The organism is Hydrogenophaga sp. UC242_50 (assembly GCF_042697355.1).
Taxonomy (GTDB): Bacteria; Pseudomonadota; Gammaproteobacteria; order Burkholderiales; family Burkholderiaceae_C; genus Hydrogenophaga.
In genome coordinates this window covers 110,624-220,809 of the sequence record NZ_CP170553.1, presented here as the reverse complement: position 1 = coordinate 220,809, position 110,186 = coordinate 110,624, and the positions used below count along the sequence as shown (strand labels likewise).

101 protein-coding genes, 14 pseudogenes and 1 riboswitch (1 of these 116 cut by a window edge) are annotated in these 110,186 nt (G+C 69.4%); of the genes and pseudogenes, 72 read left to right on the top strand and 43 right to left on the bottom strand.

The window, feature by feature from the left end:
- The 9 genes from ACFJGX_RS01150 to ACFJGX_RS01110 all read left to right on the top strand — a co-directional run.
- On the top strand, positions 1–188 hold the end of the coding sequence (locus ACFJGX_RS01150; protein ID WP_382322992.1) for an HlyC/CorC family transporter. The gene continues 679 nt to the left of window position 1, outside the view; the window shows 188 of its 867 coding nt (coding positions 680–867); its start codon lies off the left edge, out of view; it ends in the stop codon at positions 186–188.
- 62 nt (positions 189–250) lie between these two features.
- On the top strand, positions 251–2,080 hold the full coding sequence (gene lnt, locus ACFJGX_RS01145; RefSeq protein ID WP_382322993.1) for an apolipoprotein N-acyltransferase: 1,830 nt from the start codon (positions 251–253) through the stop codon (positions 2,078–2,080).
- Positions 2,081–2,184: 104 nt separating this feature from the next.
- Positions 2,185–3,090 carry a glycine--tRNA ligase subunit alpha gene (gene glyQ, locus ACFJGX_RS01140; RefSeq protein ID WP_297395311.1) on the top strand — a complete coding sequence of 302 codons (906 nt, stop codon included), beginning with the start codon at positions 2,185–2,187 and terminating at the stop codon, positions 3,088–3,090.
- A 21-nt stretch (positions 3,091–3,111) separates the two neighbouring features.
- A complete protein-coding gene (gene glyS / locus ACFJGX_RS01135) occupies positions 3,112–5,232 on the top strand; it encodes a glycine--tRNA ligase subunit beta (RefSeq protein ID WP_382322994.1) in 2,121 nt (706 codons plus the stop codon).
- A 7-nt stretch (positions 5,233–5,239) separates the two neighbouring features.
- Positions 5,240–5,824, top strand: coding sequence for a D-glycero-beta-D-manno-heptose 1,7-bisphosphate 7-phosphatase (gmhB, locus tag ACFJGX_RS01130; RefSeq protein WP_382162513.1), 585 nt, complete (start codon positions 5,240–5,242; stop codon positions 5,822–5,824).
- A gap of 25 nt (positions 5,825–5,849) precedes the next feature.
- Positions 5,850–6,590 carry a lysophospholipid acyltransferase family protein gene (locus ACFJGX_RS01125; RefSeq protein WP_382328842.1) on the top strand — a complete coding sequence of 247 codons (741 nt, stop codon included), beginning with the start codon at positions 5,850–5,852 and terminating at the stop codon, positions 6,588–6,590.
- An 8-nt stretch (positions 6,591–6,598) separates the two neighbouring features.
- Positions 6,599–7,495 (top strand): M48 family metallopeptidase, encoded by an 897-nt coding sequence (locus ACFJGX_RS01120; RefSeq protein ID WP_382322995.1) that lies wholly within the window; start codon positions 6,599–6,601, stop codon positions 7,493–7,495.
- An 89-nt stretch (positions 7,496–7,584) separates the two neighbouring features.
- Positions 7,585–7,992 (top strand): MerR family DNA-binding transcriptional regulator, encoded by a 408-nt coding sequence (locus ACFJGX_RS01115; protein WP_291113012.1) that lies wholly within the window; start codon positions 7,585–7,587, stop codon positions 7,990–7,992.
- A 71-nt stretch (positions 7,993–8,063) separates the two neighbouring features.
- Positions 8,064–8,429: a DUF1304 domain-containing protein gene (locus tag ACFJGX_RS01110; protein ID WP_382162507.1), complete on the top strand. Its 366-nt coding sequence runs from the start codon at positions 8,064–8,066 to the stop codon at positions 8,427–8,429.
- Position 8,430: 1 nt separating this feature from the next.
- Here the strand turns inward: ACFJGX_RS01110 and ACFJGX_RS01105 are convergent, their stop codons facing one another.
- Positions 8,431–8,748, bottom strand: a complete 318-nt coding sequence (locus tag ACFJGX_RS01105) for a VOC family protein (RefSeq protein ID WP_382327576.1) — start codon at positions 8,746–8,748, stop codon at positions 8,431–8,433.
- 181 nt (positions 8,749–8,929) lie between these two features.
- Between ACFJGX_RS01105 and ACFJGX_RS01100 the strand changes: the two genes are divergently transcribed.
- A complete protein-coding gene (locus tag ACFJGX_RS01100; RefSeq protein WP_382322997.1) occupies positions 8,930–9,529 on the top strand; it encodes a TetR/AcrR family transcriptional regulator in 600 nt (199 codons plus the stop codon).
- On the opposite strand, the gene ACFJGX_RS01095 is transcribed toward ACFJGX_RS01100, so the two are convergent.
- Positions 9,509–10,117, bottom strand: a complete 609-nt coding sequence (locus ACFJGX_RS01095) for an IMPACT family protein (protein ID WP_382327574.1) — start codon at positions 10,115–10,117, stop codon at positions 9,509–9,511. The genes ACFJGX_RS01100 and ACFJGX_RS01095 overlap by 21 nt on opposite strands.
- Before the next feature lie 187 nt (positions 10,118–10,304).
- On the opposite strand from ACFJGX_RS01095, the gene ACFJGX_RS01090 reads away from it, so the two are divergent.
- The 8 genes and pseudogenes from ACFJGX_RS01090 (at position 10,305) to ACFJGX_RS01055 (ending at position 18,802) form a co-directional block, all read left to right on the top strand.
- The gene (locus ACFJGX_RS01090; RefSeq protein ID WP_382325849.1) at positions 10,305–10,688 is read left to right on the top strand and encodes a PaaI family thioesterase; all 384 of its coding nucleotides are present in this window, start codon (positions 10,305–10,307) and stop codon (positions 10,686–10,688) included.
- Positions 10,689–10,719: 31 nt separating this feature from the next.
- Positions 10,720–11,902 (top strand): annotated as a pseudogene (locus ACFJGX_RS01085) (isovaleryl-CoA dehydrogenase).
- Between the two features lie 34 nt (positions 11,903–11,936).
- Positions 11,937–12,596, top strand: coding sequence for a carbonate dehydratase (gene can / locus ACFJGX_RS01080; RefSeq protein WP_382323000.1), 660 nt, complete (start codon positions 11,937–11,939; stop codon positions 12,594–12,596).
- Positions 12,597–12,660: 64 nt separating this feature from the next.
- Positions 12,661–13,845 (top strand): acetyl-CoA C-acyltransferase, encoded by a 1,185-nt coding sequence (locus ACFJGX_RS01075; protein WP_382327572.1) that lies wholly within the window; start codon positions 12,661–12,663, stop codon positions 13,843–13,845.
- Positions 13,846–13,861: 16 nt separating this feature from the next.
- Positions 13,862–14,531, top strand: a pseudogene (locus ACFJGX_RS01070) (SDR family oxidoreductase).
- A gap of 26 nt (positions 14,532–14,557) precedes the next feature.
- Positions 14,558–15,691 carry an acyl-CoA dehydrogenase family protein gene (locus ACFJGX_RS01065; RefSeq protein ID WP_382323001.1) on the top strand — a complete coding sequence of 378 codons (1,134 nt, stop codon included), beginning with the start codon at positions 14,558–14,560 and terminating at the stop codon, positions 15,689–15,691.
- Between the two features lie 246 nt (positions 15,692–15,937).
- Positions 15,938–17,329, top strand: a complete 1,392-nt coding sequence (trkA, locus tag ACFJGX_RS01060; protein ID WP_382323002.1) for a Trk system potassium transporter TrkA — start codon at positions 15,938–15,940, stop codon at positions 17,327–17,329.
- Positions 17,330–17,341: 12 nt separating this feature from the next.
- Complete coding sequence (locus ACFJGX_RS01055) at positions 17,342–18,802, top strand: TrkH family potassium uptake protein (RefSeq protein WP_382327570.1); 1,461 nt, start codon at positions 17,342–17,344, stop codon at positions 18,800–18,802.
- Positions 18,803–18,895: 93 nt separating this feature from the next.
- Here the strand turns inward: ACFJGX_RS01055 and ACFJGX_RS01050 are convergent, their stop codons facing one another.
- Positions 18,896–19,600: a glutathione binding-like protein gene (locus tag ACFJGX_RS01050; protein WP_382323003.1), complete on the bottom strand. Its 705-nt coding sequence runs from the start codon at positions 19,598–19,600 to the stop codon at positions 18,896–18,898.
- Between the two features lie 92 nt (positions 19,601–19,692).
- Between ACFJGX_RS01050 and ACFJGX_RS01045 the strand changes: the two genes are divergently transcribed.
- Positions 19,693–20,079 carry a YchJ family protein gene (locus ACFJGX_RS01045; RefSeq protein ID WP_382327568.1) on the top strand — a complete coding sequence of 129 codons (387 nt, stop codon included), beginning with the start codon at positions 19,693–19,695 and terminating at the stop codon, positions 20,077–20,079.
- 12 nt (positions 20,080–20,091) lie between these two features.
- Positions 20,092–20,754 (top strand): HAD family hydrolase, encoded by a 663-nt coding sequence (locus ACFJGX_RS01040; protein WP_382323005.1) that lies wholly within the window; start codon positions 20,092–20,094, stop codon positions 20,752–20,754.
- Here the strand turns inward: ACFJGX_RS01040 and ACFJGX_RS01035 are convergent.
- Positions 20,683–21,702, bottom strand: coding sequence for an AraC family transcriptional regulator (locus ACFJGX_RS01035; protein WP_382323006.1), 1,020 nt, complete (start codon positions 21,700–21,702; stop codon positions 20,683–20,685). The genes ACFJGX_RS01040 and ACFJGX_RS01035 overlap by 72 nt on opposite strands.
- Between ACFJGX_RS01035 and ACFJGX_RS01030 the strand changes: the two are divergent.
- From ACFJGX_RS01030 to ACFJGX_RS00970, 13 genes and pseudogenes are all read left to right on the top strand, one after another.
- Positions 21,683–23,005: pseudogene (locus ACFJGX_RS01030) on the top strand (carboxyl transferase domain-containing protein); the annotation flags it as partial. The gene ACFJGX_RS01035 and the pseudogene ACFJGX_RS01030 overlap by 20 nt on opposite strands.
- A gap of 70 nt (positions 23,006–23,075) precedes the next feature.
- Positions 23,076–23,231: pseudogene (locus ACFJGX_RS01025) on the top strand (carboxyl transferase domain-containing protein); the annotation flags it as partial.
- Positions 23,230–23,469 carry a carboxyl transferase domain-containing protein gene (locus ACFJGX_RS01020; RefSeq protein WP_382327566.1) on the top strand — a complete coding sequence of 80 codons (240 nt, stop codon included), beginning with the start codon at positions 23,230–23,232 and terminating at the stop codon, positions 23,467–23,469. The pseudogene ACFJGX_RS01025 and the gene ACFJGX_RS01020, both read left to right, overlap by 2 nt.
- A 4-nt stretch (positions 23,470–23,473) precedes the next feature.
- A complete protein-coding gene (locus ACFJGX_RS01015; protein ID WP_382323007.1) occupies positions 23,474–24,610 on the top strand; it encodes an acyl-CoA dehydrogenase family protein in 1,137 nt (378 codons plus the stop codon).
- Positions 24,611–24,623: 13 nt separating this feature from the next.
- Positions 24,624–25,415: an enoyl-CoA hydratase/isomerase family protein gene (locus ACFJGX_RS01010; RefSeq protein ID WP_382327564.1), complete on the top strand. Its 792-nt coding sequence runs from the start codon at positions 24,624–24,626 to the stop codon at positions 25,413–25,415.
- 16 nt (positions 25,416–25,431) lie between these two features.
- A complete protein-coding gene (locus ACFJGX_RS01005) occupies positions 25,432–26,052 on the top strand; it encodes a DUF4126 domain-containing protein (protein WP_382323008.1) in 621 nt (206 codons plus the stop codon).
- 8 nt (positions 26,053–26,060) lie between these two features.
- On the top strand, positions 26,061–28,079 hold the full coding sequence (locus ACFJGX_RS01000; protein WP_382323009.1) for an acetyl/propionyl/methylcrotonyl-CoA carboxylase subunit alpha: 2,019 nt from the start codon (positions 26,061–26,063) through the stop codon (positions 28,077–28,079).
- A 35-nt stretch (positions 28,080–28,114) separates the two neighbouring features.
- Entirely contained in the window at positions 28,115–29,035 is a 921-nt protein-coding gene (locus tag ACFJGX_RS00995) for a 2-hydroxyacid dehydrogenase (RefSeq protein WP_382323010.1), read from the top strand.
- Between the two features lie 18 nt (positions 29,036–29,053).
- Entirely contained in the window at positions 29,054–29,962 is a 909-nt protein-coding gene (locus ACFJGX_RS00990) for a hydroxymethylglutaryl-CoA lyase (RefSeq protein ID WP_382323011.1), read from the top strand.
- An 11-nt stretch (positions 29,963–29,973) separates the two neighbouring features.
- A pseudogene (locus tag ACFJGX_RS00985) lies at positions 29,974–30,616 on the top strand (LysE family transporter).
- A gap of 12 nt (positions 30,617–30,628) precedes the next feature.
- Complete coding sequence (locus ACFJGX_RS00980; protein ID WP_382323013.1) at positions 30,629–31,138, top strand: YbaK/EbsC family protein; 510 nt, start codon at positions 30,629–30,631, stop codon at positions 31,136–31,138.
- Positions 31,139–31,142: 4 nt separating this feature from the next.
- Positions 31,143–31,370, top strand: coding sequence for a DUF1289 domain-containing protein (locus ACFJGX_RS00975; protein WP_382323014.1), 228 nt, complete (start codon positions 31,143–31,145; stop codon positions 31,368–31,370).
- A 22-nt stretch (positions 31,371–31,392) separates the two neighbouring features.
- Positions 31,393–32,070 carry a 2-hydroxychromene-2-carboxylate isomerase gene (locus ACFJGX_RS00970; RefSeq protein WP_382323015.1) on the top strand — a complete coding sequence of 226 codons (678 nt, stop codon included), beginning with the start codon at positions 31,393–31,395 and terminating at the stop codon, positions 32,068–32,070.
- A 77-nt stretch (positions 32,071–32,147) separates the two neighbouring features.
- Here the strand turns inward: ACFJGX_RS00970 and ACFJGX_RS00965 are convergent, their stop codons facing one another.
- Complete coding sequence (locus ACFJGX_RS00965) at positions 32,148–33,218, bottom strand: substrate-binding domain-containing protein (RefSeq protein ID WP_382323016.1); 1,071 nt, start codon at positions 33,216–33,218, stop codon at positions 32,148–32,150.
- Positions 33,219–33,286: 68 nt separating this feature from the next.
- Here ACFJGX_RS00965 and ACFJGX_RS00960 point away from each other — a divergent pair, with 68 nt between their 5' ends.
- From ACFJGX_RS00960 to ACFJGX_RS00945, 4 genes are all read left to right on the top strand, one after another.
- Complete coding sequence (locus ACFJGX_RS00960) at positions 33,287–35,053, top strand: NADH-ubiquinone oxidoreductase-F iron-sulfur binding region domain-containing protein (protein ID WP_382323017.1); 1,767 nt, start codon at positions 33,287–33,289, stop codon at positions 35,051–35,053.
- A complete protein-coding gene (locus ACFJGX_RS00955) occupies positions 35,050–37,896 on the top strand; it encodes a molybdopterin-dependent oxidoreductase (protein WP_382327562.1) in 2,847 nt (948 codons plus the stop codon). The genes ACFJGX_RS00960 and ACFJGX_RS00955 overlap by 4 nt, the downstream gene beginning before the upstream one ends.
- A 92-nt stretch (positions 37,897–37,988) precedes the next feature.
- Entirely contained in the window at positions 37,989–38,429 is a 441-nt protein-coding gene (locus ACFJGX_RS00950) for a universal stress protein (protein WP_291120538.1), read from the top strand.
- A 142-nt stretch (positions 38,430–38,571) separates the two neighbouring features.
- Complete coding sequence (locus ACFJGX_RS00945) at positions 38,572–39,537, top strand: Bug family tripartite tricarboxylate transporter substrate binding protein (RefSeq protein WP_382323019.1); 966 nt, start codon at positions 38,572–38,574, stop codon at positions 39,535–39,537.
- A gap of 69 nt (positions 39,538–39,606) precedes the next feature.
- Here the strand turns inward: ACFJGX_RS00945 and ACFJGX_RS00940 are convergent.
- Positions 39,607–40,741: pseudogene (locus ACFJGX_RS00940) on the bottom strand (ABC transporter substrate-binding protein).
- A 182-nt stretch (positions 40,742–40,923) separates the two neighbouring features.
- On the opposite strand from ACFJGX_RS00940, the pseudogene uvrA reads away from it, so the two are divergent.
- Positions 40,924–46,754: pseudogene (gene uvrA / locus ACFJGX_RS00935) on the top strand (excinuclease ABC subunit UvrA).
- On the top strand, positions 46,754–47,080 hold the full coding sequence (locus tag ACFJGX_RS00930) for a hypothetical protein (protein ID WP_382323022.1): 327 nt from the start codon (positions 46,754–46,756) through the stop codon (positions 47,078–47,080). Before uvrA ends, ACFJGX_RS00930 begins: the two are co-directional and overlap by 1 nt.
- A 4-nt stretch (positions 47,081–47,084) precedes the next feature.
- Here the strand turns inward: ACFJGX_RS00930 and ACFJGX_RS00925 are convergent, their stop codons facing one another.
- The 3 genes from ACFJGX_RS00925 to ACFJGX_RS00915 all read right to left on the bottom strand — a co-directional run bounded on the left by ACFJGX_RS00925 (position 47,085) and on the right by ACFJGX_RS00915 (position 49,552).
- Complete coding sequence (locus ACFJGX_RS00925; RefSeq protein WP_382323023.1) at positions 47,085–47,435, bottom strand: hypothetical protein; 351 nt, start codon at positions 47,433–47,435, stop codon at positions 47,085–47,087.
- A gap of 84 nt (positions 47,436–47,519) precedes the next feature.
- Complete coding sequence (locus tag ACFJGX_RS00920; protein WP_382327560.1) at positions 47,520–48,755, bottom strand: MFS transporter; 1,236 nt, start codon at positions 48,753–48,755, stop codon at positions 47,520–47,522.
- Positions 48,752–49,552, bottom strand: a complete 801-nt coding sequence (locus tag ACFJGX_RS00915) for an HAD-IIB family hydrolase (protein ID WP_382328840.1) — start codon at positions 49,550–49,552, stop codon at positions 48,752–48,754. Before ACFJGX_RS00915 ends, ACFJGX_RS00920 begins: the two co-directional genes overlap by 4 nt.
- A 102-nt stretch (positions 49,553–49,654) precedes the next feature.
- A riboswitch (S-adenosyl-L-homocysteine riboswitch) is annotated at positions 49,655–49,743 on the top strand.
- 67 nt (positions 49,744–49,810) lie between these two features.
- Between ACFJGX_RS00915 and ahcY the strand changes: the two genes are divergently transcribed.
- The 5 genes from ahcY to ACFJGX_RS00890 all read left to right on the top strand — a co-directional run bounded on the left by ahcY (position 49,811) and on the right by ACFJGX_RS00890 (position 54,034).
- On the top strand, positions 49,811–51,241 hold the full coding sequence (gene ahcY / locus ACFJGX_RS00910) for an adenosylhomocysteinase (RefSeq protein ID WP_382323025.1): 1,431 nt from the start codon (positions 49,811–49,813) through the stop codon (positions 51,239–51,241).
- A gap of 8 nt (positions 51,242–51,249) precedes the next feature.
- The gene (locus tag ACFJGX_RS00905) at positions 51,250–52,002 is read left to right on the top strand and encodes a TlyA family RNA methyltransferase (protein ID WP_382323026.1); all 753 of its coding nucleotides are present in this window, start codon (positions 51,250–51,252) and stop codon (positions 52,000–52,002) included.
- 15 nt (positions 52,003–52,017) lie between these two features.
- Positions 52,018–52,848 carry a methylenetetrahydrofolate reductase [NAD(P)H] gene (metF, locus tag ACFJGX_RS00900; protein WP_382162402.1) on the top strand — a complete coding sequence of 277 codons (831 nt, stop codon included), beginning with the start codon at positions 52,018–52,020 and terminating at the stop codon, positions 52,846–52,848.
- The gene (locus tag ACFJGX_RS00895; protein ID WP_382162399.1) at positions 52,845–53,279 is read left to right on the top strand and encodes a septal ring lytic transglycosylase RlpA family protein; all 435 of its coding nucleotides are present in this window, start codon (positions 52,845–52,847) and stop codon (positions 53,277–53,279) included. Before metF ends, ACFJGX_RS00895 begins: the two co-directional genes overlap by 4 nt.
- Before the next feature lie 146 nt (positions 53,280–53,425).
- Positions 53,426–54,034: an OmpW family protein gene (locus ACFJGX_RS00890; protein ID WP_382323027.1), complete on the top strand. Its 609-nt coding sequence runs from the start codon at positions 53,426–53,428 to the stop codon at positions 54,032–54,034.
- A gap of 9 nt (positions 54,035–54,043) precedes the next feature.
- Here ACFJGX_RS00890 and ACFJGX_RS00885 read toward each other — a convergent pair whose 3' ends face one another.
- From ACFJGX_RS00885 to paaA, 5 genes are read right to left on the bottom strand one after another with little or no spacing between them, the layout of a single operon-like run.
- On the bottom strand, positions 54,044–55,150 hold the full coding sequence (locus ACFJGX_RS00885) for a 2Fe-2S iron-sulfur cluster-binding protein (RefSeq protein ID WP_382327558.1): 1,107 nt from the start codon (positions 55,148–55,150) through the stop codon (positions 54,044–54,046).
- A 4-nt stretch (positions 55,151–55,154) separates the two neighbouring features.
- Entirely contained in the window at positions 55,155–55,658 is a 504-nt protein-coding gene (gene paaD, locus ACFJGX_RS00880) for a 1,2-phenylacetyl-CoA epoxidase subunit PaaD (protein ID WP_382323029.1), read from the bottom strand.
- A gap of 9 nt (positions 55,659–55,667) precedes the next feature.
- On the bottom strand, positions 55,668–56,510 hold the full coding sequence (gene paaC, locus ACFJGX_RS00875; RefSeq protein WP_382323030.1) for a 1,2-phenylacetyl-CoA epoxidase subunit PaaC: 843 nt from the start codon (positions 56,508–56,510) through the stop codon (positions 55,668–55,670).
- Complete coding sequence (gene paaB / locus ACFJGX_RS00870; protein ID WP_382162383.1) at positions 56,510–56,806, bottom strand: 1,2-phenylacetyl-CoA epoxidase subunit PaaB; 297 nt, start codon at positions 56,804–56,806, stop codon at positions 56,510–56,512. The genes paaC and paaB overlap by 1 nt, the downstream gene beginning before the upstream one ends.
- Positions 56,803–57,816, bottom strand: a complete 1,014-nt coding sequence (gene paaA, locus ACFJGX_RS00865; protein ID WP_382327556.1) for a 1,2-phenylacetyl-CoA epoxidase subunit PaaA — start codon at positions 57,814–57,816, stop codon at positions 56,803–56,805. Before paaA ends, paaB begins: the two co-directional genes overlap by 4 nt.
- A gap of 330 nt (positions 57,817–58,146) precedes the next feature.
- On the opposite strand from paaA, the gene ACFJGX_RS00860 reads away from it, so the two are divergent.
- Positions 58,147–58,659 (top strand): CAP domain-containing protein, encoded by a 513-nt coding sequence (locus tag ACFJGX_RS00860; RefSeq protein ID WP_382323031.1) that lies wholly within the window; start codon positions 58,147–58,149, stop codon positions 58,657–58,659.
- A 9-nt stretch (positions 58,660–58,668) separates the two neighbouring features.
- Here the strand turns inward: ACFJGX_RS00860 and ACFJGX_RS00855 are convergent, their stop codons facing one another.
- Complete coding sequence (locus ACFJGX_RS00855) at positions 58,669–59,586, bottom strand: 23S rRNA (adenine(2030)-N(6))-methyltransferase RlmJ (protein WP_382323032.1); 918 nt, start codon at positions 59,584–59,586, stop codon at positions 58,669–58,671.
- A gap of 206 nt (positions 59,587–59,792) precedes the next feature.
- On the opposite strand from ACFJGX_RS00855, the gene rplM reads away from it, so the two are divergent.
- The 5 genes from rplM to erpA all read left to right on the top strand — a co-directional run bounded on the left by rplM (position 59,793) and on the right by erpA (position 62,320).
- Positions 59,793–60,224 carry a 50S ribosomal protein L13 gene (rplM, locus tag ACFJGX_RS00850; protein WP_291121334.1) on the top strand — a complete coding sequence of 144 codons (432 nt, stop codon included), beginning with the start codon at positions 59,793–59,795 and terminating at the stop codon, positions 60,222–60,224.
- Between the two features lie 12 nt (positions 60,225–60,236).
- On the top strand, positions 60,237–60,629 hold the full coding sequence (gene rpsI, locus ACFJGX_RS00845) for a 30S ribosomal protein S9 (RefSeq protein ID WP_291121336.1): 393 nt from the start codon (positions 60,237–60,239) through the stop codon (positions 60,627–60,629).
- A 411-nt stretch (positions 60,630–61,040) separates the two neighbouring features.
- Positions 61,041–61,439, top strand: a complete 399-nt coding sequence (locus ACFJGX_RS00840; protein WP_382323033.1) for a DUF6776 family protein — start codon at positions 61,041–61,043, stop codon at positions 61,437–61,439.
- 31 nt (positions 61,440–61,470) lie between these two features.
- Positions 61,471–61,869, top strand: a complete 399-nt coding sequence (locus ACFJGX_RS00835; protein ID WP_382323034.1) for a polymer-forming cytoskeletal protein — start codon at positions 61,471–61,473, stop codon at positions 61,867–61,869.
- 85 nt (positions 61,870–61,954) lie between these two features.
- A complete protein-coding gene (erpA, locus tag ACFJGX_RS00830; RefSeq protein ID WP_204732818.1) occupies positions 61,955–62,320 on the top strand; it encodes an iron-sulfur cluster insertion protein ErpA in 366 nt (121 codons plus the stop codon).
- 76 nt (positions 62,321–62,396) lie between these two features.
- On the opposite strand, the gene ACFJGX_RS00825 is transcribed toward erpA, so the two are convergent.
- Positions 62,397–63,758 (bottom strand): M23 family metallopeptidase, encoded by a 1,362-nt coding sequence (locus tag ACFJGX_RS00825; protein ID WP_382323035.1) that lies wholly within the window; start codon positions 63,756–63,758, stop codon positions 62,397–62,399.
- A gap of 204 nt (positions 63,759–63,962) precedes the next feature.
- Between ACFJGX_RS00825 and tyrS the strand changes: the two genes are divergently transcribed.
- The gene (gene tyrS, locus ACFJGX_RS00820; protein WP_382323036.1) at positions 63,963–65,213 is read left to right on the top strand and encodes a tyrosine--tRNA ligase; all 1,251 of its coding nucleotides are present in this window, start codon (positions 63,963–63,965) and stop codon (positions 65,211–65,213) included.
- Positions 65,214–65,523: 310 nt separating this feature from the next.
- Here tyrS and ACFJGX_RS00815 read toward each other — a convergent pair.
- From ACFJGX_RS00815 to ACFJGX_RS00800, 4 genes and pseudogenes are all read right to left on the bottom strand, one after another.
- Positions 65,524–66,220: pseudogene (locus ACFJGX_RS00815) on the bottom strand (ankyrin repeat domain-containing protein).
- Entirely contained in the window at positions 66,217–66,711 is a 495-nt protein-coding gene (locus ACFJGX_RS00810; RefSeq protein ID WP_382162358.1) for a heme-binding protein, read from the bottom strand. Before ACFJGX_RS00810 ends, ACFJGX_RS00815 begins: the two are co-directional and overlap by 4 nt.
- 105 nt (positions 66,712–66,816) lie before the next feature.
- The gene (locus ACFJGX_RS00805; protein WP_382323037.1) at positions 66,817–67,488 is read right to left on the bottom strand and encodes a response regulator transcription factor; all 672 of its coding nucleotides are present in this window, start codon (positions 67,486–67,488) and stop codon (positions 66,817–66,819) included.
- On the bottom strand, positions 67,485–68,936 hold the full coding sequence (locus ACFJGX_RS00800; RefSeq protein ID WP_382162352.1) for a sensor histidine kinase: 1,452 nt from the start codon (positions 68,934–68,936) through the stop codon (positions 67,485–67,487). Before ACFJGX_RS00800 ends, ACFJGX_RS00805 begins: the two co-directional genes overlap by 4 nt.
- Positions 68,937–69,010: 74 nt before the next feature.
- Between ACFJGX_RS00800 and ACFJGX_RS00795 the strand changes: the two are divergent.
- From ACFJGX_RS00795 to ACFJGX_RS00770, 6 genes and pseudogenes are all read left to right on the top strand, one after another.
- Positions 69,011–69,941 (top strand): annotated as a pseudogene (locus ACFJGX_RS00795) (cation diffusion facilitator family transporter).
- Positions 69,938–70,381 (top strand): D-aminoacyl-tRNA deacylase, encoded by a 444-nt coding sequence (gene dtd / locus ACFJGX_RS00790; RefSeq protein ID WP_382327554.1) that lies wholly within the window; start codon positions 69,938–69,940, stop codon positions 70,379–70,381. The pseudogene ACFJGX_RS00795 and the gene dtd overlap by 4 nt, the downstream one beginning before the upstream one ends.
- A 47-nt stretch (positions 70,382–70,428) precedes the next feature.
- Positions 70,429–70,521, top strand: a pseudogene (locus ACFJGX_RS00785) (hypothetical protein); the annotation flags it as partial.
- A complete protein-coding gene (locus ACFJGX_RS00780; protein ID WP_382325917.1) occupies positions 70,520–70,705 on the top strand; it encodes a hypothetical protein in 186 nt (61 codons plus the stop codon). The pseudogene ACFJGX_RS00785 and the gene ACFJGX_RS00780, both read left to right, overlap by 2 nt.
- Positions 70,706–70,883: 178 nt before the next feature.
- Entirely contained in the window at positions 70,884–71,687 is an 804-nt protein-coding gene (locus tag ACFJGX_RS00775) for a fumarylacetoacetate hydrolase family protein (RefSeq protein WP_382327552.1), read from the top strand.
- 35 nt (positions 71,688–71,722) lie between these two features.
- The gene (locus tag ACFJGX_RS00770) at positions 71,723–72,694 is read left to right on the top strand and encodes a tripartite tricarboxylate transporter substrate binding protein (RefSeq protein WP_382327550.1); all 972 of its coding nucleotides are present in this window, start codon (positions 71,723–71,725) and stop codon (positions 72,692–72,694) included.
- A gap of 81 nt (positions 72,695–72,775) precedes the next feature.
- Here ACFJGX_RS00770 and ACFJGX_RS00765 read toward each other — a convergent pair whose 3' ends face one another.
- The 4 genes from ACFJGX_RS00765 to ACFJGX_RS00750 form a co-directional block, all read right to left on the bottom strand.
- The gene (locus ACFJGX_RS00765; RefSeq protein WP_382323042.1) at positions 72,776–73,441 is read right to left on the bottom strand and encodes a GntR family transcriptional regulator; all 666 of its coding nucleotides are present in this window, start codon (positions 73,439–73,441) and stop codon (positions 72,776–72,778) included.
- Positions 73,442–73,637: 196 nt separating this feature from the next.
- Positions 73,638–74,093 (bottom strand): rRNA maturation RNase YbeY, encoded by a 456-nt coding sequence (gene ybeY, locus ACFJGX_RS00760; protein ID WP_382323043.1) that lies wholly within the window; start codon positions 74,091–74,093, stop codon positions 73,638–73,640.
- A complete protein-coding gene (locus tag ACFJGX_RS00755; RefSeq protein ID WP_382323044.1) occupies positions 74,093–74,479 on the bottom strand; it encodes an MliC family protein in 387 nt (128 codons plus the stop codon). Before ACFJGX_RS00755 ends, ybeY begins: the two co-directional genes overlap by 1 nt.
- A gap of 13 nt (positions 74,480–74,492) precedes the next feature.
- Positions 74,493–75,473 (bottom strand): PhoH family protein, encoded by a 981-nt coding sequence (locus ACFJGX_RS00750; protein ID WP_382327548.1) that lies wholly within the window; start codon positions 75,471–75,473, stop codon positions 74,493–74,495.
- Between the two features lie 112 nt (positions 75,474–75,585).
- Here ACFJGX_RS00750 and ruvA point away from each other — a divergent pair, with 112 nt between their 5' ends.
- The 3 genes from ruvA (at position 75,586) to ACFJGX_RS00735 (ending at position 78,935) form a co-directional block, all read left to right on the top strand.
- A complete protein-coding gene (ruvA, locus tag ACFJGX_RS00745; RefSeq protein WP_382162327.1) occupies positions 75,586–76,164 on the top strand; it encodes a Holliday junction branch migration protein RuvA in 579 nt (192 codons plus the stop codon).
- 3 nt (positions 76,165–76,167) lie between these two features.
- On the top strand, positions 76,168–77,220 hold the full coding sequence (gene ruvB / locus ACFJGX_RS00740) for a Holliday junction branch migration DNA helicase RuvB (RefSeq protein ID WP_291120989.1): 1,053 nt from the start codon (positions 76,168–76,170) through the stop codon (positions 77,218–77,220).
- Positions 77,221–77,384: 164 nt separating this feature from the next.
- Positions 77,385–78,935, top strand: coding sequence for a rhomboid family intramembrane serine protease (locus ACFJGX_RS00735; RefSeq protein WP_382328838.1), 1,551 nt, complete (start codon positions 77,385–77,387; stop codon positions 78,933–78,935).
- On the opposite strand, the pseudogene ACFJGX_RS00730 reads toward ACFJGX_RS00735, so the two are convergent.
- Positions 78,878–80,597: pseudogene (locus ACFJGX_RS00730) on the bottom strand (lysoplasmalogenase family protein); the annotation flags it as partial. The gene ACFJGX_RS00735 and the pseudogene ACFJGX_RS00730 sit on opposite strands and share 58 nt — an antisense overlap.
- Before the next feature lie 102 nt (positions 80,598–80,699).
- Here ACFJGX_RS00730 and ACFJGX_RS00725 point away from each other — a divergent pair.
- Positions 80,700–81,791, top strand: a complete 1,092-nt coding sequence (locus ACFJGX_RS00725) for an SPOR domain-containing protein (protein WP_382323047.1) — start codon at positions 80,700–80,702, stop codon at positions 81,789–81,791.
- Between the two features lie 19 nt (positions 81,792–81,810).
- Here the strand turns inward: ACFJGX_RS00725 and ACFJGX_RS00720 are convergent, their stop codons facing one another.
- Together ACFJGX_RS00720 and ACFJGX_RS00715 are read right to left on the bottom strand one after the other, a co-directional pair.
- Positions 81,811–82,995: a DSD1 family PLP-dependent enzyme gene (locus ACFJGX_RS00720; protein ID WP_382323048.1), complete on the bottom strand. Its 1,185-nt coding sequence runs from the start codon at positions 82,993–82,995 to the stop codon at positions 81,811–81,813.
- Positions 82,979–83,620: a histidine phosphatase family protein gene (locus tag ACFJGX_RS00715; protein WP_291120998.1), complete on the bottom strand. Its 642-nt coding sequence runs from the start codon at positions 83,618–83,620 to the stop codon at positions 82,979–82,981. Before ACFJGX_RS00715 ends, ACFJGX_RS00720 begins: the two co-directional genes overlap by 17 nt.
- A 199-nt stretch (positions 83,621–83,819) precedes the next feature.
- Here ACFJGX_RS00715 and ACFJGX_RS00710 point away from each other — a divergent pair, with 199 nt between their 5' ends.
- Complete coding sequence (locus ACFJGX_RS00710) at positions 83,820–84,860, top strand: PAS domain-containing protein (RefSeq protein ID WP_382327546.1); 1,041 nt, start codon at positions 83,820–83,822, stop codon at positions 84,858–84,860.
- Entirely contained in the window at positions 84,857–86,311 is a 1,455-nt protein-coding gene (locus tag ACFJGX_RS00705) for an ATP-binding protein (protein WP_382327544.1), read from the top strand. Before ACFJGX_RS00710 ends, ACFJGX_RS00705 begins: the two co-directional genes overlap by 4 nt.
- A 554-nt stretch (positions 86,312–86,865) precedes the next feature.
- Here the strand turns inward: ACFJGX_RS00705 and ttcA are convergent.
- From ttcA to ACFJGX_RS00690, 3 genes and pseudogenes are all read right to left on the bottom strand, one after another.
- Positions 86,866–87,794 (bottom strand): annotated as a pseudogene (gene ttcA / locus ACFJGX_RS00700) (tRNA 2-thiocytidine(32) synthetase TtcA).
- Between the two features lie 10 nt (positions 87,795–87,804).
- Entirely contained in the window at positions 87,805–88,179 is a 375-nt protein-coding gene (locus tag ACFJGX_RS00695; protein WP_382162308.1) for a dihydroneopterin aldolase, read from the bottom strand.
- Between the two features lie 17 nt (positions 88,180–88,196).
- A complete protein-coding gene (locus tag ACFJGX_RS00690) occupies positions 88,197–88,946 on the bottom strand; it encodes an SDR family oxidoreductase (protein WP_382327542.1) in 750 nt (249 codons plus the stop codon).
- Between the two features lie 68 nt (positions 88,947–89,014).
- Between ACFJGX_RS00690 and ACFJGX_RS00685 the strand changes: the two genes are divergently transcribed.
- From ACFJGX_RS00685 to glk, 4 genes are read left to right on the top strand one after another with little or no spacing between them, the layout of a single operon-like run.
- Positions 89,015–90,130: a class I SAM-dependent methyltransferase gene (locus tag ACFJGX_RS00685; RefSeq protein ID WP_382323053.1), complete on the top strand. Its 1,116-nt coding sequence runs from the start codon at positions 89,015–89,017 to the stop codon at positions 90,128–90,130.
- A gap of 2 nt (positions 90,131–90,132) precedes the next feature.
- The gene (locus ACFJGX_RS00680; protein WP_291121019.1) at positions 90,133–90,327 is read left to right on the top strand and encodes a DUF2905 domain-containing protein; all 195 of its coding nucleotides are present in this window, start codon (positions 90,133–90,135) and stop codon (positions 90,325–90,327) included.
- Positions 90,328–90,338: 11 nt separating this feature from the next.
- On the top strand, positions 90,339–90,785 hold the full coding sequence (gene trxC, locus ACFJGX_RS00675) for a thioredoxin TrxC (protein ID WP_382323054.1): 447 nt from the start codon (positions 90,339–90,341) through the stop codon (positions 90,783–90,785).
- 58 nt (positions 90,786–90,843) lie between these two features.
- Positions 90,844–91,818, top strand: a complete 975-nt coding sequence (gene glk / locus ACFJGX_RS00670) for a glucokinase (RefSeq protein WP_382327540.1) — start codon at positions 90,844–90,846, stop codon at positions 91,816–91,818.
- Here glk and ACFJGX_RS00665 read toward each other — a convergent pair whose 3' ends face one another.
- The 6 genes from ACFJGX_RS00665 to ACFJGX_RS00640 form a co-directional block, all read right to left on the bottom strand.
- Positions 91,819–92,727 (bottom strand): mechanosensitive ion channel family protein, encoded by a 909-nt coding sequence (locus ACFJGX_RS00665; protein ID WP_382323056.1) that lies wholly within the window; start codon positions 92,725–92,727, stop codon positions 91,819–91,821.
- A 69-nt stretch (positions 92,728–92,796) separates the two neighbouring features.
- Positions 92,797–94,179 (bottom strand): alpha,alpha-trehalose-phosphate synthase (UDP-forming), encoded by a 1,383-nt coding sequence (gene otsA, locus ACFJGX_RS00660; protein WP_382327538.1) that lies wholly within the window; start codon positions 94,177–94,179, stop codon positions 92,797–92,799.
- A complete protein-coding gene (locus ACFJGX_RS00655) occupies positions 94,179–95,993 on the bottom strand; it encodes a glycoside hydrolase family 15 protein (RefSeq protein ID WP_382323058.1) in 1,815 nt (604 codons plus the stop codon). The genes otsA and ACFJGX_RS00655 overlap by 1 nt, the downstream gene beginning before the upstream one ends.
- Complete coding sequence (gene otsB, locus ACFJGX_RS00650) at positions 95,990–96,733, bottom strand: trehalose-phosphatase (protein ID WP_382323059.1); 744 nt, start codon at positions 96,731–96,733, stop codon at positions 95,990–95,992. Before otsB ends, ACFJGX_RS00655 begins: the two co-directional genes overlap by 4 nt.
- 105 nt (positions 96,734–96,838) lie before the next feature.
- On the bottom strand, positions 96,839–98,134 hold the full coding sequence (locus ACFJGX_RS00645) for a multifunctional CCA addition/repair protein (protein ID WP_382323060.1): 1,296 nt from the start codon (positions 98,132–98,134) through the stop codon (positions 96,839–96,841).
- Between the two features lie 45 nt (positions 98,135–98,179).
- Positions 98,180–99,175, bottom strand: a complete 996-nt coding sequence (locus tag ACFJGX_RS00640) for a GlxA family transcriptional regulator (protein ID WP_382323061.1) — start codon at positions 99,173–99,175, stop codon at positions 98,180–98,182.
- A 199-nt stretch (positions 99,176–99,374) separates the two neighbouring features.
- On the opposite strand from ACFJGX_RS00640, the gene ACFJGX_RS00635 reads away from it, so the two are divergent.
- The gene (locus ACFJGX_RS00635) at positions 99,375–100,484 is read left to right on the top strand and encodes an S-(hydroxymethyl)glutathione dehydrogenase/class III alcohol dehydrogenase (RefSeq protein ID WP_382323062.1); all 1,110 of its coding nucleotides are present in this window, start codon (positions 99,375–99,377) and stop codon (positions 100,482–100,484) included.
- Between the two features lie 37 nt (positions 100,485–100,521).
- Here the strand turns inward: ACFJGX_RS00635 and ACFJGX_RS00630 are convergent, their stop codons facing one another.
- The 5 genes and pseudogenes from ACFJGX_RS00630 to ACFJGX_RS00610 form a co-directional block, all read right to left on the bottom strand.
- Complete coding sequence (locus ACFJGX_RS00630) at positions 100,522–101,028, bottom strand: DinB family protein (protein ID WP_382323063.1); 507 nt, start codon at positions 101,026–101,028, stop codon at positions 100,522–100,524.
- A 7-nt stretch (positions 101,029–101,035) separates the two neighbouring features.
- A complete protein-coding gene (locus tag ACFJGX_RS00625; RefSeq protein WP_291121718.1) occupies positions 101,036–101,725 on the bottom strand; it encodes a glutathione S-transferase family protein in 690 nt (229 codons plus the stop codon).
- Positions 101,726–101,858: 133 nt separating this feature from the next.
- Complete coding sequence (locus tag ACFJGX_RS00620; protein ID WP_382162267.1) at positions 101,859–102,197, bottom strand: metal-sensitive transcriptional regulator; 339 nt, start codon at positions 102,195–102,197, stop codon at positions 101,859–101,861.
- Positions 102,198–102,290: 93 nt separating this feature from the next.
- The gene (locus ACFJGX_RS00615) at positions 102,291–103,244 is read right to left on the bottom strand and encodes a complex I NDUFA9 subunit family protein (protein ID WP_382323064.1); all 954 of its coding nucleotides are present in this window, start codon (positions 103,242–103,244) and stop codon (positions 102,291–102,293) included.
- Positions 103,245–103,249: 5 nt separating this feature from the next.
- A pseudogene (locus ACFJGX_RS00610) lies at positions 103,250–105,212 on the bottom strand (transglycosylase SLT domain-containing protein).
- Between the two features lie 87 nt (positions 105,213–105,299).
- Between ACFJGX_RS00610 and ACFJGX_RS00605 the strand changes: the two are divergent.
- From ACFJGX_RS00605 to ACFJGX_RS00595, 3 genes are all read left to right on the top strand, one after another.
- Positions 105,300–105,950: a 5-formyltetrahydrofolate cyclo-ligase gene (locus ACFJGX_RS00605; protein ID WP_382323065.1), complete on the top strand. Its 651-nt coding sequence runs from the start codon at positions 105,300–105,302 to the stop codon at positions 105,948–105,950.
- Positions 105,951–106,019: 69 nt separating this feature from the next.
- Positions 106,020–106,892 carry a hypothetical protein gene (locus tag ACFJGX_RS00600; protein WP_382327536.1) on the top strand — a complete coding sequence of 291 codons (873 nt, stop codon included), beginning with the start codon at positions 106,020–106,022 and terminating at the stop codon, positions 106,890–106,892.
- On the top strand, positions 106,841–107,467 hold the full coding sequence (locus ACFJGX_RS00595) for a hypothetical protein (protein ID WP_382327534.1): 627 nt from the start codon (positions 106,841–106,843) through the stop codon (positions 107,465–107,467). The genes ACFJGX_RS00600 and ACFJGX_RS00595 overlap by 52 nt, the downstream gene beginning before the upstream one ends.
- 46 nt (positions 107,468–107,513) lie before the next feature.
- Here ACFJGX_RS00595 and ACFJGX_RS00590 read toward each other — a convergent pair whose 3' ends face one another.
- Both ACFJGX_RS00590 and ACFJGX_RS00585 read right to left on the bottom strand, forming a co-directional pair.
- A complete protein-coding gene (locus tag ACFJGX_RS00590; protein WP_382162256.1) occupies positions 107,514–108,431 on the bottom strand; it encodes a DMT family transporter in 918 nt (305 codons plus the stop codon).
- A gap of 68 nt (positions 108,432–108,499) precedes the next feature.
- Positions 108,500–109,529, bottom strand: a pseudogene (locus ACFJGX_RS00585) (LysR substrate-binding domain-containing protein).
- A gap of 127 nt (positions 109,530–109,656) precedes the next feature.
- Here ACFJGX_RS00585 and ACFJGX_RS00580 point away from each other — a divergent pair.
- Complete coding sequence (locus ACFJGX_RS00580; RefSeq protein ID WP_382162253.1) at positions 109,657–110,154, top strand: DUF2917 domain-containing protein; 498 nt, start codon at positions 109,657–109,659, stop codon at positions 110,152–110,154.
- Positions 110,155–110,186: the final 32 nt, after the last annotated feature.

Here is a 110,186-nt window from a genome sequence, read left to right as displayed (position 1 = left end):
AATCCTTCGGGTTGAAACTGTCCGAAGAAGACTTCGACACCATCGGCGGCATGATCGCCCACGCCATGGGCCACGTGCCCAAGCGGGGCGAAGTCCATGCGCTCGACGGCCTGCGCTTCACCGTGCTGCACACCAAGGGCGGCGCCGTGAAGTGGTTCAAGGTCATGCCCGTGCCGGGCGAGGCCTGAGCCCGCCCAACCCCATGCGAAGCCTTTTCGGGTCACTCCACACGCCGTCGAGTTTCAACCCGATGAGCCGCCGCCCGCCCGGGCGCAACGCGCGCGGCAGCGGTTTCGCCTGGTTCCTCGTGTGCCTGCTGGGCGGTGCCTTGCAGGCGACCTCCATCGCCTGGCCTTTCGCGGGCTGGAGCCTGCCGGGCGCCGTGCAGGGCCAGCCCAATGGCTGGTGGCAGATCGCCTCGCTGGCGCTGCTGGTGCTGGCGCTGCAGTACGCCACCCGGGTGGGGCAGGCGGTGTGGCGTGGCTGGGTGTTTTCCACTGTCTGGCTGGCGGGCACCTTCTGGTGGCTGTTCATTTCCCTGCACACCTACGGCGGCCTGCCCGCCTGGCTGGCGGTGCTGGCCGTGCTCGCGCTGGCGGGGTTGCTGTCGATCTATTACGCGGTGGTGGTGGGTTTCCTCTGCGCCTGGGCGCCGGTGTCGCGCACCGCTCAAGGGCTGATGTTCGCCTCACTCTGGACGCTGGCCGAACTGGCGCGCGGCCACTGGTTCACCGGTTTCCCCTGGGGCGCGGGGGGCTACGCGCACGTTGACCTGATGGCCCCTTGGGCACCGCTGGTGGGGGTCTATGGCATGGGCTTCCTGGCGGCCGTGCTGGCCTATTCGTTGGCCTCCATCGTCTCCGGCCTCTGGCGGCGCTTCAGCGCCTGGATGCAGTCGCCCGTCAGCCGGCCGGTGGGCCGCACGGCGGGGGGCATGGTAGCGCCGGCGCCCCGCGTGCAGGCGCGCCTGGTGCCGGGCATGGCCGATGGCTGGCCCGGTGTGCTGCGGTCGCTGGCCCTGTTCCTGGTGGTGGGGGTGCTGCTGGTGAGCCTGATCGGCGGCGGCACGGCGTGGCGCGGCCTGGGTCACCGGGACACCGCCGCGACGGGCGAGTTGCGGGTGTGGCTGCTGCAGGGCAACATCGCCCAGGATCAGAAATTCGAGCCCGGCACGGGCGTGGCCCAGGCGCTGAACTGGTACCCCCAACAGATCACCGAGGCCGTGCAGGCCGCGCGCAGTTCCGCGACCGGCCCGCAGCTGGTGGTCGCGCCGGAAACCGCCATTCCCCTGCTGCCCGGCCAACTGGGCCCCGACTTCTGGCAGCCGCTGCTGGGACACCTGGCCGAGCAACCGGCCGGCACCGGCGTCGGCGCGCTGGTGGGCTTGCCGCTGGGCAGCATGGAGCGGGGCTACACGAACTCGGTCTGGGGGATCCACTCGGGCTCGGCCCATCGACTGCAGGCCCAGCCCCGGCTGGACACGCCGGACAACGGCCTGTACCGCTACGACAAGCACCACCTGGTGCCCTTCGGCGAGTTCATTCCGCCGCTGTTCCGCTGGTTCACCGATCTCATGAACATCCCGCTCGGTGACTTCAACCGGGGCGCCCTGGCGCAGCCGGCCTGGGCGGTGTCGGGGCAGCGCGTGGCGCCCAACATCTGCTATGAAGACCTGTTCGGCGAAGAGCTCGCGGCCTCGTTCCGCGATCCCACGGCCGCGCCCACCGTGCTGGTCAACCTGAGCAACATCGCCTGGTTCGGCGACAGCATCGCGATCGACCAGCACCTGCAGATCTCGCGCCTGCGCGCGATCGAGCTGGGCCGGCCCATGCTGCGCGCCACCAACACCGGCGCCACGGCCGTCATCGACCACCAGGGCCAGGTCACGCACGAGCTGCAGCGGCTCACGCGCGGTCGCCTGGAGGCCACGGTGCAGGGCCGCAGCGGCCTCACGCCGTACGCACAGTGGACCGCGCGCTGGGGCCTGGTGCCCCTGTGGGTGGTCTGCGCCGTGCTGGCGCTGCTGATCGCCTCCACCCGCAACCTGGGCCGCCGGGGCGGGCGCACCCGCCGCCGCTGAGCGCGCCCGTAAAATCGGGCACTTGGGGCATTCCTGGCGCGATGCCGCGCCACGCCCCCACCCAGACCATCCCTCGGCCGAGCTTCGTTCCCGGCTTCTTTCGCATGTTGACCTTCCAGCACATCATTCTGAAACTGCAGTCCTATTGGGACGCCCAGGGCTGCGCGCTGCTGCAGCCCTACGACATGGAGGTGGGTGCCGGCACCAGCCACACCGCCACCTTCCTGCGCGCGCTCGGCCCCGAGCCCTGGAAGGCCGCCTACGTGCAGCCCAGCCGCCGCCCCAAGGACGGCCGCTACGGCGAAAACCCCAACCGCCTGCAGCACTACTACCAGTACCAGGTGGTGCTCAAGCCCGCGCCGAGCAACATCCTCGAGCTCTACCTCGGCAGCCTGGAGGCCCTGGGCTTCGACCTGAAGAAAAACGACATCCGCTTCGTCGAGGACGACTGGGAGAACCCCACACTCGGCGCCTGGGGCCTGGGCTGGGAGGTCTGGCTCAACGGCATGGAAGTGACGCAGTTCACCTACTTCCAGCAAGTGGGGGGCATCGACTGCAAGCCCATCACCGGCGAGATCACCTACGGCCTGGAGCGCCTGGCCATGTACCTGCAGGGCGTGGACAACGTCTACAACCTCAAATGGACGGACACGCTGAGCTACGGCGACGTCTACCTGCAGAACGAGAAGGAACAGTCGGCCTACAACTTCGAACACAGCGACGCCGACTTCCTCTTCACCGCCTTCAACGCGCACGAAAAACAGGCCAAGCACCTGATGGAGCAACAGCTCGCGCTGCCCGCCTACGAGCAGGTGCTGAAGTGCGCGCACAGCTTCAACCTGCTGGACGCGCGCGGCGCCATCAGCGTGACCGAGCGCGCCGCCTACATCGGCCGCATCCGCAACCTGGCGCGCGCCGTGGCGCAGAGCTACTACGACAGCCGCGAGCGCCTGGGCTTCCCCATGGCGCCGCGCGAGTGGGTGGAACAGATGGTGAAGAAGGCCGCGTGAGCGCCGGGTGAAAGAACAAGAATGACCGCACAGAACCTGCTCGTTGAGCTGTTTGTCGAAGAGCTGCCGCCCAAGGCGCTGAAGAAACTCGGCGATGCCTTCGCCACCGTGCTGGGTGACCAGCTCAAGGCCCAGGGCCTGGCGCCGGCCGATGCGGCCGTGACCGCCTTCGCCTCGCCGCGCCGCCTGGCCGCGCACGTCACCGGCGTGCTGGCGCGCGCGGCCGACAAGGCCGTGTCGCAGAAGCTCATGCCCGTGAGCGTGGGGCTGGACGCCAACGGCCAGCCCACGCCCGCCCTGCTCAAGCGCCTGGCCGCGCTCGGCGCCGACGCGTCGGCCGTGGCCGGCCTCAAGCGCGCGCCGGACGGCAAGGCCGAGGCCTTGTTCCACGACAGCATCGCGCCCGGGGCTGAACTGGCCGTCGGCTTGCAGAAGGCGCTGGATGAAGCCATTGCCAAGCTGCCGATCCCCAAGGTCATGAGCTACCAGCTCGAGACCGATTGCGAACTGCCCGGCTGGAGCAGCGTGAACTTCGTGCGCCCCGCGCACGGCCTGGTCGCGCTGCATGGCGGCAGCGTCGTGCCGGTGAAGGCGCTGGGGCTGACCGCGCGCCACACCACGCAGGGTCATCGCTTCGAGGCGCTGGTCTCGCCGGTGGTGCTGACGGACGCCGACAGCTACGCCGCCACGCTCGCCCAAGACGGCGCGGTGATCGCTTCGTTCGCCGAACGCAAGGCCGAGATCGCGCGCCAGCTCGCGGCGGCCGCCGCGAAGGTGGGCGGCGGTTGCCGGCCGATCGAGGACGGCGCACTGTTGGACGAAGTGACCGCATTGGTTGAGCGGCCCAACGTGCTCATCTGCGAGTTCGAGACCCAGTTCCTCGATGTGCCGCAGGAATGCCTCATCCTCACGATGAAGGCCAACCAGAAGTACTTCCCGCTGCTCGATGCCCAGGGCAAGCTGACCCACCGTTTCCTGGTCGTCAGCAACATCAGCCCGGCGGACCCGAGCGCGGTGATCGGCGGCAACGAGCGCGTGGTGCGCCCGCGCCTGGCCGATGCCAAATTCTTCTTCGACCAGGACCGCAAGAAGACGCTGGCCTCGCGCGTCGACGGCCTGGGCAAGGTGGTCTATCACAACAAGCTCGGCACGCAGGGCGAGCGCATGGAGCGCGTGCGCGCCATCGCGCGGGCCATCGGCCAGCAACTGGGGGGCGAGGTGCTCGAGCAACAGGCCGACACCGCCGCGCAGCTCGCCAAGACCGACCTGCTGACCGACATGGTGGGCGAGTTCCCCGAGCTGCAGGGCATCATGGGCGGCTACTACGCGCGCCACGATGGCCTGACCGAGGACATCGCCTTCGCGATCGAAGACCACTACCGTCCCCGCTTTGCCGGCGATGAGCTGCCGCGCAACACGACCGGTGTGGTGGTGGCGCTGGCCGACAAGCTGGAGACCCTGGTCGGCATGTTCGGCATCGGCAACCTGCCCACCGGCGACAAGGACCCGTTTGCGCTGCGCCGGCATGCGTTGGGCGTGGTGCGGATGCTGGTCGAGAAGAACCTTCCGATCGATCTGAGCGCCCTGTTGCAATCGGCCGTGCCCGCTTTCGGCGCGCTGATCACCGACCCCAGTGCGGCCTTGTCCGACTTCATCTACGACCGCCTCGCCGGTGGCCTGCGCGAGCAGGGCTACAGCGCCCAGGAGGTCGATGCCGTGCTGGCCCTGCGCCCGTCGCGCCTGGGCGAGGTGGCCCTGCGCCTGCAGGCCGTGCGCGCGTTCGCCGCGTTGCCCGAAGCGCCCGCGCTTGCCGCCGCCAACAAGCGCATCGCCAACATCCTCAAGAAGGCCGAAGGCGAGGGTGCGGCGGTGAAGGAAGCGTTGCTGGTCGAGGCCGCCGAAAAGGGGCTGTCCGCCGCCATGCAGGCCACCGTGCCCGCCGCCAACGCGAAGTTCGACGCCGAGGACTACACCGGCTCGTTGCAGGCGCTCGCCGCGCTGCGCGCGCCGGTCGATGCCTTCTTCGACGGCGTGATGGTCAACGCCGACGACCCCGCGCTCAAGGCCAACCGCCTCGGCCTGCTGCGCGAGTTGCACCACGCCATGAACCGCGTGGCCGACCTGTCCCGTCTGGCGACCTGACACCACCATGAAGCTGCTCATCCTCGACCGCGACGGCACGCTCAACCGCAGCCGGGACGACTACGTCGCCTCGCCGGACGAGTGGGAGCCATTGCCCGGTGCGCTCGAGGCGGTGGCGCGGCTCAACCAGGGTGGCTGGCGCATCGTGCTGGCCACCAACCAGTCCGGCATCGGTCGGGGCCTGTTCGACATGGCTTCGCTCAACGCCATCCACGCCAAGATGCACCGCCAGCTCGCTGCGGCCGGGGCGCGCGTGGAGGCGGTGTTCATGTGCCCGCACGCGCCCGAAGACGCCTGTGCCTGCCGCAAGCCCGCGCCCGGCCTGTTCCTGCAGATCGGCGCGCGGTTCGGCATGCCGCTGGCCACGGTGCATGCGGCCGGCAACGCGATGCGCCACGTGCGCGCGGCCGCCGCGGCGGGCTGCCGCACCCATTTGCTGATGACGGGCAAGTCCGAACACCTGCGGGGCCGCCTGGGCTCGGGGGCGGCCGTGGACCTCGCGGCGCTCGCGCCCGACCTGCCGCCCGGCACGCACCCCCACGACGACCTCGGCGCCTTCGCCGACTGGCTGCTCGCGCAGCCCACCACCTGATCCTCGATTCCCCAACATGATCCTCATCCATCTGCTGCGCTCGGTCCTGCACACCCTGTTCATGGCCGTGACCGTGGTGCCCTGGGCGCTCGCGGTGCTGATCGCCGCGCCGTTTCTCAACAGCACGCAGATCTACTGGATGTGCGCGGGCTGGCTCAAGCTCGCGGTGGCGAGCGGCCAGCTGATCCTGGGCATCCGCAACGAGGTGATCGGCTTCGAGAACCTGCCGGTGGGCAGCACCGCGCCGGCGGTGCTGCTGCTCAAGCACCAGTCCACCTGGGAAACCTTCTGCATGCCCGCGCTGATGCCGCACCCGCTGGCCTACGTGTTCAAGAAGGAACTGCTCTACGTGCCTTTCTTCGGCTGGGCCATGAGCCGGATGGACATGATCCACATCGACCGCAGCAAGCGCGCCCAGGCCTTCAACAGGGTGGTCGAACAAGGCCAGCGCCTGCTCAACCAGGGCACCTGGGTCATCATGTTTCCCGAGGGCACGCGCATCCCGCGCGGCCAGAAGGGCCAGTACAAGAGCGGTGGCACGCGGCTGGCCGTGCGCACGGGCGCGCCGGTGATCCCGATCGCGGTCACCTCGGCCAAGTGCTGGCCGCGCAAGGCCTTCATCAAGCGGCCGGGCACGGTGGAGTTCTCCATCGGCAAGCCCATCCCCAGCGAGGGCCGTGAGCCCGACGAGCTGATGCGCGAGGTCGAGGCCTGGATCGAAGCGGAAATGCGCCGCCTCGATCCCGAGGCCTACCGCACCGCCTGAGCACCGCCATGCAGCGCTTCGTGCAACTGGCGCTCGACTTCCTTGGCGCCCCCGCGCCCGAGCCCCAGCGGCCCGCATCGCCGCCACCGCCGCCCGCGGTGGCCGCACCCCCGGCCCTGCCCATGACCCAGGTGTTCCAACCGGCGGCCTGGCACCACCCGCGCGCCAACCGCATGCTGCGGCTGGGCGCCTGCGAGGTGGCCTACGAATTCAAGCGCGGCAAACGCCGCACCATCGGCCTGTCGGTCAGCACCGACGGCTTGAGCGTGAGCGCGCCGCGCTGGACGCCGGTGGGCGAGGTCGAGGCGTTGCTGCACGACAAGTCGGCCTGGGTGCTGGAGAAGCTGCAGAGCGCCCGCCAGCGCGCCGGCGAAATGGAGCAGGCGCGCATCCGCTGGGCCGATGGGGTCGAGTTCGACTACCTCGGTGAGCGCATGCGCCTGGTGCTCGACCCCACGCACACCTTCACGCAGGTGGGCGGGGTGTTCGAGCCGGCGGTGGCGCCGGGTGGCCTGGCGACGCTGCGCATGGGGCTGGCCCGCAATGCCCAGGAAACGCAGATCCGCGACGCTGCACAGGCCTGGCTGATGAAGCGGGCCAAGGCCCTGTTCATCGAGCGCCTGGACCACTTCGCGCCACAACTGGGCGTGCGCTACAGCAAGCTGCGCCTGTCCAGCGCCGGCACGCGCTGGGGCAGCGCGAGCGCCGACGGGTCGATCCGCCTGAACTGGCGCCTGATCCACCTCAAGCTGGACATGATCGATTACGTCGTGGTGCACGAGCTCAGCCATCTGCACCACATGGACCACAGCCCGCAGTTCTGGGATGTGGTCGCGCGGGTCCTGCCCGACCACGCCCAGCGCCGCCGCGCGCTGCGCGAGGCGGCCGTGCCGCTGGACGAATGACACCCCGGCGTGCGGGTCTCGCCGCAGAGCGATTCCGTTAAGATCGCCGCCTGACGTTGACGTAAACGTCAAATAACAGGGCACCCCCCATGGCGACGAACCCGACCTACACCATCAGCGACCTGGCCCGCGAGTTCGACCTGACCACGCGCGCCATCCGCTTCTATGAGGACATGGGCCTGCTGCAACCGCAGCGCGAAGGCCCGGGGGGCCGCAACCGGGTCTACACCTCGCGCGACCGCACGCGCCTCAAGCTCACCTTGCGCGCCAAGCGCCTGGGGCTGTCGCTGACCGAGGCCAAGGACATCATCGACATGTACGACAGCCCGCGCGACACCGGACCGCAGCTGCGCAAGTTCCTCACCGTGCTGGCCGACCACCGCCACCAGCTGGAGGAGCAGATGGCCGATCTGCTGGCCAACCTCGACGAGGTGAAGACGCACGAGAAGGAAGCCCGCGCCCTGCTGGGCAAGATCGAAAAAAGCCCCAAGGCCTGACGGCCGGGGTAAGCTGCCGGCGTCCGTGGCGATGGGGCCGCGTCCTCGAAGAAAAGTGAAAGGCCGTTGCCATGTCCCTGATCGCCAGCATCGTCGTTGCGCTCGTCGCGCTGCTGCACTTCTACTTTCTCGTGCTCGAGATGTTCCTGTGGGACAAGCCGGCCGGCATGCGCGCCTTCGGCCAGACGCCCCAGTCGGCCGCGGCCACCAAGGTGCTCGCGGCCAACCAGGGGCTGTACAACGGCTTTCTGGCCGCCGGCCTGCTCTGGGGCCTGTGGCTAGGCCCCGAGGGCTTTGGCGTGAAAGTGTTCTTCCTGCTTTGCGTGTTGATCGCCGGCCTCTACGGCGCGGTCACGGCGAGCCGCAAGATCCTGTTCGTGCAGGCGCTGCCTGCCGCGCTGGGGCTCGTGCTGGTCTGGCTGAGCCGCACGGCCTGATCTAGGCCGCGGTGGCGCCCGCCGTGTACAGGCGCACGAATTCCCCGCTCGGGGGGATCGGTTTGATCACATCGATCAGCACGCCGTCGGGCCCTTGCACGATGAAGTGGCGCTGGCCAAAGGCTTCGTCCCGCAAGCCGAGCAGCACGGTCAGGCCCTGGGCGATCGCGCGCTCGTATTCCGCGTCCACATCGGCCACCTCGAAGTTGATCAGCACCCCCGAGGCCCGGCCGCCCCGCGCGCTGGCCGGGATCGTGGTGTGCGTGCCATCAAGGATGGCGAGGTTGACCGTCGGGTCTTCGCTGGATTGCAGGTGCACATACCAGCCGCAGTCGAACAGGCTGGTGAGGCGGAAGTGGGTTTTCGTAGAAGCGGGCCGTCTCGGCCACGCGGTCGGTCATGAGGACGGGATAGTACGAGGTGGATTTCATGGCGGATCTCCTGTAAAAAACATACATACAATATGCATGTAACTTCAATATAACATACAGGCTGCATGTATGCAAAATACCCTTCCACCCCAACGCCGTTCCCAAGGTGAGCGCACCGACGCCACCCGCGCCGCGCTGGTGAGCGCGGCGCGGGCGCTGTTCGAGGCCCGGGGCTTCGCCGCCACGGGCACGCCCGAGATCGTCGCGGCCGCGAACGTGACCCGGGGCGCGCTGTACCACCATTTCACGGACAAGACCGAGCTGTTCCATGCCGTGGCCCGTCAGGTGGCGCAGGAGGTGGCGGACGAGATCGCGCAGCGTTCGCGGCACCAGCCGAAGCCGGTGGACGCGCTGCTGGCGGGCGCCCAGGCCTATTTCGCCGCCATGGCCGAGGCCGGCCGCGCCCGCCTCTTGCTGCTCGAAGCCCCGGCCGTGCTGACGGCCGAGCAGGTGCTCGGTTTGAGCGACCTCGCGGGTTTCCAGGCCTTGCAGGAGGGTTTGCAGAACGCGCTGAAAGACCGTCCCGAGGCCGTGCTGCCCCTGCGCGAGCTCAGCGTGCTGCTGTCGGCGGCGTTCGACCGCGCGGCACTGGCGATCGCCCGGGGCGAATCGGCCGAGCCCTATGAGCAGGCGGTTCGTCTGCTGCTGTCACGCCTCGTCCCGGTCTGAGGCTTCTTCGAGCCAGACCACACGGCCCTGGCCGGCGTCGTTGAGGCGCGTCACCAGGGCTTCGGCTTGCGGTTCGGGCACTTGCAGCGACACCGTCACGCCGTCGCCATGCAGCGCTTCGACCAGGCGCGCGCCGTGGCCGTCGAGCTCGCGGCGCAGCCAGCCTTCCAGCGCGTAGGGCAGCACGCAGCGCAGTGCTCGCCAGCGCACCACCGGCACCTTGTCGGCCTGCAGCAGCGCCTGGGCCACGCTGTCGGTGTAGGCGCGCACCAGGCCGCCCGCGCCCAGCGGCGTGCCGCCGTAGTAGCGCACCACGGTCGCGAGCACGCCCTCCAGGTCCTGGTGGCGCAGCACCTCCAGCATGGGCCGCCCGGCGGTGCCGCCGGGTTCGCCGTCGTCGTTGGCGGCGGAGTCGCCACCGGCCATGAGCGCCCAGCACACGTGGGTGGCGCCCGGGTGTGCGGCGCGCAAGGCCGCGACCCGCCGCAGCGCCGAGGCGCGGTCCACCATCGGCTCCACGCAACCGATGAAGCGGCTTTTCTTGATCAGGCTTTCGCTGTGAACCGGGGCGGACAGGGTGTAGGGCATGGGGCGTCGAGCATAGCCCTGTGGCCGACGCGGCTCGGCGCCGTTGAAATTGACGTTTACGTAAACGTCAACGTAGAATCGCGGTTCACTGCCTGTTGCGAGACACCCCTTGACCTCTCCCACCTTCGAGCCGCGCCACGCCGGTTTTGACCAGCGCACGCGCGAGAGCTTTGCGCGCCAGGCCGCCATGCGCACCCTGGGCGCCACGCTGGCCTCGGTGGTTCCCGGCCGGGTCGAGATCACCTTGCCCTGGGCCGAGCCGCTGACCCAGCAGCACGGGTTTCTGCACGCGGGCATCGTGGCGACCGCGCTCGACTCCGCGTGCGGCTACGCCGGCTTCACGCTGATGGCGTTGGAGGCCGCGGTGCTCACCATCGAATTCAAGATCAACCTGCTGGCGCCCGCGCAAGGCGAGAGCTTTCGCATGGTCGGCACGGTGATCAAGCCCGGGCGCACTGTCACGGTGTGCGAAGGCCACGCCTATGCCATCGACGGCGGGCGCGAGAAGCTGATCGCCACCATGGGCTGCACCCTCATGGCGGTGGTCGGCCGCGACAATATCCAGGGCTGAGCCCTTTTCCCAAACACCCACGGAGACCCGCATGACCAACCTGCCCGGCCTGAACTTCCAGCTTGGAGAAGACATCGACGCGCTGCGCGACGCGGTGCGCGATTTCGCGCAGGCCGAGATCGCGCCGCGCGCGGCCGAGATCGACCGCGCCGACCAGTTCCCCATGGACGTGTGGCGCAAGATGGGCGACCTGGGCGTGCTGGGCATCACCGTGGGCGAGGAGTACGGCGGCGCCAACATGGGCTACCTGGCCCACATGATCGCCATGGAGGAGATCTCGCGCGCCTCGGCCAGCGTGGGCCTCTCGTACGGCGCGCACAGCAACCTGTGCGTGAACCAGATCAAGCGCAACGGCAACGACGCCCAGCGCCGCAAGTACCTGCCCAAGCTCATCAGCGGCGAGCACGTGGGCGCCCTGGCCATGAGCGAGCCCGGCGCGGGCTCGGACGTGATCAGCATGAAGCTCAAGGCCGAGGACAAGGGCGGCTATTACCTGCTCAACGGCAGCAAGATGTGGATCACCAACGGCCCGGACGCCGACACCATGGTGGTCTACGCCAAGACCGAGCCCGAGATGGGCGCGCGCGGCGTCACCGCCTTCATCGTCGAGAAGGGCATGAAGGGCTTCTCCACCGCGCAGAAGCTGGACAAGCTGGGCATGCGCGGCAGCCACACCGGCGAGATGGTGTTCAACAACGTCGAGGTGCCGGCCGAGAACATCATGGGCGGCCTGAACAACGGCGCCAAGGTGCTCATGAGCGGGCTCGACTACGAGCGCGCGGTGCTCACCGGTGGTCCGCTGGGCATCATGCAGGCCGTCATGGACAACGTGGTGCCCTACATCCACGACCGCAGGCAGTTCGGCCAGAGCATCGGCGAGTTCCAGCTGATCCAGGGCAAGGTGGCGGACATGTACACCGTGCTGCAGGCCGGCCGCTCGTTCGCCTACACCGTTGCGCAAGAACCTGGACCTGCTGGGCACCGAGCACGTGCGCCAGGTGCGCAAGGACTGCGCCTCCGTGATCCTCTGGTGCGCGGAGAAGGCGACGTGGATGGCCGGCGAGGGCATCCAGATCTTCGGCGGCAACGGCTACATCAACGAGTACCCACTGGGCCGCCTGTGGCGCGACGCCAAGCTGTACGAGATCGGCGCGGGCACGAGCGAAATCCGCCGCATGCTCATCGGTCGCGAACTGTTCGCCGAGACGATGTGAAGGTCCGAGGCCTCTTGAGCGGACAATCCCACCCATGAGCAACGATCTTCAACACCTTCTCGAACACAACCGCCGCTGGGCGGCCCAGGTCGAGGCCGAGCGTCCCGGCTTCTTCACCAAGCTCTCGCAACAGCAGAGCCCGCGCTACATGTGGATCGGCTGCTCCGACAGCCGCGTGCCGGCGAACCAGATCACCGGCCTGGACCCGGGCGAGGTCTTCGTGCACCGCAACGTGGCCAACGTGGTGGTGCCCACCGACCTGAACTGCCTGTCGACGGTGCAGTACGCGGTCGATGTGCTCAAGGTCGAGCACCTGATGGTGGTGGGTCACTATGGCTGCGGCGGCGTGCTCGCCGCGCTGCGCGACACGCGCGTGGGCCTGGCCGACAACTGGCTGCGCCACATCAAGGACGTGCGCGACCGCCACTCCGCCCTGTTGGCGGGCCTGTCCGAAAGCCACCGGCACGACGCGCTGTGCGAGCTCAACGCCATCGAGCAGGTCGTCAACGTGGCGCAGACCACCGTGGTGCAGGACGCCTGGACCCGCGGTCAGCCGCTCGCGCTGCACGGCTGGGTCTATGGCCTCAAGGACGGCCTCGTGCAGGACCTGCAGATGACCGTGCGCGGCAACCCCGATCTCGACGCGGTCTACCTGCGCGCCATCGAAGGCGTGGCGGTGCGGTCACGCGACTGAGTTCCACAGGGCCGCGTGCGCCGGCCCGATCCCCTTTCACTTTTGTTCATCAGGAGTTTTCACCATGTCCGCAGATCCCATCGTCATCGTCGGCGCCGCGCGCACGCCCATGGGCGCCTTCCAGAGCGACTTCGCCAGCCTGTCGGCCCACGACCTCGGTGGCGCGGCCATCCAGGCGGCGGTGCAGCGCGCCGGGGTGGATCCGGCCCAGGTGGACGAAGTGCTGTTCGGCAACTGCCTGATGGCGGGCCAGGGCCAGGCGCCCGCGCGCCAGGCCGCGTTCAAGGGTGGCCTGCCGAAGTCGGCTGGCGCCGTCACGCTGTCCAAGATGTGCGGTTCGGGCATGAAGGCCACCATGCTGGCGCACGACATGCTCGCCGCCGGCAGCGCCACCGTGATGGTCGCGGGTGGCATGGAAAGCATGACCAACGCGCCCTACCTGCTGCAGAAGGGCCGGGGCGGTTACCGCATGGGCCACGACAAGGTGTACGACCACATGATGCTCGACGGCCTGGAAGACGCCTACGAAGCCGGCCGCTCCATGGGCACTTTCGGTGAAGACTGCGCCGCCAAATACAGCTTCACGCGCGAACAGCAGGACGCGTTCGCCATCGCGTCGGTCACGCGTGCCAAGGCCGCCACCGACAGCGGCGCCTTCGCCGCCGAGATCACGCCCGTCACCGTGAAGGACCGCAGCGGCGAGCGCGTGGTGTCCACCGACGAAGGCCCAGGCAAGGTCAAGCTCGACAAGATTCCCGCGCTCAAGCCCGCGTTCAAGAAGGACGGCACCATCACCGCCGCCTCCAGCTCATCCATCAACGACGGTGCCGCCGCTCTGGTGCTGATGCGCGAGTCCACCGCGAAGCAGCTCGGCGCGAAGCCGCTGGCGCGCATCGTGGCCCATGCCACGCACGCCCAGGAGCCGAACTGGTTCGCCACCGCGCCCGTGGGCGCCACGCAGAAGCTGCTGGAGAAGACCGGCTGGCAGGTCGGCGACGTCGATCTGTGGGAGATCAACGAAGCCTTCGCCGTGGTGCCGATGGCGCTCATGGCCGAGTTGAAGATTCCGCACGAGAAGGTCAACGTCAACGGCGGCGCCTGCGCGCTGGGCCACCCCATTGGCGCCAGCGGCGCGCGCATCCTGGTCACGCTGCTGCACGCGCTGAAGGCGCGGGGCGGCAAGAAGGGCGTGCGCACCCTGTGCATCGGCGGTGGCGAAGCCACGGCCATGGCGATCGAACTGGCCTGAGGCCCGGCGCACCACCATGCTCACCGTGCTGGTGATCGGCGCGTCTCGCGGCATCGGCCTGGAGATCGTGCGCCAATACCTGGAAGCGGGCGAGCGCGTGATCGCCACCGCCCGCGACGACGCCGGCCTGGAGCGCCTGCGCGAACTCGGTGCCGAGCCGCTGCGTGTGGACGTGGCCGACCCCGCCAGCGTGAGCGGCCTGGCCTGGTCGCTCGATGGCGAGGAACTCGACGTGGCCCTGTACGTGGCGGGCGTGCTCGACCCCCACGGCGCGAAGACGCCGCCCACGCGCGAGGCCTTCGACCGCGTGATGCACGCCAACGTGCTCGGCCTGATGCAGGCCATGCCTCAGGTGATGCCGGCGGTCGAGGCGGCCGGTGGGGTTTTCGCGGCCTTCTCCAGCGAAATGAGCCAGGTCGGCCTGGTGGACGGCAGCGACGCCTGGCTGTACCGCGTGAGCAAGGCGGCCGTGAACATGGCCGTCGCCAGTGCCCGGCACAGTTACCCCGGGCGCCACCTGCGTGGCGCTGGACCCGGGCTGGGTGCAGACCGACATGGGCGGCGGTGCCGCGCCGCTGACGGTCGAACGCAGCGTGGCCGGGCTGCGCCGCGTGCTGGCCTCGCTCACTCCCGAAGACAACGGCCGCCTCATCCACCACGACGGCCGGCGCGCCGCCAGCTGGTAACCCTCTCTCCTGCGAAAGACGCTTCCATGCCGCTCAACCAAGACCAACTCATGATCCGCGACGCGGTGCGCAGTTTTGCCCAGGAGCAGCTGTGGCCGCACGCGGCGAAGTGGGACAAGGAGCACCACTTCCCGAAGGACGTGCACCAGGGCCTGGCCGAGTTGGGCGCCTATGGCATCTGTGTGCCCGAAGCGCTGGGCGGTGCGGGGCTGGACTACGTGACCCTGGCCGTGGTGCTGGAAGAAATCGCGGCCGGTGACGGTGGCACCAGCACCGCGATCTCGGTCACCAACTGCCCGGTCAACGCCATCCTGATGCGCTATGGCAATGCCCGGCAGCAGGACCAATGGCTGCGCCCGCTGGCCGCCGGCCAGATGCTGGGCGTGTTCTGCCTGACCGAACCGCACGTGGGCAGCGACGCCTCGGCGCTGCGCACGACGGCGGTGAAGCAGCCCGACGGCGACTACGTGATCAACGGCGTCAAGCAGTTCATCACCAGCGGCAAGAACGGCCACCTGGCGATCGTGATCGCGGTGACGGACAAAGGCGCGGGCAAGAAGGGCATGAGCGCCTTCCTGGTGCCCACGAACACCCCGGGTTATGTGGTCGCGCGGCTGGAGGACAAGCTGGGCCAGCACAGCAGCGACACGGCGCAGATCAATTTCGAGAACTGCCGCGTGCCGGCCGAGAACCTGATCGGCGGGGAGGGGGAGGGCTACCGGATCGCGTTGTCCGCGCTGGAAGGTGGTCGCATCGGCATCGCGGCGCAGAGCGTGGGCATGGCGCGCAGCGCGTTTGAGTGTGCGCTCACCTATTCGAAGCAGCGGGAGAGTTTTGGCCAGCCGATCTTCAACCACCAGGCGGTCGGGTTCCGGCTGGCCGAGATGGCGACACAGATCGAGGTGGCGCGCGCGATGGTGCACCATGCGGCGGCCTTGCGCGACGCCGGGGAGCCCTGCCTGAAGGAGGCCGCCATGGCCAAGCTGTTCGCCAGCGAGATGGCGGAGAAGGTGTGCTCGGACGCGATCCAGGTGCACGGGGGCTACGGGTATGTGAGCGATTTCCCGGTGGAGCGCATCTACCGGGATGTGCGGGTGTGCCAGATCTATGAAGGCACTTCGGACGTGCAGAAGATTTTGATCCAGCGGGCGCTGGCCTGATTTTTCTCCGGCAAGAGCGGTCATCGGCCGTGAGGGTGGCCGATGACCTCTTGGTGTGCGGGCGGTGACGCTCCTACATCCCTTCTGGCTCATGGGTGCCTGGCGTTCTGCGCAGCGGGGTAAAGGAGGAGGCGGCACCAGCCGCCGGGGGACACCCGCGGAGCAGAGCGCCGGGCGCCCATGAGCCCGCGAGGTCCAGGCATGAAAGGCGCGGAATGCACCCGTCCCTCGTATGATCGCGCCACCATGAACATCATCATCCTGGGAGCCGGCCGCGTGGGCGAAAGCGTCGCGGAAAGCCTGGTCTCCGAGCAGAACGACATCACCGTGATCGACATGGACCCGGCCCGCCTGCGCGCGCTGGAAGAACGGCTGGACCTGCGGGGCGTGGTCGGCAACGGCATCCAGCCCTCCGTGCTGCGCGAAGCCGGCGCGCAGGACACCGACATGCTCATCGCCTGCGCCGCGCACGACGAAACCAACCTGGTCGTCTGCAAAGTCGCACACGACGTGTTCAACGTGCCCAGCACCATCGCCCGCCTGCGCTCCCCCGAATTCACCGAAGGCGACGAACTGTTGGGCAAGAACGGCTTCGCGGTCGACCACGTGATCTGCCCCGAAGAGTCGGTGATGCGCTACATCCACCAGCTCATCAGCTACCCCGAAGCCCTGCAGGTGCTCGAGTTCGCCGACGGCCGAGCCAGCCTGATCGCGGTGCGCGCGGCGCACGGCGGCGCCCTGGTGGGCCACACCATCGGCGAAATCCGCGAACGCTTTCCCCATGCCGAGATGCGCGTGGTCGCGCTCTACCGGCTCGACACCGAAATGGAAGCCACGCCGCAGACCCGCATCCTCGCGGGCGACGAGGTGTTCGTGCTCGCCGACACCGAGAAGATCCGCCACGTGCTGGGCGCGGTCCACAACATCGACAAACCCGTGCGCCGGCTCATGATCACCGGCGGCGGCAAGGTCGGCCTGCGGCTGGCGCGCAGCCTCGCGGGCCAGTGCGAAGTGAAGATCATCGAGCGCGACCTCAAGCGCTGCGAGTACCTGGCCAGCCAGCTGCCCTCGAACATGCTGATCCTGCAAGGCGACGGCGCCGACGAGGAGCTGCTGCTGGACGAGAACGTGGGCGAGATGGACATGTTCCTCGCGCTCACCAGCGACGACGAGGACAACATCATGTCCGCCATGCTGGCCAAGCGGTTGGGCGCGGGGCGCGTGCTCTCGCTGATCAACCGCCGCGCCTACGCCGACATGATGCAAGGCAGCACCATCGACATCGCCATCTCGCCCTCGCAGGCCGTCATCGGTGAGCTGCTCACCCACCTGCGGCGCGGCGACGTGGCCGTGGTGCACAGCCTGCGCCGCGGTGCGGCCGAGGCACTCGAAGGCATCGCGCGCGGCGACGTGAAGACCAGCAAGCTGGTCGGCCGCAAGGTGGAAGAGGTCAAGCTGCCCAAGGGCACGCGCATCGGCGCCATCGTGCGCGGCGAGGGCCGCAAGTCCGAGGTGCTGATGCCGCACCACGACACCGTGATCGAGACCGACGACCACATCATCGTCTTCATCCCGAACAAGCGCCTCGTCCGCGAGGTCGAGCGCCTGTTCCAGGTGAGCGCCACCTTCTTCGGCTGAGATCCCCGTTCCATGTACAACGTGCTGCCGGTTCTCGCCGTGTTCTCGCGCATCCTGCTCGCGTTCGCGCCGGCCTTCCTGGTGCCGCTGGCCTGGGCCTGGTTCCTGGACGCGCGCGACCACGCGGCGGTCTGGGCCGTGGGCTTCGCGGTCACGGCGGCCTGTGGCCTTGTGCTGTGGCGCTATACCCGCCTGCACCGCCGCGAGCTGCAGACCAAGGACGGCTTCCTGCTGGTCAACCTCGTGTGGCTGGTGCTGCCGGCTTTTGCCGCCGCGCCGCTGCTCTACACCGTGCCCGGCATCGGCGTGACCAAAGCCTACTTCGAGGCCATGAGCGCGCTCACCGCGACGGGTGCCACCGCGATCTCGGGGCTGGACGCCTTGCCGGTCTCGGTGAATGTGTGGCGCTGCTTCCTGCAGTACATCGGGGGCCTGGGCATCATGCTGCTGGTGGTCGCGGTGCTGCCTTTGCTGGGGCTCGGCGGCGTGCAGCTCTACCGCGCCGAAACGCCGGGGCCGATGAAGGACACCAAGTTCACGCCGCGCATCGCGGAAACCGCGCGCGGCCTCTGGGGCGTGTACGTGCTGCTCTCGGCGGCCTGCATGCTGGCCTACCGCTGGGCCGGCATGGGCTGGGCCGACGCCTTCATGCACATGTGCACCACCATGGGCCTGGGCGGCTTCTCGTCGCACGACGCCAGCTTCGGTTACTTCAACTCGCCCACGATCGAGAACGTCGCCACCGTGTTCATGCTGCTCTCCGGCGTGAGCTTCATGCGCTACTTCATCGTGCTGCGCCGCCGGTCGTTGCGCCCGCTCACCGACGACAACGAGATCCGCACCTACGTCGGCGTGATGGCCGTCTCCATCGTGGTGGTGGCAGCGCTGCTGGTGGCGCACGGCGGCTACAGCGACTGGGTCGAAGCGTTGCGCACCAGCGCGTTCCACGTCGTGTCGATGGCGACCACCACCGGCTATGCCTCCGCCGACTACGCGAAGTGGCCGGTGTTCGCGCCGGTGCTGCTGCTGTTCCTGGGCTGCTTCGTGTCCTGCGCCGGCTCCACCGGCGGTGGCATCAAGATGGTCCGCATGGTGCTGCTGATCAAGCAGGCCCGGCGCGAGCTGGTGCGCATCATCCACCCGCGCGTGGTCAATCCGGTCACGCTCGGTGGCGTGGTCATGCCCGCCTCGGTGATGACGGCCGTGCTGGGCTTCATGCTCATCTACGGCGCCACCACCGTGGGCCTGACCATGGTGCTGCTGCTCACCGGCATGGACGTGGTGACCGCGTTCTCCGCCGTGATCGCCACCGTCAACACCATCGGCCTGGGCCTGGGCGAGGTGGGGCCCACCGGCCACTTCGGGGGGCTGAGCGAGGTGCAGCTGTGGGTGCTGAGTTTCTCGATGCTGCTCGGCCGGCTGGAACTCCTGACCGTGCTGGTCCTCTTCACCACCCACTTCTGGAGGAAGTAAGCCCACCCCTGCCGCGCTTCGCGCGACCCCCTCAAGGGGGCGACGCCTGCGGCCTGGCGAAGCCAGTTCCGCGGCGTCCCTGGATCAGGCCCTTCAGCCGCGGGCGGGGATTTTCAGGCCGCGCTGCACGGCGGGGCGCTGTTCGAACGCTTCCAGCACGCGTTTCAGGTTCGGGAAGTCGGCGAACCCCACGATCTCGCCCGCGCCGTAGAAGCCGACCAGGTTGCGCACCCAGGGCCAGGTGGCGATGTCGGCGATGGTGTAGGCGTCGCCCATCAGCCAGGCGCGGCCTTCCAGGCGCTCGTTCAGCACCTTGAGCAGGCGCTTGCTCTCGTTCACGTAACGGTCGCGCGGGCGCTTGTCCTCGTAGTCCTTGCCGGCGAACTTGTGGAAGAAACCGAGCTGGCCGAACATCGGGCCCACGCCGCCCATCTGGAACATCAGCCACTGCAGGGTTTCGTACTTGCCTGCCGCGTCGTCGGGCAGGAAACGGCCGGTCTTGCCGGCCAGGTAGACCAGGATGGCCCCCGACTCCCACAGCGCCAGCGGGCGGCCGTCCGGTCCGTTCGGGTCGAGGATGGCGGGGATCTTGTTGTTCGGGTTGAGCGAGAGAAACGCCGGCGACATCTGGTCGTTGGTGTCGAAGCTCACCAGGTGCGGCTCGTAGGGCAGACCGGTTTCCTCCAGCATGATCGAGACCTTCACGCCATTGGGCGTGGGCAGCGAGTACAGCTGCAGGCGGTCGGGGTGGGTGGCGGGCCATTTCTGGGTGATGGCGAAGGTGTCGAGCGTGCTCATGGGCGGTCCTTGAAGTCGAAGGCAAGAGGCGCCATTGGAACACCCGCTCGCCATGCCCCCACCCTTGCAAGGGGATCGATAATCGGCTCTTCATGCCCACGACGAAAGACGCCTGCCCTTGTGGCCTCGGCCCCGATTTCCCGCATTGCTGCGGCCGCTACCTCGGCACCGGCGTTCCCGCCCCCGACGCCGAGGCGCTCATGCGCTCGCGCTACACCGCCTTCGTGCGCGGTGACGAGGCGCACCTGCTGGCCACCTGGCATCCGAGCCAGCGGCCGGCTTCCCTGGACCTGGACGGCAGTGTGAAGTGGCTCGGGCTCGAAGCGAAGCACCACAAGTCCATTGACGACACGCACGCCGAAGTCGAGTTCGTGGCGCGCTCGCGGGTGCAGGGGCGCGGCCAGCGCCTGCACGAGCGCAGCCGCTTCGTGCGCGAGCACGGTCACTGGTTTTATGTGGATGGCGACATCCTCAACTGAATGAAAGACAAGATGTTTGATGCAGTTCTGTTTGATTGCGACGGCGTGCTCGTGGACAGCGAGCCCATCACCAACGGCGTGCTGCGCGAGGTGCTCAACGAGAGCGGCTGGGCGCTGACCCAGGCCGAGTGCATGGACATCTTCATCGGCAAGGCCGTGCGCGACGAACGCGCGCGCATCGAGGCCGAGACCGGCAAACCGTTCACCGAGGAATGGCTGCAGGGCTTCTACGCGCGCCGCAACGCGCGCCTGCTGGCCGAGCTCAAGGCGGTGCAGGGCGCGGTGGAGGCGGTGACGGCCATCCACCGTCAGGTGGCCGGCCGCATCGCCTGCGCCTCGGGCGCCGACCGGCCCAAGGTCGTGATGCAGCTCGACCTTGTGGGCATGCTGCCCCTGTTCGAAGACCGTGTCTTCAGCGGCCACGACCAGCCGCGCTCCAAGCCCGCGCCCGACGTTTACCTGGCCGCCGCCGCGCACCTGGGCGTGGACCCGGCGCGCTGTCTGGTGGTGGAGGACACGGCCACCGGCGCCCAGGCCGGGCTGGCGGCCGGTGCCACGGTGTGGGGCTACTGCCCCGAGGGGCATGGGCGCGCGTTCGAGGGCTTACCGGTGGCGCGCGTCTTCGGCCACATGGACGAGCTGCGCGAGCTGTTCGCCGCGCCACTCGCCCGGTGAGCGCCCGGTCCAGCCGCGAAACGCGCGGATGAAACTCTTCTCGTTCTGAAAGCCGCAGGCCTGCGCCACCTGCTTGATCGGGCGGCGGGTGCGCAGCAGCAGCTCGGTGGCGCGCTGGCGGCGCACCTCGTCTTTCAGCGCCTGCAGCGAGGCCCCCTCGTCCTTGAGCTGGCGGTGCAGGGTGCGCGCCGAGACGTTCAACAACGCGGCGAGGTCGTCGGCGTTGTGGGCGTCCAGCGGCTGGGTCGCCAGCACCTGGCGCACACGCTGCACCAGCAGGCGGTCGCGCCGGTAGGAGCGCACGGTGAGCGGCAGGGCGCGCTGCAGCAGCTGGTTCATGGCGGCCTCGTCGCGCCGCATCGGCAGGGTGAGGTAACGCGCGTCGAAGGCGATCGCGGCCTCGTCCGCGCCGAAGGTGGCCGGGCCGTCGAACAGCACGGCATACGCGTCCAGGTGGGGCGGCGGCGCGTAGGGAAACTGCGCACCCTGCAGCGGGATGCGCGAATCGACGTACCAGCTCGCCAGGCCGTGGATGTTGCGAAGCACCGAGACCACGCAGAACTCGGTGAGCGGACCGGGCCGGCGGTGCGGGCGCAGCACGAGGCGCGCGCGCTCACTCACCGTCTCCAGCGAGAGCGCCACATCGTCGGTGATCAGGCCATGGTGGCGGCACCAGCGCCGCAGCGCCATGCCCAGCGTGGGGGCCGAGAGGGAGGCGCGCGCCAGCATGCCGTAGCTGCCCCAAGGCAGGGCGCGGCTGAAGCAGCCCAGGCCTTCGTCGTCGAGTTCGCGCATGGCGGCCTCCGAAACCGCTTCCATCTGGGCGGCGGTGATGCGGGCGTTCGGCTGATCAACTTTCCCTGGCGGAATTTGTGCCAGTTCGAGCGCGCCTGCCGCGTCCACGCCCCGCTCGCGGTAGGCCGCCACCATGGCGCGAACGAAAGCCATGGGGGTGAGGGCGCGGTCAACGGAGGTAGGCATGGCGCCAGTTTCGCCGGAGCTGGCGGTATTTGCAACCTGCATGGCAGGCCGGCCCTCATCCGCGTGTCTATCCTCCACAATGCCCCGAAACACCACAACGGATGCCGCCATGCCGATCCTGGAGACACAACTCAACGCCCGTTCCGCCGACTTCCTCGCCAATGCCCAGGCCATGCAGGTGGTGGTCGACGACCTCAAGGCCCAGATCGCCAAAGCCACCCTCGGCGGCGGTGAAGCCGCCCGCGCCAAACACACCGCGCGCGGCAAGCTGCTGCCGCGCGACCGCGTGCAGATGCTGCTGGACCCGGGCACACCCTTCCTGGAACTCAGCCCGCTCGCGGCGCTCAACATGTACCCCGACCGCGACGGCACCGACAGCGCGCCCTGCGCCGGTGTGATCGCCGGCATCGGCCGCGTCAGCGGGGTGGACTGCCTGATCGTCTGCAACGACGCCACCGTGAAAGGCGGCACCTACTACCCGATGACGGTGAAGAAACACCTTCGGGCGCAGGAGGTGGCGATGCAGAACAACCTGACCTGCATCTACCTGGTGGATTCGGGCGGTGCCAACCTGCCGAACCAGGACGACGTGTTTCCCGACCGCGAGCACTTCGGCCGCATCTTCTACAACCAGGCCAACATGAGCGCCAACGGCATCGCGCAGATCGCGGTCGTCATGGGCTCGTGCACGGCCGGCGGCGCCTACGTGCCCGCCATGAGCGACGAGACCATCATCGTCAAGAACCAGGGCACGATCTTCCTGGGCGGCCCGCCGCTGGTGAAGGCCGCCATCGGCGAGATCGTGAGCGCCGAAGACCTGGGCGGCGGCGACGTGCACACGCGCCTCTCGGGCGTGGCCGACCACCTGGCGCAGAACGACGCGCACGCGCTCGCGCTGGCGCGCCAGGCCGTGCGCACGCTCAACCGCCGCAAGGTCGCCACGCAGGCCCTGCGCGAACCGCGCGCGCCGCTGTACGACCCGAAGGAAATCTACGGTGTCATCCCGGTCGACACGCGCAAGCCCTACGACGTGCGCGAGATCATCGCCCGCGTGGTCGACGGCAGCGAGTTCCACGAGTTCAAGGCGCGCTACGGCGCCACCCTGGTCTGCGGCTTCGCGCACATCGAGGGCATGCCGATCGGCATCGTCGCCAACAACGGCGTGCTGTTCTCCGAAAGCGCACAGAAAGGCGCGCACTTCATCGAGCTGTGCTGCCAGCGCAAGGTGCCGCTGCTGTTCCTGCAGAACATCACCGGCTTCATGGTCGGCCGCAAGTACGAGAGCGAGGGCATCGCGCGCCACGGCGCCAAGATGGTCACGGCCGTGCGCAGCGGCGCAGGTGCCGAAATTCACCATCATCATCGGCGGCAGCTACGGCGCCGGCAACTACGGCATGTGCGGCCGCGCCTACAGCCCGCGCTTCCTCTGGATGTGGCCCAACGCGCGCATCAGCGTGATGGGCGGCGAGCAGGCCGCCAGCGTGCTGCGCACCCGTGCGGCGCGACGGCATCGAGGGCAAGGGCGGCAGCTGGAGCGCCGAGGAAGAGGCGAAGTTCAAGCAGCCGCTGCTGGATCAGTTCGCCCACCAGTCGCACCCCTACTACGCCAGCGCCCGCCTGTGGGACGACGGTGTGATCGACCCGGCCGACACGCGCCGTGTGCTCGGTCTGGCCCTCTCGGCCACCCTCAACACGCCGATCGGCGAGCCGAAGTTCGGCGTCTTCCGGATGTGATGCCATGGCCAGGATCATCTACGACAACCCCGACCACGAACTGCTGCGCGACCAGGTCGCGCGCTTCCTCGAACGCGAGGTGGAGCCGCACGCGGCCGCCTGGGAAGAGACCGGCATGGTGCCGCGCGACGTGCTGCGCCGCATGGGCCAGGCCGGCCTGCTGGGCCTGATGTTCGAGGGCGAATACGGCGGTGGTGATGCCGACGCGCTGACCAACCTGGTGTTCGCCGAAGCACTGTCGCAGTCCACCTTCGCCGGCTTCATCATCACCGTGCTGGTGCACACCGACATGGCCGGCCCGCACCTGCACCACGCGGGCAACGCGGCGCAGAAGGCGAAGTACCTGAAGCGCGTGACGGCCGGCGAGGTGATCACTGCCGTGGGCATCACCGAACCCGGTGCGGGTTCCGACGTGGCGGGCATCCGCACCACGGCGCGCAAGGAAGGCAACGAGTGGGTGCTCAACGGCACCAAGATGTTCATCACCAACGGCGTGCACGCCGACCTGTACTTCGTCGCCGCCAAGACCGGCACCGCGCGCCACGACGTGACCATGTTCATCGTCGAGAAGGGCACACCGGGTTTCTCGGTCGGCCGCGCGCTCAAGAAGACCGGCTGGCTCTCCAGCGACACGGCCGAGCTCGTGTTCGACAACGTGCGCATTCCGGAAGAGAACTTGCTGGGCGAGCAGGGCAAGGGCTTCTACTCGGTCATGAAGAACTTCCAGACCGAGCGCATCGCGCTCGCGGCCATGGCCGTCGGCCATTGCACGCAGGCCCTGAAGCTCACGCTGGACTATGTGCGCCAGCGCCAGGCCTTCGGCGCCACGCTGTGGGACAAGCAGACCATCCGCCAGCGCGTGTCGATGCTCGACGCGAAGACGCGCGCGGCGCGCCAGTTCATGTACCACTGCGCCTGGAGCGTGACCCAGGGGCACGACATCGTGCAGGAGGTCTCCATGCTCAAGGCGCTCACCGGCGAACTCGTCAACGAGGTGGTGCAGACCTGCCAGCAGTTCCATGGCGGCATGGGCTTCATCCGCGAGACCGCGATCGAGCGCCTGTGGCGCGACGCGCGCGTGCTCGCCATCGGCGGCGGTGCGACCGAGGTGATGCTGGAAGAAGTGGCGAAACGCTATTGATGCAGGACTGAACATGAGCAACGTGATCGATGTGACCCGCCCCACGCCGCACGTGGCGAAGGTGTGGCTCAACCGCCCCGACGTGCGCAACGCCTTCAACGACGACGTGATCGCCGCGCTCACCGCGACCTTCACCGAACTGGCCCAGGACGAGTCCCTGCGCGTGGTCGTGCTCGGCGCGCACGGCAAGGCCTTCTGCGCCGGGGCCGATCTGAACTGGATGAAGACCATGGCCGGCTACAGCTGGGACCAGAACCGCGCCGACGCGCAGCAGCTGGCCGATATGCTGTGGACGCTGGACCAGTGCCCGGTGCCGGTGGTCGGCCGCATCCAGGGCGACTGTTACGCCGGCGGCATGGGGCTGGCGGCGATCTGCGACGTGCTGGTGGCGGTGGAGGGCGCGACCTTCTGTCTGTCCGAAGCCCGCCTGGGCCTGCTGCCCGCCACCATCAGCCCCTACGTGGCGCGCGCCCTGGGCGTGCAGGCCTCGCGCCGCTACATGGTGACGGCCGAACGCTTCAGCGCGGTGCGCGCGCACGCGCTGGGCATGGTGCACGAACTCGCGACGCCCGAGACGCTGGACGCGAAGGTGGACGAGCTCGTCGCCACGCTGGTGCGCAACGGCCCCAAGGCCGCGCGCGAGTGCAAGCGCCTGGTGCGCGACGTGGGCGGCCAGCCCATCACCGAAGCCCTGCGCAGCGAGACGGCGCGCCGCATCGCCGATGTGCGCGCCAGCGACGAAGGCCGCGAAGGCCTGCAGTCCTTCCTGCAGAAGCGCCCGCCCGGCTGGCTGCCGGCGGCCTGACCCGAGGAGGCACCCCATGGCCGACTGGTTCCACACCCTGGGCACGCCCGAGCTGCTCGCGCTCGCGGGCGCGCTCGGCTGGGCCAGCGGTTTTCGCCTGTACGCCGTGGTGTTCATCGTCGGCCTGGCCGGCGCCATGGGCTGGATGGAGCTGCCCACCGGCCTGCAGGCGCTGCAGCACCCGGTGCTGCTGGGCACGGCCGGCTTCATGCTCTTCGTCGAGTTCTTCGCCGACAAGATCCCGGTGGTCGATTCGTTGTGGGACATGGTCAACAGCGTGGTGCGCATTCCGGCCGGCGCGGCGCTCGCGGCCGGCGTGTTCGGCGCCGACGGCGGCACCGTGGCGCTGGCCGCCGCGCTGCTCGGCGGCTCGCTCGCCGCCACCAGCCAGGCCGCCAAGACCACCACGCGCGCGGCCATCAACAGCTCGCCCGAGCCGTTCTCCAACCTCGGCATGAGCCTGGTCGAGGACGGCCTGGTGGTCGGCGCAGTCTGGCTTGCCACCAGCCACCCACTGGTCTTCGTCGTGTTGCTCGCGATCACCGTCGTGCTGATGTGGATCGCCACCTGGATGCTCTTCAAGTTCCTGCGCGCGGTGTTCCGCCGCGTGCACTCCTTCTTCACCGCCACCGCCTAGGAAGTCCCATGTTCCACAAGATCCTGATTGCCAACCGGGGCGAGATCGCCTGCCGCGTCGCCGCCACCGCGCGCCGCCTGGGCGTGAAGACCGTCGCCGTCTACTCGGACGCCGATGCGCGCGCCAAGCACGTGGCCGCCTGCGACGAGTCGGTGCACATCGGCGGCTCGGCGCCCAAGGAAAGCTACCTGCAGTGGGAGCGCATCATCGCGGCCGCCCAGGCCACGGGCGCGCAGGCCATCCACCCGGGCTACGGCTTCCTGAGCGAGAACGAAGCCTTCGCCAACGCCTGCGTGAAGGCCGGCCTGGTCTTCATCGGCCCGCCGTCGTCGGCGATCGAGGCCATGGGCCTGAAGGCGGAGTCCAAGCGCCTGATGGAAAAGGCCGGCGTGCCGCTGGTGCCGGGCTACCACGGCGCCGACCAGGACCCGGCCCTGCTGCAGCGCGAAGCCGACCGCATCGGCTACCCCGCGCTCATCAAGGCCAGCGCGGGTGGCGGCGGCAAGGGCATGCGCGTGGTCGAGAAGAGCGAGGACTTCGCCGCCGCGCTCGCCAGCTGCCAGCGCGAGGCGCGCAACAGCTTCGGCAGCGACGCGGTGCTGATCGAAAAATACGTGCAGCGCCCGCGCCACATCGAGATCCAGGTGTTCGGCGACACGCAGGGCGACTGCGTCTACCTGTTCGAGCGCGACTGCTCGGTGCAGCGCCGCCACCAGAAGGTGCTGGAAGAAGCGCCGGCGCCCGGCATGACGCCCGAGCTGCGTGCCCAGATGGGCGCGGCCGCGGTGGCGGCGGCCAAGGCGGTGAACTACGTGGGCGCGGGCACGGTGGAGTTCATCGTCGAACAGCCCGAGGGCTACGCCCATCCCGAGGCCATGCGCTTTTACTTCATGGAGATGAACACCCGCCTGCAGGTGGAGCACCCGGTGACCGAGGCCATCACCGGCCTGGACCTGGTGGAATGGCAGCTGCGCGTGGCCGGCGGCGAGCCCCTGCCGCTGAAGCAGGAAGACCTGCGCATCCACGGCCACGCGATCGAGGCGCGCATCTGCGCCGAAACGCCGGACAACAACTTCCTGCCCGCCACCGGCACGCTCACCGTCTACCGCAAGCCAGCCTGCACCAGCTTCGAGCGTGGCACGGTGCGGGTGGACGACGGCGTGCGCGAAGGCGACACCATCAGCCCGTTCTACGACTCCATGGTCGCCAAACTGATCGTGCATGGCGCCACGCGCGAAGAGGCCCTGTCGCGGCTGGACGCCGCGCTGGCCGAGACGCGCATCGTCGGCCTTTCGACCAACGTGCAGTTCCTGCGCCACGTGGTCACCAGCCGCGCGTTCGCCCAAGCCGAGCTGGACACCGCGCTGATCCCGCGCGAGGCCGCCGCGCTGTTCCACCAGGACAAGGTCGGCCTGCCGCTGGCCGTGGCCGCCGCCGTGGCGCAGACCCTGGTGGCCGAGCGCGCGGACGAAGGCGCCGACCCGTTCTCGCGCCGCGACGGCTGGCGCCCACACGGCATCACCGTGCGCCGCTTCGATTTCGAGTACCAGGGCGAAGCCCTGCTGGCCCACCTGAGCTACCTGCACGACGGCGCGCTGCAGCTCGCTGTGGGCGAGGTGAACGCCGTGCTGGACTTCGTGGCGCTGCCGGCCGACACCGGCACCCGCATGGACCTGCGCTTCAACGGCCAGCGCCAGACGGTGCAGACCTGGCAGGTGGACGAGAACGTGCATGTGTTCTGCGCCCTGGGCGCGACCCAGATCGTGGAGATCGATGCCCTGGCCCACGCGGGCGAAGCCGCCGCCGAAGGCGGGCGCCTCACCGCGCCCATGCCGGGCAAGGTGGTGTCGTTCGCGGTCAAGGCCGGCGACACGGTGACCAAGGGCCAGGCGCTGGCCGTGATGGAGGCGATGAAGATGGAGCACACCATCGCCGCGCCGGCCGACGGCACCGTGGCCGAGCTGCTCTACGCGCCCGGCGACCAGGTCAACGAGGGCGCCGAACTGCTCAAGCTCTCGGTGGGCTGACAGCGCCGCCGCGCGAGGCCGCGTAAGCTCGCCGCATGAACATCACTTTCTGCTGCGTCAACACCCGGGTCGGCCCCTGGCTGGCCGATCTGCGCCTGGCCCTGCCGCAGGCCAACGTCACCGAATGGCAACCCGGCGCGCCCCAGGCCGATCACGCCGTGGTCTGGGCGCCGCCGCAACAATTCATGGACGAACAGCCCGGCCTCAAGGGCCTGTTCAACATCGGCGCGGGCGTGGACGCGCTGCTCAAGCTCAAGCTGCCGCCCGCCGCCAAGGTGGTGCGGCTCGACGATGCCGGCATGTCGGTGCAGATGGCCGAGTACGTGTGCCACGCCGTGATCCGCCACTTCCGCGAGTTCGACGCCTACGAAGCCGACGTGGCGCAGGGCCGCTGGTCGTACCGCAAGCCTCGCCTGCGGGCCGATTTCCCCGTCGGCGTGATGGGTCTGGGGGTGTTGGGCGAGCGCGTGGCCCTGGCCCTGCGCCAGTTCGATTTCCCGGTGCACGGCTGGAGCCGCTCGCCCAAGGTCATCGACGGCGTGATCGGCCACGCGGGCCACGCGGCCTTCGACAGCTTCCTGGCGTCGTGCCGGGTGCTGGTCAACCTGCTGCCGCTCACGCCCGACACGCGCGACATCCTCAACCGCGAGACGCTCTCGCGCCTGCGGCCCGAGGCCTATGTCATCAACGTCGCGCGCGGCGACCACCTGGTGGAAGACGACCTGCTCGCACTGCTGGAGAGCGGCCACCTGGCCGGCGCCACGCTCGATGTGTTCCGCACCGAACCGCTGCCCGCCCAGCATGGTTTCTGGAAACACCCGAAAATCACGGTCACGCCCCACACCTCGGCGCGCACGCTGCGCGAAGAAAGCATCGCCCAGATTGCCGGCAAGATCCTCGCGTTCGAACGCGGGGACCCGATCGCCGGCGTGGTCGATCCGGTGCGCGGGTACTGACCCCCTCGAAAGACCCCCATGAAACTGCCCTCCCGCGTCCAGCTCATCGACGTCGGCCCCCGCGACGGGCTGCAGAACGAGAAGCAGCCGGTGCCTGCGGCCGTCAAGGTCGAGCTGGTGCACCGCCTGCAGGCCGCCGGGCTGAAAGAGATCGAGGTCACCAGCTACGTGAGCCCCAAGTGGGTGCCGCAGATGGCCGACAACCACGAGGTCATGGGCGGCATCCGGCGCCAGGGCGGCGTCCGCTACTCGGTGCTCACGCCCAACCTCAAGGGCTACGAGGCTGCCGTGGCCGACAAGCCGGACGAGATCGTCGTGTTCGGCGCGGCCAGCGAGGCCTTCAGCCAGAAGAACATCAACTGCTCGATCGCCGAGAGCATCGAGCGCTTCGCGCCCGTGGTCGAGGCCGCGCGCGCGGCCGGCATCGCCGTGCGCGGCGCCATGAGCTGCACCGTGGGCTGTCCCTACGAAGGCGAGATTGCGCCCGAGCGCGTGGCCTACCTGGCCGGGCTCATGAAGGGCATCGGCGTGCAGCGCGTGGACGTGGCCGACACCATCGGCGTGGGCACGCCACGCAAGGTGCAGGCCGCGCTGGAGGCCACACTCAAGCACTACGGCATCGACGACGTCTCGGGCCACTTCCACGACACCTACGGCCAGGCGCTGTCCAACACCCTGGCCGCGCTGGAGATGGGGGTCTGGAACTTCCAGTCCTCCGTGTCCGGCCTGGGCGGCTGCCCCTACGCCAAGGGCGCCACCGGCAACGTGGCGACCGAAGACGTGGTCTACCTGCTGCACGGCATGGGCATCGCCACCGGCATCGACCTCGACGCGCTGGTGGATGCCGGCGTCTACATCAGCGAACAGCTCGGCCGGCCCACCGGCTCGCGCGTGGCCCGCGCATTGCTCGCCAAGCGCGCGGGCTGAAGGAAAGCAATATGGAGCTGCAAGTCTGGATGGCGTATTTCGTGGCCTCGTGGGCCATCGCGCTCTCGCCCGGTTCGGGCGCGGTGCTGTCGATGACGCACGGCCTGGTCTATGGCGTGAAGAAAACCAGCACGACCATCGCGGGCCTGCAACTGGGGCTGGCGGTGATCCTGCTGGTGGCCGGTGTGGGCGTCGGCGCCTTGCTGCTGGCCTCGGCCACCGCCTTCACCGTGGTGAAGTTCGCTGGCGCGGGCTACTTGATCTGGCTCGGTTTCAACCAGTGGCGCGCCCGCGTGGGCGTGGTGCCCGAGGCGGACGAGGCGGCACCGGCCCAGGTGGCCGTGCCCTCGGCGCGCGAGCGCTTCGTCATGGGTTTCTTCACCAACGTGACCAACCCCAAGGGCATCGTGTTCATGGTGGCCGTGCTGCCGCAGTTCATCGACCCCACGCGCGGTCTTTGGCTGCAGTTGCTGATCCTGCTGGCCACCACGGTGGTGGTCGATCTGATCGTGATGCACGGCTACGCCTTCCTGGCCTCGCGCGCCCAGCGCTGGCTGGCCACGGCCCGCGCCCGGCGCGCGCAGAACCGCGTGTTCGGCGGCGTGCTCATGGCCGATGGGCGCGAGCCTGTTGCTCGTCAAACGCGCCGCCTGAAGGACCGCAACCATGTGTGGAGCCGAATTGCAGGCCTTGCCTGAGACCGTGCAGCGCGTGGCGCGCGTGCTGCAGGACGCGGGCCATGCCCACGGCCCGGTGATGCTCGACGGCGCCGCGCGCACGGCGCAGCAGGCGGCCGACGCCCTCGGCGTGGCCCTGGGCCAGATCGCCAAGAGCATCATCTTCCGCCGCAAGAGCGACGACGCGGCCGTGTTGGTCATCACCTCGGGCGACCTGCGGGTGGACGAGAAGAAGGTGCAGGCCCTGGTCTGCGCCGATGGCGGCAAGCTCGGCCGGGCCGACGCCGACTTCGTCAAGGCGCGCACCGGGTTTTCCATCGGCGGTGTCTCGCCGCTGGCGCACGCGGTGGCGCCCGTCACGCTGATCGACGCGCAGCTCTCGCGCTTCGACGAGATCTGGGCCGCGGCCGGCCACCCGCACGCCGTGTTCCGCCTCAGCCCCGTGGAACTCCAGTCGCTGACCGGCGCGCCGGTGCACGACGTCACCGTGGTGGCCTGACCCCATGAGCCTGGAGACCCCCACGATCACCCTGCAGGCCGCCCGCCGCCGCGCCGGTTTGCGCCCGGGCGTGCCTTCGCCGTGCATCTCGGTGTGCGAAATGGACGAGGCCCGCAGCCGCTGCAAGGGGTGCTTCCGCACGCTGGAAGAAATCGGTTTCTGGAGCCGTGCCAGCGATGCGGACAAGTTGGTGATCTGGCAGCAGATCGAAGCCCGGCAGCTGGCGCCTTGAAGCCTTCGCACACGAGATCTTCATGACCGACATCCGCTTCTTCTACGACCCGATCTCGCCTTACGCCCATCTGGCGTTCGAGCGCCTGCCCGAAGCCCTGATGGGCCACAGCGTGCAGGTGCGCTACCGGCCCGTGCTGTTCGCCGCGTTGCTCAAGGCGCACGGCCAGCTGGGCCCGGCCGAGGTCCCGGCCAAGCGCGACTGGACCTACCGCCACGTGAGCTGGCTCGGGCACCACCACGGCGTGGCGCTCGACATGCCGGCCGCGCACCCGTTCAACCCGCTGCCCCTGCTGCGCCTGGGCCTGGCCTGCGCGACGGACGATGCGCCGGGCGAGACCAACCGCTACGTCACCGAGCTGCTGTTCCGCCATGTCTGGCGCGGTGGGCTCGACGCCGCCGACCCGGCGCGGCTGGCCGCGTTGCAGGCCCTGCTGCAGGACCACATGGCGCAGCGCGGCAAGCCGTGGAACGCGCCCGACAGCGAGGTGGTCAAGCAGCGCCTGCGCGCCAACACCGACGAGGCGCTCGCGCTCGGCCTGTTCGGTGTGCCGGCGATGGTGGTGGACGGCCGCGTGTTCTGGGGACAGGACGCCCTGCCCATGCTGCGCGCCTACCTGGACGGCGACAGCTGGTTCGAGACCCAGTGGGGCGCGGCGGCGCAGCGGCCCGAAGGCGTGCGCCGGTCTCAGACGGGCTAGCCGCCGGGCCGCTCCCAAGGCAGGCCCAGCCCCCTTTGGGGGGCAGCGACCCGCGCAGCGACGGAGCGTGGGGGCTCTTAAGTTTGAAAAGTAGCGGCCACGCCCATCACCTCGCCGGTGTGGGCGGCTTCATACCCTTTGAGCGCGGCCACGCGCGCGCGGAACGCCGGTGAGCGCAGCACCGTGAGCACCGGGCGCAGCTCGGCGCGGTCCAGCGCGTCGGCCGGCAGCGCGAAGAAGTAGCGCTCCTTCAGCAACGGAATGAAATGCAGGCCGAAGCGGTGCGCGGCGGTCTGCACGCCGATGCCCACGTCGGCCATGCCGCTGGCCACGTAGGCGGCCACGGCGGCGTGGGTAAGCTCGGTGTTGTCGTAACCCGCCACCGCCTGCGGCGCGATGCCTTCGCGCTTGAGCAGCAGGTCGGTCAACACCCGCGTGCCCGAGCCCTCGGGCCGGTTGACGAAGCGCAGCCCGGGCCGCGCGAGGTCGGCCAGCCCGCGCAGGCCCAGCGGGTTGCCCGCCGCCACGAACAGCCCCTGCGTGCGCACCGCCAACTGCACCAGCAGGTGCTGGTCGGGCTTGAGCCAGGTCAGGTAGCGCCGGGCGGCGGCGGCCTCGAACTCGCCCAGCGGCACGTGAAAGCCCGCCAGCTCGCAGTCGCCCTGCGCGAGCGCGGCCACGGCCTCCAGGCTGCTGCGGTAGCGCAGCTCCACCGGCACCTGGCGCGCCGCCAGCTGCTCGCGCAAGGCGGCCACCGCGAAGCCGTGGCTGGCGTGCAGGCGCGGCACGGCGCGCTGGCGGCGCTGCACGCGCCCGAGCTCGCCTTCGAGTTCCGAGGCCAGCGACTCCAGCAAGGGCTGCAGGCGCGCACCGATGCGCGCATCGGCCCAGATGAGTTTTTCACCCAGCGGCGTGAGCGCCGAGCCGCGCCCGCGCCCGCGCACCAGCAGCGGCTGGCCGAACAGCTGCTCGGCCTGTTGCAGCAGGCCCCAGGCGTGGCGGTACGACAGGCCCAGCTCGCGCCCGGCCTGCGAGATGCTGCCCGAACCCTGCACGGCCGCGAGCAGGCCGAGCAAGGTGTTGGCGTCGAGCGCGGGGCCGTCTTCCTGGGCGATGCGCCATTGGGGTTGGAGGGTGATGCGCAGCATGGGGGGAAGCCCGACTTTATGAACTGTCAAACATATTAAAACAACCCATACGGTGCTACGCTGAAAAAATGACCAGAACGACGGCCCACGAGACCCCCGAGCGCCCCACCAGCCCCGTGATTCCCATCCGCCCGATCGAGGCGATGGGGCGCGGCAAGGCGCGCCACACGCCCAAGGGGCGGCAGACCTCACCCGAAGCACGCGAGCGCGTGGCCGCGCTGTGCGATGGCCTGGCGCCGCGCGCCGACCTGCTGATCGAACACCTGCACCGCCTGCAGGATGCCGAGGGCGCGCTGCGCCACGGCCACCTGGCCGCGCTGGCCGAGCGCCTGCGGCTGAGCCAGGTCGAGGTGTTCGAGGTCGCGAGCTTCTACCACCACTTCGAGATCGTGGACGACGCCGCGCCCGTGCCACGGACCGTGGTGCGCGTGTGCACCAGCCTCTCGTGCGCCATGGCCGGCGGTGAGGAACTGCTGGCCGATCTGCAGACCGCGCTGGCGGGCGATGACACGGTGCGCGCGCAGGCCGCGCCCTGCATCGGCCAGTGCCACGTGGCGCCGGCCGCCTGCGTGGGCCAGCGCCAGCTGCCGCAGGCCAGCGTGGCTGGCGTGCAAGAGCTGTTGGCCAGCGGCGAGACCGGGCCGCGCCAGCTGCCCGAGCCAGCCGCCGCTGAATTCAAACAGCTGCGAAGCCTGCTCGCGGGTGCGCTCAGCGCCGAACAGGTCCTGACCGAATTGAAAGCCTCCAACCTGCGTGGCCTGGGCGGCGCGGGCTTTCCGTCCTGGCGCAAGTGGGAGACGGTGCGCGCCCAGCCCGGCCCGCGCCACATGGTGGTCAACATCGACGAAGGCGAGGTCGGTACCTTCAAGGACTGGCAGGTGCTCAGCAGCGCCGAGGCCGGCGCGCCGCAGATGCTCGAAGGCCTGCTGATCGCCGCCGAGGTGGTGGGCATCTCGCACGCCTGGATCTACCTGCGCGACGAATACCACGACGTGCGCGAACTGCTCACGCGCGAACTCGCGCGGCTCGACGCCACCCTGCGCTCGCTGATCGAACAGCACCCCGGCTACACGCCCCCGCGCATCGAGCTGCGGCGCGGCGCGGGCGCCTACATCTGCGGCGAAGAGTCGGCGCTGATCGAATCGGTGGAAGGCAAGCGCGGCCTGCCGCGGCTCAAGCCGCCCATCGTGGCGATGCACGGCGTGTTCGGCCGGCCCACGCTGGCGCACAACCCCGAAACGCTGTGGTGGCTGCCGCTGATCCTGGCCAAGGGCGGTGCCTGGCTGGCCGGCGAGGGCCTGCGCGGGCGCACCGGCCTGCGGCGCTTCTCGGTCTCGGGCCGCGTCAACAAGCCGGGCGTGCACCTGGCGCCCGCCGGCATCACCTTGCGCGAGCTCGTCAACGAACACGCGGGCGGCATGGCCGAAGGCCACACGCTCTACGCCTACCTGCCGGGCGGGGCCTCGGGCGGCATCCTGCCGGCCTCGCTGGCCGACGTGCCGCTGGACTTCGACACCCTGGTTGACCACGGCAGCTTCATCGGCTCCATGGCCGTGGTGGTGATGAGCCAGCACGACACGGCGCGCGGCGCCGCGCTCAACCTCATGCAGTTCTTCGAGCACGAGTCCTGCGGCCAGTGCACACCCTGCCGCGCCGGCACCACGAAGGCGGTGCAGCTCATGCAGGCGCCGGTGTGGAACGCGCCGCTGCTCGGTGAGCTCTCGCAGGTGATGCGCGACGCCAGCATCTGCGGCCTGGGTCAGGCCGCGCCCAACCCGGTGGATAGCGTGCTGCGCTTCTTTGCCCATGAAGTGAACGCCGGAGGTGCGGCATGAAGACCGACGACCTGCCCCTGGACGCGACGCCGATCGCCTTCACCCTCAACGGCCGCGCGCTGGAAGCCGCGCCCGGCGAGAGCATCCTGAAAGCCGCGCAGCGCGCGGGCGTGGAGATTCCGCACCTGTGCCACAAGGACGGCCTGCGCAGCCCCGGCAACTGCCGCGCCTGCGTGGTCGACATCGAAGGCGAGCGCGTGCTCGCGCCCTCGTGCTGCCGCGCGCCCAGCGCCGGCATGGTGGTGCACAGCGACAACGCCCGCGCCAGCGCCGCGCAGAAGACGGTGCTGGAGCTGCTGCTGTCCGACGCGCCCGACACCGCCGCGCTCAAGTTCGACAGCGAGCTGGCGCACTGGGCCGAGGTGGCTGGCGCCTTGCCCGGGCGTTTCTCCGCGCGCGCCGCCGCCGCGCACGACCTGAGCCACCCGGCGATGGCGGTCAACCTGGACGCCTGCATCCAGTGCACGCGCTGCATCCGCGCCTGCCGCGAGACCCAGGGCAACGACGTGCTGGGCCTGGCCTTCCGGGGCGGCCACGCGCAGATCGTGTTCGACCAGAACGACCCCATGGGCGCCAGCACCTGCGTGGCCTGCGGCGAGTGCGTGCAGGCCTGTCCCACGGGCGCCATCGCGCCGGCCAATGGCGCCTTCGCCAAACCCTCGCAGCAGCAGGTCGACTCGGTCTGCCCCTTCTGCGGCGTCGGTTGCCAGCTCACCTACCACGTCAACGACGACAAGATCGAACACGTCGAAGGCATCGCCGGGCCGGCCAACGAAGGCCGCCTGTGCGTCAAGGGCCGCTTCGGCTTCGACTACGCGCACAGCCCCGAGCGCCTCACGCGCCCGCTGATCCGCCGCGCCGGCGTGCCCAAGGACCCGCACGGCGAGCTGCGCCGCCTCACGCCCGAGCAGGTGCGCGAGCGCTTCCGCGAAGCCAGCTGGGACGAGGCGCTGGACGCCGCCGCCGAAGGTTTCCGCCAGGCCCTGGCCGCGACACCGGCGCGCGGGCGCCAGGGCCCGGTGGCCGGCTTCGGTTCGGCCAAGGGCACGAACGAAGAGGCCTACCTGTTCCAGAAGCTGATCCGCACCGCGTTCGACACGCACAACGTGGACCACTGCACCCGCCTGTGCCACGCTTCCAGCGTGGCCGCGCTGATGGAAGGCCTGGGCTCGGCGGTGGTCACCAACCCGCTGCGCGACGTGCAGTTCGCCGACTTCGTGCTGCTGATCGGCGCCAACCCGGCGCAGAACCACCCCGTGGGCGCGACCTGGATCAAGAACGCGGTGAAGAAAAACGGCCTGAAGCTGGTGCTGGCCGACCCGCGCCGCACCGAGCTCGCGCGCCACAGCTGGAAGCACCTGGGCTTCAAGTCCGGCACCGACGTGGCCCTGCTCAACGCGCTGCTGCACACCATCGTGTTCGAAGGCCTCACCGACCCGGCCTACATCGAAGCCCACACGCTGGACTTCGCGCAGCTCAAGGCCCACCTGGTGGACTTCTCGCCCGAGGCGATGGCGCCGGTCTGCGGCATCGACGCGGCCACGCTGCGCGAGGTCGCGCGCGCCTACGCCACGGCGAAGAACGCCATGATCCTCTGGGGCATGGGCATCAGCCAGCACACGCACGGCACCGACAACGCGCGCTGCCTGATCGCGCTCGCGCTGGTCACCGGCCAGATCGGTCGGCCCGGCACCGGCCTGCACCCGTTGCGCGGCCAGAACAACGTGCAAGGCGCGAGCGACGCCGGGCTCATCCCCATGGTGCTGCCCGACTACCAGCGCGTGGCCGACGGCCCGGCGCGCGAGAAGGCCGAGCGCCTGTGGCACCTCGCGCCCGGCACGCTGCGCAGCGAACCCGGCCTCACGGTGGTGGAGATCGTCGACGCGGCCCACCGCAAGGAGATCCGCGCCATGCTGATCCAGGGCGAGAACCCGGCCATGAGCGACCCCGACGCGGCCCACGCGCGCGAGGCGCTCGCGGGGCTGGACCACCTGGTGGTGCAGGACATCTTCCTCACCGAGACCGCCAGCCTGGCCGACGTGGTGCTGCCCGCCACCGCCTGGCCCGAGAAAACCGGCAGCGTGACCAACACCGACCGCTGCGTGCAGCTCGGCCGCAAGGCCGTGCCCGCGCCGGGCGACGCGCGCGCCGACGCCTGGATCACCGAACAGCTCGCGCGCCGCCTCGGCTTGGGCTGGACCTACGGCGTCGCCGCCGACGGCAGCGGGACGGACGACGCCGCGCAGGGCATCGGCGCGGTGTTCGAGGAAATGCGCGCCCTCATGCCCAGCATCGCCGGCCTGTCGTGGTCGCGCCTGCGCCGCGAGGGCGCGGTCACCTACCCGGTGGCGGACGACGCCGACCCCGGCCAGCCGGTGGTGTTCACCGACGGCTTCCCCACGCCCAGCGGCCGCGCCTCGCTGGTGGGGGCGGTGCTCACGCCGCCGGCCGAGCAGCCCGACGCCGAATTCCCCATGGTGCTCATCACCGGCCGCCAGCTCGAACACTGGCACACCGGCAGCATGACGCGGCGCAGCGGCGTGCTCGACGCGCTCGAACCCAGCCCCGTGGTGAGCCTGCACCCCGAGACCGCCCGGCGGCTCGGGCTGTGGGCAGGCGCGCAAGCGCAGGTGCGCTCCCGGCGCGGCGAGGTGGCCCTGCCGGTGCGGATCGACGACGGCATGCCACGCGAGACCGCCTTCATTCCTTTCGCCTACGCCGAGGCCGCGGCCAACCTGCTCACCAACCCCGCCCTGGACCCGGTGGGCAAGATCGCGGAATTGAAGTACTGTGCGGTGGACGTGCGGCCCGTCGTGGCCGCGCGAGATCCGGCCCGGCATTGACCTGCCTCAACGCGGCAGATTGACGGGGCTCCTACGATGAACCCTCCGCCCGACGGGTGGGGCGGTTCACATCTCATGCAAGGAGAGCCACCATGTTCAAGAAAATTCTCGTGCCCACCGACGGTTCCACGCTGGCCGCGCAGGCCACCACGGTCGCGTTGGGGCTGGCCAAGAGCCTGAACGCGCAGATCATCGGCGTCAACGTGATCGACCCGTTTCCGTACATCGGCATCGGCGACGCCTCGGCCGTGGGCCTGCAGGCCTACCTGACCGAAGCCAAGAGCGCGGCCGGCCAGGCGCTGGACGCGGTGCGCCAGGCCTGCGAGGCCCAGGGCGTGGTGTTCGCGGCGGGTGACACCATCGAACGCAACGTGGTCTACGAAGGCATCATCGAAACGGCCGAGGCCGAAGGCTGCGACCTGATCGTGATGGGCTCGCACGGCCGCCAGGGCGTGAAGGCGCTGATCCTGGGCAGCGTGGCGCAGAAGGTGCTGACGCACGCCAAGGTGCCGGTGCTGATCGTCAAGGGCTGAGGGCCGACCGTTCGGCGCCTGCCCATCGGGGTGAACCCTTGGATGGGGCCCCTGCCTGACCCGCTGACAGCGAGTTGACAGCGGGGCTTCCTAGCATCTCTTCCACAGATGGCGCGCCGTGCCGCGCCACACCGGAGGAGACATGCGGCGCAATCAATTCCTCATGGCACTGGGTGGCTGGGCGGCGGCGTCTTGCCTGCCCGCGCGCGCCAGCGGCGCGGACCGCCTGTCCGTGCTGATCCCCGCGAGCGCGGGGGGCGGCTGGGACGCCACCGGCCGCGCGCTCGGTGCGGCGATGGTCGCGACCGGGCGCTACCGCGAGGCCGCCTACGACAACCAGGGCGGCGCCGCGGGCACCCTGGGCCTGGCCGCCTTCGTCCAGGAGGCGCGGGGTCAGCCGAATGCCCTGCTCATCATGGGCGCGGTCATGATCGGTGGCCTGGTGTCGTCGAAGACCCCGCTGCGCCAGCTGCAGCAGTGCACGCCGATCGCGCGCCTCACCAGCGAGTACAGCGCCTTCGCCGTGGCCGCCGGCTCCCCGATCCGGTCGCTGGGCGCCGTCGCCGAGCGGCTGCGCCAGGCCCCCGGCAGCGTGCGCTTCGGGGGCGGTTCGAAGGCCTCGACCGAGCACATCGCCGTCTCGATGTTCGCGCGCAGCCTGCGCGTGCCGCCGCGGGAGATCCGCTACCTGCCCCATGGCGGCGGCGCGGACGCGGTGGCCGCCCTGCTCAAGGGCGAGATCGATGTGGTGGGCGGTGGCTACGGGGAACTGGCCCAGGGCATCGCCCGAGGCCAGCTGCGCTTGCTCGGTGTGACCGCGCAACGACGCCTGCCCGGCTTGCCGGACGTGCCCACGCTCAAGGAGCAGGGCTACGACGTCACCATCGGCAACTGGCGCGGCGTTTACGGCGCGCCCGGCATCAGCGACGCTCAGCGCGCCGCGCTCACGCAGGCGGTGGCCGAGGCCGTGAAGTCGCCGGCCTGGCGGCAGCCCGCCGAGCGCCATGGCTGGACGCCCGCGTTCACCACGGGCCGGGACTTCGAGGCCTTCGTCGAATTCGAGTACGCCGCCACGACGGCGATCCTGTTCCTGTCGGGCATGTTGTAGCCCGGCGCGCAAGGGGCCCTTTGTGGGGTGTTGACGCGGCGCCGCCCGGTGCCGCGTCTTTTTTTTGGGTCAGCGGCGGAATTTGCCGCTGGCGTCCACGATGGACAGGTCGGCGAAATCCAGCCCGGTGTGGTTGCTCGGGCTGTAATGCACGGTCAGGCCACCCAGGTCGTAGCTCTTCAGGTTCTCCAGCGCGTCGCGCAGGGCCACGGGCGTGGGATTCGGGCCGGCGCGGCGCAGGCCTTCGGTCAGCACCTTGGCGGCGGCGTAGCCTTCCATCATGGCGGGCGACACACCCGCCAGGCCCTTGGCCTTGGCGAATTCCTGCGCTTCCTTGATCAGGCCATAGGCCACCGAGCGCTCGTTGGGGAACACCTGCGTCACGATCACGCCGCGCGGCGTGTTCGCCCAGCAGCTTGATGAAGCCGTCCGAGGCGTTGTTCGAGAGCGTGACCACCTGCGCGCGCGAACCGGCGGTGCGCACCGCCTTGACCGCGTTGGCGGTGTTGCCGGCCGAGCCGATCACCATCACCGCCTGCGCGTTGCTCTCGTTGACCCGCTTGGACAGCTCGGTGAAGTCGGGCTTGTCGCGCGGGAACTTTTCATGCAGCACCGGCTTGAGCTTGGCCTTGTCGAAGCCCTTGAGCGCCCCGGCCGCCGAATCGGCGCCGAAGGAATCGTCGGTCTCCAGCACCGCGATGCGCGTGATGCCGATGCTCGCCAGGTGTTCGATGGCCTTGGCGGCCTCGCGCTGGTAGGTGGCGCGCACGTTGAACACCCAGGGGTTGACCGGCTGGTGCAGCGCCATGGCGCCGGTGCTCGGCCCGACCAGCGGCACCTTGAGCTCGGCCAGCATGGGCAGCAGGGCCTGCGAATGCGGCGTGCCGCGGTTCAGGAACAGGGCCAGCACCCGCTGTTTCGTGACCAGTTCGCGCGCCACCTCCACCGTGACCTTGGGGTCGAACTTGTCGTCCACCGTGATCAGCTCGATCTTCTGGCCGTTGACACCGCCGCGCGCGTTGATGGTGTCGAAGTACAGCTGGGCCCCCTCGTGGTTCTCCTTCACCCCGGCCGCCACCGAGCCGCTGAAGCCCGAGGGCATGCCCACGCGCAGCTGGGCCCAGGCGGGGGCCGCGAACACCAGCAGCCCGGCCAGCCCCCAGGCGGTCCAGACCGGGCTTGAAAACAAGCGAATCCGTTTCATATAGGCGTCTCCTTGGGTGAGCCGAGTCTATGCAGCCCGCGGGCGCGGGAAATTGTGGATATGACCTACCGCACCGATGTTTTGTCACACCCCTCCGTAGAATCTTTGCGTCCCCCTCTGGAGCCCATGCATGTCCGATGCCTTTTCTGCCCGCCGATCCACCCGTGGGCGCGATTTCAACCGTGTCCGAGGCCGAAGGGCGCGACCACCCGACGGAAGGCGGCTCCGGGCTGATCCGCATCCGGGGCGCGCGCCAGCACAACCTCAAGAACCTCGACCTCGACATCCGCACGGGTGAGCTCACCGTGGTCACCGGGCCCAGCGGCTCGGGCAAGTCCAGCCTCGTGTTCGACACCCTGTTCGCCGAAGGCCAGCGCCGCTACGTCGAGACCTTCAGCGCCTACGCGCGCCAGTTCCTGGACCGCATGGACAAACCGGCCGTCGACCGGGTCGACGGTGTGCCGCCAGCGATCGCGATCGACCAGACCAACCCGGTGCGCTCCTCGCGCTCCACCGTGGGCACCATGACGGAGCTCAACGACCACCTCAAGCTGCTGTTCGCGCGCGGCGCCGACCTGTTCGACCGCGAGACGGCGCTGCCGGTGCGGCACGACTCGCCCGAATCGATCTATGCCGAGCTCAAGGCGCGCGCGGCGCGCCAGGGCGATCCGCGCCTGGTGCTGACCTTCCCGGTGGAGTTGCCGGCCAGCACCACGCCCGAGGAAGTGGAGCAGTGGCTCTCGGCCAGCGGTTACACCCGCGTGCAGGCCGAGCGGGTGGTGCAGCGCGAGGTGGCGCCGGTGGAGGCCAAGACCCCCGCCAAGGGCAAGGCCAAGGCGGTGGCGCAGCGAATCGGTCAAGGTGCTCGACGTGGTGGCCGACCGCTTCCGCATCGGCACGGTCGAGCCGGCGCGCGCGATGGAGGCGATCGAAGCCGGGCTCAAGCGCGGCAGCGGCAAGCTGATGGTCTATGTGCTGGCCGAAGAAGGCGAGCCCGAGATCTGGCGCTTCAGCACCGGTCTGCACTGCCCGGAAAGCGACATCCGCTATAGCGAACCCACGCCCTCGATGTTCTCGTTCAACTCGGCGGTGGGCGCCTGCGAGGCCTGCCGGGGCTTCGGGCGCGTGATCGGGGTGGACTACGGCCTGGTCATCCCCAACGACAAGCTCACGCTGCGCGCCGGCGCGGTCAAGGTGTTCCAGACACCCGCGTGGAAGGAATGCCAGGACGACATGATGCGGCACGCCGAGTCCGCCGGCATCCCGCGCGACACACCCTGGGCCAAGCTCACGCCCGAGCAGCAGCACTGGGTGAAGGCCGGTTCGCCCTTGTGGAACGGCAAGTGGAACCAGCAGTGGTACGGCGTCGACCGCTTCTTCGAGTACCTGGAGAGCAAGGCCTACAAGATGCACATCCGGGTGCTGCTGTCCAAGTACCGCAGCTACACCGAGTGCCCGAGCTGCCACGGCGCGCGCCTCAAGACCGACAGCCTGCTCTGGCGCATCGGCAGCAAGGCCCAGGCCGACGCGGTGCTGCCCGCGCAGAAGCGCTACCTGCCTCAGGGCGTGAAGTGGAGCCGCGCGCAGCTCGAAGCCATGCCCGGTCTGTGCCTGCACGACCTGATGCTGATGCCGCTGGACAAGCTGCGCGGCTTCTTCGCCGCGCTCGACGCCACGCTGGCGCCCGTGGGCAGCGACACGGCCGCCGCCGGCCAGGCCCAGGCCTTGCGCCTGCTGTTCGAGGAAATCAACACCCGCATCCGCTACCTGTGCGAGGTCGGCATCGGCTACCTCACGCTGGACCGCCAGAGCCGCACGCTCAGTGGCGGCGAGGTGCAGCGCATCAACCTCACCACCGCGCTGGGCACCTCGCTGGTGAACACCCTGTTCGTGCTCGACGAACCCAGCATCGGCCTGCACCCGCGCGACATGGCGCGCATCAACGACGCCATGCTGCGCCTGCGCGACGCGGGCAACACGCTGGTGGTGGTGGAGCACGACCCGGCCGTGATGCTCGCGGCCGACCGCCTGATCGACATGGGCCCGGGCCCGGGCGAGCGCGGCGGGCAGATCGTGTTCGACGGCACGCCCGAAGCGATCCGCTCGGCCGACACCCTCACCGGCGCCTACCTCGGTTCGCGCAAGACCATCGGCATGGGCTTCAAGCGCATGGTCACCGACAGCACGCCGCGCCTCATCCTCGAAGGCGCGCGCGAACACAACCTCAAGGACGTGTCGGTCGAGTTCCCGCTGCAACGCCTGGTGGTGGTCACCGGCGTGTCCGGCTCGGGCAAGTCCAGCCTGATCCAGGACGTGCTGGCGCCCGCGCTGCTGCGCCACTTCGGCAAGTCCACCGAGAGCCCGGGCGCGCACGACCGCCTGCTCGGGGCCGACCACCTGAGCGAGGTCGTGTTCGTCGACCAGTCGCCCATCGGCAAGACGGCGCGCTCCAACCCGGTGAGCTACGTGGGCGCGTGGGACGCGATCCGCGCGCTGTTCGCCGAGGCGCCGTTGTCGCGCCAGCGCAGCTACACGCCGGCCAAGTTCAGCTTCAACAGCGGCGACGGGCGTTGCCCCACCTGCGGCGGCTCGGGCTTCGAGCACGTGGAGATGCAGTTCCTGAGCGACGTGTACCTGCGCTGCCCGGACTGCGACGGCAAACGCTACCGGCCCGAAATCCTGGAGGTGAAGATCCAGCGCGGAGGCCGTTCGCTCAACGTGGCCGACGTGCTGGACCTCACCGTGAGCGAGGCCGCCGCGCTGTTCGCGGGCGACCGCGAGGTGATCCGCGTGCTGCAGCCCATCGTGGACGTGGGCCTGGAGTACGTGAAGCTGGGCCAGCCCGTGCCCACGCTCTCGGGCGGCGAGGCGCAGCGCCTCAAGCTCGCGGGCTTCCTGGCCGAGGCTTCGAAGAACAGCAGCGCGAGCCGCCAGGCGGTGGCGCGCAAGGGCACGCTGTTCCTGTTCGACGAGCCCACCACCGGCCTGCACTTCGACGACATCGCCAAGCTCATGCGCAGCCTGCGCAAGCTGCTCGACGCCGGCCACTCGCTGGTGGTGATCGAGCACAACCTGGACGTGATCCGCTCGGCCGACTGGCTGATCGACCTGGGCCCCGAGGGCGGCGATGCGGGCGGCCTGATCGTGGCCGAGGGCCCGCCCGAGGCCGTGCGCGAACACGCCAGCAGCCACACCGCGAAGGCTTTGCGCGAGTACGCGCTGGCCATGGGCGAGGTGCACGAAGTGCGCGAAGGCCGGGCCAAGGGCCTGCAGCCGGCGCGCGCGCGCAACGAGGGGCCACACGCCCACGCCATCCGCATCGTCAACGCCAAGGAGCACAACCTCAAGAACCTGAGCGTGGACATTCCGCGCGGCAAGTTCAACGTCATCTCCGGCGTGAGCGGCTCGGGCAAGTCCACGCTGGCTTTCGACATCCTGTTCAACGAAGGCCAGAGGCGTTACCTGGAGAGCCTCAACGCCTATGCGCGCAGCATCGTGCAGCCCGCGGGCCGGCCCGAGGTGGACGCGGTCTATGGCATCCCGCCCACGGTGGCGATCGAACAGCGCCTCTCGCGCGGTGGCCGCAAGTCCACCGTGGGCACCACCACCGAGGTCTGGCATTTCCTGCGCTTGCTGTACGTGAAGCTGGGCACGCAGCACTGCATGTACGACGGCGCGGTCGTGATGCCGCAAAGCCCCGACAGCATCGTCGCCGCCATCCTGGCGCGCTACAAGGGCCGGCACATCGGCCTGCTCGCGCCGCTGGTGGTCAACCGCAAGGGCGTGTACACCGAGCTGGCCGACTGGGCGCGCCCGCGTCGCGCACACCCACCTGCGGGTGGACGGCGAGTTCCTGCCCACCACCGGCTTCCCGCGCATCGACCGCTTCAAGGAGCACACCATCGAACTGCCGGTGGCCGACTTCGTGGTCAGCGCCGACGACGAGACCGCGCTGCGCCAGCAGCTCACCAAGGCGCTGGAGATCGGCAAGGGCCAGGTGCACGTGCTCTCGCCGCTGGACGGCCTGGCCCAGGCGCTGGCCGAAGGCCGGTCCACGCGCGAGCTCGGCAAGCTGGAGGTGTTTTCCACCACGCGCGCCTGCCCGGAGTGCGCCACCAGCTACCCCGAACTCGACCCGCGCCTCTTCTCGTACAACAGCAAACATGGCTGGTGCCCCGACTGCGTGGGCACCGGCGTGAAGCTCTCGCGCGACCAGCTCAAGGCGCTGGACGATTCGGTGCGCGACGACAAGGAAAAAGGCCGCGAGCAGAGTTTTGCCGAACCCGAGGTGGATGGCGTGACGGACGAGGTCTGCCCGTTCTGCTCGGGCAAGCGCCTGAACCTGCAGGCCCGCTCGGTGCGTTTCGCCGGCGTGGGCATTGCCGACGTGGCCCGCCTTTCGGTGCGCGAGGTGCGCGCCTGGGTGCAAGGGTTGATGCAAGACCTGGCGCTCAGCGCGCGCGAGGCCGACATCGCGCGCGACCTGCTGCCCGAGATCGAAAGCCGGCTGGCCTTCCTCGAAGAGGTGGGCCTGAACTACCTCACGCTGGACCGCGGCGCGCCCACGCTCAGCGGCGGCGAGGCGCAGCGCATCCGCCTGGCGGCGCAGCTGGGCAGCAACCTGCAGGGCGTGTGTTACGTGCTCGACGAGCCCACCATCGGCCTGCACGCGCGCGACAACGCCATCCTGCTCAACGCGCTGCACAAGCTCGGCGACCAGGGCAACACCCTGGTGGTGGTGGAGCACGACGAGGACACCATCCGCCGCGCCGACCACATCATCGACATCGGCCCGAGCGCGGGCAAGCGCGGCGGGCGCGTGGTGGCCCAGGGGTCGGTGGACGACCTCTCGGCCAACGCCGACTCGGTGACCGGGCGCTACCTGCTGCACGCGATGAAGCACCCGCTGCAGGCGCGCCGTGGCGTGCTGCCGGCGCTGGACGACAGCGCGCCCTGGCTGCGCGTGCGCGGCGCGAAGCTGCACAACCTGAACGAGCTCGACGCCGCGGTGCCGCTGCAGCGCCTGGTGGTCATCACCGGCGTGTCGGGCTCGGGCAAGTCCACGCTCGCGCGCGACGTGCTGCTGACCAACGTGGCCGCCGCCGTGAGCCAGCGCAGCACCAAGGCCGGGCGCGACGCCATGGACAAGGGCAAGCACCCCGCCTGGAGCGGCTGCGCCAGCGTGAGTGGTTTCGAGACCGTGGACCGCGTGCTCGAAGTCGATCAGACGCCGATCGGCAAGACGCCGCGCAGCTGCCCAGCCACCTACATCGGCTTCTGGGACACGGTGCGCAAGCTGTTCGCCGACACGCTGGAGGCCAAGGCGCGCGGCTACGGCCCCGGCCGCTTCAGCTTCAACACCGGCGAAGGCCGCTGCCCGGGCTGCGAAGGGCAGGGCATGCGCACCATCGAGATGAGCTTCCTGCCCGACGTGAAGGTGCCCTGCGAGGTCTGCCACGGCGCGCGCTTCAACCCCGAGACGCTGGCCGTGACCTGGAAGGGCAAGAGCATCGGCGACGTGTTGCAGATGGAGGTGGACGAGGCGGTGGACTTCTTCGCCAGCATGCCCAACATCAGCCACCCGCTGCAGCTGCTCAAGGACGTGGGCCTGGGCTACCTCACGCTGGGCCAGCCCAGCCCGACGCTCAGCGGCGGCGAGGCGCAGCGCATCAAGCTGGTGACCGAACTCAGCAAGGTGCGCGACGACGTCACGCGCCGGGGCCAGAAGCCACCGCACACGCTCTACGTGCTCGACGAGCCCACGGTGGGCCTGCACATGGCCGACGTGGAGAAGCTGATTCGCGTGCTGCACCGCCTGGTGGACGGCGGCCACAGCGTGGTGGTGATCGAGCACGACCTGGACGTGATGGCCGAGGCCGACTGGATCATCGACCTGGGCCCCGAGGGTGGCAACGGCGGGGGCCGCATCGTGGCCGCCGCGCCACCCGACGAGGTGGTGCGCCTGGACACGCACACCGGGCGTGTGCTGGGGCCGGTGCTGGCCAGGACGTGATGCCCGAGGGCCAGGTCATCCACATCCACGCCGAGGCGCCGGCCAAGCCGGTTCTGGGCGCGCCGTGCAACGGCTGCGGGGTGTGTTGCCTGGCCGAGCCTTGTCCTTTGGGGCGGGTGATTTCGCGCAAGCGCGTGGGCGCGTGCGACGCGCTGCGCTGGGACGGCGCCTTGTCGGTCTACCGCTGTGGCGCCATCACCGACGCGCGGGGCGTGCTGGGCCCGCGCTGGCGCTGGGCGGCGCCGGTGTTCCAGCGGCTGGCGCGGCGCTGGATCGCGGCCGGCGTGGGGTGCGACGCGGCGTTGCAGGCCGAACGCGGCGGCTGAGCGCTCAGCGCGCGAGCAGCCAGACCACGCCCACCGCCAGCACGGCCAGGGCCCCCATCAGCAGGCGCGTGCGCTTGCGCAGCAGGTCCACGGCACCCACCAGGCGCGCGTTCTGCTCGGCCAGTTCGGTCAGGGTCTGCGCCATCTGGGCCTGCACCGCGGCCTGCTGGTCGATCAGCTGCCGCGCTTCGATCAGGCGGTTCTTGAGTTCCCCCAGGGTGGGCGGGGCGTCGCCCAGGTCCAGCGGCACCGGCGCGGTCGTGCCGGCGGGTGGCGCCTTCGAGCGGTCCAGCAGCTTGCGCGCGGCGTTGAGCACCGTGGGCGCGTGTTCGATCACGTCCCCCCAGGGGATCACTTTCAGGGCAACCAGCCAGGGAATGGCGATGAGGAGATCCTTTCTCTTGTCAGGTTAGGAGGCCCTCAGCCGCGTGGGGTTCCTTCAGATGGGGCCGAAACGGTCCGTCTCAACAGCCACCAGCCCAGGCCGGCGACCGACAGCAGCAGGGCCGGGAAGCCCAGCGTGGGCGCCCACTGCAGCGCGGCGGCGCCCAGCGCGGGCGCGAGCACCCCGCCCAGGGTGTAGGACAGCACCAGCACGGCGGTGCTGTTGACCAGGGTGATGCCTTCCTCGCGCGAGCCGATGTCGATCATCGCCAGCGTGTACAGACAACCGCCCGCGCCGCCCCAGAGGAAGGCCACGGGCGCGGCCAGCCAGGGCGTGCCGGCCACGAAGGGGATGACCAAGGTTGCGCAGCAGGGTGATCAGGGCGCAGACCCGCATGATCGCCAGGCGCGCGCGGTGGCCGTCGCCCCAGCGCTGCGCCGGGTGGTGGGCCATGCGGTCGGCCAGCACGCCGGCCGGCAGCATCATGAGCGCGCTGCCCAGGCCGCTGGCCGAGACCAGCAGCGCCGCCACGGTGGCGCCCAGGCCCAGCGCCAGGCCGTAGAGCGGCAGGATGGACGTGAGGCCGCTTTCGAAGAAACCGCCGACGAAGCCCACGGTCATGATCAGCGGATGGGCCAGCAGCGCGTGCCACACGCCCGACAGGCCCACCTTCGCGCTGTGCGCGTCGGCCGCGTCGGGCAGGCGCGGGATCAGCAGGCTCCAGACCAGGCCGATGGCCATGAAGCCGAGCGCGATCCACAGGGCCGCGTCGCTGTCGGCGCCGACCCAGGCCAGCATGAGCGGGCCGACCACGAAGGTGATGCCCACCATGGTCTCGAAGATGCCCACGTAGCGCCCGCGCTGCCCGGGCGGCGAGAACTCGGCCACCACGGCCTCGGCCAGCACCCAGCGCAGGCCCGAGGCCATGCCGGCGGCGATCTTGAACACGAACCAGAGCCACAGCAGCGGCGTGAAGGCGAAGCCGGCGGTGGCGATCACCGGGATCAGCGCGGCCAGCCACAGCGTGGGCCGCCGGCCCAGGCGCTGCGTGATGGCCGAGGCGAACGGCGTCATGAAGAACACGCCGAGCCAGCCGCTGGCGGCGAACACACCGGCCAGCGCGGTCGATTCGCCGCCGCCCTTGAGGCGCAACAGCAGCAGCGGCGTGAGCATGAAGTAGCCCACCAGCTCGAAGAAGGTGGAGCCGAAGATCGCGACCAGGCCGAGCCGGGCCTGGGCGGGTGGGTGCTCCGGCAGGGGGCCGGTGGGCGGCAGCGGGTGTTCGCTCATGCGCCCGCGGCCCGCGCGCCCAGCACCGCGTCGGCCACCTCGGTGAAGCCCGCGCCGCGCTCGCCCGCGGCCACGTAGCGCGGGTGTTGCGTGAGCGCGCCCCAGAAGCGCGCGACGTTCGCCACGCCCACGCTGTGCGGGAAATGGCCGAACATGCGCGCGTCGTTGGTCGAGTCGCCGACATAGACCCAGCGGTCGAGTTCGTCGTCGAGCGAGCGGCCCAGGCGCGATCGCACGATCCAGCGCGCACCGGCCAGCTTGTCGTGCTCGCCGATCCAGCCGTTGATGTGGATGGAGCTCACGGTGGCGTTGAGGCCCTCGCTTTTCATGAGTTGCACCACCGTGGCGATGTCGGCTTCGCTCAGGTGGGCGAACTCGCTGTGGTCGATCGCGATGTCGGTCTCGCGCCCCGGGCTGTCGGTGGCCAGGCGGGCCTGCGGCAGCTCGGCCAGCACGCGCCGCGCGGTGGCCTGCAGCTTCGCGAAATGGGCGGCGCGCGTGGCCGCGTCCTGCAGGTAGTCGCGCCTGAGTTCGCCCGAGTCGCCGCGCCACAGCGCCACGGCGCCGTTCTCGGCCACGATGGCGTCCACCGGCCAGGCCAGCGCGAAGGCCTCGCTCCAGCCGGCGGGCCGGCCCGTGATGGCGAACACCGGCAGGCCGGCGGTGCGCAGGCGGTGCAAGGCGTCCAGGGCATCGGGGGTGATCGCGCCCTCGGTCGTGAGGGTGTCGTCGATGTCGGTCAGCACGCCGTGGATGCGGGCGCGGTCCGTGGCGGGCCAGAGGGTGAGGGGATTCATGCGCATGGAAGGCGGGCAGTGTCGCACAGGGCCCCGGGCGCCGCAGGTGCCACCGGCGACGCGCGGCAGGGGGCAGATCGAGGCCGCTGCGGTAGAATCGCGCGATCCGAGGAGCGTTGCAGCGCCCCCACTGAACACTTCAGCAGCGGGGCGTGAGGCTCGGACCATCCATGCAACGACGCTCATCCACATCCCGTGCGATGAGTTCTTTTTGACTCAATGCCAGATGTGGTTTGTCCATCCTTTCCGGAGCGAACCATGAATGCACGTCTGAACAACCCGACCGCCGACAGCGCGATCGCCGACCTTTCCCTGGCCGAGTGGGGCCGCAAGGAAATCCGCATCGCGGAAACCGAAATGCCCGGCCTGATGGCCATCCGCGAGGAATTCGCCGCCGCCAAGCCGCTCAAGGGCGCGCGCATCACCGGCAGCATCCACATGACGATCCAGACCGCGGTGCTGGTCGAAACCCTGCAGGCCCTGGGCGCGAGCGTGCGCTGGGCTTCGTGCAACATCTTCTCCACGCAAGACCACGCCGCCGCCGCGCTGGTCGCGCAGGGCACGCCGGTGTTCGCGCACAAGGGCGAGACCCTGGCCGAGTACTGGGATTTCACCCACCGCATCTTTGAGTTCGGCGCCGCCGGCACGGAAGGCGAAGGCCCCAACATGATCCTGGACGACGGCGGCGACGCCACGCTACTGATGATCCTGGGCCAGAAGGCCGAGAAGGACCTTTCGGTCATCAGCAAGCCGACCAGCGAAGAAGAAACCTGCCTGTTCGCCGCCATCAAGGCCAAGCTCGCGCAGGACCCGACCTGGTACACCCGCAAGGCCAGCCAGATCATCGGCGTGACCGAAGAGACCACCACCGGCGTGCACCGCCTCAAGGAAATGAGCGTCAAGGGCACGCTGCCGTTCCGCGCCATCAACGTGAACGATTCGGTGACCAAGAGCAAGTTCGACAACCTGTACGGCTGCCGCGAATCGCTGGTCGACGGCATCAAGCGCGCCACCGACGTGATGATCGCCGGCAAGGTCGCCGTGGTCGCCGGCTACGGTGACGTGGGCAAGGGTTCGGCCCAGGCGCTGCGCGCGCTGTCGGCCCAGGTGTGGGTGACCGAGATCGACCCCATCAACGCCCTGCAGGCCGCGATGGAAGGCTACAAGGTCGTGACCATGGAGTACGCCGCCGACAAGGCCGACATCTTCGTGACCACCACCGGCAACAAATCCATCATCACGCACGACCACATGGCCGCGATGAAGGACCAGGCCATCGTCTGCAACATCGGCCACTTCGACAACGAGATCGACATCGCCTCGATCGAGAAGTACGAATGGGAAGAGATCAAGCCGCAGGTCGACCACGTCAAGTTCCCCGACGGCAAGAAGATCATCCTGCTGGCCAAGGGCCGCCTGGTGAACCTGGGCTGCGGCACCGGCCACCCCAGCTTCGTGATGTCGAGCTCGTTCGCGAACCAGACCATCGCCCAGATCGAGCTGTTCACGCAGCCGAAGAAGTACGAAGTGGGCCAGGTCTACGTGCTGCCCAAGCACCTGGACGAGAAGGTCGCGCGCCTGCACCTGAAGAAGGTCGGCGCCATGCTGACCGAGCTGACCGACGAGCAGGCCGCCTACATCGGCGTGAGCAAGGCCGGCCCGTACAAGCCGGACACCTACCGGTATTGATCGCGCCCATGCGGGCCGACCAGCTGCTCGTCGAGCGCGGCCTGGCCGCCACCCGTTCGCAGGCCCAGCGGCTCATCGCCGCGGGCGTGCAATGGCGTGCGCCGGGTGGCGACTGGACAGCGGTCACCAAGAACGGCGAGGAGCTGCGCGACGCGGCCGAGCTGCGCCTGCTGGACACGGCGGAGACGCGCTATGTGTCGCGCGGCGGCCTCAAGCTGGAAGGCGCGCTGCGCCACACCGGCCTGGACGTGAGCGGCCTGCGCTGCCTCGATGTGGGGCAGAGCAGCGGCGGTTTCACCGACTGCCTGTTGCAGCGGGGCGCGGCGCGGGTCATGGGGGTGGACGTGGGCCAGGGCCAGCTGCACCCGCAGCTCAAGGGCGATCCGCGCGTGATCTGCATTGAAAAATGCAACGCGCGCGATCTCTCGGCCCAGGCGCTGCAGGACGCGGGTGGCGCGCCGCCGTTCGATCTGATCGTGGGCGACCTGTCGTTCATCTCGCAGACCCTGGTGTGGCCGGCCCTGGTGCCGCTGCTGGCGCCGGGCGGGCAGATGCTGATGCTGGTCAAGCCGCAGTTCGAGCTGCAGCCCGGGCACATCGGCAAGGGCGGTCTGGTGAAGGACGCGGCGAGTTACGCCATCGTGCGCGATCGCATCGCGCAGGCCTGCGAAGAGCAGGGCCTGCGGATGCGCGACTACGTCGAGAGCGCGATCACCGGGGGTGACGGCAACCGCGAGTTTTTTGTGTATGCGAGCAAGTGATGTAAGGAGGGGGCCGTGAGTCTTCCCATCAGCCTGGAATTTTTCCCGACCAAGACGCCCGAAGGCGCGGTCAAGCTGCGCGCGGTGCGCCAGCAGCTCTACGCGCTCAAGCCCGAGTTCTGCTCGGTGACCTTTGGCGCCGGTGGCTCCACGCAGGACGGCACGCTGCAGGCCGTGACCGAGATCATGGGCGAGGGCTGCCCCGCCGCGCCGCACCTGAGCTGCATCGGCCAGTCGAGCGCGAGCATCCGCGAGCGCCTGGCGGCCTACGCGGCCGCTGGCATCCGCCGCATCGTGGCCCTGCGCGGTGACCTGCCCAGCGGCTACGGTGTGGGTGGCGAGTTCCGCTACGCCAGCGACCTGGTGGCCTTCGTGCGCGCCGAGACCGGTGACCGATTCCACATCGAGGTGGCGGCCTACCCGGAAACGCACCCGCAGGCCCGCTCGCCCGAGGCCGACCTCGAGGCCTTCGCGGCCAAGGTGAAGGCCGGTGCCGATTCGGGCATCACGCAGTACTTCTTCAATGCCGATGCCTACTTCCGCTACCGCGACGAGCTGCAGCGCGTGGGCGTGGACGTGCCGGTGGTGCCGGGCATCATGCCCATCACCAGCTCCACGCAGCTGATGCGCTTCTCCGACGCCTGCGGCGCCGAGATCCCGCGCTGGATCCGCATGCGCCTGCAGGCCTTCGGCGACGACACCGCGTCCATCAAGTCCTTCGGCCTGGACGTGGTGACCGACCTGTGCGACCGCCTGCGCGGCGGCGGCGTGCCGGGGCTGCACTTCTACACCATGAACCAGAGCGGGGCCACGACGGACATCGTCCAGCGCCTCGGTCTTGCATGAGCCTCAAGCCCGCGGTCACGCTGGCGCTGGCCACCTTGTTGTGGCTCGGCGGCTGCGCGACGCGAGCGCCGGACATGCCCGACCTGGGCAGCGTGCCCGATGCCTCGGCCGACGACACCGACACCCCGGACGCCAGCGAGAGCGTCATCGCGCGGGGCCTGGCGTCCTGGTACGGCGAGCCTTTCCACGGCCGGCGCACCGCCAGCGGCGAGGTCTACGACATGAACGAACTCACCGCGGCCCACAAGACCCTGCCGTTCGGCACCCGCGTGCGCGTGCGCCACGCCCGCACGGGCAAGGAGGTGACGGTGCGCATCAACGACCGCGGCCCGCACGTGCCGGGCCGCATCATCGACCTCAGCCGCGCGGCCGCGTCGGCGCTGGGCATCGTGCAGGGCGGCGTCGGCCGGGTCGTGCTGTTGCGCGACTGACGCGCGTGGCTTGACCTGCGTCAAGCAACCCGCACCAGCGGGGCCAGGTCTCCGGCCGGTTTGACGTGGCGCAACGCCGCGCCACGCACGGTCTTCTGTAATGGACGCGGGGATTCTCCCGAGTCAACGCAACACAGAAGACCATCATGAATACGCACCACTTCGCCCTGGCCGCCCTCGCGTCCACCTGCCTGCTCGCCTCGGGCGCCGCCCTGGCGCAGGACGACTTCCAGGCCGGCAGCGTGCTCGTGCGCGCCCGCGCCGTGCACCTGGACAGCGCCGACAAGGACGGCACCGGCCTGGGCCTGGCCATGAACAACAAGGGCTTGCCCGAAGTCGACGTGAGCTACTTCTTCAGCAAGCACCTCGCGGCCGAGCTCATCCTCACGGTGCCGCAGAAACACACCCTCACGTCCAACGGCGCGGCCATCGGCACGCTGCGCCACCTGCCACCCACGCTGACCGTGCAGTACCACTTCGACGCGCCCGGCTTCAAGCCCTACGTGGGCGCGGGCCTCAACTACACGCGCTTCAGCTCGGTGCACCTGCTGGGCGGCGCGGCCGACGTGAAGCGCCACAGCTTCGGCCCGGCGCTGCAGGTGGGGGTGGACATTCCGCTGAGCAAGCAGCTCTACCTGAACGTGGACGTGAAGAAGGTCTTCATCAAGACCGACGTGAGCGCCGGTGGCGCGAAGATCGGCCAGTTCAAGGCCGACCCCGTGCTGGTCGGCGTGGGCCTGGGCTGGCGCTTCTGAGCGACAGCTTCAGCGCTCGTCGTAGCTCACCACCACGCGGTCGGTGGTGGGCCGCGCCTGGCAGCTCAGCACGAAGCCCTTGTCGGTTTCCCAGGGCTCGAGCGTGAAGTTCTTGTCCATCTGCACCGCGCCTTCCATCACCTTGGCGCGGCAGGTGCAGCACACGCCGCCCCGGCACGACCAGGGCAGGTCCAGTCCGGCGTTCAGGGCCACGTCGAGCACGCGCTCGTCGCGGTTCATGCGCAACTGGTGCGGCTTGCCATCGAGCACCACGGTGAGCGCGACCTCGCCCTCGGCGCGCACGGCCGGCTGGCCGAGCACGGCAGCCCGGCGCTGCGCGGCGGGCAAGGCCTCCAGCGTGGGCGAGGTGAAGCGCTCGGTGTGCACGCGGTCGGGGCGCACGCCCGCATCGAGCAAGGCCTTTTCCGTCGCCTCGATCATGGCCTCGGGGCCGCAGATGAAGACCTCGTCCATGCTGCCCACGGGCAGCAGGGTGTCGATCAGGGCGCGCACCTTGTCGGCGTCGATGCGGCCTTCGAGCAGCGGCACTTCCTGCGCCTGGCGCGAGAGGATGTGAATCAGCGTGAGGCGGTCCGCGTAGCGGTCCTTCAGATCCTGCAGCGACTCGTTGAACATCACGCTGCCCATGCGGCGGTTGCCGTACACGAGGGTGAACTTCGAGGCGGGCGACTCCTCCAGCGTGCTGGCGATGAGCGAGAGGATGGGCGTGATGCCCGAGCCGGCCGCGAAGCCCACGCGGTGCACCGCGCGCGGCTTGTGCACGGTGAAGCGGCCGTCGGGCGGCATCGCCTTGAGCGTGTCGCCGGCCTTCAGGGCGGTCGCGGCCCAGTTGGAGAACACGCCGCCGTCCACGGGGCGGATGCCCAGCGTGAGTTCACCGCGCTGCGTGAGCAGGCTGCGCGGGCTGCTGATGGAGTAGCTGCGCCGCACGTCCTGGCCGTCGATGGTGGCGCGCACGGTGAGGAACTGGCCGGGCTCGAACGCGAAGGTGGCGCGCTGCTCGGGTGGGATCGCGAAGGTGATCGCCACCGCGCCGGCGGCCTCGGGGCTGATGCGGGCGATCGGGAGTTCGTGGAAGCGGGCGGCGGTGGACATGGCGTCAATAAGGCTTGAAGTAGTCGAACGGTTCCAGGCAGTCGAGGCAGCGGTACATCGCCTTGCAGGCGGTGGAGCCGAAGGGCGAGGTCTCGGTGGTGTGGGTCGAGCCACACTGCGGACAGGGCACGGTCTCGCGGCGCAGGGCCTGGCGCGAGAACTTCAGCGGCGCGGCGGAGGCCGGCGGCTCGCTGCCGCATTGTGGTGGCGCGATGCCGTAGGCGCGCAGCTTCTCGCGCGCGGCCTCGCTCATCCAGTCGGTGGTCCAGGCCGGCGCGAGCTGCGTGACCACGCGCGCGGTGAGGCCCGCGTTCGCCAGCGCGGCGCGCACGTCGTCCTCGATCTGGCCCATGGCCGGGCAGCCGCTGTAGGTCGGCGTGATCACCACCTCGGGAACACCGTCCGAGCCGGTGCGCACGCCGCGCAGGATGCCGAGCTCGCTCAGGCTGACCACCGGGATTTCCGGGTCGGCCAGGCCGGCGAGCGCGTCATGGATTTCGGTGTGCATGGTGGGCGCTCACCACACGGCCTGCGGATGCGTGCGTGCCAGGCTCTGCATCTCGGCGAGCAGAAACCCCATGTGCTCGGAGTGCACGCCGTGTTTGCCCTGCGGCACATGACCCTGCACGGCGGGGCGCTGCAGCGTGGCCTCGTTCAGCGTGTCGTCCACCAGCGCGTCCCAGTCGGCCTGCAGGCCGGCCGCGTCGACGCCGGTGCCGTTGTGCACCGCGGCGGTTTCGGCCTCGCTGCCGATCCAGAACTCCTGGCAGTAGGGCAGCAGGTGCTGCAGCGCGGCCTGCGCGCGGGCGTGCGATTCGTCGGTGCCATCGCCGAAGCGCACCAGCCAGTCGCTGGCGTGGCGCAGGTGGTAGCGCACCTCCTTCAGCGACTTGGCCGCGATGGCGGCGAGCTGCGCATCGGCCGAGGTCTGCAGCCGGTCCCACACCAGCACCATGAGCGCGCTGTAGAGGAAGTTGCGCGCGAGGGTGGTCGCGTAGTCGCGGTCGCCGGACGCGGTGCTGGCCAGCGGGCCGCTGTGCGGCAGCTCCAGCAGCGTGAGGTTGCGGAACTCGTGCGTGTCGCGGAAGTAGGCCAGTGTGTCCTCGGTCACCGCGCCGTGGGTGCGCGCACCCTGCAGGTGGGCGAAGCGCTGCGCCTGGGCCGGGTCGGCGTTGATCAGCGTGGCCGCGTGCTGGTAGAGCAGGCGGGCCTGGCCGAGCAGGTCCAGGCTGTTGTTGGCCAGCGCGAGGTCTTCTTCGAGGATGGGCCCGTGGCCGCACCATTCGGCGTTGCGCTGGCCCAGCACCAGCGCGTTGTCGGCCAGGTGCAGCAGGTAGTCGATCGGTGCCGTGCCGCTCATCACATGTGCCCCACTTTGTCGGGGATCTCGTAGAAGGTGGGATGGCGGTACACCTTGTCGGCGGCCGGGTCGAAGAAGCTGTCCTTGCTGTCGGGCTCGCTGGCCGTGATGCCGCTGCTTTGCACGACCCAGATGCTCACGCCTTCCTGGCGCCGCGTGTACACGTCGCGCGCCAGGTGCAGCGCGTGCTGGGCGTCGCTGGCGTGCAGGCTGCCGCAGTGCTTGTGCTCCAGGCCCTGCTTGCTGCGCACGAAGACCTCCCAGAGAGGCCATTCCTTCAAGGTGGTGGTGTTCATGCGGCCTCCTTCATGGCACGTTGCTGTTGTTTGCGGGCGTGGGCGAGGGCGGCTTCGCGCACCCAGGCGCCGTCGTTCCAGGCCTTCACGCGGGTGGCCAGGCGTTCCTTGTTGCACGGGCCGTCGCCGTTGACCACGGCCCAGAACTCGTCCCAGTCGATCTGGCCGTAGTCGTGGTGGCCGCGTGCCTCGTTCCACTTCAGCGCCGGATCGGGCAGGGTGACGCCCAGCACCTCGGCCTGCGGCACGGTCGCATCCACGAACTTCTGGCGCAGGTCGTCGTTGCTGATGCGCTTGATGCCCCAGCGCATGCCCTGCACGCTGTTGGGGCTGTCGGCGTCGGGCGGGCCGAACATCGCCAGGCACTTCCACCACCAGCGGTTCACCGCGTCCTGCACCATGGCCTTCTGCTCGGCCGTGCCCTGCATCATGGTCATCAACGACTCGAAGCCCTGGCGCTGGTGGAAGCTTTCTTCCTTGCAGACCCGGATCATGGCGCGCGCATAGGGCCCGAAGCTGCAGCGGCACAGCGGGATCTGGTTCATGATCGCCGCGCCGTCCACCAGCCAGCCGACCACGCCCACGTCGGCCCAGGTCAGCGTGGGGTAGTTGAAGATGGAGCTGTACTTGGCCTTGCCGCTGTGCAGCGCGTCGAACATCTGGTCGCGGCTGGTGCCCAGCGTCTCGGCCGCGCTGTAGAGGTACAGGCCGTGGCCGCCTTCGTCCTGCACCTTGGCCACCAGGATCGCCTTGCGTTTGAGGCTGGGCGCGCGCGAGATCCAGTTGCCCTCGGGCAGCATGCCCACGATCTCGCTGTGCGCGTGCTGGCTGATCTGCCGCACCAGCGTCTTTCGGTAGGCGTCGGGCATCCAGTCGCGCGGCTCGATCTTGCCGTCGGCGTCGATCACGGCGTCGAAGTGCGCCTGCAGGGCGGTGTCATGGGGCACGGCCTTGAGCGGGGTGCCGGATTGGGCGTCGGCGTCGGGCACATTGAAGGACTGGGTGTACATGCGGAATCTCCTGCGCAGTGGGGGTGCGGATCGCAGTATAGCCAATTAGCCGACCGATCGGTCGGCTAATTTTGCAACGCCCGCCCAACGGTTTTCGGAACGGCGGCGCTGCCTGGCCGAGGAGCGGTCGTCTTCTACATCCGCTTACCTTACTCCGTCGGCCCGACCCTAGAGTGGAGCGCATGCAACACCTGTCTCTTCCTGATGAACAACGACTCGCTGGTGTGGGCTTGATCCTGGGGGCCCTGCTGACCTTGACCGCCTGCGGCGGTGGTGGGGGGCGGTGGCGGCGACGCGGGCGCCAGCGGCGGGGCCGATGCGACGATCGGCGTGCCCTCACCGCCGAACAGCGCGGGCGGCGCCGGCTCGGGCAGCGGCGGTTCGACGCTGGTCGCCCTGGACGCCAGCACCAGCTGCAACCTGCCCGACTTCCGCAACAGCTTGCTGCAACAGATCAACGCGGCGCGGGCCGTGGCGCGCAGCTGCGGCGGCACCGCGATGCCGGCGGTCGCGCCACTGGCCTGGAACGACGCGCTGTTCTCCGCCGCCGCGCGGCATTCGACCGACATGGCCGTCAACAACTACTTTTCCCACACCGGGCTGGACGGCCGCACGGCCTCCCAGCGCATCGCCGCCGAAGGTTATGCGTGGTCGTGGGTGGGGGAAAACATCGCGGCGGGGCAGACCTCGGTCTCGACCGTGATGAGCGGCTGGCTCGCCAGCGCCGGCCACTGCGCCAACATCATGCGCGCCGAGTACCAGCACGTGGGTGTGAGCTGCGTGCAGCGCAGCGGCACCACCTACGGCCGCTACTGGACCATGACCCTGGCCCGGCCACGCTGAATCCGGCGTTCAGCCGCCCGATTCGAGCGCCTGGGATTTGCCGCGTCCCCGGCCCAGGTGGACCAGCAGCTGCGGCAAGGCGGCCTGCAGCGTGCCCTTGAGGGTGTGCGGCGGGTTGATCACGAACATGCCGCTGGCGGTGAGGCCCGGCCGGTCGTCGGGACCGTGGGTCGGGTCCTGGCCGATGGCCAGCGTGGCGTTCAGCCAGGGTTTCTGGGCCTGGTTCGACAGGGTGCGCAGGCGGCGCGGCAGATCGTGCGCCTCGGGGCGCGGAATCACCGGGTACCAGACCAGGTAGGTGCCGGTTGGGAAACGCCGGATGAGCTCTTGTATGCAGGCGCTCACTTTTCCGTAATCGCTCTTGATCTCATAGCTCGGATCGATCAACACCATGGCCCGTTTGGAGCCGGTGGCTGAGGGCGGCGGCGGCAGCAGGGGCTTCACGCCCTCGAAACCGTCCTCGCGCACCACCGCGATCTGGCGGCCGGCTTCGAGCTGGGCGATGTTGGCGGACAGGGTGCGGCTGTCGGTCGGGTGCAGCTCGAAGAGCTTGAGCCGGTCGCGCGATTCGGCGCGCAGCAGCTGGTGCATGACGAACGGCGAGCCGGGATAGACCCGCAACGCGCCCGACGGGTTGAAGCTGGCGACCAGATCGAGGTAGTCGTCGATGGCGGGCGCCACGGCCTCGGTCGACGGCCCGTCGGCCGCGCGCAGCGCGCCCATGAGCTTGACGACGCCGTCCTTGGCCTCGCCCCCGGTCTCGGTGTAGTCGCCGTCGAGCCGGTACAGGCCCGCGCCCGCGTGGGTGTCGATCAGCGTCAGACCCGCCTCCTTCTGCATCAGGTGGCGCAGCGTGGCGATGAGGGTGATGTGCTTGAGCACGTCGGCGTGGTTGCCGGCGTGGAAGGCGTGTCGGTAGCTGAACATGCCCTGATGGTAGCCGTTTGCCCTCTGCGCCCGACCATCGGGGACGGGCGGTTTGCCATCCGGGGCCGGAATTTCGTACAATCGAGGGCTTCGCAGCGATTTGCTGGCTCCGCGGCGAAGCATTCAAAACCCACCTAAGAGCGTTCCGACAGAGAACGACCGACCGTGGAAAAGAGCCGCCAAACCAACTCTTCAAGAGAAAACTCATGACCAAAACGTTCAGCGCCAAACCCGCTGACGTGACGCACGAGTGGTTTGTGATTGACGCGACCGACAAGGTCCTCGGACGAGTAGCCAGTGAAGTTGCTCTCCGTTTGCGCGGCAAACACAAGGCCATTTACACGCCTCACGTCGATACCGGTGACTTCATCGTCATCATCAACGCAGCCAAACTCCGCGTCACGGGCAACAAGGCCCTCGACAAGGTGTACTACCGTCACTCGGGTTTCCCGGGCGGTATCTATGGCACCAACTTCCGCGACATGCAGGCCAAGCACCCTGGCCGCGCGCTCGAGAAGGCCGTCAAGGGCATGCTGCCCAAGGGCCCGCTCGGCTACGCCATGATCAAGAAGCTCAAGGTGTACGGCGGTGCAGAGCACCCGCACACCGCCCAACAGCCGCAAGTGCTGGAACTCTAAAGGAGCCTTGAGATGATTGGTGAATGGAACAACGGAACCGGCCGTCGCAAATCCAGCGTCGCCCGCGTGTTTCTGAAAAAAGGCAGCGGCAAGATCACGGTCAACGGCAAGGACATCCAGGCCTACTTCGGCCGTGAGACCTCGATCATGATCGCCAAGCAGCCCCTGGTGCTGACCAACCACGCCGAGACCTTCGACGTGCAGGTCAACGTGCACGGTGGTGGCGAATCCGGTCAGGCCGGTGCCGTGCGCCACGGCATCACCCGCGCCTTGATCGACTACGACGCGACGCTCAAGTCGGGTCTGTCGCAAGCCGGCTTCGTGACGCGCGACGCCCGCGAAGTGGAACGGAAAAAGGTCGGTCTGCGCTCCGCGCGCCGCCGCAAGCAGTTCAGCAAGCGCTAAGCACGCTGTCCATGCCCCAGAAACCGCCTGCAAGTTCAAACTTGGGGCGGTTTTTGCTTTCTAGGGCTTGGTTGCGTTTGCTTGCAGTTGGAGAGGTTTGAATGCGTTTTCGCCTGTTGCGGAGAAGGCTGACGGTCAGTGCGCCCCGGGTCTCGGTGCGCAGCAGCCTGCCGTGGCCTTTCCGCTGGGTGCTGGGCGCACTGGTGCTGGGGTTTTCGGGCGCGCTGGCGGTCTGGGCCTTCGAGTTCGGCAAGGACATCGCCGGGCTGGACCGCAATGCCCAGCAGGAGCTTGCGCAACTGCGCCGCGAGGTGCAGATCCTGCGCACCGACCTGAGCGAGGCCCAGTCGGTGGCGCAACACCTCGGACAGCCTGCTGATCGCCGAGCGCAGCACCCAGGAACAGCTGACGATGCAGATCCGGCAACTGCAGGCCGACAACGAGCTGCTGCGCAGCGACCTGGGCTTCTTCGAGCGCCTGATCCCCGGCTCCGGCAACGATTCGCTGAGCATCCGCGGCCTGCAGGCCGAGCGCCTGTCGCCCACCCAGCTCAAATGGCAGGTGCTCATGATCCAGGCCAGCAAGAACGCGCCCGACTTCAAGGGTGCGCTGGAGGTCACGCTCACCGGCACGCTGGCGGGCAAGCCCTGGGTCGCCAAGTCCGCGCCCGCGCCGCAGCCGGTGCTGATCAAGGGCTACCTGCGCATGGAAGGCGTGGTGGACGTGCCCGCGCAGGCCGTGGTAGAAAATGTGACGGCCAAGATCCTGCAGGGCAGTTCGGTCAGGTCCATGCAATCCTTCAACCTGTAACCATCGCGGTCCACCGTCGGGAGAGAGCCTCATGTTTGCCAAGAAAAAACAACCCCCCATCAAGAGCCTCATCGCCCAGGGCACCCGCATCGAAGGCAATGTGTTCTTCCACGACGGTCTGCGCATCGACGGCGAGGTGATCGGCGACCTGCGCGCCAGCGACGAGAAGCCCAGCATCCTCGTGGTCAGCGAAGTGCGCACCGTGACGGGGCAGATCCATGCCGATCACGTGATCATCAATGGCAACGTCAAGGGCCCGGTGCTCGCGTTCGAATTGCTGGAGTTGCAGCCCAAGGCCCACATCGAGGGCGATGTGTCCTACAAGGCGCTTGAAATGCACCAGGGCGCCACCATTTCCGGTCAGCTCAAGCCCATGGTCGGCGGGATCGAGGACAAACCCACACTGAAGCTGGCGGCAAACAACGGGTGAGCACATACCCGAGCGATTTGATTTAGTATCACTCGGACATGCGGGTGTACCGCACCCACCCCACATTTCCGTCAAGAGGTATCCCATGAGCGCAGTCGCCGAAAACATCCAGACCGACATGCCGGCACCGCTGGTCTTCACCGACAGCGCGGCGGCCAAGGTGGCCGAGCTGGTGGCCGAAGAGGGCAATCCCGATCTCAAGCTGCGCGTGTTCGTGCAGGGTGGGGGTTGCTCGGGTTTCCAGTACGGCTTCACCTTCGACGAAATCGTCAACGAAGACGACACCACCATGACCAAGAACGGTGTCTCCCTGCTGATCGACGCGATGAGCTACCAGTACCTGGTCGGCGCCGAGATCGACTACAAGGAAGACCTCGAAGGCGCGCAATTCGTGATCAAGAACCCCAACGCCACCACCACCTGCGGTTGCGGTTCGAGCTTCAGCGTCTGACCGACGGCGTTTTCTCGCCGCAACGAAAAAGGGAGCCGCTGGCTCCCTTTTTTGTTGGGTGTCGAGACCGGGTCGCTTACTGGGCGTTCGCCTGCTGGATGCTGGCGGCGGCATTGAGCTGCATGCGCTGCAGCTGGGCCACGGCGTCGAAACGCTGGCGCAGGGCGGCCGGCACGGGGATGGACTCGCTCTGGCGCGCGATGGCCAGGGGATCCACGTGCACGCCGTTGTCGCGGAACTCCAGGTGCAGGTGCGGGCCGGTGGAGGCGCCCGTGGTGCCGACGGCACCGATGAAGTCACCCTGGTTCACGCGCTGGCCCTTGCGCACGCCGATGCGGCTCAGGTGGGCGTAGACGGTGACCTGGTTGCTGCGGTGCTTGATGTAGATGACATTGCCATAGCCGCGCTGTTCGCCCGCGAACTCGACCGTGCCGTCGCCGATGGTGCGCACCGGCGTGCCGGTGGGGGCGGCGTAGTCCACGCCCATGTGGGCCTTGCGACCGCCCGTGATGGGGTGAAAGCGCATGCCGTAGCCGCTGCTCACGCGCGAGAACTCCAGCGGGGAGGCCAGGTAGAAGCGGCGCGAGCTCTGGCCGTCGAAACCGTAGTAGCCGCCTTTGTGGCCCGCTTCTTCGAACCAGACGGCCTGGTGTTCCTTGCCTTCGTTGACGAACTCGGCGCTCAGGATCCGGCCGGTGCGCAGGCTCTCGCCATCGGCTTCCAGGCTTTCGTAGACCACGTTGAAGCGGTCACCTTGGCGCAGGTCGCGGCGGAAGTCGATGCTGCTGGAGAACATCTCGGCCAGCTGGATGGCGACCGGGTCGGGGATGCCGGCCGCGTCGGTGGCGGCGAACAGCGAGCTGCGGATCACGCCGCTGGCCAGCCGGGACGAGGCGGTCAGCGCGCCTTGTTCCAGGCGCGAGCCGAGCGCGCCCTGGGCATCCTTTTCGACCACGAGGCGGGTGAAGCTGCGTTCGTCGGCGGAGAGCCAGCGCGCGGTCAGGCGCAGCAGTTCCTGTTTCTCGGTGGCTTCGACGCTCACCAGGCGGCCGGCACGGCCCAGCAGCTGGCGCGCGATGGCGTCGTTGCGCAGGAAGGTCTGGGCTTGCGAATCGGTCACGCCCATGCGCTGCAGCAGGCTCTGGGCGGTGTCGTCGCGGCGGGTGGTCTCGCTGCGGAACAACACCAGCGGCGCGGCGGGCTGGGCCGCGAGGAGGCTGTGGATGTCTTGCTGCGTGGGGGCGTCGAGGGCTTCGACGACCTGGCGCACGGGCAGGTCGGCGGCGTCGGGGGCCAGCGGCGCGATGCCGAAGGCGGTGACGCCCGTGCCCAGCAGCAGCACACCGAGGCCGCCCATGATGCGTCGGGGATGCCGGGCGAGGCTTTGGCTCGTGGCATCAGCGAGGCTGGCCAGCGTGTGAAGTAGCGAACGGGTCAAAATCGTTGTTTCCGGTAAGGCCGGCCCCGGTGGTTGGGGCCGCGCGCACAAAAAAAAGAGCGGTTGAGGCGGAACAAGTTCACTCAAGCGCTCATGCGGTGACGAACTGGCTTGATATCGTGCAAAAAGCGGGCCAACTAAAATCCGTCATTCGCGCCCGGTATTTTAGCCAGCGTACCGTCCTTCGCATCTGAAAAAACCCCTATGACCGCCTCCAGAAACGACGCCGAAAGTTCTCAGAAATCCGTGCCACTGACGGACGGTGTCCAGGAAGCCCTCAGCGTCACGCTGCGGGGGTGCGAAGAATTGATACCTCAGGCCGACTGGGTCAAAAAATTGTCACAGTCGGAAACCACCGGCCGGCCGCTGCGCATCAAGCTGGGGCTGGACCCCACGGCGCCCGACATCCACATCGGCCACACGGTGGTGCTGAACAAGATGCGCCAGCTGCAGGACCTGGGGCATCAGGTGATCTTCCTGATCGGGGACTTCACGAGCCTGATCGGCGACCCCTCGGGCCGCAACAACACGCGCCCGCCGCTGACCCCGGAGCAGATCAAGGCGAACGCCGAGACCTACTACAAGCAGGCCAGCCTGGTGCTGGACCCGGCGCGCACCGAGATCCGCTACAACAGCGAGTGGAGCCTGCCGCTGGGCTCGATGGGCATGATCCAGCTGGCGGCCAAGTACACGGTGGCGCGCATGATGGAGCGCAACGATTTCCACGACCGTTTCAAGGCCGGCACGCCGATCAGCGTGCACGAGTTCCTGTACCCGCTGATGCAGGGTTACGACTCGGTGGCGCTGCAGAGCGATCTGGAGTTGGGCGGCACGGACCAGAAGTTCAACCTGCTGATGGGCCGCCATCTGCAGGCCGAGTACGGCCAGGAGCCGCAGTGCATCCTGACCATGCCGCTGCTCGAAGGGCTGGACGGCGTGGACAAGATGTCCAAGAGCAAGAACAACTACATCGGCATCACCGAGGATGCGAATTCGATGTTCGCGAAAGTGCTGAGCATTTCGGACACGCTGATGTGGCGCTGGTACACGCTGTTGTCGTTCCAGTCGATGGCGCACATCGAGTCGCTGAAGCAGGCGATCGAGCAGGGCGCGAACCCCAAGGACGCGAAGGTGGCGCTGGCCAAGGAGATCACGACGCGTTTCCACAGCGCGGCGGCGGCGGAGGCGGCGGAGCAGGATTTCATCAACCGCAGCAAGGGCGGTGTGCCGGACGAGATTCCGGAGGTGTCGCTGTCGGGCGCGCCGCTGGGGATCGCACCGCTGCTGAAGTCAGCGGGTTTGGCGCCCTCCAACAGCGAAGCCAACCGTCTGATCGATGGTGGCGGTGTTCGTGTCGACGGCGCTGTCGTGAGCGACAAGGGCTTGAAGCTGCCTGCGGGGACCTTTGTGGTTCAGGTCGGGAAGCGGAAGTTTGCTCGCGTGACTTTGAGCTAAGACCTTTCCGTCTTCTACCTCGCGGGCTCGGGGGGCCCGGGCGCTCTGCTCCGCGGGTGTCCCCCGAACCGGCTTCGCCGGTTCTCCTCCTTTACCCCGCTGCGCAGAACGCCCAGGCCCCCCGAGCCGAAACAGGTTGGGGTTCGCTCTTTCGTTCTTTCGCGGGTGGTGTGCCTGAGTGCGTGGGGGTGGAGGGCGCAGCGACGTAAAGGAGGAGGGGCGGCGAAGCCGACCCGGGGGACAGTCGCGGAGCCCTCCGCCCCCACGCACTCAGGCCGAGAGAAGCAACCTGAAAGAAAGAGCGAAAGACTCAGCGAGCCCCAGCCTTCTCGAGCATCGCCACCATCGCCGAGTACCCGCGAGACCGCGCCAAAGCCAAAGGCGTCTGCCCCGAACGGTCCGCCAGCTGCAAACCGGCCCCCGCATCGATCAGCGCCTTGAGCGTGGCCTGGTGGCGCGCACCGCCGTCGCCCAACACGATGGACTCGATCGTCGCCGTCCAGTGCAGGTTGTTCACGTGGTCCAGCGGCGCACCGGCGGCAATCAGCTGGCGCACCACCCCGTCGTGGCCCAGGTGGGCCGCCGCGATCAAGGCCGTGCCGTCGTAGCGGCTGGTCGTCTGCTTCGCGCTCGCGCCCAGCTGCAACAACACCCGCAGCGTTTCCTCATCGTCCGCCACCGACGCGATCGTCACGGCGTCGTAACGGTCGTTCTCCAGCCGGTCGATGTCGGCACCCGCCTTCACCAGCGCGCGGATCGCCTCGCGCTGCCGCGCGAACGTGCGCCGCGTGCAAGGGCGTGCGGCCCCGCGCGTCGGTGGCATTGAGCGCCGCGCCACCGGCCACCAGGCGCGCGATCTTCGCGCTGTCGCCCTGGTGCGCCGCGGCGTGCAGGCCGCTGTAGGCCGCGACCTCGGAGGCACTGGGCCCCACCTGGGCCCAGACCGCCGACGCGGTGCTCGCCAACGCCACCAGCAGGCCGGTGATCAGCGCGCGGCGGCGTTTCATTTCAGCTGGTCCTTGACCTTGTCGAGCGCGGCGATGGCGCACTGCTCGTCCAGATGGCCGCCGGGCGCGCCGCCCACGCCCACGGCGCCGATCACTTCGTTGCCCACCTTCACCGGCACGCCGCCGCCGAGCAGCAGGTAGCCGGGGATGTCCGTCAGGTTGGCCGCGGCCGGGTTCTTCTGCGCGCCTTCCATGATGGCCAGCGTGTTGTTCTTCGCCGAGGCCGAGGTGAAGGCCTTCAGGCGGCTGGCTTCCAGCGTGTGCGGGCCGGCGTTGTCGGCGCGCATGACGGCGCGCACGCCACCGGCACGGTCCACCACCGTGGCCGCCACGTTATAGCCGGCGGTGCTGCAGGCCGCGACGGTGGCGCTGGCGATCTGGGTGGCGAGTTCGAGCGACATGTTCTTCTCCACGCGCACGCTCTGCGCGCTGGCCAGGGCGGCGGCGCTGAGGGAAACGGCGAGGAGGGACGCTTTGACGAAGGCTTGCATGGAGTTCTCCGGGTGTTGTGAAACGGTTCGATCAACCGTGGGAGAACTGTAAAAATCCGCGCCCGAAACGGCCATTCGGGCGCCTACGCGCGGCCCTCCGTAGAACTACGCAGTGCCGTTGCCGTTGCCGCCGCCCGGGCCGGCCGTGTCCTGGGCGTCCACCAGCGCGGCGTAGTGCCGGATCAGCTGCGCCAGCGAGGGCGCCTGCAGCTTGGCGAACAGGTTGGCGCGGTGGGTTTCCACCGTGCGCGGCGACAGGCCCAGCGCGCGGCCGATCTCCTTGTTGGTCAGGCCCTCGACGATCAGGCCCAGCACCTCGCGCTCGCGCTCGGAGAGCTGCGCATAACGTTCGCGCGCGGCGCGGTCGGCCTCGTTGCGCTGGCGCGAGCGCACGTGCTGGCGCACCGCGTTCTGCAAGGCTTCGAGCAGCACCTCGTCGTTCACCGGTTTTTCCAGGAACTCGGCCGCACCGGCCTTGAACGCGCGCCGGCACATGTCCACCGTGCCATGGCCGGTGAGCATGATCACCGGCTGGTCCACGCCCTGCGCCACCAGGGTGTCGAGCACGCTCAGGCCGCTGATGCCGGGCATGCGCACGTCGAGCACGATGGCGCCGATGCCCTCGCGGTCGAAATCGCTCAGGAAGGCCTGTGGGTCGCTCCAGGGCTGCACGCGCAGGCCCACGGTGCCGATCAGCAGGCCCAGGCTGTCGCGCACCGCCTGGTCGTCGTCGATCAGGTGCACCGTGGGCGAGAGGGTGTCGGGCGAACCGTTCATGGGAGGCCCTCCGCGAGCGGCAGTTGCAGCCGGAACACCGCGCCCCGCTCGGGCGCGTTGGCCGCGTCCAGCGTGCCGCCCATGCCGTTGGCCAGGGTTTCGCACAGGCTCAGGCCCAGGCCGAGTCCGTCCTTGCGCGTGGAGTAAAACGGCTCGAACAGGCGCGGCAGCACCTCGGGCGGGATGCCCGGGCCGTTGTCGGCCACGGTGATCTCGCCCCGGCGGTCCTTGGCCGACACCGTGAGCGTGAGCCGCCGTTGCGCGGCGGGCACCTGCTCCAGCGCCTGCAGCGCATTGAGGATCAGGTTGTGCACGATCTGGTCCAGCGCCACCGGGTCGGCCAGCACCGTCACCGCCTGCGCGGCGTCGAGCACCGGCACCACATCGCGCCGCTGGCACTCGGGCTCCAGCAGGTAGAGGGCTCGGCGCACGGCCTCCACCGCCGCCACGGGCTGGTGCTGGCCGCTGCGGTCGGGCCGCTCCACGGTCTGGCGCAGGCGGCCCACGACCTCGGCGGCGCGGCGCGCCTGCGCCGCGGCCTGCAGCATGGCGCTGCGCGCGGTGGCGAGTTCGGGCGGGTCTTCGTTGAGCAGGCGCTGCGCGGCCTGGGTGTTGGCGAGCACGGCGGTCAGCGGCTGGTTCAGCTCGTGCGCCATGCCGGCGGCGAGTTCCCCCAGCGTGTTCAGTCGCGCCACCTGGCCCAGGCGCAGCAGTTCCTCAGCGCGGCGGCGCGCGCTGCGCTGGCGTTGCAGGTGGTGCAGCGCCGCCAGCAGCGCCGTCACGCCCAGCACCCAGGCCAGCATCAGCCCCCAGGGCAACTGGCCCCAGCCCACCGAAAGGGTGGCGACCACGTCGAAGGGTTGGCTCTCGGCCGCCAGCAGCTTGTGAAACGCGAAGTGCCAACCGCGCGTGGGCCGCTCGTCCAGGGCGGCGCCAGGTTGCACCACGTAGCGCTGGCCTTCGTGCTCCAGCGTCACGCGCACCGGGCTGGTGTCGGCCTGCATGGGCCATTCGGACCAGGGCACCATGGCCCGCACGTCGATCGTCAGCGCGTAGCTGGTGGGCGTGGCGGCCAGCACCACCTGGTAGCGCCCGGCGGGCAGGTCCAGCCCGCCCAGGGCGGCGCGGCGCGCCTGGCGCGAGCGCGTCTCGGCCTGCGTGAGCTGCGGGTCGTTCCAGCGCTGGTCGGGGTCGCGCCGCTGCACGCTGAGGATCTGCGGGTAGAGCACCGGGAGGCGCTGCTCGGGCGACGAGGCGCCGCTGCTGCTGTCGGGCACCGGTTGCAGCAGCGCGAGCGTCGCCAGCATCGCGTCGTGCTGCACCACCTGCTGGCTCAGCAGCCGGTGGACGATGCGCGCGTCGGTCTCGAACAGCGCGCGCTGTTCATCGAGCGACAGGCGCGCCAGCAACACCGCGCCCGCCAGGGACAGCAGGATTCCGCCGCTCACCCACCACTTCAAGCGTTGCCATGACTGCCACATGCGGCGGATTCTGGCATGCCCGCAGCCGGCACAATGGCGGCATGCGCTTTGTCCCCGCCCGTTTCCTCACCCCGAAGCGCCTCCTGATGGCGTCGATCGGGGTGGCGGTGGTCACCATCGCGCTCAAGACCCTGGCCTGGGTGGTCACCGATTCGGTGGGCCTGCTGTCCGACGCGATGGAGTCGCTGGTGAACCTGGCCAGCGCGGTGGTCGGCCTGGTGATGGTGACCATCGCCGCGCGGCCGGCCGACGAGGAGCACCCTTACGGCCACCACAAGGCCGAGTACTTCTCCTCGGGCTTCGAAGGCATCCTCATCATCGCGGCCGGTCTCGGCATCCTCTGGGCTGCCGGCAGCCGCCTGCTGAACCCGCAGCCGATCGAACAGGTGGGCTGGGGCCTGGCGCTGTCGGTGGCGAGTTCGGTGCTCAACGGCGGCCTGGCCTGGACCATGCTGCAGGCCTCGAAGACACACCGCTCGATCGCGCTCGAGGCCGATGCCAAGCACCTGTTCTCCGACGTCTGGACCTCGGCCGGGGTGCTGGTCGGTGTCGTGCTGGTCACGCTCACCGGCTGGCTCTGGCTGGACCCGCTGGTCGGCGATGGCCGTGGCGCTCAACATCATGAAGGAAGGCGCACGCCTGGCCTGGCGCTCGTCGCAGGGGCTGATGGACGAGGCGGTGGAGCCCGAGGTGATGGCGACCATCCAGCAGACGCTGGACGGGTTTGCCCTGTCGCACGGCGACACCCACATCATCCGCTTCGACCACGTGAGCACGCGCCGCGCCGGCCAGCGCCGCTTCGTGGACCTGCACATGCACATGCCCGCGGCCTGGACGCTCGGGCGCGCGGCCGCCGTGCGGGCCAGCGTGGAGCAGGCCTTGATGAGCGCGGTGCCGGGGCTGCGCGCCACCATCCAGCTGCTGCCCAGCGACGTGGAAGCCCACTTCTTCGATGAGGACGATTTGAAATGATCTCGCTGTTGCAGCGCGTGAGCGAAGCGCGCGTGGACATCGATGGCCAGACCGTGGGCGCCATCGGCCCGGGCCTGCTGTTGTTGCTGTGCGCGGAACCCGAGGACACCGAGGCCGTGGGCGAGAAGCTGCTGGCCAAGGTGCTGAAGCTGCGCATCTTCGGCGACGACGCCGGCAAGATGAACCGCAGCGTGCAGGACATCGGCGGCGGCCTGCTGGTGGTGAGCCAGTTCACCCTGGCGGCCGACACGAAGAGCGGCAACCGCCCGGGCTTCACCGGCGCGGCGCCGCCCGCCTTGGGCGAGGCGCTCTACGAGGCCTTCGTGAAGGCGGCGCGCGCGCAGCACCCGCTGGTGCAGACCGGCCGCTTCGGGGCCGACATGAAGGTGCACCTGGTCAACGACGGACCGGTGACCATCCCGCTGCGGATGACGGCCTAGGTGTGAAACCTCAATAGGTCGTTCATCCGGCCCTGATTGGGGACGCTGTGGTTGCCAGGCCCAGCCACTCAAGTCAGGACTGGCGCACCGGCTTCAAGTGGCTGGCCCGTTTCGGGGCCGAAAGCGCCGCAGGGCTGTGTGATCGCAGCTCGCGACCGCATCACAGGTCAGCGCCAGCAACGCAACCGGGGCATTGGCTGGGACGCTGTGCCTCTGACCATCGACGACCCCTCCCGGGTTTCCTTTGCCCGGGTGCTCAATGACGAGAAGGCCATTGGCCGCGCGCTGTTCCTGCGCCAGGCCGTCGACTGCCGCGCCAATTGAATTCAGCTGAATTCAATTGATATGATGCGATCTTTCCCCAAAGGAGACCCCTTGAGACTCGCCAATTTTTCCCTGCATCGGCCAAGCCGCTCACCCGCGCCTGGGCGTCCTCGCCGGTGACCGCATGCTCGACCTGGCCGCATTCGCGACACGCAGCAACGCCCCCCTGCCGGACACGATGAAGGCGCTGCTTGCGCTGGGCGACGCCGGCCTGGCGCGGGTGCGCGAGCTGATCGCCGGCCCGGGCGCCGCCGACAGCTCGCACGCGCTGGATGCGATCGATTTCCTGCCGCCCATCACCGACGCGCACAAGTTCCTGTGCGTGGGCAAGAACTACCGCACCCACCTCGAGGAGCTGCAGCGCACCGACCTGATCAAGGAACTGCCCAACGAGCCGACGGGCTTCATCAAGCTCAACGACTGCCTGACCGGCCACGACAACGACGTGGTGCGCCCGCCCAGCGTCACCCACCTCGACTACGAGCCCGAGCTGGTGTTCGTGATCGGCAAGGCCGCCTACAACGTGAAGGCTGAGGACGCGTTCTCGCACGTGGCCGGCATCACCATCCTCAACGACCTGACCTGCCGCGACACGCAAAAGCGCGAGGTCGCCTCGGGCTCGCGCTTCTGGACCGCCAAGAACGCGCCCGGGTTCGGCCCGCTGGGTCCCTGCATCATCACGATGGACGAGGTGCCCGACCCCTACGACATCTGGGTGACCTGCAGCGTCAACGGTGAGCAGCGCATGCGCGTGAACACCAGCGACCAGATCTGGAAGCTGCCGCGAATCATCGAGCACTTCTCGCGCCTCGTGCCCCTCATGCCCGGCGACATGTTCTCCACCGGCGCGCCCGGCGGCGTGGCGGTCGGCAAGCCCAACGCCGAGGAGCTGTTCCTCAAGCACGGCGACGTCGTCGAGTGCGCCTTCGAGAACCCGCCCATGGTCCTGCGCAACCGCATCGTCGCGCCCGCGCAGGCCTGAGACCCCATCCGCCCCCAACCCAGGAGACAGACAACATGAACAGCGCTCTTCACCGCACCCTCGCCGCCGCCGTGGCGGCCGCCCTGTGCGCCACCGCCGGCCTCGCGCTGGCCCAGGCGCCGCAGCCCTACCCCACCAAGGCCGTGACCATGATCGTGCCCTTCCCGCCCGCCGGCGGCGCCGACTCGCTCGCGCGCATCCTGGCCGTGCACCTGGGCAACAGCTGGAAGCAGACCGTGCTGGTGGAAAACCGCCCGGGCGCGGCCGGCCACATCGGCGCGTCCTACGTGGCGCGCTCGGCACCCGACGGTTACACGCTCATGATGAGCTCCACCGCCTCGCTCACCAAGGAAAACGCCAGCCAGTTCGCCCCGGTGGCGCTGGTGTCGGCCTCGCCCTATGTGGTGACGGTGAACCCGAGACTGGGCGTGAAGAACATCCGCGAGCTGGTGGCCAAGGCCAAGGCCGAACCCGGCAAGCTGACCTTCGGCTCCTCCGGTGAAGGCTCGGCCTCGCACCTGACGGTCGAGCTCTTCAAGCAGGTGGCCGACGTCGAGATGATGCACGTGCCGTACAAGGGCACCGGCCAGGCCGTGAACGACCTGCTGGCCGGCACCATTGACGTGATGTTCGCCCCTGGTCAGACCGTGATGCCGCACGTGAAGTCGGGCAAGCTGGTCGCGCTGGCCGTGACCAGCGCCAAGCGCGCCAAGGCCACGCCAGAACTGCCGACGATCGCGGATTCGGGCGTGCCGGGTTACGCGGCCGTGGGCTGGTTCGGCCTGCTCGCGCCCGCCGCGACGCCCAAGGCGGTGATCGCCAAGCTGGGCGCGGACGTGAGTCGCACGCTGGACGACCCGGCGGTGGAGCGCACCATGCTGGAAGCCGGTGCCGAGCCAGCCGAAGGCACGCCCGAGCAGTTCGGCCGCTTCATCCAGGAAGAGCTCACCAAGTGGGGCGAGCTGGAACAGGCGATGGCGCGCAAGGCGGGCGCCAAGCCGCGCTGAACCAGCAGGCCCTGCCGGAACATACGCGCGGCTTCGGCCGCGCTTTTTTTTGGCCGGCATGTCCCGGCCTCTCCCGGTCGTTCAGTCGCGTTCGCGCGAGAGCATGGCGTTGATGCGCGCGCGCTGGCCGCCCGCCAGGTGCACGCGCATGGCCTCGCGCGCGCCCTCGGCGTCGCGCCGCGCGATGGCGTCCACCAGACGCTGATGTTCGGCCGAGGCGCTTTCGGCGCGGGCCGGCTCGCTGGCCGTGGCCGGCCCCAGCAGGATCATCGGCGTCTGCAGCGCCCGCAGGGTGGTGAGCAGGTAACGGTTGTGCGCGCTGCGGTAGATCGCGTCGTGAAAGCGCCGGTTCAGCCGCTCGCGGCGCATGGGGTCGCTCAGCACCTCGCGTTCGAGCACCAGCATCTCGCGCAGCACATCGACCTCGGCTTCCGATGCATTCTGCGCGGCGAGCGCGGCCGCAGAGGTTTCCAGCACCAAGCGGATCGCATACAGCTCGATCACCATCTGCTGATCGAGCTGCGCGACCACGCGCCCGCGATAGGGCTCATGCACGATGAGGCCGTCGGTCTCCAGCCAGGCGATGGCTTCGCGCACCGGTGTGCGGCTGATCTGCAGGGTGTCGGCCAGGCCGTTGACGCTGATGCGGTCGCCGGGTTTGAGCACACCGGTCTCGATGGCTTCGTGCAGCTTGCCGTAGGCCACCTGGCCCATGGACTTGCCGTTGCTGTCGGTGTGAGTGGGCATGTTGGATGGGAAGCAATGCGCCTGCGTGGAAGGCCACCAGGCGTGGCTGATTCTATCGAGTATGTTGCGCGCCGACGGCCCCGTCGTGCCGTGGAAACCGGCCCAGCGGCATAGGGCGCCGGCCACACGCCGCTCTCAACCACCAGCCTCCCATGGGCCGCATCCCGGCCATGAACAAGCTCCTGAGACTCGACCCCTAGGCGTAGGGGTTCGGCTGGCCCAGGCCCGCGAGGATCTCGGTCTCGCGCGCCTCCATCTCTTCGGCGTCCTGCTCGCCGGTTTCGTGGTCCCAGCCCTGCGCGTGCAGGGTGCCGTGCACCAGCAGGTGCGCGTAGTGCTGGGCCAGGGGCTTCTTCAGTTCGGCCGCCTCGCGCGCGACCACGGGGGCGCAGAGCACGAGATCGGCCATCACCACCGGTTCGGTGGCGTAGTCGAAGGTGAGCACGTTGGTGGCGTAGTCGCGGCCGCGGTAGTCGCGGTTGAGCGCCTGGCCTTCTTCGGCATCGACGATGCGCACGGTGATCTCGGCATCGGCGTCCAGCGCGTGGCGGATGCAGCGGACCACCCAGTGGCGGGGCAGGGCGGCGCGGTGCGCGGCGGCGTCGGCGAGCTCGCCGAACTGCAGGGAGAGGGTGAGGGCAGGCAGGGCCATCAGCGTTTGGCCGGTTGGGCGAAGCAGTTGGACATCAGGGTCTGGTCTTGCGTGTTGGGGTCGGCGGCGATGGCGCTCAACTCCCCCTTCATGCCTTGCGTGTACCAGCTCAGCCGGGACTGCGGGTCCAGGGCGAAAAAGCGCACGCCCGTGGTGGCACGGCGGCCCTGCAGCATCAGCGTGCGGCCACCGTGGTGCAACGCCGCGAACGAGGTGCCGTTGCTCAGGTTCAGGTAGGCCAGTTCGATCTCGCTTCCGCCATCGCATTTGTACTGCACGGCCTGGCTGCTGAAGACCAACTGGGGCTGTGGTGTTGCCGAGCCCTGGGCGGATGCATCGAGGGCCAGCACGGCGACAAGGCTGGCGAGCAGGGTGCGTGTGAGCATACGGTGGATGGCGTCAGTGGGCGGCGCGGCGCGCGCGCTTCGCGGGCGGGGCGTCTTCGGTGTCGGGGTTGCGCGCGTCGTAGGCGTCCACGATGCGCGCCACCAGGGGGTGGCGCACCACGTCGGCGCTGGACAGGCGGGTGAACGCGATGCCCTGCACGCGCTTGAGCACACGCTCGGCGTCGATCAGGCCGCTGAGCTGGGTGCGGGGCAGGTCGATCTGGCTCACGTCGCCCGTGATCACGGCCTTGCTGCCGAAGCCGATGCGCGTGAGGAACATCTTCATCTGCTCCACGGTGGTGTTCTGCGCCTCGTCCAGGATCACGAAGGCGTGGTTGAGCGTGCGCCCGCGCATGAAGGCCAGGGGGGCGATCTCGATCTGTTGGCGCTCGAAGGCCTTCTGCACCTTGTCGGCGCCCATCAGGTCGTAGAGCGCGTCGTACAGCGGGCGCAGGTAGGGGTCCACCTTCTGGCCCAGGTCGCCGGGCAGGAAGCCGAGCTTCTCACCCGCCTCCACCGCCGGGCGCGTGAGCACGATGCGCTGCACCGCGCTGCGCTCCAGCGCATCGACCGCGCAGGCCACGGCCAGGTAGGTCTTGCCAGTGCCGGCCGGGCCGATGCCGAAGGTGATGTCGTGCGTGGCAGTGTTTTCCAGGTAGCGCGCCTGGTTGGGCGTGCGCCCGCGCACCTCGCCGCGCCGGGTCTGCATCGCCAGGGCGCCGTCGCCGGGCTCGGCCAGGGCGGTGTCGCCGCTGAGCATGAGCTGCACCTGTTCGGCGGGGATCGGCTTCTTCGCCATCTCGTACAGCGCCTGCAGCGTTTCCAGCGCCTGGGTGGCCTTGGCTTTGGGCCCCTCGATGCGGAACTGCTCGAATCGGTGCGCCACCTTGACCTGCAAAGCGGCCTCGATGCTGCGGATGTGGCTGTCCATGGGGCCGCACAGGTGCGCCATGCGGGTGTTGTCCGGTGGGGAGAAGGTGTGCCTGAGAATCAAACCGATAATCCAGTGAGTTGATGGCCCCCAACCCTGGCGGTGCCAGGCCCCCCGAGGGGGTGCAGTCGTTCTTGGGGGCGGCCCTGCGAACGACTGGAAAGGAATTTTCCCGATGATAGGCAAGTTGACCGGTACGCTGCTGGAAAAAAATCCGCCCCAGATCCTGCTGGACTGCCATGGCGTGGGTTATGAGGTGGATGTGCCCATGAGCACTTTCTACAACCTGCCCGCCACCGGCGAGAAGGTGGCCCTGCTCACGCACTTCGTGGTGCGCGAGGACGCGCAGATCCTCTACGGCTTCGGCACCTCCTCGGAACGCGAGGCGTTCCGCCAGCTCATCAAGATCAGCGGCGTGGGCCCGCGCACCGCGTTGTCGGTGCTCTCGGGCATGAGCGTGACCGACCTGGCGCAGGCGGTGAGCGCGCAGGAAAGCGGGCGCATCGTCAAGGTGCCCGGCATCGGCAAGAAGACCGCCGAGCGCCTGCTGCTCGAACTCAAGGGCAAGCTCGGCGCCGACCTGAACCTGCCCGGTGCCGGCCCGGCCCAGAGCGACGTGCAGAGCGACATCCAGCAGGCGCTGATGGCCCTGGGCTACAGCGACAAGGACGCCACCGCCGCGCTCAAGGCCCTGCCCAAGGACGTGGGCGTGAGCGAAGGCATCAAGCTCGCGCTCAAAGCACTGGCCAAATAAACCATGAGCATCCAGACCGACGATTTCACCCCCGCGCCGCGCGTGGTGTCCGCCGCGCCCGCCTCGCCCAAGGAAGAGGCGATCGAGCGCGCCTTGCGCCCCAAGCTGCTCGACGAGTACGTGGGCCAGACCAAGGTGCGCGAGCAGCTCGAAATCTTCATCGGTGCGGCCAAGAAGCGCAGCGAGGCGCTGGACCACGTGCTGCTGTTCGGCCCGCCGGGGCTGGGCAAGACCACGCTCTCGCACATCATCGCGCAGGAACTCGGCGTGAACCTGCGCCAGACCAGCGGCCCGGTGCTGGAAAAACCCAAGGACCTGGCCGCGCTGCTGACCAACCTCGAGGCCAACGACGTGCTGTTCATCGACGAGATCCACCGGCTCAGCCCGGTCGTCGAGGAAATCCTGTACCCGGCGCTGGAGGACTACCAGATCGACATCATGATCGGCGAAGGCCCGGCCGCGCGCAGCATCAAGCTGGACCTGCAGCCCTTCACCCTGGTGGGCGCGACCACGCGCGCGGGCATGCTCACCAACCCGCTGCGCGACCGCTTCGGCATCGTCGCGCGGCTGGAGTTCTACACCGCCGAGGAACTCGCGCGCATCGTCAAGCGCAGCGCCGGGCTGCTGAACGCACCCATGGACCCCGAAGGCGGATTCGAGATCGCGCGCCGCTCGCGCGGCACACCGCGCATCGCCAACCGCCTGCTGCGCCGCGTGCGCGACTTCGCCGAGGTCAAGGGCCGCGGCACCATCACGCAGGACATCGCCAACCGCGCGCTGGCGATGCTGGACGTGGACCCGCAGGGCTTCGACCTCATGGACCGCAAGCTGCTCGAAGCCGTGATCCACCGCTTCGACGGTGGGCCGGTGGGGCTGGACAACATCGCGGCCAGCATCGGCGAGGAGCGCGACACCATCGAGGACGTGATCGAGCCCTACCTGATCCAGCAAGGCTTCCTGCAGCGCACGCCGCGCGGGCGCATCGCCACGCTGGCGGCGTACCGGCACCTGGGGGTGGCGCCGCCAAGCAACGCGGGTGAACTCTTCGCCGACTGAAGGCATGCCCGACCACAGCCAGGAGTTTCGAGCGACCTGGCGCGGCAGCGCTGTCTGGGTGGCGGCGCTCGTGGCCCTCATGGCCGCGGGTTTCGCGGCGGGTGCCCTGCGCCACGCCGCGCGGCGCCTGGCTGCTGGGCGCGCTGGCGCTCTTCTTCGGAGCGATGGCCTGGCTGCTGCTGCAGCCCCTCTTGAGCGCGCACCCCATCCTGCGCGTCGGCCCCGAGGGCATCGGCGGCTACCTGCTCAAGGGGCAGACCATTCCCTGGAGCGACATCGCCGATGTGGAGCACCTCTCGGTGCAAGGCCAGCACCAGATCCAGATCCAGCTGCGCGAGGGCGCGGTTTCGCAGGCCGCCACCGCAGGCCTGTTCCGCAAGGGGCTCAAGCGCGTGATCGCGTTGGCGCCGCTGCGCCGCGCCGAGCGCCAGCCCGCCGTGCAGGCGGCGCTGCAGGGTTTTCAGCGTTACGCCACCGGCCAGGCCCGCGCGGCCCTGAGCGAGCGGCTGGACGCCTGGCAGGCGCACGAGGCGTTCGAGGAGCGCCTGCGCACCCTCACCCCCACGCCCTGGGCGCTGTACGCGGTGATCGCCGTCAACGTGGCGGTGTGGGTGCTCAACCTGTTCGACGGCATGAGCCCCACCAAGCCCACTTCGGCCGAGCTGTTCGCCTGGGGCGCCAACTCGGCCACGGCCGTGGTGCGCGATGGCGAGTACTGGCGCCTGCTCAGCGCCACCGCGCTGCACGGCGGCGCGCTGCACCTGGGCCTGAACATGTTCGCGCTGTGGGACGCTGGGCGGCGGGTGTGCCGCTGGTTCGGCAACGGCCAGTTCCTGCTGATCTACCTGGCGGCAGGGCTCGCTGGCAGCGCGCTGAGCCTGCATTTTTCGTCACAGCAGGCGGTGTCGGTCGGGGCTTCCGGCGCGGTGTTCGGCGTGCTGGGGGCGTTGATGGTCGGCGTCTACCAGCACCGTGCGAGCGTGCCCAAGGCCATGGCGACGCAGCTGCTGACCAGCCAGGGCCTGTTCGTGGCGATCATGCTGGGGCAGGGTTTTGCCCGACCGGGCATCGACAACGCGGCCCACGTGGGTGGCCTGGTGATGGGGGCCCTGCTGGCCTGGCTGCTGGTGGAGCTGGTCGACGAGCGCGCCTCGCGTGGTCTGCGCCAGCGCCGCCAGGTGATGGCCGTGGCCGCCACGGTGCTGGTGGTGGGCGCGCTGGTGGGGCTGGCCCGGCCCGGCGTGGACCACCGGCAGTTGTTTGGCTCGCAGTCGCTGCTGACGGACCTGCTGCCCCGTCTGAGGGCCGCCGAGACCGCGCTGCAGCAGGACGCCAGGGACCACAAGGACGGGCGCCTGAGCCGGGCGCAATTCGTCGACGCGATGGCGCAGCGCCACATCCCGGCCTACCGGGCGATGGGCGAAGAACTCGCCGCGCTCGGCCCCCAACCCCACACGCCCACGATCGCGGAGATCCGCGAGCTTCACGGCATCGTGCTGGAGGTCATGACGCTGGAGGTGGGCAAACACCGGGGCTCCGTCGATGCGGCGCAGGCCGACGCCAGGCTCGAGCAGCTGTCGGACCGGATGGTCAGTGTGGGTGCCCGTCTGCGAGCGAAGCGCGCGCGCGCCGGCCAGGCCGTGAGCGAGGCCGGTTCGGCACCGGCGCGCCGGCCGCGCAGCATGCCCGCCACGATCAGCGCCTGCGCCGCGTAGTAGGTGCTCAGCACCCACACCTGCGACATCGGCAGCGGCGACACGAAGCGATTGGTCGCCAGCAGCGAGTCGCTCAGCATGAAGAAGCCCGAACCCAGCGCCACGGCCAGGGCCGCGCGGTCGCGCTGCACGCTGGCGCGGCCGATGGCCTGCGCGGCCATCAGCGCGATCACCAGCACGTAGGCCGCCACCGGGGCGCGCAGGCCGGCCGGCAGGCCGCCCTGCCACAGGAAGCCGTACATCGCCACACCCAGGCCCAGCGTGCGCACCAGCGCGCGGCGGCTCGGGAACCAGGGCAGGCCCTGGTGGAACAGCGCGATGTAGGCCAGGTGGGCCAGCAGGAAAGCCACCAGCCCCGGGATGAAGTAGCCGGGGAACATCAGGAAGGCGTCTCCCGCCAGTGAAAAGGCCAGCGCGGCGAGCAGCAGGGCGTCCGCGCGCCGCACGCCGCCCGCGGCGCGCGCATGCGCCCACACCACGGCCATCGCGATCAGCATCGGCCAGCGGCTTGAAGACCCGGTGCAGCTCCACCCAGCCCAGCGCGGCGGTGGCGATGGCCAGGGCGCCGCATTCGATCAGCAGCGCCTCGCCCATGCCGATGCGCCCCTGCATCACCGCGCCGATGGCCCACAGCGCCACCAGCAGCACGCTGAACACCACGGCGCTGCGCGAGAGCGGCCAGGCATCGGCGAACCACAGGAAGCCCCCCACGCCCACGAGCAGGGCCACGAACTGTGCGCCCGCGAACCAGCGCACCGCAGGGCTCATGGGCGGCGCATAGCGCTGCACGCTGGCGAGGTCGAAAGCGGGTGACGGAAAGCGCTCTGCCACGTCGGCCGGCCGCCAGCCCGGTGGCTTGAACCACACGCGCAGCTTGTCGGCCCAGCGCCGGGTGTGCCAGCTGTCGCGCAGCAGGCCCCAGTACACCTCGCCGTTGGCCCACAGCGGGTCCCAGCTCTGCAGGGGCTTGCGCGTGCCGTAGACGCACTTCTCGTCCTCTTCCTTGAAGCTGCCGAACAGGCGGTCCCACACGATCAGGATGCCGCCGTAGTTGCGGTCGAGGTAGCGGTCGTTCACCGCGTGGTGCACGCGGTGGTTGGAGGGGCTGCAGAACCAGCGGTCGAACCAGCCCAGCTTGCCGACCTGCTCGGTGTGCACCCAGAACTGGTAGAGCAGGTCGATCAGCGCGACCACGCCGAACACCAGCGGCGGTACGCCGGCCACGGCCATGGGCAGGTAGAAGATCCAGCCCAGCAGCGCGCCCGAACTGGTCTGGCGCAGCGCGGTGGAGAGGTTGTAGTCCTGGCTCTGGTGGTGCACCACGTGCGCGGCCCAGAAGACGGCGCTCTCGTGCCCGGCGCGGTGCAGCCAGTAGTAGCAGAAGTCGTAGAACACCAGCGCGGTCAGCCAGCCCATCCCGCTGGTCCAGAACGGGTGGTCGGGCCAGATCGCCACCGCCGAGTACACGGCGGTGTACAGGCCCACGCGCAGCAGCCGGGTGAACACCGCGCTGATCTGGCTGAGCATGCCCAGGCCGATGCTGCTGATGGCGTCGTCGAGCCGGTAGGTGTTGTGCCGGCGCTGGCGGCCGATGGCGTACTCGATCGCGATCAGCGCGAAGAACACCGGCGTGGCCAGCACGATGATCTGGCTCGGGCTCATGGGAGGCGTGCGAAGCGGAAACGGGGCATGCGCGCATTGTGGGCAGAAGCCGGTGTTTGCACCCTTGGCATCAACCCGCATGCCCGTGCCAGAATCGCGGGCATGTCCGCCCACCCGCCCGCTGCCGCGACCGCCCCGGAGAGTGCCACCACCGCGCTGTACCGCGCCGCGCTGGGGCCGGTGAACACGGCGCACTACCTCGCGGTGTTCGAGCGTTTCGACGACGCCGGCCGCGCCAGCCCGGTCTGGAACCCGGCGGCCGGCCTGCTCACCCTGAACTGGCTGGTGTTCCGCCAGCTCTGGGGCTCGGCGCTGGTCTACCTGGCCTGTGCCCAGGGGCTGGCGCTGCTGGTGCTGGTGGCGGCCCGGCGCTTCCTGCAGTGGCCGCCGTCGGTGGAATGGGGCGTGCTGCTCACGCTGCTGTTGCTGAGCATCGCGATCCCCGGCGCCTACGGCAACGCCCTGCTGCACGCCGACACCCGCCGCCGCATGACGCGCGCCGTGCGCGAAGCCCGCACCGTGCGCGAGGCCTGCGCGGCGCTGGAAAAGCAGGCGAGTTCGAAGCGGCGCCTGGGGGCGCTGGTGGTGGTCAACCTGCTGCTGGCCGGTGCGCTGGGGGCGGGCTGGCTGGGCGGCGGGCTCCTGCAAGGCCTGCCGGCGCCGGCCGCCCAACTCGTCGAAGCACCGGCGCCGGCCGTTCCTGCCGCACCCGCCACGCCCGCCGCCGAGCCCGAGCCGGTCGAACAAGCCGTGGCCGCCGCACCGCCAGCCGCGCCGGAACCGGTGCCCGAACCCGCGCCGGTGATCGTGACGCCACCGACGCTGCCGGCCTTGCCATCCCTCGTCGAGGACAGCCCGCCGGCCGAGCCACCCGTGGTGGCCAAGGCCGCGCCGCCCGAGCCCGCCAAGGTGGTGGTCGCCAAGGTCGCGGCCCCCAAGGCATCGGTGGCGGCGGTGGTGGCGCCGCAGGCCCATGGCATCAACGTCGGCCTGTTCGCCGACCCGGCCAACGCCGACAAGGCCCACGCGCGCCTGGTGGAAGCCGGTTTTCCGGCGATCCTGCAGAAGGTCGAATCGCCCAAGGGCGAGTTCACCCGGGTTCGCGTCGGGCCGTTTGCCAGCCGTTCCTCGGCCGATGAAGCGGCCGCGCGCATCCGCGCCCTGGGGCTGGACGCGGTGGTGTTCGCGCCCTGAGCCGGCGAGGCCCGGTCGGTCAGCCCAGCGCGCCGCGCGTGTCCACGGCGATCAGGCGCTCCACCTTGCCCTCGGACAGGCCGCCGCGCACGCCGAACAGGAGGTCGTGCAGGTTGACCGTGGGGTCGCAGTGGCCGGGCACGAGCCAGACCGTGTCGCCCAGATCGGGCAGGGCCTGGCCGGCGTGGGCCGCGCGCAGGATGCCGTGCTCGTCCCCGCCATTGGCGAACACCAGGCCCGGTGGGCTCCACACGGCCGGCAGGCCGCTGTCGATGGCGTGGCTCTTGTGGCCGGCGTCGCACACCGCGTGCTGGGCGCCCCGGCTCATCACCTGCGCCTTGAGGAACAGCGCATGCTCGAACACCGGGGCCAGCGGCGCGCTTTCGTTGCGGGCGTAGTCGGCGTCCATGAACAGGTAGGAGCCCACCTGCAGCTCGCCCCAGACGTGGCTGGCCGTCTCCAGGGAGAAGGTGCCCGTGCCCGCGCCGGTGATCAGCGGCACCGTGAAACCCGCGGCCTGCAGCCGCTCGCGCGTGAGCGCGGCGGCCCAGGCCGCCTCGCCGATGGCCTTGGCCCGCTCGGCCGGGTCGCGCCGGTGCTGGGCGCCGCCGTGGTAGGCCTGCAGGCCGGCGAAGCGCAGCACCGGGTGCTGGGCGATCAGGCGGGCCAGGTCCACGGCCGGTTCGCCGGGCGGCACGCCGCAGCGGCCCTGGCCGACGTCGATCTCCACGAACACGTCGATGCGGTTCTCACCGCCCACGCTGGCGGCCTCCAGCGCCTGCGCCAGCCGCAGCACGCCGGCCGCGCTGTCCACCGCGATGGCGAACCGCGTGTCGGGCAGGGTGCGCACCGCCTGGGCCAGCCGCTGCAGCTTGGGCAGGGCGATCACTTCGTTGCTGATGTAGATGTCGGTCACGCCGCCGCGGGCCAGCGCCAGGGCCTCGTCGGTCTTCTGCACGCAGACCCCCACCGCGCCGTGGGCCATCTGCAGCCGGGCGAGTTCGGCGCTCTTGTGCATCTTGGCGTGCGGCCGCAGCCGCAGCCCGTGGGCCCGCGCGTAGGCCGCCATGTGCGCGAGGTTGCGCTCCATGGCGTCGAGGTCGATCACCAGGGCGGGGGTGTCGAGCTGCGCCACCTCCTGGCCGATCAGGGCCTGGGCGTTCTGCCAGCGCGAGCTGCGCGCAGGGTCAAGTTGCACGTTCATCGAGGGGGGCCCCGGATTGCAGGTGGTTGGTGTCGGCCCAACCCACCAGGCTCAGGCCCTCGGGCGACCACAGCAGGCGGTTGATGGCGGTGTTGGGCAATTCCCAGCTGCGCGGCGCGGTGAGTTCCAGGCGCGTGGCGGCGCGGTAGAGGATGTCGAGCACGCCGCCGTGCGCGACCATCAGCACCTGTTCTCCGGGGTGGCGCGAGGCCAGTTCGAGCACGGTGGGGATCACGCGGCGCTGCAGCTGTTCCAGCGATTCGCCGCCGGCGGGGGCGAAATCGGGCATGCGCTTGCGCCAGGCCAGGGCCTCGGTCGGCCAGCGCTGTTCGAGCTCGGCCCAGGTCTGGCCTTCGAAACGCCCGAAATGGCGCTCGCGCAGGCCCTGGTGGGGCGTCACGCTCAGGTTCTTGACGCGGGCGACCGCCTGCGCGGTCTCGAAGGCGCGACCGAGGTCGCTGGCATAGACGGCGGCAATCGGTTCGTCGCGCAGCGCTTCGGCCAGCTGGGCGGCCTGCCAGCGGCCGCGCTCGTTGAGGGCGATGTCGGTGTGGCCCTGGATGCGCGTGTCGCGGTTCCAGGCGGTTTCACCATGGCGCACGGCCAGGATGCGGGTGACTTGCAAAGGGGGGTCCTTGAACGCGGGCGAAAGACTGCAACTGTACCGGGGGCGCCACTGTCGCGCGTGCCGAAACGTCAGGAAAACCGGGGTTTGCGAGACAATTCGTTGCATGACGCCGCCGCCATCCCCGCTCGACGGGGATTTTTCCACGCTCTTCAATTTCCTGCCGATCGGGGCCTATCGAAGTTCACCCGAGGGGCGGATGCTGCGGGCGAACCAGGCGCTGGTGTCGCTCAACGGCTACGCGTCGGAGTGGGAGATGCTGGCTAGGGTGAACGACATCGCCCTGGAGTGGTACGTCGACCCCGCGCGCCGGGCCGAATTCAAGTGCCAGCTCGAACGCGATGGCTTCGTGCGCGGCTTCATCTCGGAAATCCACCGCCACAAGACGCGCGAGCGCGTCTGGATCAGCGAGAACGCGCACGGCGTGCGCGATGCGGCGGGCGTGTTGCAGTACTACGAAGGCACGGTGGAGGACATCACCGACCGCATGCGCGACCAGAAAGCCCTGCGCGAGAGCGAGGAGCAACTGCGCCTGATCACCGCCCAGGTGCCTGGCGCCGTGTTCGCCGTGTACGTGCGCAACGACGGCGGGCGCGAGTACCGTTTCCTGAGTGCCGGCATCCGCGACATCTACGGCTTCGAGGCCGACGACCTGATGCGCAACCCCGCCTTGCTCGCGCGCTACTTCCACCCGGAAGACCAGGCCATGTTGGAGCGCGACCGCCAGGCCATCCTGGCCGGGCAGTCCAGCCTGGAAACCGAGTTCCGGGTCGTGCTGCCCGACGGCACCATCAAGTGGATCTGCAACCGTTCTTGCGCGGTGTCGGCCGACGACAACGGCTTCCTGCGCGTGGGGGTGCTGTTCGACATCTCCGACCGCAAGGCGGCCGAGGCCGCGCTGCACGCCAGCGAAGCGCTGTGGAAACTGGCGCTGGAGAGCACGGGCGATGGCCTGTGGGACTGGAACCTGGTGACCGACGAGGAATTTTTCTCCGAAGGCATGAAAGCGATGTTCGGCTACGACGAAGCCGACGACGTCAACCTGGCGGTGGCGCTGGACGCCTGCACCCATCCCGAGGACGTGGCCCAGATGCAGGCCGATCGGCTGGCGCATTTCGAAGGCCGCTCGCCGGTCTACCGCAACGAGCGCCGCATCCGCTGCAAGGATGCCAGTGGAAGTGGGTGTTGTCGCGCGGCATGGTGCTTTCGCGCGGTGAAAGCGGAAAGCCTTTGCGCATGATCGGCACGCACACCGACATCACCGAGCACAAGCAGGCCGAGGCGCAGCACCGCGCGCTCGAAGCGCAGTTGCGCGAGTCGCAGAAGATGGAGGCCATCGGCACCCTGGCCGGCGGCGTGGCGCACGATTTCAACAACCTGCTCGCCGCCATCCTGGGCAACCTCGTGCTGGCGCGCGAAGACCTGGGTGAGCAGCACCCGGCGCAGGAGAGCCTGACCGAGATCAACCGCGCCGCCATCCGCGCGCGCCAGCTGGTGCAGCAGATCCTCACCTTCAGCCGGCGCCAGACGCAGGAAATGGTGCGCCAGCCGCTCACCCCGCTGGTGGAGGAGGCGCTGGGCCTGATGCGCTCGCTGTTGCCCGCCAGCCTCAAGCTCGTGGCGCGCCTGCCCGCCGCCGGGCTGCCGGTGCTGGCCGATGCGACCCAGATGCAGCAGGTGCTCATGAACCTGTGCACCAACGCCTGGCAGGCCATGGAAGGCCGCTCGGGCGACATCACCGTGGCGCTGCGCGATGTGCGGCTGGACGCCTCGCAAGGCCTGCAGCTGGGCGGCCTGGCCGGCGGCGCCTACGCCTGCCTGAGCGTGGCCGACAACGGCCCCGGCATGGACGAGGCCACGCAGCAGCGCATCTTCGAGCCCTTCTTCACCACCAAGGCGCCGGGCGCGGGCACCGGCCTGGGCCTGGCGGTGGTGCATGGCATCGTCAAGGCCCACCGCGGGGTGATCGCGCTGCACAGCCGCCCCGGCGAGGGCTCGCGCTTCGACGTCTACCTGCCCCTGGCCGCCGGGGCGGCCGACGAGGCGCCGGCGCCCGCGCCCGTCACCGTGGCCACGGCCGCCGTGCCGGTGGCGCCCGGCAAACACGTGATCTACATCGACGACTACGAAGCCCTGGTGTTTCTGGTCGGGCGCCTGCTGCGCAAGCAGGGCTACCGCACCAGCACCTTCGAATCGGGCGAGGCGGCGATCGCCTGGTTGCGCGAGCATCCCGACGACCCGGTGGACCTGGTCGTGACCGACCAGAACATGCCGGGCATCTCGGGGGTGGACGTGGCGCGCGAGGCGCGCCAGCTGCGCCCGGGCCTGCGCGTCGCGCATTGTCTCGGGGCACGTCAACGACAAGCTGATCGCCGAGGCGACCGAGGCTGGCGTGAGCGACGTGATGGGCAAGCAGGACAGCATGGACGCCCTGGGCGAGGCGATCCGCGAACTGCTGGAGCGCGCGACCCGCTGAGCCTTGCTGGGCCGCCCGCCGGTCAGCGGGGCACTTCGATGTTGACCTGGCGCGGGCCTTCCGGCGGCGCCGGGAAGTCGCGCAGCGCGGCGTCCAGCATGGCCGACCACAGGCCGTTGGTGCTGTTCCAGCGGCCATCGTGCGCGGCGCGCGTCTCGTACACCACCTTGCCGCTGGCGGCGTGTCGGATCACCAGCGACACCTCGCGCTTGTAGTACGGCGACTCCATGCGCGGGTACATCGGCATCCAGATGATCTGGCGACGGCCGGTCACCACGTAGTCGCGCCCGGGCATGGCATAACCGAAGCCGGGGCCGAAACCGCCGCCCCAATAGCCGCCCCAGTAGCCGTCGTACGGGCTTTCCCAGGGCGCGCGCGGCAGTCGCAGCGTGCTGGCGTCCACCTGCACCAGCCAGGGGGATGCCGTGCCTTCGGCCGCGCGGGTCCAGCCCACCTTCACCAGGGCCTGCTGGGCGAGGCGCTCCAGCTCGTCCTGGCCGGTGGCGATCTTGCCTTCGCGCTGCGAGGGCAGGCGCTCGAAGCGGTAGATCTGCGGCGCCTGGGGAATCGTCACCGGCGTGCCGGGCTTGCCCGCCTGGTCGGCCCAGCGCGCGAAACTCTGCACCTCGTTGTCCACCAGGTACACGCTGGCGCAACCGCTGAGCACCAGCAGGGCGGTGGCGGCGCCCCACACCTTGAAGGGGCGCAAGAGCTGTTGAATGGTCATGAAACCTCCTGAATGGCCTTGGCGGGCGCCCAAGGAGAAAACTCAGTGCGCCGCGGCAATCGGTATGACTGCGGCGGGCGCCGAAGCGTTCCCCTGCGGTGCGGGCCAGTCCGTTTCAGGGGGCAAGGCGCGTGCCGCCCCGGGCAGGGGCTCGTCGTCGAAGGCCTTGTCGCCGTCCTCGCTGGCCTCGCCCGTGGCCCGGATGGTTTCAAAGGAAACAGCGAGCGGTCCATCAGGTGGCTGGGCACGATGTTCTGCAAGGCGGTGAACATGTTCTCGATCCGGCCCGGGAAACGTTTCTCCCAGTCCTTGAGCATCAGGCCCACCTGTTTGCGCTGCAGGTTTTCCTGGCTGCCGCACAGCGTGCACGGGATGATGGGGAATTCGCGCAGTTCGGCCCAGCGGCTGAGGTCCTTCTCGGCCACATAGGCCATGGGGCGGATCACCACGTGCCGGCCGTCGTCGCTCACCAGCTTCGGGGGCATGCCCTTGAGCTTGGCGCCGAAGAACATGTTGAGCAGCAGGGTCTGCAGGATGTCGTCGCGGTGGTGGCCCAGCGCGATCTTGGTCGCGCCGAGCTCGCTGGCCACGCGGTAGAGGATGCCCCGGCGCAGGCGGCTGCACAGGCTGCACATCGTCTTGCCCTCGGGAATCACGCGCTTGACGATGGAGTACGTGTCCTGGTTCTCGATGTGGAACTTCACGCCCAGTTTCGTGAGGTAGGCGGGCAGGATGTCGGCCGGAAAACCGGGCTGTTTCTGGTCGAGGTTGACCACGATCAGTTCAAAACTGACGGGCGCGCGCGCCTGCAGCTTCTGCAGGATGTCGAGCATGCCGTAGCTGTCCTTGCCGCCCGAGAGGCAGACCATCACGCGGTCGCCTTCCTCGATCATGTTGTAGTCCACGATCGCGCGGCCAACCTCGCGGCACAGGCGTTTTTCGAGTTTGTGGTTTTCGAGTTCGGTGTTCATGTCGGGTTCCTCACCACTGCCCGCTTTCCATGCGGATGGCGACCTCGCAGTCGTCGAAGATTTCCAGCTTGGCGATCTTCACGCGCACGCCGATCACGCCGGGCAGCTGGATCAGCCGGCGCGTGAGCTTGCCGATCAGGCTCTCCAGCAGGTTCACGTGCTCGGCGGTGCATTCGTCGATGATGATCTGGCGCACCTTGCGGTAGTCCAGCACATGGCCGATGTCGTCGTCGTGCGGCAGCAGGGGCTGCGTGCCCTGGTTGAGCTCGGCATCGACCTGGATCGGCTGCGGGCTCGACTTCTCGTGGTCGAGGATGCCCAGGTTGGCGTTGAAGCGCAGCCCGGTGAGCGTGAGGATCTGGTTGCCGGCGGCGGTGGCGTTCATGATGGGCGTGCGCTGGGTTACATCAGCGAAAAATCGCGCTCGAAGCGCATCAGGTGCTGGCCGCCATCGACCAGCAGGGTGGTGCCGGTGATGGATCGGTTGTCCAGCGCGAAGGCCACGGTCGCGGCCACGTCCTGCGGGGTGGACGAGCGGCCCAGCGGCGACTGCTGGTGCAGTTCGGCGAATTTCTCGTCGCTCAGCAGGTGGCTGGTGAGCGTGAGGCCGGGCGCCACGCCCACCACGCGCACGCGCGGCGCCAGGGCCAGCGCCAGCATGGTGTTGGCGGCTTCGAGCGCGGCCTTGGAGAGCGTGTAGCTGAAGAAGTCCGGGTTCATGTTCCAGAGCTTCTGGTCGAGCAGGTTGACCACCACGCCCTCGGCCTGCCGTGCCTCCAGGTGCGCATGCAGGGCCTGCGCCAGCAGCACGGGCGCGCCGGTGTTGGCGCGCAGGTGCTGCTCCAGCGCGGCGAAGCCGAAGCTGGGCGCGCTGTCGTGTTCGAAGATCGAGGCGTTGTTGACCACCGCGTCCAGCTGGCCGAAATGCGCCACCACGGTCGGCAGCAGGGCGCGCACGCTGGCCTCGTCGCCGAGATCGGCAAAAAAGGTGTGGGCGCTGCCGTCGCGCCCGCTGCGCAAGGCGCAGTCGGCGGCGGTGCGGTGCGCGTCGTCGGCCGAGTGGCGGTGGTGCACCGCCACGTTCCAGCCCGACTGCGCCAGCGCCAGCGCGATCTCGCGGCCCAGGCGCTTGCCCGCGCCGGTGACGAGCACGGTGCGCGTGGCAAGAGGCGGGGGGGGTGGCGCTGGGCATGAAGGACAATCCGGGGGTGCGAACCCCCATGGCAACAGAACACGAGAGTTTAACGAGCCCCTTGCTGGCGCGGGTGCGCGAGGCCATCGCCCAGGGCGGCGGCTGGCTGCCGTTCGACCGCTTCATGGCCATCGCGCTCTACGAGCCCGGCCTGGGCTATTACGCCAACGCGCTGGCGAAATTCGGCCACCTGCCCCAGGGCGGCAGCGATTTCGTGACCGCGCCCGAACTCACCCCGCTGTTCGGCCAGGCCCTGGCGCGGCAGGTGGCGCAGGCGCTGGCCGCCAGCGGCACCGACGAGGTGTGGGAGTTCGGCGCCGGCACCGGCGCGCTCGCCCTGCAGGTGATCGAGGCGCTGGCCGAACGGGGGCAGCCGCTGCGGCGCTACACCATCGTCGACCTCTCGGGCAGCCTGCGCGAACGCCAGCGCCACACCCTGAGCGCGCACGTGGACCGTGTTCATTGGGCCGATGCCCTGCCCGAGCAACTGCACGGCGTGGCGCTCGGCAACGAGGTGCTCGATGCCATGCCGGTGCAACTGCTCGCGCGCACGGGGGGCGTGTGGCACGAGCGCGGGGTGGCGCTGGACGCGGCGGGCGCCCTGGCCTGGGCCGACCGCGCCACCGAGCTGCGCCCACCGCTGGCGGTGGAGGGTGGGCACGACTACGTGACCGAAATCCACCCGCAGGCCGAGGCCTTCGTGCGCACCCTGGGCGACCGCCTGAAGCGCGGCGCGGCCTTCCTGCTCGACTACGGTTTCCCCGAGGCCGAGTACTACCACCCGCAGCGTGCCATGGGCACGCTGATCTGCCACCGCGCGCACCGCAGCGACAGCGACCCGCTGAGCGACGTGGGCGAGAAGGACATCACCGCGCACGTGAACTTCACCGGCATCGCCCTGGCCGCGCAGGACGCGGGGCTGGACGTGCTGGGCTACGCCAGCCAGGGCCGTTTCCTGTTGAACTGCGGCCTGCTGGACCTGGCGCAGCGCGCCGACGCACGGCAGAACGCGATGATGCAGAAGCTCGTCAACGAGCACGAGATGGGCGAGCTGTTCAAGGTGATCGCGCTGGCACCGGCCGGCAGCGCCGCCGGCTGGGTGCCCCTGGGTTTCGCGGCCGGCGACCGCACACACCGGCTCTGAGCATGATCCGCTGGATGATCGTCATCTTCCTGGCCCTGCTGCTGATCAGCTGGTTCACGCCGCTGCTGCGCAAGCTGGGCTTCGGGCGGCTGCCGGGCGACTTCCACTTCAAGGCCTTTGGCCGGGAATGGTTCCTGCCCTTCGCCACCACCGTCGTGCTGAGCATGGTTGCCAGCCTGATCGGCTACCTGATCTGAGGGAGCGCCCCATGACCGCCGAGTCCCTGCACATCGTCTGCCCGCATTGCCACACCACCAACCGCCTGGCCCGCGAGGCCCTGGGCCAGGCGCCGGATTGCGGCAAATGCCACCGCGCGCTGTTCGACGGCCACCCGGCGGCGCTGGACGAAGCCGCCTTCGAGAAACACGTGGGCCGCTCCCAGGTGCCGGTGCTGGTGGACTTCTGGGCCCCCTGGTGCGGTCCCTGCCGCGCCATGGCGCCCCAGTTCGAGGCCGCCGCGCGCGAGCTGGAGCCGCACGTCCGCCTGGCCAAGGTCAACACGGAAGAAGCCCAGGCCCTGGGCGCGCGACTGCAGATCCGCAGCATCCCCACGCTGGCGCTGTTCGTGAACGGGCGCGAGGTGGCGCGCCAGCCCGGCGCCATGGGGCAGGCCGACATCGTGCGCTGGGTGCGCTCGAACCTGCCGCGGTCCTGAACACGCCCGCCGCCTGACGCGGTATGGTCGGGGCTTGTCCGACCTTTTCCCGCGCACCATGTCTTCATCTCCCCGACAAGGCCGGCTGCTGGCCGACGTGGGCGGCACCAACGCCCGCCTGGCCTGGCAGGACGGCCAGGGCGCACCGATCGAGCACATCCAGGTGCTGCCGGTGGCCGAGCACGCCAGCCTGCAGGCCGCGATCCGCGTCTACCTCGGCGGCCTGGGCCGCCAGCCCACGGCGGCGGCGATCGCCATGGCCGACCCCGTCACGGGCGACCGCGTGAGCATGACCAACCACGACTGGTCGTTCTCGCAGGCGGCCTTGCGCGACGAACTGGGCCTGAGCACGCTGCGCGTGCTCAACGACTTCACCGCCCTGGCCCTGGCCCTGCCGCACCTGCCCGCGCACGAGCTGCGCCAGGTGGGCGGCGGCGCGGCGGTGCCCGGCGCGGCCATCGCGCTGCTGGGCGCGGGCACGGGGCTGGGCGTGTCGGGCCTGCTGCCCGATGGTGCGGGCGGCTGGGTGCCGATCGCCGGCGAGGGCGGTCACGTGACCCTGCCCGCGGCCACCGCGCGCGAGCGGGTGGTGATGGACGCGCTGGTGCGCCGCCACGGCCATGCCTCGGCCGAGCGCGTGGCCAGCGGCACCGGCTTGCTGGAGACCTGCCAGATCCTGTGCGAGGCCGATGGCGTGGACGCCCGCGCGTTCGGCAGCGCCGCCGCCGTCACCGAGGCCGCGCTGCAAGGCCGGCATCCGCAGGCGCTGGAGGCCCTGGAGATGCTCTGCGGCGTGCTCGGTGCGGTGGCCGGCAACCTCGCGCTCACGCTGGGTGCGCGCGGCGGGGTCTACATCGGCGGGGGCGTGGTGCCGCGCCTGGGCACCTGGTTCGATACCTCGCCGTTCCGCGAACGCTTCGAAGCCAAGGGCCGCTTCGAGGCTTACCAGAGCGGGATTCCGGTGTGGGTGATCACCGCGCAGCAATCGCCCGCGCTGCTCGGCGCCGCCCGCGCGCTCGACGCGCGGCCCTGATCACGACTGGGGCGCGGCCTGCGCGGCGCCCAGCGGCGGGACCGCTCCCTCGCGGTCCTGCCCCGGGTACACCATGAGGTGTGGCACCGGGATCTGGATGCCCTGCGCATCGAAGGCCGCCTTCAGGCGGCGCAGGTACTCGCGCTTGATGCCCCACTGCTCCAGCGGCAGGGTGCGGAAGCGGCAGCGGATGATGAGCGCCGACTCTGCCCAGTTGTCCACGCCGGCGATCTCCATGTCGGCCAGGATGCGGGGCTCGAACGCCGGGTCGGCGCGCAGTTGCGAGGCCACGTCGCGCATCACGGCCATCACGTCCTCCACGTTCTCGCGGAAGGCCACGCGGATGTCCATCACCGCGTGGCTGAAGTCGCGCGTCATGTTGACCACGGTGTTGATGTACCCGTTGGGCACGTAGTGCACGTTGCCGTCGTAGTCGCGCAGCTGCACGTAGCGCAGCGTCACCACCTCCACCATGCCGGCGTGGTCGCCGATCTTGACCACGTCGCCCTGGCGGATCTGGTTCTCCAGCAGCAGGAAGAAGCCGGTGAAGTAGTCCTTCACCAGGCTTTGCGCGCCGAAGCCCACCGCCAGGCCCACCACGCCCGCCGCCCCCAGGATGGGCGCGACCGACACACCCACCTCGCCCAGCACCAGCATGCCGGCCACCAGGCTCACCACCACGACGATCAGGTAACGGAACACCCGGTCCAGCGTCTGGGCGCGCTTGGCGGCCTCGCGGTCGTCCAGCCGGCTGGCGATGCGCTCGCGCAGCGTGCCCACCACGCGCTGCAGCACCACCACCAGCAGCCAGGCCACCAGGACGATCAGCACGATGCGCGTGAGACTGGCGGCGGCGCCGCCCAGGCTGGTCCACCAGCGGGTGGCGATGTCGATGAAGGCTTCGTTCATGGGGTGCTCCGGAAAAAGAAAAAGCAAAGCGGGCGCCGGCCTCGCGGCCGGCGCCCGCCGTGAAAGGGTTTACGGATTGGGAACGGCCGCCAGCGCGGCCAGGAAGCGCTCGCGCCACCAGTGCACGTCCTGCTCGCGGATGCCCTGCAGCAGCGCCTGGTGGCGGCGCTGGCGCTCCTCCAGCGGCATCTGCAGCGCGCGCTGCATGGTCTCGGCCGTGCGCGTGGTGTCGTAGGGGTTGACCAGCAGGGCCTCGCGCATCTGCTCGGCCGCGCCGGCAAAACGCGAGAGCACCAGCACGCCGGGGTCGTCCGGGTCCTGCGCGGCGATGAACTCCTTGGCCACCAGGTTCATGCCATCGCGCAGCGGCGTCACCAGCGCCACGCTGGCGGCGCGGTACAGCCCGGGCAGGCGCTTGCGCGCCACGTTGCGGTGGATGTAGCGCACCGGCATCCAGTCCAGTTCACCGAAGTTGCCGTTGATGGCGCCGCACAGGCTCTCCAGCTCCTGCAGCAGCGCGGCGTAGGCGTCCACCGTCTCGCGGCTGGGCGCGGCGATCTGGATCAGCGTGGCGCTGCCCAGGTTCTCCGGGTAGGCCTGCAGCAGTTGGCGGAACGCCTTGAGCCGCTGCGGCAGGCCCTTGGAGTAGTCCATGCGCTCCACACCCAGCAGCAGGCGGCGGCGCGAATACTCCTTGAGCATCTGCTCGTGCATGTCCTGCGACTCGCGGCCCTTGCCGAGCTCGATGAACTCGTCCACGTCGATGCCGATCGGAAAGGCCTGCGCGCGCAGTGTCTTGCCGAAGGCGCGGAATTCGTGTTCGCCCAGGATGTCGGCCGGCGTCTCTGTGCCCACGTAGCGCGCGAAGTGCGACACATCGGCCTCGCTCTGGAAGCCCACCAGGTCGTAGGCGAACAGCGAGCGCATCAGCCAGTCGTGCTCGGGCACGGCGGCCAGCATCAGCGGGGGTGGCAGCGGGATGTGCAGGAAGAAGCCCATGCGCTGCTCGCAGCCCATGGCGCGCAGCTCAGCGGCCAGCGGGATCAGGTGGTAGTCGTGCACCCAGATGATGTCGTCGGGCCGCAGCAGGGTCTTGAGCTTGTGCGCGAACATCTGGTTCACGCGCCGGTAGCCGCCGATGTAGCCGGCGTCGAAGTCGGCCAGGTCGAGCCGGTAGTGGAACACCGGCCAGAGCACGCCGTTGCTGTAGCCCAGGTAGTAGCTGTCGTGGTCCTCGCGGCTGAGGTCCACCGTGGCCAGCTGCACCTTGCCCGCGTTCTGCACGTGCAGCTCACCCTCGCCGGGCGTGCCGTCCTCCACCACCTTGCCGCTCCAGCCGAACCACAGCCCGCCCGAGGCCTCGAGCGCCTGGCCCAGCGCCACGGCCAGCCCGCCCGAGGCGGTCTTGCGCGGATCGGCGATGCGGTTGGAGATGACGACGAGCCGTCCCATCAAATCACCGAATCCCAGCGGGCCGAGAGGCGCACCGCGGCGTTGATGATGCCCACCATCGAATAGGTCTGCGGGAAGTTGCCCCACATCTCGCCGGTGGTGGCGTGGGTGTCTTCCGACAGCATGCCCAGCGGGTTGCGCGCGGCCAGCATGGTCTCGAAGATCGCGCGCGCCTCGTCGGCGCGGCCGGTGCGCGCGAGCGCGTCGATGCGCCAGAAGGTGCAGATGTTGAACGCGGTCTCGGGCTTGCCGAAATCGTCGGCGGCCTCGTAGCGCCGCATGAAGGGGCCGTCGCACAGGTGCTTCTCCAGCGCGTCCAGCGTGGCGAGGAAGCGCGGGTCCATCGGGTCGATCATGCCCACCTCCACCATCAGCAGCACGCTGGCATCGAGGTCGCGCCCGCCGAAGCTCTCGGCGAAGGCCTGGCGCTCCTCGCTCCAGGACTCGCGCAGGATGCGCTCGCGCATGGTTTCGGCGTGGGTCGCCCAGTAGGAGGCGCGCCCGGGCATCTCCAGCGTGCGCGCGATCTTGGCGAACCGGTCGCAGGCGGCCCAGCACATCAGGGCCGAGCTGGTGTGCACGCGCGCGCGCGTGCGCAGCTCCCACATGCCGGCGTCGGGCTGGTCGTAGATGCGCAGCGCGCGCTCGCCCACCACTTCGAGCTGTTCGAACTCCGCGAGGCCCGCCGGGTGCAGCAGGCGCTCGTCGTGGAAGGCCTGCGCGGCGGCCAGCACGATGTTGCCGTACACGTCGTGCTGGAAGTGCTCCTGCGCCTGGTTGCCCACGCGCACCGGCCCCATGCCGCGGTAGCCGGGCAGGGTGTCGCAGATGCTCTCGGGCAGTTCGCGCTCCAGGCCGATGCCGTGCAGCGGCTGGATGTGGCCGCCGCCCGCGCCCACCACCACGTTGGCGAGCCAGCTGAGGTAGTCCTCCATGGTGCCGACCTCGGACAGGCTGTTGAGCGCGCGCACCACGAAGAAGGCGTCGCGCAGCCAGCAGTAGCGGTAGTCCCAGTTGCGCTGGGTGCCCGGCGCTTCGGGGATGCTGGTGGTCATGGCCGCGACGATGGCGCCCGTGTCTTCGTACAGCGAAAGCTTGAGCGTGATGGCCGCGCGGATCACCGCCTCCTGCCACTCCAGCGGCACCGCCAGGCGCCGGCTCCAGTTGCGCCAGTAGGCCAGGGTCTCCTGCTCGAAGTGGCGCGCGGTGTCGCCGATGCCGGTCTCCAGCGTCTCGTCCGGGCCGAACATGAAGTTGCATTCGCGCGTGAGCAGGAAAGGCTCGCGCGAGAGCACGTGGCTGATGGAGGCATCGGTGTGCAGGCGCAGCGTCAGCCCCTCGCCCACGTAGCGGATGTGGTTGCTGCCCGAGGTGATGGTGGGCGTGACGCGGCCCCAGTCGAAGCGTGGCAGCAGGCTCACGCGGATGCGCGGCGCGCCCTTGAGCGGGCGCACGCGGCGCACCAGCTGGGTGGGCCGGAAGTAGCGGCCGCGCGAGAGAAAACGCGGCGCGAAATCGGTGATGGACAGGCCGTTGCCGTCGTGGTCCCAGAGCTCGGTCACCAGCACGGCGGTGTTGTGCTCGTAGCGCTGGGTGGCTTCGGCCAGGCCCTCGATCTCGATCGCGAACGCGCCCTTTTCGAGATCGTCGCCGCCCAGCAGGGCGTGGAACACCGGGTCGCCGTCAAAGCGCGGCAGGCAGCTCCAGACCACGCGGCCGTGCGGGTCGATCAGCGCGCTGAAGGCGCAGTTGCCGACCATGCCCAGCGACAGCGAGGGGGCGGCGGGTGGCGCGAAACCGGGGGTGGGGCTCATGGGCGTGTGCTGGGAAGGAGGAGGGCGTCGGCCAGCCAGGTGCGCAGGGCCTCCGGGCTGGGGCAGCGGTGGCGGGCCAGGCTTGGGCCATCGCCCACCTTGATGCCTTCGCCGCCCAGGCGCTGCACCACGTCGAAGCCGGCCTCGTCGGTCACATCGTCGCCCGCGAACACCGGCACGCGGCCCGCGAAGGGCGCTTCCTGCATGAAGGCCTCGATGGCGGCGCCCTTGCTCACCCGGGCGGATTTCACCTCCACCACGGCCTTGCCGTGCAGCAACTGCAGGCCGGGTTCGTCGGTGATGGCCTGCGTCAGCGTGCTCATGCACAGCGCTTCCAGCATGGGCGCCTGCCGGTAGTGCAGGGCCATCGAGGTCTGCTTGCGCTCCAGCAGCAGCCCCGCGTGGCGCGCCACCAGCTGTTCGGCCGCGGCGATCGCGCGCGCCAGTCCGCTTGGGCGCGTGGTGGCCGCCCCCCCGTGGGGCGACAGGCGCACCGCGCCGTGTTCGAACGCCGCCGGCCACGGCCAGGGCGAGGCCAGCATGGGCTCCAGGTCTTCGCGGGCGCGCCCCGTCACCAGCGCCAGCGCGCCATCCAGCCGCTGGTGCAGGCCATTCAGCAAGGTCACCAGTGCCGGAGGAATCTCCACCGCATCGGGCCTGCCGGCCAGATCGGCGAGCGTGCCGTCGAAGTCCAGAAACAGCGCGGAGCGGTCGCTCAGCAGTTGGGGCAGTGTGCTCATTGGCCCCTACCGTAACAGGGTGAGCGGTCCCATGTCGTGAAAAATCGTTTTAACCCACCTCGTGGGTGAGAGACTCCGGCCCCGGTTGACGGCGCGCGGATGGGCTCAATCGCCCGGGGCTTCGGGCGCCGAAGACCCCAGCGCCTGCGAAACGGCGGTGACGCGCGCGCGGTGGATGCGCTCGCCCACGCGCTGGCCGCTCAGCCCATCGGCCTGGGCCTGGGCCGCGACCACGGCCGTGTCCACCGAGCGCGAGGCCGACAGCGCCAGCGCCAGCCGCTCGCGCGGTGGGTAAGGTTCTTCTTCCAGGCCGAGGCGGCCGCGCGCGTCGCATTCGCAGGCCAGCAGCACTTCATGGAAACGCGCCGGCTTGCGCAGCGCGTCGCAGCGCTCCAGCAGGCGCTCCACCGCGCCCGCGCTGAAATCGCCGCTGCGGTGGATGTTGCCGTGCTCGCGCGCCACCACGTCGGCGAGTTCGCGGCAATCGGTGGGCACGCGCAGCCGCTCGCACACGCCCTTGAGCAGGCGCGCGCTGCGCTCTTCATGGCCGATGTGGCGCGGCAGCACGTCGGCCGGCGTCGTGCCCTTGCCCAGGTCGTGGCACAGGCAGGCGAAGCGCACCGTCAGCGGCGCGGCCAGGCGCGCGCTCATGTCCAGCACCATCATCAGGTGCACGCCGGTGTCCACCTCGGGGTGGTATTCGGCGCGCTGCGGCACGCCCCAGAGCCGGTCCACCTCGGGCAACAGCCGCTGCAGGGCACCGCAGTCGCGCAGCACCTCCAGCATGCGGCTGGGGCGTTGCTCCATGAGGCCACGCGCCAGCTCCTGCCACACGCGCTCGGCCACCAGGTGGTCGACTTCGCCGTTCGCCACCATCTCGCGCATCAGCGCCAGGGTCTCGGGCGCCACCGAAAAATCGGGAAAGCGCGCGGCGAAGCGGGCCAGCCGCAGGATGCGCACCGGGTCTTCCGCGAAGGCCCCGGTCACGTGGCGCAGCACGCGTTCGCGCAGGTCGCGCTGGCCTTGGTGCGGGTCGATCAAGGGCGCGCGCGCCGGGTCGTCCGCGTGCTCGGCGGCCACCGCCATGGCGTTGATGGTGAGGTCGCGCCGCGCGAGATCGTCTTCCAGCGTGACGCCGGCCTCGGTGTGGAAAGCGAAGCCGTGGTAGCCCGGCGCGGTCTTGCGCTCGGTGCGCGCCAGCGCGTATTCCTCTTTGGTCTTCGGGTGAAGAAAGACCGGAAAGTCGCGCCCCACCGGCAGGAAGCCCTCGGCCGCCATGGCTTCGGGCGTGGCGCCCACCACCACCCAGTCGCGGTCCGCGTGCGAGACGGCGGCGGGCGCGTCCGAAGCGCGCGCCATCAGCGCGTCGCGCACCGCGCCGCCCACGAGATAGGTTTTCATGGAGGCAAGTTTAGGCGCAGGGGCTGGCCGGCCGCGCCTGGGTGCTCAATCCGAATGCCGGCGCGCGCTGCTGAAGCGCACCCGGTACTCCTCGGCCGTGACGCCCAGTTGCTTCAGGAACAGCTTGCGCAGCGACTGCTCGGAGGCATAGCCGACGCGCCCGGCGATCGACTTCAAGGGCAGGTCCCCGTCCTGCAGGAGCACGCAGGCCTTGTCGAGCCTGGCCGCGTCGATGTACTGGTTCGGCGCGACGCCCACTTCCTTCACGAACACGCGGCGAAAATTCCGCTCGCTCATGGCCGCCCGCCGGGCCAGATCGCTCTGCGGCATCGGCGACGCGACGTTGGAGAGAATCCAGTCCTGCACCTCGCGGATGCCCGGGTGCGTGGTGTTCTGGCTGGCCAGGTGCATGCTGTACTGGGACTGCCCGCCTGGGCGCCGCAGGTAGACGACCAGATCCCGGGCCACCGCCAGGGCCAGGGAGCGGCCGAAATCCTCTTCCACCAGGGCCAGCGCCAGATCGATGCAGGCGGTCACGCCCGCCGACGTCCAGAGATGACCGGCGCGGATGTAGATCGCGTCGGGCTCCACCTTCACATCCCTGAACTTTCGCTGCAGCAGGCCCGCCGCGCTCCAGTGGGTGGTGGCGCGCAGGCCGTCCAGCAGCCCGGCCTCCGCGAGGAAGAAGCTGCCCGAGCACAGGCCCACCAGGCGGTTCACCCGGGAGGCGTTGTCGCGGGCCCATTCCACCAGAGGCTGGTTCGACGCCAGGGCCTGCTCGATGGCGCGCGCGCCCACGATGACCGCGATGTCCGGGAGGTCGGTCGCGTCCACGGCCTTCGTGGCTTCCAGCGACATCTGCAGGTCGGAGGCGATCGTGCCAACCCGGGTGGAGGCGATCCTCACGCTGTAGCCGGGCGGTCGGCCACTTTGCGCCAGATGGATGTTGGCGTACTCCAGCACGCTCATGGTGCCGATGGCCTCCAGCGCCTTGAACCCTGGGTACACGACCAGGTCGACCCGGACGGGTGAAGAGTGCATAGGGACTTCCATGTTTCAGTGGTTTCGTTGTGCCTGTGTTGTCGTTTCACGAATGGCCCGTTCCGATCCGGCCAACTTGACCGATGCGCCGGCCAACCCGGCTCGAAGCGCCCGTCAACGGGTAGCGCTCAGGCGCCGTCGCCGATATCGTGCGGGGCCCTCTTCGAAAGACGAAGCCAACTATAAGGACCCCCCAAAGATGAAATCGCGCGCTGCCGTGGCCTTCAAGGCCGGAGAACCGCTTCAGATCGTTGAAATCGACGTGGCCCCGCCGCGCCAGGGCGAAGTGCTGGTCCGCATTACGCACACGGGCGTGTGCCACACCGACGCCTTCACGCTGTCCGGCGACGACCCGGAAGGTCTCTTCCCCGTGGTCCTGGGCCATGAAGGCGCAGGCATCGTGGTCGAGGTCGGCGAAGGCGTCACCAGCGTCAAGCCGGGCGACCACGTGATCCCGCTGTACACGGCCGAATGCGGTGAATGCCTGTTCTGCCGATCCGGCAAGACCAACCTGTGCGTGGCCGTGCGCGCCACCCAGGGCAAGGGCGTGATGCCCGATGGAACGACGCGCTTCTCCTACAACGGCCAGCCCATCCACCACTACATGGGGTGCTCCACCTTCAGCGAGTACACCGTGGTGGCCGAGGTGTCCCTGGCCAGGATCGACGCGCAGGCCAACCCCGAGCAGGTCTGCCTGCTGGGCTGTGGCGTGACCACCGGCCTGGGGGCCGTCAAGAACACGGCCAAGGTGCAGGAAGGCGACTCGGTGGCCGTGTTCGGGCTGGGCGGCATCGGTCTGGCCGTGGTCCAGGGCGCCAAGCTGGCCAAGGCCGGCCGCATCATCGCGGTCGACACCAACCCCTCGAAGTTCGACCTGGCCAGGACCTTCGGCGCGACGGATGTCGTCAACCCCAAGGACTTCGACAAACCCATCCAGCAGGTCATCGTGGAAATGACCGGCTGGGGCGTGGACCATTCCTTCGAGTGCATCGGCAACGTCCACGTGATGCGCGCGGCCTTGGAGTGCGCGCACCGCGGCTGGGGCCAGTCCGTGGTCATCGGCGTGGCCGGTGCGGGCCAGGAAATTTCCACACGCCCGTTCCAGCTGGTCACCGGCCGAAAGTGGATGGGCACGGCCTTTGGCGGCGTCAAAGGCCGCACCGAACTGCCCGGCATGGTGCGCGACGCGATGGCAGGCCATCTGCAGTTGGCGCCCTTCGTCACCCACACCCGCCAGCTCAGCGAGATCAACGAAGCCTTCGACCTGATGCACGAAGGCAAGTCGATCCGCACCGTCGTGCGCTTCTGAGCGGTCGCGCTTGCGGGGCGGGACCGCGGTGAACGGCTCAGCCGTTCGCGGGCACGCGCGAAGCCTCGATCTGGCCCAGCAGCCACTGCAGGCCGGCCAGGTGCTGCTGGTCGTGGCTGCAGAGGTAGTGCACCAGGCCGCGCAGGGTCACGGGCCCATAGCCCTCGAACACCGCGGTGCGCTCGAACCGATCGGGCGCCAGCCCGGCCAGCAGGGCCACCGTGCGGGCCCGCGCGGCGCGGAAGTCGAGCAGGGCCTGCGCCGCGTCGGACGTGCCGTAGCCGCGTTCGATGACCAGGGCGTCGGTGTCGATGGACACCAGCGTCGGATGGCTTTCGTTCAGCGTGCGGTGGAAGCGCACCTGATAGCCATCGATTTCGATGTCGCGCACATGGCAGACCTGCTCGAGCGCGGTCAGCGGCTCGCTGGGCACGCCGGCCCAGGACGGCGGCGCCCATTGCGTGAACCCGCTGGGGAACGCGGCAAAGTGCGCCTCCAGCTGGCCCGGGAAGGCTTCCAGGGCGGCGAGGGTGACGGCGTTCATCATCCGCTCAGCGGCCCAGCCGGTACGGCTCGTCGAAATCGATGAAGTCGTGCTCGGCCAGCGCCTCGTCCACCCAGGCCTTCACCCCGGGCAGCGCGCGCACGCGGGCCACGTAGGCGGCGAGGTCGGCCGGCACGGGCAGCTCGTAGGTGGCGATGCGCATGCACACCGGTGCGAAGTACGCATCGGCGATGCTGAACGCGCCAAACAGCAGGGCCCCGGCCGGCTGGGCCGCCAGCAGCTCGCTCCACAGGCCGCACAGGCGGGCCACGTCGGCGCGCACGTCCGGCTTGTCGCGCCAGATCAGGCGGCCGATCTCGGGCAGCGAGGCCTCGATGTTCATGGGGCAGTGGTTGCGCAGCGCGCCAAAACCGCTGTGCATCTCGGCGCAGACGCTGCGCGCCCGCGCCCGGGCGCGCACGTCCTGCGGCCAGAGCTGCTTCTCGGGGAAACGCTCGGCGAGGTACTCGGCGATCGCCAGCGTGTCCCAGATGGCAAAGCCGTCGTCCACCAGCACCGGCACCTTGGCGACCGGGCTGACCGCGCGCAACTCCTTCTTGAAGACCGAATTCACGTCGAACGAGTCGAAGCGGATCATCTTCTCTTCGAACGCAATGCCCGCCTGCTTCATCAGCACCCAGGGGCGCATGGACCAGGACGAGTAGTTCTTGTTGCCGACGTAGAGCTGCAGTGCCATGGAAAGGATCTCCTGAAAGAACCGCCCATGGTAGAGGGTCGCCGGCCACGCATTGATGCCAAAACGCCAGGCGATTGATTCGCGGCCCATGAGGCCCGAGCGGGTTCACGGAAGGTGTTCTGAGGTGAATGCTTTAGGCGTATTTTTCAAGAATGCGCGTCGAGCGCTCCACCTGCAGGAAGGTGTTGATTTCGGAGTCCGATTCCGACACCGCTTCCATGACCGAGCAGGCCATCATCCGGTAGAAGGCTTTGTCCATCGCCTTGCGCGCGGCACACATCTGCTGGGCCACATCCTCGCAGCCCCGGCCATTCTCAACCATCTCGATCAGGCCGCGCACCTGGCCTTCGATGCGCTTGAGCCGGTTGACCACATCGCGCTGATGCTCGGGGCGGTAGGTCGAGTCTTCCTCGGTGGGGGTGGGGATGGGCGCGAGGCGGCGGTTGGGCTTTTTGAGAACGGGTGCGGCCATTGGGGCTCCTGTCGGTTAAAGGTATTCATTTCTGCCACACGCGAAGTGTGCCAAAAAAATACCCCCGCCCCCAAAAAAGCCCGAAGTTTCGGCTCAGCGGCCGGCGCCGTGCCGGTAATCCAACAGCTGGCTGCGCCCGCCGCGGTCGCCGAGGTAGGTCGGGGCCACGCTGTGCACGCTGGCGGGCCGGATGCCCAGTGCCGAAAGGTCGGGCCATTGCCGCGAGGCCACGTTGTCCACCGTCATCGAATCGAGGTTGTCGCGGCTCATCACCGGGTCGCCGGGCATGGCCTCCATCACCATGGCCTGCAGCCGCGCCAGTGGTGCGGGCAGCGGCAGCACGGGGCGCTGCCGGCTGCCATGGCGCCCGGCGATGCGCACGAGCTCGGCCAGGGTGAACACCTCGGGCCCGACGCATTCGAACGTCTGGCCCGCGCTGCTCATGGGCAGGTCGCGGTCGCGCAGGCAGGTCACCACCGCCTGGGCCACGTCTTCCACCCACACGGGCTGAAAGCGCGCGTTCGCGCCGGCCAGCGGCACGACGGGCAGCACGGCCTGCAGGCGCGCGAACAGGTTGAGAAAGCGGTCGCCCTCGCCAAAGACCACGCTGGGCCGCAGGATGGTGAGGTCCAGGCCCGCGCCGCGCAGCACCTCTTCGCCGCGCGCCTTGCTGCGCTGGTAGCGTGACGGGCCGTCCAGGCTCGCGGCCAGCGCGCTCACGTGCACCACGCGGCGGATGCCGTCGGCCGCGCAGGCCTCGGCCAGCGAGAGTGGCAGTTCCACGTGCACGCGCTCGAAGTCGTCTTCGCTGCCGTGCAGGATCGCCACGAGGTTGACGAGCGCGTCGTGCCCGTCCAGCAGGCTGAGCAGTTGCCCGGGGTCGTGCACGTCGGCTTCGAGCACCGTCACCCGAGGCAGGTGCTGCACATGCGCGGCGTTCAGGGCGCGGCGGGTGGGCACGGTGATGCGCCAGCCCTGGCGGTGCAGTTTTTCGCAGACGTGGCGGCCGATGAAGCCGGTGCCACCGAGGACAAGAACGTTCTTCATGGGCGTCAGGGCAGGTCGGGGTTGACGGTGGGGGCGTTCACCGGGCGCGGGCCCACGGTGCCCAGCCGCGCGCGCAGCGACTGCGGCTGGCCGGTGATTTGCGCGGCGTAGTTGGTGGTGTTGGCCAGCACGCGCTTGACGTAGTCGCGCGTTTCCTCGAACGGGATGTTCTCGGTCCAGACCTCGCCCGGCAGCACCGGCCCGTTGCGCCACTGGCGCGAGCGGCCGGGCCCGGCGTTGTACGCGGCGGCGGCCAGCGGCAGCGAGCCCTGGAAGTCGTCGAGCGCGAACTTCAGGTAGGCGGTGCCGATCTGGATGTTGGTGTCGCGCTCGGTGATCTGGGCGGGTTTGAAGTTGGTCAGGCCGATCTTGTTGGCGGTCCAGCGCGCGGTGGCCGGCATCACCTGCATGAGCCCGGAAGCGCCCACGCCCGAGCGGGCGTCGGTGATGAAGCGGCTTTCCTGCCGGATCAGTCCGTACACGTAGGCCGGGTCCAGGCCGATCTCGGTGGCGCGGCTGACCACCTGGGCGCGGTGCGGCGTGGGGAAGCGCTGCGCGTGGTCCATCGATTCGGGCGTGCGCAGGCTGGTGTTGATGCAGCGGTCCCAGAGCTCATGCTGGCAGGCCAGGGCCGAGGCGGCCAGCAGCTCGCGCTCGCCCATGCCGCCGGGGGTGTGCAGGCCCACGGTGTAGTTCCACTCGCGCACGCCTTCGCTGCGCAGGCCCAGGCGGATGGCGATCAGCGCGCGGCGCAGGCCGGGGTTGTTCTGCGCGGCGGCGACTTCCTCGGCGGTGAGCGGTGCGGGCGCGGCCGGCACGGTGATGGGCCGGCCGAGTTCTTCCATCGCCAGCTGTTCGTAGAAGTCGCGGGTGGAGGCGATGCTCTCGAACAGCTCGCGCGCCTTGGCCGAGGCGGCCACCGGGTCGGGCAGCTTGAGCGCCTGCACCGCGCGCGCTTCCCAGTACACCCAGGCCGGGTCGCTCTGCTGGGCCTCGCTCATGGCGGCCACGGCATCGTGCACGGCGCTCCAGGAGCCCGCGCGCATGCCCGCGCGCGCCTTCCAGGCCAGGTGCTCGTCGTGCATGTGGCGGTCTTCGCCGTTGGCGAAGTAGCCCAGCGCCTCGGCCTGCAGCTTCTGCGCCGAGCGCTTGCCGATCACGCCCCAGGTCCAGCTGCGCTCTTCCTTGGTGAGCTGGGCCTTCCAGCGCGTGCGGTCCATCTCCAGCGCGGCGGCGGTGGGGTCGTTGGCGGCGAGGCGGATGATGGCCAGCGTCACCAGTTCCTTGGTGCGGGGCCGGATCGCGGTGAGTTTTTCGTCCAGGTACTTCGCGGGGTCGCTTGCGATGCTGTCGACCGTGGCGCTCAGGTCCGGGTCCAGCACTGCCACGGCCTGGGTGCGCAGCGCGCGCGCGGTTGGCGTCCATGGCCAGCCGGGCGCGCTGCCACACCACCTGGGGTTTGAGCTGCCCGGCGTCGAGCAGGAACTTGGCGGCGGTCGCGCAACCATCTTCGGCCTCGCGCTGCGCGTGCCAGTTGGCCTGCACCACGGGCGCCACGGCCTCGCCGGTCGCGCGGCCGGTCATCACGTCGCGCATGAGTGCGTAGCAGCGCACCTGGCGGTCGTCGTTCATGCGAAAGCGTGGCAGCTCGGCGTCGAAGTTGGCCCAGTCGCGTGCCTTGCCTAACTGCAGCAGCCAGTCGTTGCGCAGGCGGTCTTCCCAGTAGGTGCCCGCCATGCGGTCGAGCGCGGCGCGGATGTCCACCGGCGTGGCGATGTCCAGCCGCGAGCGGATGCTCCAGTAGTTCGCCAGCGGCTCCAGCGCGTGGCCGCGCACGGTGGGCAGCAGGTTGGCGAGCTGGAAGCTGTTGCCGCGCGAATAGGCCGAGCGCATCTCCAGCAGCGCGGCATCGCCGCCGCCGCTGGTGGCTTGTGCCAGCGCAAGGCCCGGTGTCACGAGCACCGCCATAATGAGCCGCAGTCCCAGCCCTTGCAGGCGTCGACCGATTCGCCGCGCGCTGCCCTGTTTCTCATCAACCAGATTCATGTGTCGATTATGGACAACAAAGACGGTCAGAGTCCCCACAAACCCCACGCTTCGCCGGGCGACGGATCGGCGGCTGCGCTGAAGGTCGAATGGCGCAAATCGCTGATTGAAAAACGACAGTCTCTGGCCGACCGCGCCTGGCGCAACGACCTGCTGCAGCGGGTCATGCGCGTGTGGCTGATCCACCGGCCCGACACCGTCATCGGCGCGTATTGGCCGATCAAGGGCGAGTTCGATCCGCTGCCCGCGCTGTTCCGCTGGCAGGAGGCCGGCCTGGAGGAGGACGCGCAAGGGCAGCAGCAGCACCGGCGCATCGGCCTGCCGGTGGTGAACAAGGTGGACAAGACGCTGACCTTCTACACCTGGTACCCGGGTTGCCCGATGGAAGAAGACGCCTACGGCATTCCCAAGCCGAAGGACACCGAGATCGTCGTGCCCACGCTGATTTTCGTGCCCTGCGTGGGCTACGGGCCCGGCGGTTTCCGCCTGGGCTATGGCGGCGGTTTCTATGACCGCACGCTCGCCAGCCTGAATCCCAAGCCGTTCACCGTGGGCCTGGGCTACGACTTCGGCTGGCTGCCCTACCTCAAGCCCGAGATCCACGATGTGCCGCTGGACGCGATCCTGAGCGACACGGGCGTGATGTGGCCTGAGCGCTGAGCGGCACCGCCGTGTCGGTCGCACGGCGAACTTGGGGAAATGGGTGAGTCACTCAGGTCTTCCAGCGCCGTGCTGGGTATCAAAGACTGTTTGAACATGAATTCTTTCCACATTGCGTCGAACACCGGCCGCTGTGCCGCGTCGAATGAAGGCGACATCGTCGGCTCTCAGGGTCGCCTTCGCTCCTATGAAGACCTGGCCCTCCTCATGCAGGAAACGCTGGGCACGTTCTTCCCGCTCGAAGGCCCCTTCCTGGGTCTGGCGGATTGCCGATCGGTGTTGACCGCCATGAACCACGGATTCAGTGCCCTGACCTCTGAAAGGCGCTGTGAGGCGAGGGCCGCACTGCAAGCTCTGCGCGATGAGTTGAGCCTCTCGGACCCGAATGGCGCGTGGTCCAAGGACATTCACGCCGACTTGAAAGAGACCATCCGCCAGTGCGCCTCGCCGCTGAACACGTTGCAACGCGACTTGGTTCGGCACATCACGGGCTATCTGGCCGAGGCGGACGTGCGGGTCGCAGGTGCGGTCAACCGAAAACTCAGGAAGGCCACCGAAGACCGGCTGCTGGCCCAGGCGATCAGAAGCCACTTCTCGGTGACGCGGTCACAAGATGGCGTCATGCCGGCGTTTCAGTCGTTCCTGGCAAGCATCAAGCAACTCGATGAGTACATGCAGGGGACCCCCTTGATGGCCTTGTCGGAGAAGCTGACCCGTCTCTTTGACATCGAGGACAGAACGAAGGTGTTTGACCAGATGCTGTGCTTTGTCGAGGCCATGCCGCAGGGTTTCCGATCGAAGCCGCTGGTGGCCCTCGGGGGGCGCTTCTGGGAGTTGTGGCAAGACGACCGGCACGATCGATTCGATGCCCTCCTGAATCTGGCCAAGACATGCCGTTCGATGAGGGATGGCCTGTTTTCGAGGAACTGGCCGGGTCATTGATCTCGCTCACCGAAGAGTCGGTGGAAAACCGGTTCAACGCGCTGTTGAACATCGCGAATGAGGCGCCGCTGGCTCGGCGCAGCGAATGCCTGGTCTGCTTGGCCAAAGAACTGGCGTGCATTCCCAATGAAGAAAGAAAGGCGTCGTTCGATCGGATCCTGCAAATGAACCAGGTCATTCCCGCTGACGAGCAAGGCGCGGTGCTGGTTGCGTTGGCAACCCAATGCGCAAACCTTCCCGAAGACGTCAGCAAAAACGGGTTCGACGCCGTTCTTGATGGGGCGAAGGCATTGCCCGATGCTCAGCGCGCGCAGCCACTGGTCGCCCTGGCTGGCCGTCTCTCGGTGCTGCCGGACAGCTCATCGATGCTGCAGGTGCTCAACGCGCTCCTGGTGGTGGTCGAGTCGATGACTGAAGGCCGGGAAGGGGTGTTGATCGAGGCGGCCAATGGCCTGTATGGCTTGGACAGCGAAGCCAAGGTGCTGGCGCGCGAGGCCGTTCTGAACGTTGCCGACCAACTTCCCCCGGAGCAGAGGATGCTCGTGCGGGCGCAGCTGGAACCATTGGGCGTCTAGGCGGCTTTGGGCGAAACCGGTCTTCGATGCCGGTTGCCCGGCGCCGCTACGGATGGTCCGCGCTCGCGTGCACCTCGGTGATGCGCTTCTCGCGCCGCACGAGGTAGAGCCCGCTGCCCACGATGATGGCCGCGCCCACCCAGGTGTGGGCGCTGGGCAGGGTGTGCCAGATCAGCCAGTCCAGCCCCAGGCCCCAGGCCAGCGCGCTGTACTCGAACGGGGCCACGGCCGAGGCCTGGCCGTGGCGGAAAGCCTCGGTGATGGCGAGCTGGCCGCAGAAGCCGGTGACGGCCAGGGCCACCAGCAACAGCGCGTCGCTGCGCCGGATCGGCACCCACTCGGCCCAGGAGAGCGCGCCCGCGCCGAGGGCCATGAACACCATCATCCAGAACACCATGCTCTCGCTGCTGTCGGTGCGGGTGGCCAGGCGCCCGACCACGGCCGAGATCGCGTAGCACAGGGCCGCGCCCAGCGTGGCGAGGCCGCCGAGGGTGACGAAGCCGGCCTGCAGGTCGCCGCCGCTGGGGCGCAGCGCGATGAGCACGCCCACGAAACCGATGGCAATCGCCCACCAGTGCGCCTTGGGCACGCGCTCCTTGAGCACGGGCACCGAGAGGGCGGTGATGAGCAGCGGCGAGATGAAGAACAGCGTGTACGCGGCCGACAGCGGCAGCTCGCGAACGCCCAGGGTGAACAGCGCGAGCATGGTGATGCCGAGCACGCCCCGCAGCAGGTGCAGCGGCCAGCGGACCTTGAGCAAGGTGTGCCAGCCACCGCGCCACGAGATGTAAAGCAGCACCAGCGGCAGGGCGGTGAGGCCGCGCAGCGCGGCGATCTGCAGCACCGGGTAGGTGGCGGAGAGGGTCTTGAGCACCGCGTCCATGAACGCGAAGAAGCCCACGGCCACGAGCATGAAGGTGATGCTGCGCAGGTTGCCGGCGGCGAGGTGCTGAGAGGACGACATGAAGACTTTGGATGGGAAAGCGCCGGAGTGTGCCTGAGCGCGCGCGATCGCGCAGGCACCACCGCGCCTCAGTCCATCTGGTCCACTGTGTCGGGATCGGGCACGTCGCCGATGGCTTCGCGCGTTTCGGCGGCCTGCTTGAGCAGCCATTCGCAAAAGGCCTTGACCTCGGGCCGCTGCGCGCTGCGCGGCGCGACCAGCAGCCAGTACACGAGCGGCGAGTCCAGCCGGGTGTGGGGCAGGGGCTCGACCAGCGCGCCGCTGGCCAGGCTTTCGGCCACCAGCGGCAGGCGCGCGAGCGCCACGCCCTGGCCGGTGAGTGCGGCCTGCACGATCTGGTTGGCGTAGTTGAAGTACATCCAGCGCTGCGGCGAGAGCTTGGCCAGCGTGGCACGGCCACCGCGTTTGCCGGCCGGGGTGGCGGGCTTGTTGCCGAAGGTGTCGAGCCAGCGTTGCCAGGTGAGCCATTCGAGGTGGCGCGTGCGGTGCGCGTCACCGGCCTCGATGAGGGCGCAGCGCGAGAGGTCTTCAATGCTGTGGATGGGCTGGGTCTTGAGCAGCCAGGGGCTGGCCACGGGCGTGAGCTGTTCGCCGAAGAGGCGCTGCGCGTCGGCGGGCATGGCCTGTGGCACGGCGTAGCGCAGGGCGAGGTCCACGTCGGAGGTGGCAAGGTCCACAGCGTTGTCGGTGGCGTCGATGCGGATGTCGATGTCGGGGTGGTCGCGCTGGAAGGCTTCGAGGCGCGGAATCAGCCACATGGAGGCGAACGAGGCCCAGGTGGTGATGCGCAGCGCCCTTGCGGCCCGCGCTCTGGCGGATCTGCCGCACGGCCGCGTCGATGCGCTCCAGCGCCATGCTGGAGGCGCGCAGCAGTTGCGAGCCCGCGCTGGTGAGTTCGACCGCGCGCGTGTGGCGCAGGAAGAGGGCGGTGCCGACCTCGTCTTCGAGCGCCTGGATCTGCCGGCTGACCGCGCTTTGCGTGAGCGAGAGTTCTTCGGCGGCAGCGCGGAAGTTGAGGTGGCGGGCCACGGCTTCGAAGGCGCGCAGATGCCCGGCGGCAATGGGGCGGGTGCGGGGGTGGCTGCTGGTGAGCTGCATGGGGGGCTCCGGGCATTGATGCGGTTAGCGAATCAATAGCTTACTGCGTATTCATTGGACGCAGAGGGCGTTCGGCCCGAACATTCATTCCCAGGATGAGCCATCGTCCCTTGTTAAGGAGCCTTCCATGAACACCCGTTTCGCCCCCATTGCCGTTGTGTCCGACCGCGTTGCCTGCCCCGCTGCCCTGCGTGGCTGGCGCCTCGACGCGCGCCGCGCGATGACCCTGCGCCCGCAGGTGCCGAGCCGCCTGCACATCACGCAGGGCCGAGCGTGGGTGACGCTGGGTGTGCCGCACCAGGGCGCGGGCAACGAATCGGGTGACGTGATGCTGGCCGCGGGTGAAAGCCTGGTGGTGCCGGCGGGCGCGCGCCTGGTGATGGAGCCCTGGCAGCCGGCCAGCGCCGGCCCGGTGCGTTTCGACTGGTGCGCCGAGCCCCAGGCCGTGGACCAGCCCGATCGCTTCGGCCGCGAGGTGGTGGCGCCGTCGCGCGAGCTTGCCGTGGCCCTGGGGCAGGCAGGCTGGGCGTTCGCCCGGCTGATGCGCGGCCTGTTCGGCTACAGCGAGTACCTCGTTGCCGGCCGGGGCCGGGTGCTCACGCCCTACGAATCCAACCCGCCCTGAGGCCTCGCGCGCCCACGCTCTGTCGCTGCGCG

Excerpts from the sequence above, each read along its gene's own strand:
- ACFJGX_RS00920 (WP_382327560.1), bottom strand. The coding sequence starts at position 48,755 with ATGAGCGAACACCCGCTGCCGCCCACCGGCCCCCTGCCGGAGCACCCA.
- ACFJGX_RS00595 (WP_382327534.1), top strand. The coding sequence starts at position 106,841 with ATGCCGTTCGATGAGGGATGGCCTGTTTTCGAGGAACTGGCCGGGTCA.
- glk (WP_382327540.1), top strand. The coding sequence starts at position 90,844 with ATGTCTTCATCTCCCCGACAAGGCCGGCTGCTGGCCGACGTGGGCGGC.
- ACFJGX_RS00635 (WP_382323062.1), top strand. The coding sequence starts at position 99,375 with ATGAAATCGCGCGCTGCCGTGGCCTTCAAGGCCGGAGAACCGCTTCAG.
- ACFJGX_RS00965 (WP_382323016.1), bottom strand. The coding sequence starts at position 33,218 with ATGCTGCGCATCACCCTCCAACCCCAATGGCGCATCGCCCAGGAAGAC.
- ACFJGX_RS01050 (WP_382323003.1), bottom strand. The coding sequence starts at position 19,600 with ATGAGCACGCTCGACACCTTCGCCATCACCCAGAAATGGCCCGCCACC.
- ACFJGX_RS01100 (WP_382322997.1), top strand. The coding sequence starts at position 8,930 with ATGCAAAATACCCTTCCACCCCAACGCCGTTCCCAAGGTGAGCGCACC.
- ACFJGX_RS01110 (WP_382162507.1), top strand. The coding sequence starts at position 8,064 with ATGTCCCTGATCGCCAGCATCGTCGTTGCGCTCGTCGCGCTGCTGCAC.
- ACFJGX_RS00775 (WP_382327552.1), top strand. The coding sequence starts at position 70,884 with ATGAAGGCGCTGCTTGCGCTGGGCGACGCCGGCCTGGCGCGGGTGCGC.
- ACFJGX_RS00605 (WP_382323065.1), top strand. The coding sequence starts at position 105,300 with ATGGACAACAAAGACGGTCAGAGTCCCCACAAACCCCACGCTTCGCCG.
- ACFJGX_RS00890 (WP_382323027.1), top strand. The coding sequence starts at position 53,426 with ATGAATACGCACCACTTCGCCCTGGCCGCCCTCGCGTCCACCTGCCTG.
- ACFJGX_RS00620 (WP_382162267.1), bottom strand. The coding sequence starts at position 102,197 with ATGGCCGCACCCGTTCTCAAAAAGCCCAACCGCCGCCTCGCGCCCATC.
- ACFJGX_RS01040 (WP_382323005.1), top strand. The coding sequence starts at position 20,092 with ATGTTTGATGCAGTTCTGTTTGATTGCGACGGCGTGCTCGTGGACAGC.
- paaC (WP_382323030.1), bottom strand. The coding sequence starts at position 56,510 with ATGAGCGGCACGGCACCGATCGACTACCTGCTGCACCTGGCCGACAAC.
- ACFJGX_RS00655 (WP_382323058.1), bottom strand. The coding sequence starts at position 95,993 with ATGAGCCCCACCCCCGGTTTCGCGCCACCCGCCGCCCCCTCGCTGTCG.
- ACFJGX_RS01120 (WP_382322995.1), top strand. The coding sequence starts at position 6,599 with ATGCAGCGCTTCGTGCAACTGGCGCTCGACTTCCTTGGCGCCCCCGCG.
- ACFJGX_RS00885 (WP_382327558.1), bottom strand. The coding sequence starts at position 55,150 with ATGTCCACCGCCGCCCGCTTCCACGAACTCCCGATCGCCCGCATCAGC.
- paaD (WP_382323029.1), bottom strand. The coding sequence starts at position 55,658 with ATGCACACCGAAATCCATGACGCGCTCGCCGGCCTGGCCGACCCGGAA.
- ACFJGX_RS00615 (WP_382323064.1), bottom strand. The coding sequence starts at position 103,244 with ATGAAGAACGTTCTTGTCCTCGGTGGCACCGGCTTCATCGGCCGCCAC.
- ACFJGX_RS01090 (WP_382325849.1), top strand. The coding sequence starts at position 10,305 with ATGCGCACCCTGGGCGCCACGCTGGCCTCGGTGGTTCCCGGCCGGGTC.
- ACFJGX_RS00840 (WP_382323033.1), top strand. The coding sequence starts at position 61,041 with ATGCAGATCCGGCAACTGCAGGCCGACAACGAGCTGCTGCGCAGCGAC.
- ACFJGX_RS00955 (WP_382327562.1), top strand. The coding sequence starts at position 35,050 with ATGAAGACCGACGACCTGCCCCTGGACGCGACGCCGATCGCCTTCACC.
- ACFJGX_RS01005 (WP_382323008.1), top strand. The coding sequence starts at position 25,432 with ATGGCCGACTGGTTCCACACCCTGGGCACGCCCGAGCTGCTCGCGCTC.
- otsA (WP_382327538.1), bottom strand. The coding sequence starts at position 94,179 with ATGGGACGGCTCGTCGTCATCTCCAACCGCATCGCCGATCCGCGCAAG.
- ACFJGX_RS00970 (WP_382323015.1), top strand. The coding sequence starts at position 31,393 with ATGACCGACATCCGCTTCTTCTACGACCCGATCTCGCCTTACGCCCAT.
- glyQ (WP_297395311.1), top strand. The coding sequence starts at position 2,185 with ATGTTGACCTTCCAGCACATCATTCTGAAACTGCAGTCCTATTGGGAC.
- ACFJGX_RS01015 (WP_382323007.1), top strand. The coding sequence starts at position 23,474 with ATGGCCAGGATCATCTACGACAACCCCGACCACGAACTGCTGCGCGAC.
- ACFJGX_RS00810 (WP_382162358.1), bottom strand. The coding sequence starts at position 66,711 with ATGCAAGCCTTCGTCAAAGCGTCCCTCCTCGCCGTTTCCCTCAGCGCC.
- ACFJGX_RS00950 (WP_291120538.1), top strand. The coding sequence starts at position 37,989 with ATGTTCAAGAAAATTCTCGTGCCCACCGACGGTTCCACGCTGGCCGCG.
- ACFJGX_RS00765 (WP_382323042.1), bottom strand. The coding sequence starts at position 73,441 with ATGCCCACTCACACCGACAGCAACGGCAAGTCCATGGGCCAGGTGGCC.
- dtd (WP_382327554.1), top strand. The coding sequence starts at position 69,938 with ATGATCTCGCTGTTGCAGCGCGTGAGCGAAGCGCGCGTGGACATCGAT.
- ACFJGX_RS01075 (WP_382327572.1), top strand. The coding sequence starts at position 12,661 with ATGTCCGCAGATCCCATCGTCATCGTCGGCGCCGCGCGCACGCCCATG.
- ACFJGX_RS00805 (WP_382323037.1), bottom strand. The coding sequence starts at position 67,488 with ATGAACGGTTCGCCCGACACCCTCTCGCCCACGGTGCACCTGATCGAC.
- ACFJGX_RS01010 (WP_382327564.1), top strand. The coding sequence starts at position 24,624 with ATGAGCAACGTGATCGATGTGACCCGCCCCACGCCGCACGTGGCGAAG.
- lnt (WP_382322993.1), top strand. The coding sequence starts at position 251 with ATGAGCCGCCGCCCGCCCGGGCGCAACGCGCGCGGCAGCGGTTTCGCC.
- erpA (WP_204732818.1), top strand. The coding sequence starts at position 61,955 with ATGAGCGCAGTCGCCGAAAACATCCAGACCGACATGCCGGCACCGCTG.
- ACFJGX_RS00755 (WP_382323044.1), bottom strand. The coding sequence starts at position 74,479 with ATGCTCACACGCACCCTGCTCGCCAGCCTTGTCGCCGTGCTGGCCCTC.
- ACFJGX_RS00665 (WP_382323056.1), bottom strand. The coding sequence starts at position 92,727 with ATGAACGAAGCCTTCATCGACATCGCCACCCGCTGGTGGACCAGCCTG.
- paaB (WP_382162383.1), bottom strand. The coding sequence starts at position 56,806 with ATGAACACCACCACCTTGAAGGAATGGCCTCTCTGGGAGGTCTTCGTG.
- ACFJGX_RS00705 (WP_382327544.1), top strand. The coding sequence starts at position 84,857 with ATGATCGGCACGCACACCGACATCACCGAGCACAAGCAGGCCGAGGCG.
- ACFJGX_RS00960 (WP_382323017.1), top strand. The coding sequence starts at position 33,287 with ATGACCAGAACGACGGCCCACGAGACCCCCGAGCGCCCCACCAGCCCC.
- ruvA (WP_382162327.1), top strand. The coding sequence starts at position 75,586 with ATGATAGGCAAGTTGACCGGTACGCTGCTGGAAAAAAATCCGCCCCAG.
- ACFJGX_RS00945 (WP_382323019.1), top strand. The coding sequence starts at position 38,572 with ATGCGGCGCAATCAATTCCTCATGGCACTGGGTGGCTGGGCGGCGGCG.
- ACFJGX_RS00680 (WP_291121019.1), top strand. The coding sequence starts at position 90,133 with ATGATCCGCTGGATGATCGTCATCTTCCTGGCCCTGCTGCTGATCAGC.
- rpsI (WP_291121336.1), top strand. The coding sequence starts at position 60,237 with ATGATTGGTGAATGGAACAACGGAACCGGCCGTCGCAAATCCAGCGTC.
- ACFJGX_RS00770 (WP_382327550.1), top strand. The coding sequence starts at position 71,723 with ATGAACAGCGCTCTTCACCGCACCCTCGCCGCCGCCGTGGCGGCCGCC.
- ACFJGX_RS01115 (WP_291113012.1), top strand. The coding sequence starts at position 7,585 with ATGGCGACGAACCCGACCTACACCATCAGCGACCTGGCCCGCGAGTTC.
- ACFJGX_RS00995 (WP_382323010.1), top strand. The coding sequence starts at position 28,115 with ATGAACATCACTTTCTGCTGCGTCAACACCCGGGTCGGCCCCTGGCTG.
- ACFJGX_RS00710 (WP_382327546.1), top strand. The coding sequence starts at position 83,820 with ATGCTGCGGGCGAACCAGGCGCTGGTGTCGCTCAACGGCTACGCGTCG.
- ACFJGX_RS00590 (WP_382162256.1), bottom strand. The coding sequence starts at position 108,431 with ATGTCGTCCTCTCAGCACCTCGCCGCCGGCAACCTGCGCAGCATCACC.
- ACFJGX_RS00835 (WP_382323034.1), top strand. The coding sequence starts at position 61,471 with ATGTTTGCCAAGAAAAAACAACCCCCCATCAAGAGCCTCATCGCCCAG.
- ACFJGX_RS00855 (WP_382323032.1), bottom strand. The coding sequence starts at position 59,586 with ATGTTCAGCTACCGACACGCCTTCCACGCCGGCAACCACGCCGACGTG.
- ACFJGX_RS00640 (WP_382323061.1), bottom strand. The coding sequence starts at position 99,175 with ATGCACTCTTCACCCGTCCGGGTCGACCTGGTCGTGTACCCAGGGTTC.
- ACFJGX_RS00980 (WP_382323013.1), top strand. The coding sequence starts at position 30,629 with ATGTGTGGAGCCGAATTGCAGGCCTTGCCTGAGACCGTGCAGCGCGTG.
- ACFJGX_RS00685 (WP_382323053.1), top strand. The coding sequence starts at position 89,015 with ATGGCAACAGAACACGAGAGTTTAACGAGCCCCTTGCTGGCGCGGGTG.
- paaA (WP_382327556.1), bottom strand. The coding sequence starts at position 57,816 with ATGTACACCCAGTCCTTCAATGTGCCCGACGCCGACGCCCAATCCGGC.
- ACFJGX_RS00630 (WP_382323063.1), bottom strand. The coding sequence starts at position 101,028 with ATGAACGCCGTCACCCTCGCCGCCCTGGAAGCCTTCCCGGGCCAGCTG.
- glyS (WP_382322994.1), top strand. The coding sequence starts at position 3,112 with ATGACCGCACAGAACCTGCTCGTTGAGCTGTTTGTCGAAGAGCTGCCG.
- rplM (WP_291121334.1), top strand. The coding sequence starts at position 59,793 with ATGACCAAAACGTTCAGCGCCAAACCCGCTGACGTGACGCACGAGTGG.
- ACFJGX_RS00645 (WP_382323060.1), bottom strand. The coding sequence starts at position 98,134 with ATGAAAACCTATCTCGTGGGCGGCGCGGTGCGCGACGCGCTGATGGCG.
- ACFJGX_RS00905 (WP_382323026.1), top strand. The coding sequence starts at position 51,250 with ATGCGGGCCGACCAGCTGCTCGTCGAGCGCGGCCTGGCCGCCACCCGT.
- ACFJGX_RS00580 (WP_382162253.1), top strand. The coding sequence starts at position 109,657 with ATGAACACCCGTTTCGCCCCCATTGCCGTTGTGTCCGACCGCGTTGCC.
- ACFJGX_RS01035 (WP_382323006.1), bottom strand. The coding sequence starts at position 21,702 with ATGGCTTTCGTTCGCGCCATGGTGGCGGCCTACCGCGAGCGGGGCGTG.
- trkA (WP_382323002.1), top strand. The coding sequence starts at position 15,938 with ATGAACATCATCATCCTGGGAGCCGGCCGCGTGGGCGAAAGCGTCGCG.
- ACFJGX_RS00725 (WP_382323047.1), top strand. The coding sequence starts at position 80,700 with ATGTCCGCCCACCCGCCCGCTGCCGCGACCGCCCCGGAGAGTGCCACC.
- ACFJGX_RS01065 (WP_382323001.1), top strand. The coding sequence starts at position 14,558 with ATGCCGCTCAACCAAGACCAACTCATGATCCGCGACGCGGTGCGCAGT.
- otsB (WP_382323059.1), bottom strand. The coding sequence starts at position 96,733 with ATGAGCACACTGCCCCAACTGCTGAGCGACCGCTCCGCGCTGTTTCTG.
- tyrS (WP_382323036.1), top strand. The coding sequence starts at position 63,963 with ATGACCGCCTCCAGAAACGACGCCGAAAGTTCTCAGAAATCCGTGCCA.
- ACFJGX_RS00930 (WP_382323022.1), top strand. The coding sequence starts at position 46,754 with ATGCCCGAGGGCCAGGTCATCCACATCCACGCCGAGGCGCCGGCCAAG.
- ACFJGX_RS01045 (WP_382327568.1), top strand. The coding sequence starts at position 19,693 with ATGCCCACGACGAAAGACGCCTGCCCTTGTGGCCTCGGCCCCGATTTC.
- ACFJGX_RS00975 (WP_382323014.1), top strand. The coding sequence starts at position 31,143 with ATGAGCCTGGAGACCCCCACGATCACCCTGCAGGCCGCCCGCCGCCGC.
- ACFJGX_RS01095 (WP_382327574.1), bottom strand. The coding sequence starts at position 10,117 with ATGCCCTACACCCTGTCCGCCCCGGTTCACAGCGAAAGCCTGATCAAG.
- ahcY (WP_382323025.1), top strand. The coding sequence starts at position 49,811 with ATGAATGCACGTCTGAACAACCCGACCGCCGACAGCGCGATCGCCGAC.
- ACFJGX_RS01055 (WP_382327570.1), top strand. The coding sequence starts at position 17,342 with ATGTACAACGTGCTGCCGGTTCTCGCCGTGTTCTCGCGCATCCTGCTC.
- ACFJGX_RS00720 (WP_382323048.1), bottom strand. The coding sequence starts at position 82,995 with ATGAACGTGCAACTTGACCCTGCGCGCAGCTCGCGCTGGCAGAACGCC.
- ACFJGX_RS00735 (WP_382328838.1), top strand. The coding sequence starts at position 77,385 with ATGGCCTGGCTGCTGCTGCAGCCCCTCTTGAGCGCGCACCCCATCCTG.
- ACFJGX_RS00895 (WP_382162399.1), top strand. The coding sequence starts at position 52,845 with ATGAGCCTCAAGCCCGCGGTCACGCTGGCGCTGGCCACCTTGTTGTGG.
- can (WP_382323000.1), top strand. The coding sequence starts at position 11,937 with ATGAGCAACGATCTTCAACACCTTCTCGAACACAACCGCCGCTGGGCG.
- ACFJGX_RS00915 (WP_382328840.1), bottom strand. The coding sequence starts at position 49,552 with ATGAATCCCCTCACCCTCTGGCCCGCCACGGACCGCGCCCGCATCCAC.
- ACFJGX_RS00695 (WP_382162308.1), bottom strand. The coding sequence starts at position 88,179 with ATGAACGCCACCGCCGCCGGCAACCAGATCCTCACGCTCACCGGGCTG.
- ruvB (WP_291120989.1), top strand. The coding sequence starts at position 76,168 with ATGAGCATCCAGACCGACGATTTCACCCCCGCGCCGCGCGTGGTGTCC.
- trxC (WP_382323054.1), top strand. The coding sequence starts at position 90,339 with ATGACCGCCGAGTCCCTGCACATCGTCTGCCCGCATTGCCACACCACC.
- ACFJGX_RS00990 (WP_382323011.1), top strand. The coding sequence starts at position 29,054 with ATGAAACTGCCCTCCCGCGTCCAGCTCATCGACGTCGGCCCCCGCGAC.
- ACFJGX_RS00625 (WP_291121718.1), bottom strand. The coding sequence starts at position 101,725 with ATGGCACTGCAGCTCTACGTCGGCAACAAGAACTACTCGTCCTGGTCC.
- ACFJGX_RS01000 (WP_382323009.1), top strand. The coding sequence starts at position 26,061 with ATGTTCCACAAGATCCTGATTGCCAACCGGGGCGAGATCGCCTGCCGC.
- ybeY (WP_382323043.1), bottom strand. The coding sequence starts at position 74,093 with ATGGCCCTGCCTGCCCTCACCCTCTCCCTGCAGTTCGGCGAGCTCGCC.
- gmhB (WP_382162513.1), top strand. The coding sequence starts at position 5,240 with ATGAAGCTGCTCATCCTCGACCGCGACGGCACGCTCAACCGCAGCCGG.